Below are 89,384 nucleotides of genomic sequence, written 5' to 3' on the forward strand. Positions count from 1 at the left end.
AAAAAAATGCGGGCTTTATTCAGGGGGATTTTACTCTCCTTGCCAAATGCCACCCGCATTCCCCTGCAGTTCGATTAGTCGCCTAGAGTTGCCACCATTACCGCTTTGATAGTGTGCATGCGGTTTTCTGCTTCATCGAACACGATAGAGTGTTTAGATTCAACCACTTCATCGGTCACTTCTACACCGTCTTTCAGTTGTGGGTACTCAGCCGCTAGCTGTTTACCAACGGTAGTATCTTCACCGTGGAACGCTGGTAGGCAGTGCATGAATTTCACATCTGGGTTACCCGTCGCTTTGATCATGTCCATATTGACTTGGTAAGGCATCATTAGGTTGATACGCTCAGCCCAAGCTTCTTTCGCTTCACCCATAGATACCCAAACGTCAGTGTATAGGTAATCACAGCCTTGAACGCCTTCTTGAACGTCTTCTGTCATGGTGATCTTAGCACCAGTTTCTTCAGCGATTGCACGACATTGAGCAACAAGCTGCTCTTCTGGCCAGAATGCTTTTGGCGCTACAAGGCGAATATCCATACCCATCTTAGCCGCACCAACCATGAGTGAGTTACCCATGTTGTTGCGTGCATCACCTAGGTAAGCAAACTTCATTTCGTGAAGTTGGTTACCACGGCCGTGTTCCATCATAGTTAGGAAGTCAGCTAGGATTTGAGTTGGGTGGAATTCGTCTGTTAGGCCATTCCATACTGGTACACCAGCGTAAGCGCCTAGCTCTTCAACGATCTCTTGACCAAAGCCACGGTATTCGATGCCGTCATACATGCGACCAAGAACACGCGCAGTATCTTTCATTGATTCTTTGTGACCGATTTGAGAGCCAGATGGGCCTAAGTAAGAAACTTGAGCACCTTGGTCAAATGCCGCAACTTCAAAGGCACAGCGAGTACGAGTCGACGTTTTCTCGAAGATTAGCGCAATGTTTTTGCCTTTTAGACGAGGTTGCTCATAGCCGTTGTATTTTGCTTTTTTAAGTTCCGCAGAAAGATCCAATAGGTGTTGGATTTCACGTGGAGTAAAGTCTAGTAGTTTTAGGAAGTTACGGTTGCGTAGGTTGAAAGCCATGATGTTTTCCTTCTTATCGTTTAACGCTTTCTGGTTGCAGGGAAAGAGGTAGAAAGCGCAGTAATAAATTGAGTATTTTTGCCTCTGATGACAGTTGGGGTTCAGAAGCCTCGCTAATTCAACGAGACACAAGGCTTCTGACCCGATTCAAACTGTCAGCAGTGTTAACCTTTAGTGATATTGGTGCCCGCAGTGCCTTGTAGGATGCGAAGACCATCTTCTAGTGAGCCGATGCCGACCACTTTGCCGCCTTGTTTAACGAACTCACATGACGCTTCGATTTTTGGTCCCATTGAGCCAGCATCAAATTGGTATTTGGCCAGTTCACTAGGAGTGGTGCTGCGCAGTGCATGTTGAGTTGGTTTGCCCCAGTCTAGGTAAACCGCGTCGGCGTCAGTCAGGATAAGTAGCGCATCCGCATCCAGCTGTTTTGCTAGGAATGCTGCTGACATGTCTTTGTCGATAACGGCTTCGACGCCAACCAGTTTGCCGTTTTCACGTTTAACTGGAATACCACCGCCGCCAGTACAGATAACTAGGTGACCTTCATCGATGAGCTTAGTAATCGCTTCGTGCTCGATGATGCCAGTTGGTTGTGGGCTTGGTACGACACGGCGGAAGTGTTTGCCATCTGGTTTGATAGTCCACTGGTACTTCTCAGCCATTTCACGCGCTTCAGCTTCTTCGTAGATTGGACCGATAGGCTTAGTTGGGTCAGCAAACGCAGGATCGTTTGGATCAACCGTCATTTGAGTCAACATGCAAGTCGCGTTGATGTCTGGCATTTGGTTCTTGAACTCTTGCATTAGCATGTAGCCGATCATGCCTTGTGTTTCGCTACCCAGTACGTCAAGTGGGTATGGAGATACTTTCTTGTATTCCAATCCTTGAAGAGCGAGTAGACCTACTTGTGGACCATTACCGTGTACCAGTACCACGTTGTACTCTTTGGCAATTTCAGAAATCGTTTTTACCGCGATTTCAATGTTATGGCGTTGAACTTCTGCTTCTAGTGGCTCACCGCGACGAAGTAGGGCGTTACCGCCAAGTGCTACTACTACTGTTTGTTTAGTCATTGCTTTAATCTCTCTGCAGGGGCAGGAGCAATAGGGCTCCTGCCACAAATCACTTAGTTAGATACCATCACGCTCGATTGGGCAGCTCATGCAGCGCGCACCGCCACGACCACGACCTAGCTCGTCACCTGGGATAGGTAGAACCGTGATACCTGCTTTGTCGTATTTCTCGTTGGTGTAAGTGTTGCCTTCGTAGCCAATGACCACGCCTGGTTTCACCGTAAGAACGTTGTTAGCGTCGTTCCATTGCTCGCGTTCTGCGTGGAAGTTGTCACCACCAGTGGTGATTAGATTTAGCTTGTCTACGCCTAGTGCTTTCTCGATAGCAGTAACGAAGTAGCCTTCTTCTTTCACATTTACTTTGCCTGATTCATCGCCAGTTAGGCTCCAGCACTTAACGTCTTTACGAATAACTTCTGGGTAGACAGAGAAGGTATCTTCATTCATGTGCGTCATTACAGTATCTAGGTGCATGCAAGAGCGGTGTTTAGGTAACTCCATTGCAATGATCTGTTTCGCTTGACCGTTTTTGAACAGGCCTGACGCTAGATGTTCAACACCTTGAGCGGTTGTACGTTCAGACATACCGATAAGCACTGAACCGCGGCCGATAACGAGTACATCACCGCCTTCAATCGTAGAGTTGTCGTAGTTGATGTTTTCATCGTCGCCGAAGTACTTAATGAAGTCTTGGCCAGCGAAGGTTGGGTGCCAGCGGTAGATAGCACGTACGTGGTTTGTTTCACGTTGACGAGCCGGTTTCGCCATTGGGTTGATAGATACACCACCGTAAACCCAGCAAGACGTGTCGCGAGTGAATAGATGGTTTGGAAGTGGTTCGATGATGAAGTCAGTTGGAGCATGCAGACCTTGCATCATTGAAGATGACTTCATTGGCATTTCTGCGTATGAAAGACCACCAGTCAGGATTTTTGCAAGTTCTAGGTTTGGTAGATCACCTAGGTAGCAGCGAACATCGTTAGCGAACGTTTTACCCAAGCGGTAATCAGAAACCTGACGGCTTAGAAGCCAGTCTTTTGCTTCAGGAACTGCTAGAGTATCAGCAAGCAAATCAGTAAGAAGAAGAACTTCAACACCTTGATCGCGCAAAGTTTGAGTGAATACGTCGTGCTCTTTACCTGCACGCTCTACCGCTAATACGTCATCAAATAGCAGGTCGTGACAGTTAGAAGGCGTCAGGTGAGTTAGAGCTCGTCTTGGACGATGAACAAGAACGCGACGTAATTGACCGATTTCAGAACCTACGTAAAACTTACTCATGATCGTATCTCTCTTATTTTATAATTAGTCTTTATTTAAAAACTAATAATTAATTTGTAGGGAATTGAGGTGTGAATTTATTTATTCACTTATTTTGTTTCTGGAATTCATATTACGCCTGTTGGTGTAGGTTTCTTAGAGATCAATCACAGAACGTTTTTTATGCTCCAGCCCTTATTCTATAAGGCTTTTAACAATATCTATGCAGTTGTTATTGAGCTGTAACACCCCTAAAAAGCCGCTTGTTAGGGAAGTTTATGCATTCTATTATTCAACAGGCCAAGTAAATGTTGAATATGAGGAAAAATATGCATGGCAATTATATTGATTAATGTCTGAATAAGATTGAAATATGCAGTAAATCGCCCTAGTTAAGTGCTTTTGTAAGTGTATTTAATCGTTTTATAACAAAATATTTGGTAGTAAATGTAATCTCGATCACATTAAGGTTTTTGATTTCAATTATTCGATATTGGTGAGTGGATTAATTTAATTCATTATATTTGATACTTTTTCTAATTAACGGATAAACATCGGCATACTGATGAACGCTTGGTACGGATAATAGGTAACGCCATAGGGGAATTTGGACCTGACTTCTAGGTAAGAGAGGTCACAGCGGCTTGTAAGGGAGCGAGAAGCTAGGAGGTAAAGGTATTGAGCGAGCCTGTTTCTGAACAGAGCAAATCCTTTATTCGCTACAAAACAAAAAAACCGCCCGAAGGCGGTTTTGAGTGGGCTCACTACCTTGTGAGCCAGGGCTAGGAAAAGAAACCTAGATTAGAGCGCCAATACTTAGCACAGCAATACAGAATAGAGTCAGGATGGCAAGTAGTGGTGCGACCCATTTAACCCAACGAACATATGGAACACGAGCGATAGCTAAGCCACCCATAACGACAGCAGAGGTCGGGGTAATAAGGTTAACCAAGCCTGATGCTGATTGGTATGCAGTGATAACCAGGTCGCGACCAACGCCAGCAAAGTCCGCTAGTGGCGCCATAATTGGCATTGTTAGTACCGCCAGACCAGAGGTAGAAGGCACTAGGAATGACAGTAAGATCTCAAGGAAGAACATCACGTTAATGAACACAACAGATGAAAGACCAGTAACCATTTGTTCAGCAGAGAACAGAATCGTGTCGGTAATCATACCTCGGTCCATGACCACAACAATACCGCGCGCGATACCGATAATCAGTGCGACACCTAGTAGGTCACGAGCACCATCAATAAAGCTGTTAGTGAAGTCCTCTTCGCTCATACGAGCCACCAGACCTACCAGGATTGTAGCCGCGAGGAACATCGCAGAGATTTCTGCCATCCACCATCCAGCAACTGATACGCCGTAGATCATCACACCAAATGAGCCGCCAAAGATAGTCAGGATAACTTTGCGAGTGGTAGTGAACTCAAGACCTTCGTCAGATTGGTTGCCTAAGAAGTGAGCCTTATTCTCTTCGTATTTGTCGTAAACGATTGATTTAGATTGGTCTTCACGCACCATACGAGCGTAGCGCATAACGTATGCTACACAGATGCCGTAGCCGACAACCAACATAATCGCACGTAACATGATGCCATCGGTAAATGGAATACCAGATGCATTCGCTGCGATAACAGTAGCAAATGGGTTGATGGTTGAGCCTAGTACACCGATACCTGCGCCGAGTAGTACCGTTGCCGCTGCAACAAGTGGGTCGAAGCGTGCAGCCATCATGACAGGGACAAGAAGGGTGTAGAATGGTAATGACTCTTCAGCCATACCGTAGACAGTACCACCTGCAGCGAATAGCGCCATCAGGATCGGTATCATCATCTCCTCACGGCCTTGCAAACGATGGGTAACGCGTTCGATCCCCGCATCAATGGCACCTGTTTTGGTCACAAGACCAAGGAAACCACCGATAACAAGGATAAATAAAGAAACGTCGATAGCCGCGGCTTCATAGCTATTGTGGTCATAGAAACCATCAATAGGCGCTAGAAGTACATCGATAACACCTTGCGGGTTTCCTTCAACCGCTTTATAGGTTCCGGTGACTGGGACTTCACGGCCCAGATCTTCGTTCATTGCACGGTCGTATTGGCCTGCTGGAACAATCCAGGTCAGCATTGCAACCAGAGCGATTAAGACAAAAAGAATGGTGTATGCAGAAGGGAATTTAAAGTTGGCAAAGAAGCCGCCTTTTTTTGCTTCAGTCGGTACAGTTTGGGTTGTCATGGCTATCTCCTTACTTTTATTTATATACCAATAAATAAAAGTGAATCAGCGACTCATTGTTATTAATAATTAAATAACTTATTGGTAGGGTAAGTTATTGGTATTCGTTTAAATATTTAGAACGTTATATTTCCGTTCTTTGTTGTCATTTTATAAGTATTAAGATGAGATTAACCTTGGTGATCTTCACAAAAACATACAGATGAAAATCGCTTGAGTCAGGATGTGTTTTTTTCTTGGGTTATTTGTTTGAAATAGGCGGATTAATATTCTTATGTGCCTGACTGGAACAAGGGTGTAACAAGCACTTATTGGCTGTTTTTGATTTGACGGGAATTTTATTCAAACGTTGGGATTAAAATGCATAAAAGGTTTTTGAACACTTTATTGATTAAAGTCAAAAATAAAATGTGATCTTAATTTTTTACGAGAAACAAAATAAAAAAGGGAGCCGAAGCTCCCTTTTTAATCGTCGTGTTTATTAGATGAATAAACCACCGAATGTAAAGCCAAGAGCAACCGCTGACGCAATAGTCACCACACCAGGGATAAAGAATGGGTGGTTAAATACGTATTTGCCAATACGTGTTGAACCTGTATCGTCCATCTCTACCGCTGCAAGCAGAGTAGGGTAGGTAGGCAGAACGAACAGTGCACTCACTGCAGCGAACGAAGCCACTGCCGTTAGCGGAGCAACACCAATAGCAAGTGCCGCAGGCATTAGAGCTACGGTAGTTGCACCTTGTGAGTACAGCAGCATTGAAGCAAAGAACAGTACCATTGCTAGCATCCATGGGTAATCAGCAAGCAACTCACCCGCCACCTCTTTAATGCCTGCAACGTGCGCGTTGACAAACGTTGAACCAAGCCATGCGACACCTAGAACACAGACACATGCTGTCATACCTGAACGGAATGTTGCAGCAGATGGGATCTTAGATGCATCAATTTTGGTAATAAGCACGATTGCCGCTGCCGCTGCCAACATCACTGTCATGATCGCCTCGTTACGACCCAGAGCAGGGTCTTTGATCAGACCAATTGAGCCAGAGATTGCAGCGGCATAACAAACCACAAAGCCAATTGCAGCAAGGAAGATGTAAGTGGCTGTTTTTGCAGTTGGTAAGATTTCACGTTGGGTTTCAGTTGATAGCTTGATCAGACCTTTTTCAAGACGTTCTTGATAAATAGGGTCATCTTTAAGTTCACTACCCATGAAGTTCGCGACGAATGCACCAATCATACAAGCAAGGAATGTTGTTGGAATACATACAGCCAGTAGCGTCAGGTAATCAACGCCCATAGGCGCTAGCATAGCCGCAAATGCCACAACAGCCGCAGAGATTGGCGAAGCAGTGATAGCAATCTGAGAAGCAACAACCGCGATAGATAGAGGACGAGAAGGACGTACACCTTGACCTTTAGCAACTTCAGCAATAACAGGCAGTGTTGAGAACGCAGTATGTCCCGTACCTGCCATTAGCGTCATGACGAAAGTTACAATTGGCGCATAAAAGGTGATGCGCTCAGGGTGTTTACGCAAAAAGTTTTCTGCCACTTGCACTAGCCAGTCCATACCACCGGCAACTTGCATTGCGGCAATTGCTGTGATTACAGACATGATGATGAGAATAACATCGACCGGAATAAACGCTTGGCTGGTTGGTACGCCAAGCACTAGAGAGAGTGCGATAACACCTGCACCACCCGCCAAACCAATTCCGATACCGCCAATTCTTGCTCCTAAATAGATAAAGAGCAGAACGACAAACAGTTCGACTGCCACCATATTGATACCTCTTAAATGTAAATGATAATTCGAATTACCTAACGACTCAGTGTCTAAGTGGTTAGATAATAGGAATAGAAAACCTTGTTCGTTGTGTGGTTAACGTGTAAGCGTCCAAAAAAGGGCTCCTTGGGAGCCCTTTCTTGCGGTGATTATTCGTAGCGTTTGGCTTTATACGTTGGGTGCATAAAGTTTTCAACAGAAAGAATATCGTCCAGTTCTTCCGCAGTGAGTAGGCCTCGTTCAAGGACAACTTCACGAACACTCTTACCTGTTTCTGCACAGATCTTACCGACGATATCGCCTTCATGGTGGCCAATGTATGGGTTTAGGTAAGTCACGATACCAATTGAGTTGTAAACGTAGTTTTCGCAAACTTCTTTGTTCACAGTAATACCATCGATACACTTATCACGTAGGTTGACACAGGCATTGTGTAGTAGAGAGATAGACTCAAATACACTTTGTGCAATCACTGGTTCCATAACATTTAGCTGTAGCTGACCACCTTCTGCTGCAAAAGAAACCGTGTTGTCGTTACCTAGAACTTTAAAGCAAACTTGGTTTACTACTTCAGGGATAACTGGGTTTACTTTAGCTGGCATGATTGAAGAACCAGCTTGCATTTCAGGAAGGTTCAGTTCGTTTAGACCTGCACGTGGACCAGAAGAAAGCAGACGAAGGTCGTTACAGATCTTCGATAGTTTCACCGCTAGACGCTTAAGTGCACCGTGTGTCATTACGTAGGCACCACAGTCAGAAGTCGCTTCAATTAAGTCTTCAGCAGGAACGACTTCAAGACCAGTTACTTCGGCTAGGTGTTTTACCGCTAGAGCTTGGTAACCTGTCGGAGCATTTAGACCAGTACCGATTGCTGTCGCACCAAGGTTGATTTCTAGCAGCAGCTTAGATGTGTAATCTAGGGCACGAATTTCTTCGTTTAGCGTTACTGCCCACGCATGGAATTCTTGGCCTACTGTCATAGGAACCGCATCTTGAAGCTGAGTACGACCCATCTTCAGTATGTTTTTGAATTCTTGTGCTTTAAGTTCGAATGCACCTTTTAGGTACTCAATCGCTTCCATCAACTGGTGTACACTGTTGTAAACCGCAATGCGGAAACCAGTAGGGTAGGCACAGTTCGTTGATTGGCTCTTGTTTACGTGATCATTCGGGTTGATGAACTCATATTGGCCTTTTTCCTTGCCCATAAGTTCTAGTGCAACGTTCGCGATGACTTCGTTGGTGTTCATGTTCACTGAAGTACCAGCGCCACCCTGGAATACGTCTGATGGGAACTGATCCATGCACTTACCTGTTTCAAGGATCAAATCACACGCTTCAAGAATGTAGTTTGCAACGTCTTTAGGAATAGCACCCAACTCTTTGTTCGCAAGTGCAGCCGCTTTTTTCGTCATTACCATACCGCGAACAAACTCAGGTACATCTGAGATGGTGGTACTTGAAATGTTGAAGTTTTCGATAGCGCGAAGAGTGTGGATACCGTAGTAAGCGTCAGCAGGAACGTGACGTTCACCTAGTAGGTCTTCTTCAATACGAGTTGCTTGGTTCGCCTTTTTTGGGGCATCAGTTAGGGTAGCCATACAGGATCCTTAGAGATTTATTCTGATAATTAAGTTCAATTCTAGCCATTCTGTAGTTAAGGAATCCATTCGGCAGAGTTTTTGGCTGTATAATCCGTCCTGACTTATGTGGCACATGATACTGTACCTAGCATTTAAAAATAGTAACTTGATCACCTTTTTTGCTTTTGTTTAGTTAAAGTTTTGCAAGATATGAACAGGGTATTAATAGCCCTTTAGTGGTAGTGTCTTATTGAGTTTTTTATCACATTCTTGTCACGTTTTTTTACTGCTTTAATTTGAGCTCACCCTGCTGAACACGTACACTGAAGCGAACAAAGGAGGGCGTGTGTTTCCTATCTTATTATTGCTGTTTATCTTCGTACCTATTATTGAAATAGGCCTATTTATTCAAGTGGGTGGCTACCTAGGTTTGTGGCCAACCATTGCCTTGGTGCTGATCACTGCATTTGTCGGTGCATCTTTGGTACGCAGTCAGGGTATTCAGACGTTAATGTCGGTACAACATCGCCTTCAGCAGGGCGAACTCCCTGCACAGCAGATCTTTGAAGGTGTGATGTTAGCGGTTGCGGGTGTGTTGCTGTTAACACCTGGCTTTATGACTGATGCATTGGGGATGCTTGTTCTATTACCAGCGCCTAGGTCTGCAATCGCTAAATATCTGATGAGTAAAATGGTGGTTAAATCTGTAGGCGGTGGATTCCATGGCAGTTTTCACGGCGATCAGTTTGGACAGAACCCTTTCAATCACGATACCTCCTATCGACATGATCAAAGCCAAGGCTCGACATTTGAGGGCGAGTATGAACGTAAGGATGATGACGAACATAACAGGCTGAAATAGCTTTAATACCTTCTCCAAAAGGCGCTGTATAGCGCCTTTTTTAATACACATAAAAGACACTGCTGACTAGAGCTTTTATTCTATTAATTAGCGAAAGCTTAATTAATTCAGTGCTCTAATCTCAAAAATGAAACTTCTGTTATCCCGTTTTGTTGAAAGTTTGACTGTGCTTCAATTATTCATCACATCTATGAGATCAGCATCTCACTGTCATTGAATGTAATTTTTTGTTTCATAAAAAAGGACAACACTGGACATGGTTTATTAATAGGTAGTCACACAAATAGTGATTTGGAACACGCTTTCTCGTTGTTGTTCGACATTGGAAGCGATGCATGGTGGATAACATGAAACAAAAATTTACTCCAACGCTACTTGCAGCAGTGGTAGCAGGTGCTCTCTCGTCTCCAGCAATGGCTGACGTAATTATTTCTCAGTATGTCGAAGGTGGCAGCAACAACAAAGCGATCGAAATTGCCAATACGGGTGATAGTTCGGTTTCTCTGGATGGCTATGAACTGGCGAAAATCAATAATGGTGTCGGTGATTGGGGCAGTAAGTTGTCATTAAGTGGTCGTGTATTAGAGGCGCAAAGTGTTTTGGTTGTCGCAAATACCAGCGCGAGTAATGAGATCAAAGCCGTTGCCGATATCCTAAATGGCTCAGTTATGAGCTTTAATGGTAACGATCCTGTTGCGCTACTCAAAGATGGTGTGGCACATGATGTACTTGGAGTGATGGGTGGCAGTTCTTTCGCAACAGACATCACCTTAGTACGTAATTCGGATGCGATGACGCCATCTTCTACTTATGACGCTTCTCAATGGTCATCACTACCGAAAGACAGTATTCAAGGTTTAGGTGTTCTTGATGGCGGTACGGCTCCACAGCCGTTTGCTTGTACTCAAGACGGTGCTGAGCCAATCTTTACTTCTATCCAAGAGATACAAGGCGAAGGTGATACCTCTCCATTCATTAGTGGCTATCCATACATCACCGACCAAGAGTTCTTTGTTAAAGGTGTGGTGAGTGCAGTGACGACAGGGCTAACTAAAGGTTTCTACCTTCAAGCTCTGACCGATGATTACAACCCTGAAACGTCAGAAGGACTATTTGTACATACTAATCAGTCAAGTTCGGAACTTCAGGCTGGCGATATCGTGTGTGTAAAAGGCAAAGTACAAGAGTACTACAACCATACGCAGCTAAAAGCGGAAAACAACAACTGGGTTAAGCAGGGTGAGCAAGCAGCTCCGAGTGCAACGGATATCGAAATCCTTGCCACTGACGCTAACTTTGATCGCACTCTTGAACGCTACGAGGGCATGCTAGTTAGAACAACGGAAGCGTTGGATATGCGAGTCACTCGTACTTTCGGTTATGACTATGCAGCGCGTCGCAACAACATGGTTCTCGCTCAAGGTCGCATTAGCATGCAGCCTAACCAGAACTTTGCCGCGGGTTCAGAAGAAGCGAAACAGCAAAGTATCGAGAACGCGGAGCGTCGTCTATTTGTTGAGTCTGACGCTAAAGCGCCAAATGGCTCAATCCCATATTACCCAGACTTTGGTCGTACAGATGTAGATCAAGATGGTTCGACGGAAGATTACATCCGTATCGATGATACGATTGTTGGCCTAGAAGGTGTGATTACCTATAGTTACGGCGATTACCGTCTGATTCCAACCAATACTCTAACAAGTGAAAGCTTTGTTCGTAATGACCCGCGAACTCAAGACATTGAGATGAAAGAGGGCGACCTACGCATCGCGACTTTCAACGTATTGAACTACTTCAACTCACCATTCGGTGGTAATACCAACCCGCATGGCGATAGCCGTGGTGCGAACAATTACGAAGAATTTGAAGTTCAACAAGCGAAAATTGTGAATGCTATCTTGCGTCTTGATGCTGATATCGTTGGCTTAATGGAAATTGAGAATAACGGTTTTGGTGACAGCGGTGCGATCCGTCAGTTGGTTGATCAATTGAATGCTCGTATCGAGAAGAAGAAAGATCGTTACGCTATTGTTGCTATCGATTCAAATGGCGACAAGGTGACGGATGAAAATGATTACATCGGTACAGATGTCATTACCACAGGGGTTATTTACCGTCCAAAAGTGGTTAAGCTGCAAGAATCTCGAGTTATTGCCATGCCAAGCCAACAAGCTCCAGAAGTCGTGGATGATAAAGGTAAAGTGATTGAAGATGGTAAGAACTACCAGCGTGATTCATTGGCACCTACCTTTAAAGTCAAAGGTACCAAAGAGCAGATCACTGTTGCTATTAACCACCTTAAGTCAAAAGGTTCTAAGTGCTGGGAAGATGCAGCGCCAGTAGAACAAGGTGGTCAGGGCGGTCAAGATCTAGATAAGCAAGGCTCATGTGAGAACTTCCGTGTTGCTGCGGCTGTTGCTCTGGGCGATGCTCTGAATGAAATCGACGGTCACAAAGTGATTCTTGGCGATATGAACTCTTACGGTATGGAAGATCCAATGCTGGTTCTGACTGACTACAGTGAAGAGAAATACGCTAAGACAATCAAAGCAGCACGTAACACTTACATTAATGGTGAAGTGCAATACGGCGATGAAGGTGCGTTGATTTCACACAACTACGGTTACATTAATGCGGTAGCAAAAGCACATCCAAACAGCTGGAGTTACTCGTTCAATGATGAGGTTGGTGCACTGGATCACCTATTAATCAGTTCAAGTCTAGAGAAGCATTTTGTTGATGCCACTGATTGGCACATCAATGGTGGTGAGTCGACATTGTTTGACTACAACGATGAGTTCAAAGGTGATCTACCTAAGTACAAAGACCACTTCCGTTCTTCTGACCACGATCCTGCGGTCCTGGAACTTAACATGGCAGGTTCATTTGGCTTTGGCGCCATGATGTCACTGTTTGGTCTAGCTCTATGGCGTCGTCGTAAGTAATAAGCCTTAGCTTTAGTCAAAAAGAACACCGCCACACTATGAATGATGTGGCGGTGTTCTATTTTCTGAATCAATTTCATTCTATTAGCTTTATTCTGCACTTATGATTTCCTGAATGACGGTTTTTACTCGCGTTTTGTTGCGATTATATTGTCAATCACCCTAATACCTTCCTCATCGCAACTTGAATCAATCATTACAGGTATTTCAGCGATAAATGCACTAAGAATTAGTGACTTAGCCATATCATAGACTTCACTGTTACTTTTTAATATCCACGCGCCAACACCATTTTCTCCTTCACAGTTTATGCTTCCCCCAAGTTCAGACGAGACCTTTATAGTGTCCCCTGATAGCTCGACCTCAACATCTCTAATTAGATAAAAATCATCTATTGCATATGAAAACGTCGAATTTAACATTACAAGTAATAGAAGTGTTATGTATTTCATTGTGACCTCTCTGTAATATGTGAAAATCTTAATCACTTTTTATTATCAAATTAATAGCTTAGATCTTAAATTGATACCTCCAATACATTGAAAACCATTGATAATAATTTATCACTTATTTTTCTTTTAATTTGTAGGTGTTTTCTTTTTAAGAGGGAGGTAATTTCTCACATCAAATCTGAACGCAATTATCGAAATACTCAGGTGTTTGTTTTTTAAAGGTGGATTTTAAAATGCTCATTTACTTTTTGATGAATATGTTTTGGATTCTTTTTTTGTAAGAAAATTACTATTTTTTAAAGTTTGAATTAGCTTTGTCTTTTTGTTGTTATCATTGTTATCTTTGTTTTTTTTAAAGTAAGTTGTTTTTATTGAGTTGATGTTTTACATATTTAAAGCACTTTCTTTTAGGTTTAAGAGGTGGTTCCATGAAGAATAATCTAATGAAGTTATTACTACTACCTTTATTTGCTTCCTTTGCTTCCGTTATTTTTAATGAAAATAATAAGGATGCCGAAGATTTATCTACAGTTAACATAATTAATCCAGAGAAGCATGTTTTGAGCCCGAATGCTAGTTTTCCCTCGCCTATAATTCAATTGCAACAGACATTGGCGCACGGTTTGATTGAAGTTGAACCGGATGATTTTCCTATGTTAAGTAAAGATATTGTGGATTTATATCAGAAAAATATAGAACACAGTACCTTACCTCCAGCACCAGAGCTTGAGGAACTGAAAAAAAAGTTGAAGAGTCTTAAAACTTACATCCAAAAGAGTAATTAGGAGATGGCTTTCCGAATAACTTGCTTCGTCATTGGTATTTTAAATAGTGGTGGTCAGTATGAAACTAGCTCGTATATCTGAATACTTTACAGTGCTATCGTTTTTATTACTTTCGTCGTTTTACTCCAATTCAGTATTTTCACTGACTGCTGATGGAGGTAAAAGCATCGAGCTATCGGGGAGTTTTTCGGTCTCTGGTGGTCAGGCGAGTTACTCGTTACCTATATCTGTTCCACCTGGGCGCGCAGGGCATCAGCCTTCATTGAGTATAGAGTATCGAAGTGACTCACCTAATGGCATATTGGGAGTAGGTTGGAGTCTAGGTGGATTGTCGTCAATAGCACGCTGTGGAAAAAACATTTATAAAGATGGTGCTTGGGGTGGGATTAACTTTGATAACAATGACCGATATTGTCTAGATGGACAGAGATTAGTCGCTATTTCCGGACGTGATGGAGGTAACTTAACTGAGTATCGAGTTGAAAATAATGGCTATGCAAAGGTTGTTTCCTTTGGGCAAGCAGGCAGTGGTCCTGAGAGTTTTAAGGTTTGGTATAAAAATGGTTCAGTTTATGAGTACGGTGTTACTCAAGATTCACGTGTAGAGTTACCTCTACGAGCGGATATCTACAAGTGGGCGCTAAACACAATCACTGATACAAGTAAGTCCAATCATATTAACTTTATCTATAACGAAGAAAATGCATCGGGTATACATAAACTCACGCAAATAATTTACGTTGGAGGTAAAGTCGATTTTGTTTACGAAGTTCGAGGAGATAGCACGTTTCAGTACCTTGAAGGTAAGTTACTTAGAAAAACAGAGAGACTCAAAGAAATAAAGGTATTTGATAGTGTAGACAATAATATTGGTAATTATAGACTAACTTATCAACTCTCTAGTGCCACTTCTAGAAGCCGACTTTCCAGCGTCGACTATTGTACTAATGGACTATGTTCTAGCGATATCCGCTTTGAATGGAATGAACGCGATGTGGTAGAACTGCAAGGGTCCAACAATACAGGTTTAACAAACCCAAGATATATAGAAACTAATGGTTCAGGTTTTGCGATTGCTTATGGGGAAGTCAGTCGTAATTCTAATAACATAATGTCTGTATTAGATCTAAATGGTCGCGTTCGACCAAATATTAGGTCATTCAGTGTACATGGGAGTATAACCTCCCCCTCCATTGCATTAAATATCTGCCCTATCAATACAGCAAGAGCTTATAGTCAAGGTAATGGCCAATATGGTACTTATTGTCAATTCAACTCTTGTTCTGGTAATAGCTGTAAATATGGTTCTAATGGAGTTAATTACGGTGATTTTGATGGTGATGGCGATGAAGAACGTATAACAGGCTATTCTAGTATTGATATCAATGGTGATGGTATCGATGATTTACATAAGTTTGATATTCCTGGTGGTAACTACCGTTACCGAATTAGTCAGCAGGGGTCTTGGTTGACTCTTCCATCTGCTGGTGGCCGCATTTTAAAGTCTTTTACTGATATCAACAATGATGGTTATCTGGATGCTGTTATGGGGTCTTCTAATGCTCAAGGAAACCTTTATGTCCACTTGTTTAACGGAATAACATTTAATCCTCCAATCTTTATTAATCACAGTGTGTCTCATCAAAGTGATGTTTACTTTGCTGATTTAAACAATGATGGGTATCCGGAGTTAGGCTATGGTCGTTATTTTTACAAAAACAATCGAAACAATAGTTTCTCAAATAGTATATTCCTTGATGCAGGAGCAAAAATATACTCAGTGCAAGATGTTAACGGTGATGGATGGGTTGATGTTATTACTCGTGAAAATGGAAAAAATGTTAAAGCACGGATTCGGTATTCTACAGCTCAAGAGCAGGACAAAATAATCACGTTTTCTGAAGTAGGTATCGATTATACAGTGACTTACCTGCATGCTTCTACGGGGGTTTATTCTACACATGTATCTAGCTCAGATATAGCAACAGCAGTGCCTTATACTGAACCAGGGCAAGGGGTTGTTTCCTATCCATATAAAGTGGTTACGCCAAATCGTTATTTAGTATCTAGTGTTATTAAATCCCCTAAGGGCTACATGCCTACAACTTATACTTATCGCTATGAAGAGGCCAAAAAGCATCTTAGAGGAGGTGGTTTTTTAGGTTTTAAAACTATTACAGAAACCGAAAATGCTGACGTGGTTACTGTAACTAAAACTACGTTTGAGCAAGATCGGCTTGAAGTGGCTGGTCGACCATTAGCTGTTGAAGTACAAAAAAACGGTAAGAAAGTTTCAGAGGTAAACTATCAGTATAAACAGCATACGCGTGAAGGCTACAGTGCTAATTATTATCAAGTTTACCCTGAACAAGTTGTTGATATTAAATTTGGGTTAGGCAGTGATGTTGCCGAAAGAATAGAAACTACAACGCGTGAATTAGATCGTTTTGGTAACGTACTTAGTGAAACATCGGTCGTATCCAGTGATATAGAAGGAGCTGGTCAGTTTACCTCCACTAAAAAGTCTGATTATCTTTCAACTAATTTTAGCGAATCAGGCGACAATTTTTGGAAAATCGGCGCAGCGATAAATTTGATCTCAACTCTCACAGATAATACGACCAATCTTACTCGTCACGTTAATAATACCTACAATTATGATAGTCGCGGTTATTTAACTCAAAGCACGGAGATGAGTTCAGACTACGAGCGCACTGATGATATTTCTACTAGGGGTAAAACTATTACCAATCGTTATAGCTATGACCAGTGGGGAAATATTGTATCACAAACTATTGAGGGCACAGATCTTCCTGCGCGAACTTCGACTACTCAGTATGACAATCAAGGTTTATATATAACCACATCGACAAATGCGTTAGGGCATACGACCACTAGCAAGTTTAACGTACGAGGAAAGCTAATAGAATCAGTTAGTGCGCTAAAAAATAGGACTACAAGTTTTGACTATGATTCTTTTGGGCGTGTAATTAGTGAAACTCTACCAGGAGTGGACAACATCAAAACTACTCAATATCGGCTTGGTTCACAGTGTAGGGGGCAGGATGAGCGCTCTTCAAGTAAGAGTGTTAGCTGTGTGACGATCAATTCTGCATCTGGAGGCGAAGTGAGATTGTACTTCGATTATGCAGGTAGAGAGGTGCGTAGGTTTCGTACTAGTTTTGATGGTCAGTTAATTGTGGTTGATACCACTTGGGACCGCAATGGGCGTAAACTCAGTGTGACTCGGCCACACTTTTTTGACCCACGGGGGTATACAATGGCTCCTTCTGTCAGGTTTACTTATGACGCCTTAGATCGTGAGGTAACCAAGCAAGAGCCTACCAGTGATGGTGGAATCGCAAACTTTACAACTGCTTATGAAGGTTACACGACTAGTGTTACCGATGCTCGAGGATTTATTCGTAGCACAGTGACCAACGTTATGGGCTACATACTGCGTAAAGATGAACCGCTCGGAGCTTATCAAACGTATCAGTATTACCCTGATGGGAAGCTTAGATCGACTATCGATTCAAATGGCAACACAACACAAATTCGATACGATAATTTAGGGCATCGTAGCTACCTTAATGACCCGGATGTCGGCCAATGGTCATACACTTACAACGCAGCGGGTGAGTTGATCTATAAGCGTGATGCAAAAGGTACGGTAACAACTATTGAGTACGATCTTTTGGGCCGTAAGATAAGTCAGACGGTAGACGGCAAAGTTTCAAGTTGGCGATATGACGAACGTGGTGCACTAGGAACGTTATCAGGTTTTTCTGGAAACGGTAGTGAAACCGATTATTACTACAACGAATCTGGTTTAACCGAAGAAATTGCTGTAGAAGTCAACAACGAAAAATTCAGCACTAACTACTTTTACGACATGTATGAGCGAATTTCTCGAGAGGTACGTCCTAATGGAATAGTTACCTCTTTAGCTGGGTCTGTGGCGCAAGTAGCTAACATCAATAGTGGTCAGAGGTTGGCTATTGAGTATGTATATAATCCAAATGGTTATATATCTGCTGTTCGTAGCCCGAAAAACTATGCGGATGACGTTTTTACTAGTGCGAGTTTCCGTGAAGGTATCAGACAGCTTCTTGATCAAGCGGTTGCTTTGGCCAGCGAGTATTTAGCTAAAGCAGAGCGCTACCTTAATCAAAGAATCTTTTATGAATCAGTAGGAGTACGGTACTTTACTAAAAATATTAGGCGGTACTACATAGTAAATGAAGTTTTATTGGCAATGCAACGTGATGGTGATCGCTTCAAACTTTATTGCACCGATCAGTTTGAATGTTACTTGCGGCCAATAAAATGGGCCGTGATAGCAGGCGATGTTTCAATTCCACTCAAGTTGATTTCACAAGATAAGATATATAGATTTATCTATGTCGCGGATTATTCAGTTATAAGGCCAGCTTCGAAAGAAGAGTTTGCCTCTAAGTCATTCACTCGTTTCGATGAGCTGTTATTGGTTGAAGATCGATACGGTTATTTTGTTAATCACCATCTAGTTAGTACTAGCGAAGGTTTCGTTGATGATCAAACAAAAAGCGAGCTAAGTTTTACTTCAAATGATTTGGCTGAGGCAGAAAGTATAGCTAATTCGCGTTATAAGAGTTATCGTGATTTAGCTTATGATTTGTTTGGTTTGGCTTTAAAAGTAGCAGATCTAAGTGGTGTGTACTGCGAATACGCTAACCAACTTGGTGGTAATCAGTTAGATTATAATCAACGTTCTAGGTGCCAGAATACTCAAGAATCAAGTCAGGCTGATCATTTGGCCCTTATCCTCACTCAGTCAGAGTTAGAGGAATCAATAAACAACCCTGCATATATCTACTATTGGCAGCGACGTGAAACGGATGCTTATGACCACACTTTGTCTGAAACTTTAGGCAATGGTCTAGTTAACACTTATAACTACGATGCTAATACTGCGCGCCCTAGCTTCATAACCACACATAAGGCTAATGTTCTATTTGATCCTCATTTATCTGGTAGCAAGGCAAAAGGGCGTAATTTGCGTTCGATTCAATACCGCTACGATAGCCACAACAACGTGACTTATCGTTATGATGATCAGCTTGGAATTACAGATACATGGCAATATGATGCTTTGGATCGTGTGAGCAGTAACCGTGTGTCACTATCGAACCCCGCCGAATATGGAGTGGGCAGTCCAGACTTTGCTGGTACATTTAATTATCAATACGATAACTTGGGTAACTTGATATTTAAGACCGGTATTGGTGACTATGTTTATAGCGCTCAACAAGCTGGGCCGCATGCGGTAACCAAAGCCAATGGTTTAAATTACCAGTATGATGCTAACGGTAATATGCTACGTGCACGAGCGGATAACAGTACCGAGAATGAGCGTGAACTCGAATGGACTGAATTTAACAAGCCGAGCAAAATCACCCGTAACGGCAAGAGCGTCGAATTCTATTATGATGCTAACCATAACCGTTATCTGAAAAAGAACAGTGATGGAATCGAAACCTTCTACTTTGGAAAAACCTATGAGCGTGTAACCGACACCAATACAGGCATCGTGCAGCATAAACACTTTATTTATGCCGACGGTAAGCTCATTGCTCTGAATACACAGACAAAAGAGGCAGACAATAGCCTTAAAGATAAACAAGTACGTTATCTGCATTACGACGCGCTGAATTCAGTAGACATGATCACCGATGGTTATGGTTTAGTCGTAGAGCGTCGTAGTTATGATACTTGGGGTAAAAAGCGTAATGTCCTCTGGCGTGAAGATGGTCCATTAGATGTGGTACAAGCCGCAATCACAAACCGAGGATATACAGGGCATGAAGAAATAGTCGAGGTTGACTTAGTGCATATGAATGGTCGTGTCTACGATCAGGAGCTAGGTCGATTTATTAGCCCCGATCCCATCATTCAAGCGCCGTATGTCACAAATAGCTTTAACCGTTATGCTTATGTGATGAATAATCCGCTCAAGTATACGGATCCTACAGGGTACTTCTGGGAGGGAGGAAGTTGTAATACCGATGGTACGATGCGTGATCGTGGCGGGAGGGTTACAGGACGTTGGGATAGGGATAGGGATAGAAATCGCAACACTCCAGCAACTCCGCCTCGCACCAAACCTAAGGTAAAAGAGGAAGAAGTGCCGAAAGTTGAGCCTACAGTAGAGCCGCCATCCCAAAAATATCAGTGGGGTAATGAAGACTTAGCTGGAGAGATGGATCAAGAGGTTAGAAATGAGGCTTTACGTGGTACAATGAACTCGCTGACTGGAGTTGAAGACTTTGTTGATGCGGCGGAAACGGTTCTAGATGCGAATGCGACTATTGCTGATAAGGTGGTTGCAGTAGGTGGTGCTTTTGCTAAGAGAACGCCTCTTGGCAAAGTGGTTAGTAAGGCTGTTACAAACAGTGCAGACAAATGGAGTAGAACCCCGAAAAGCATCCAAGATCAAATGACATTGAAAGCAGCTCAGGAAGGTCAAGGTAATGTCATTATCAAAAGCTTGAATGATCCTAAGTTCAAGGGAATGGAGAAGATGGAGCTGAAGGTTAAGTCTGCGAACGGTAATGATTCAGTTGTTCACTATGTGCGTGATCCAAACACCGGCAACTTAATGGACTTCAAATTTAAAAAGCACAATACTGATGGCTTGAATAATATTGAAAGAGTTTCTGATCCCAGGAAAGGTACTTACTAATTTTAAGAAGTGATTATGAAAGTTGTATGTAAAGTGAATAACTTGAACTCGTTCTCTGATGAAAATGTGTTGAAGCGTTTAAAGAAGTATATCTCTATGCCCGAAGGAGAAGTAGATCTTGATATAGGCAAGGAATATACGGTTTATGGCGTGGTATTTTGGGATAACAGCCCTTGGTACTATATCTGCGTTGAAGAGTATGATGAATATCCTAAACCTTTTGCTGCTGAGTTTTTCAATGTATCAGATGATCGTTTATCGTCGTATTGGAAACTATCAGCGGTAGCACAGGAAGATAGAGAGGTTTTATCATCACTTGTATTTGAAGAGTGGGCTAAAGATTCCTTCTTTTATGAGCGTCTTATAGAAGATGATTCAGAAGCTTCTGCACTGTTCAACAATTATCGTCAGTTGATGGATCAAGAATAAAATAAATCTAAGCCCGCTTCTGCGGGCTTTTTAATGCGCTGCTTGTTGGAGCACCGTATCTAGCATTTCCATCACAAACTGCTGTTTTGCCCTTGGCAGTAGCCTTACCTGTTCGATCTGCTGTTGCAGTTTCGACGCAGGCCCGCGTTTATTACTTCCCTTAGCCGCTTCTTTACCGTGTAGCAGTTCGTCTACTGAGCTATGTAAGATCTCTGCCAGCGGCACCAGTGTCGATACCGCTATCCTTAGCCGCCCAACTTCATAGTGAGCAAGCGTCTGCTGTGAAATCCCCAACTGCTCAGCAACCTGAGTCTGAGTCAATCCTAATGCCTTACGTGTTTGAGCGATCCGCTGGCCTAGTTCCTTATAAAGCTGCTTGTCTTCGGGTGTCATTTGGCTGTTCCACAGTTGTGCTGAAGCCATAATCATCCAGTTGGCCATTCTCGGGGAGGACGGTATCAGGTGTGAGTACATCGGTTGAGCCGTCAGGTGTCCAGGTAATGGTGATACCATTATCCAACTCAGCAATAAAGTGTTGCCCTTGCTGCACTGCCTCACGCTTCGCCACGCGATCACCGTACGCGCTTCCTTCGCCCGTTTTTATACCAACGATTTGTTGCTTGCCATTTTCATTTGTGTACAGCTTCAGTGAATGATTAACCTATAGTCTCTAGCCATTTCACCAATAGGGTAAAGCAATGAGTGATATAGAAGTTTCACAATTGGATATGGGTCTAATAAGGACAGGCACTGAGGGATCCCCACAAAATCATATAGTCGCCTCCAATAGCAACAGAAATCCAGGTCGTGACAGAGATCCTGAACGTAACCCAGGTACTGGTGGTACGAACAAACCTAAGGAAGTAGGAGAGCCCAAAGTTGAGCCTACAGTAAAGCCGAAAGTTGGGCCTACAATAGAGCCGCCATCCCAAAAATATCAGTGGGGTAATGAAGACTTAGCTGGAGAGATGGATCAAGAGGTTAGAAATGAGGCTTTACGTGATACAATGGACTCGCTAATCGGAGTTGAAGACTTTGTTGATGCGGCGGAAACGGTTCTAGATGCGAATGCGACTATTGCTGAGAAGGTGGTTGCAGTAGGTGGTGCTTTTGCTAAGAGAACGCCTCTTGGCAAAGGGGTTAGTAAGGCTGTTACAAAGAAAGGACTTCCTGAAAATCCCAACGATTTGTTAAAGCGAGGGTATAAAGAGACAAGTCACCCAGATGCTGCGAAGCGCGGGCATAGAACTTTTGAGAATTCAGATGCAGGTGACAAGTTAAGGTTTGATCAAGGTAAGCAAGGTGCGAATGGTTTTGAAGGTAAGGATCATTATCATCGTTATAACCCTGATGCGACAGGTAAGCAAAATCAGTATTTAGATAAGAATGGGAATCCATGTGCTCGTGGTTGCGATGCTTCTCATTTACTGCCGGGAGATTAAAACATGCAAGGCGTTAACTTTCACGAGTCTACAGTAACTGGATTTACCTTTGAGGGTTCAGAGGTAGTCTTGGTTCTTGAAGATGTTAATTGTAATGATGCTAAAGCTGATGCTAGGTTAGTCGTAGAAAATGTATCTATGGTAAAAATCGATAAAATATCATCAGATGTGATTACGATGAAGGCACCTGATGGAGAGGTTTTAGATCTTGATGTGAGTGATGGTAAGTTATTTGTATTGATCGAATGGAATGATTTTGAGGAGAGTAGTTCGTTTACGAATAGTTATGATATTAGTGGTGAGAAAGTAACTTTAGCTATTAAATAATTGTTACAAAGGGGGAAGGTAAATCAGCTAGGATACCTGTTGGTCGAGCCGGTCAACAAAATAACTTCCCTAACCCTAATGCACCAAAGCCTAGAAATCCCCCAGAGACTATCAATGGCCGGAATTATAGTGGTCATGCTATTGATAGGATGCAAGAGAGAGGTTATACCCCTTCAGTTGTTGAAAATGCGTTGAAAAATGGTACTCAGTCTGCTGGTAATAAACCAAATACAGCAGTATTTACTGATACGGCTAACAAAGTGAGGGTTGTAACGAATTCTGAAACAGGAAACGTTGTGACGGTAATTACTGGGCTTAAGTGATGACATCAAATATAGATTTAGATTTTTATAACCTTCTTCGCGAGGCTGTCCATAAAAAGTGGGATCCTATTGGGGTTTGTTCTTATTCAGAAGAAATGGGGGAATATGATGGTTATTTACCCAATCTATATAAGCTTTTGAAAGATGGAAGCTCTGAAGAAGAAGTTTTCAATTTTTTGTGGTCGGTTGAAACTGATGCAATGGGCTTGTCGGGAGATGAACACGCAACACGAAAATTTAGCAAGTTCTTGATTAAATTGAACAAGTAATACTTGGAAGCCCGCTAATGCGGGCTTTCTTTTATCTCTTAGCTGCTTGCCTTCCCGAATTCCATCTTCTGGACTGATACTTAATTATCAGACTTTCCAACACTTCCTGTATCACCATCTGCTCACCTTCAGGCATCTGACTGATCGCTTCTAGCTGTAAGGCAAGATCGTCACCAGGGCTACGTTCATGTTCTTCAAATAGCAAGAAGTCGGTACTTACATGTAGTCCGCAATTTTGGTTGGTATGTACTGCCCTTGCCCAGAATCTGTAGCTTTCCCAAGCCAATAACCATCCTCCCACTTGACGTCTTTTCCTTTTCCCGTTACCACCCCAGACTCATCACGCGCCGCTTTTTGGAACATCAGGTAAAGAGGAGGCAACCCAGCATCCGCAGGGAAGGTGACAATATATTCGGCTAGATCTTCTTCTGGGTAGAGAACCGTGCCAATTTCTTGCTCGTGCTCTTCAATTGGGTGAACCAAGATATTGTGAACATCCAGTTGGTCATTCTCGGGGAGGACGGTATCAGGTGTGAGTACATCGGTTGAGCCGTCAGGTGTCCAAGTAATAGTGATACCATTATCCAACTCAGCAATAAAGTGTTGCCCTTGCTGCACCGCCTCATGCTTCGCCACGCGATCACCGTATGCACTTCCTTCCCCCGTTTTTATACCAACGACTTGTTGCTTGCCACTTTCATCGGTGTACAGCTTCAGTGAATGATTAACCTATAGTCTCCAGCCATTCCACCAATAGGGTAAAGCATGGAGTGATAAAAAAGCTCCATATGCCAATACAATTAACCCACATAAACAGTCTGAATTTTTTAGATTTAGTGGTCACTCTATGCCTGATAAAAGGATAGGCAAGCCAGTAACCCATCAATCGAGTTCCAATTGCGTAGGACATTTGATAGTTCCATTTCATATACCCTTGGTCGTCGTAATATTTATCTAAATCCTTAGCTACCTGCTTATCAATAAATACAATTTTTTCAATATCACCTAATGAAACCATAGAGAGCATAATTGCACCAGGGATAGACCAAAGAACTAAATATCCACCAAAAGTCATACCTAAAACAATCGCAATAATCTCATACCAACTCATAGTAACTCTTCTTCAATATATTCAGATAGCTCAATACTCTTCTCATACAAGAAGTAAAAACCATCACCGATGGTTTTACCTATAGTCGAACCTCCAATTCCACCAACCGCACCGCCTGCAACAAAAGCACCAATTGAAGCAATTGCTAACACAGGCGCAGAGGTAACTCCTACAATACCCAACACCAAAACAGTTCCGCCAGCAGCGATATTTCCACCAGCAATCCCCCCACCGATACCACCAATAAATCCTGTTATTTCACGAGCCGTCACTTTGCCGCATTCTCCTGAACCATCGATAGAACAGGCTTCATAAATATTCTTCGTACCACTTGCTGCACCAAGCACTAGCCCTACGTAGCCGACTCCACGAGATGTCGCGATACCAATCGCCACGTTCGCTATACGCTTACCTAAATTCGGTACCATACCTTTTGCAATAATTTCATCAGCATTATGGATAATAGAATGAGTAGAGAGTTTTAAGTTACGTCTAATCTGAGTGTAAATAGGAATTTGAACAGAACGTTTCGATAATGCAGCAAAGCTACCATCTAGCTTTTTGAATAGCGCAGCACGTTCTGCGACAAAAGAACCATAGTTAACACCACCAACACGGCTTGCCATCGCAACTTGAGAGACGTAAAGGTGGTTAATTTCAAGAAGCACACCATTGATGTTTTTTAAATGTCGCTCAACACCTGTGGCTATAGCACCGACTCCCAATGAAGCATAAGCGTATAAGTCACCTGGAAGGCCATCTGAGCCGACTTTTTTAATTGTTTCATCAGAATAATAATCTAGCACTTCAAAATGGCGATAAACGGTAGCAACTTGTTCCTCAGTCAGTTTCGCTAACTCAACACTGGCTGTTTTCGCTTCCTCTATAAGAGCATCAAGTTTACTTGTCTGCTCTTCATTAATCGGCTCTTTGGTCGGGACAACTACAATCTCCCCTTGCCGTACAGGGTTGTTCAAGTGTGCGTTGTATTTTTTTAATAGTTTTTGAGTATCTTCGCTTGTATCTGAAGAGAAAAAGCTTGACCAAAAATCCTCTAGAGGTTGGGTTTGATCTACTTGGGTAAAACCAAGTTCAAATTCTGTCGCAACGTCAGAGACTGTTTTGATATTTACCACAGGGATGTCTTTTTCGACCAACCTTTCGTTATTAATTGAGACTATCGACGTATCAACTAAACATCGCTCTGTGTAGTTATAGAAAGTGTTTAAAGGTTGATTAAATCGCTTGGGGCTCTCCGGTGGTATCTCGTAAACAGGCTCTTTTTCAATGCTTAGCGGTTGCTGTTTTTCTACATTCAGAGAATCCCCTACCGATAGAGACATCGGGTCGGCATCGTACTGTGGATTAAGTTCCAACAACGCTTTTGGCGCTAGACCATACTGCTTGGCAATCTTCATCCACGTTTCTCGCATACCCGTTTCGAGATCAGTTTGAACAATATGCTTAACGGGCTGAGGTTGGGGTTCGGCGGGTTTCTCTGATTCAGCTCGTTTAATGATGGGTTGTTTTGTTGCCTCAAGTAACTGAGGCACATCTAATTTCACCCCATGCTCGTTCAACCACTCCTCGCTCAAATTATCCAGTTCATCACGGGTAATTTGTCTCTCTAAATAAACAAGATGTTGCCCCTCGACCACTTTGCCACCGAGTTTCCACAACACCAATATCGCGTTTTGGTTCTGGTTATAGCCTCTTTCGGGATCAAGGCGGTGATGCATTGAGTGAGTGGCATAAAAGCCCCAGTTTTTATCACCGAGAATACGGTACTCTTGGATAAGTTTGTCGTTATGAAAGTGGTAGTAAAAACCGTGAGTGGGAAAGCCTAGCCGCTCGCCGAGCTGCACAGCGGGAAAAACGGGAATAAAGCCCTCTTGCGCTACGCCACTGCCTATCGGTCTGACTTTTACTGGCTGACGAGGCGAGAGACCTAACGACTTTGATGCCACTTCTCCGACCAATTTTTTAGGCTCATCAAACGCGGTGAATAGGGTGTAGCGTGTCCCTTCTTTGATTTTGGTTTCACGCCAGCGCCCTAGTAACACTTCGTTTGTCGTTTGGGCTAAAACAAACGAACAACCAACATTGCGCTGAAAGGCATCAGCGGAGCACGCGATATCGAAATTGTACTCGTATTTTTCCTTTGGCGGCGCATCGGGATTATGAGTACGAACCGGCTCAGGGACGTAAGGGGGCATGGGAAGTGGCGGGTGTAGGCTTGTAGTGTGAGTGGTGCTTGATGCACTCCCACTCCCGCTCATCTGTGTGCGAGTTAATAGTGCCTTTTGTGCCAATGGGTCGAGGTTGTCGCGAACATGGGGATTTAACTCCCAATCTGAATGATCTAAGCCATCGCTCTCTTTTATCAACAGCGGAACTCGCGGAGAATCATTGAGTAGCAGAAAATGGCCTTGCTGTAATTGCTCAATAAATCGCTCATATCCCATGCCAGATGGGGTCACCTCTTTGAGTTCACTTTCAGACAAGGAGTCAAAACCCCCTTCCACTTGCTGAAATTCGTGCGCCATCAAATGGATAAGTTCAACGGTCTTATACCCCACGTCATGCCCTATTGAATCGTTTATGAGTGGCTCAAAGGTTACCTAGCTTGCGCTTTTATATCTATAGTTTGGATATAAAATCAATTGAATAGATGTCACATGTGTCGCAATTAAACTTCCTTTGTATCAATACTTTATAAAAAATGACACGTACACTGCTCGGTTAATCTGTGCTACGTTTTTCATCATAAGAATCATATCAACTTGTCGGGGCTTTTACGTTTCATTGGTAGTTGAGTCGGAAATTACCTTTATGATAACGCTTGCCTTTCTTTCCTCATATTGCACAATACCCGCCCTTAACCACTAAATTTGTCAACGCTAGTCCTGAAGTCATGCTGCTGATTATCGATAATTACGACTCTTTTACTTACAACCTTTACCAGTACTTCTGTGAACTGGGTGCAGAGGTTAAAGTTGTGCGCAATGATGAAATCACCCTTGATGAAATTGAAGCCTTAGCCCCGACTCATTTGGTTATATCTCCAGGGCCTTGTACTCCCAATGAGGCGGGTATCTCTTTAGATGCGATCAAACACTTTTCAACCAAGCTACCGATTCTAGGTGTTTGCTTGGGGCATCAGGCGATTGCGCAAGTGTTTGGTGGTGAAGTTGTGCGAGCGCGTCAGGTGATGCATGGTAAAACCTCGCCAATTCGCCATAATGATCGCAGTGTCTTTGCTGGCTTGAATAATCCGCTGACGGTCACTCGATACCATTCATTGGTGGTGAAAAACGGAACGTTACCTGACTGTTTTGAGCTGACCGCTTGGACCGAGTTCGAAGACGGTTCAATGGATGAGATCATGGGTTACCAGCACAAGTCTTTACCGATTGATGCAGTTCAGTTTCACCCTGAGTCGATTAAAACGGAGCAGGGACACCAGATCTTGGCTAACTTTCTCGCTCGAAAACCGATTTAAACGCTCTATTTCTCTTTATCTTATCCAGACAAAGCCGGACTTAGATCACTTTTCTTAACATTTCTTTCATATTTCCCATCGCGAATATTATGTGAAAAAGTATGCGTGATCTTTACCTCGCCTACGTTAGACCCCTTATCCGAACTATGATTAACCATAGCTTATCGCACCTATAAGAATATATTGCTTCATAAAAGTCGCAGCGTGATGCATAAATACTCAGAGGTGATGAGTATTGGGCTCCGTATCGGGTGCTAAAAAGAATAAATCACTATTGAAATGGTTAATTAAATGTAAATACAATGCCGTGATTGCTTAATGGCAAAACAATATCTTATTTCATTGATTGGAAGTAAGGACACCATATTCGCTATGCATGCGGTATCTAGAGGGAATGTGCAATGACTGAACAAAATAAAGTAGAACGCGGTTTGTTTGATGAGGTAATGGTACCTTGTTATAACCCAATGGAAATGATTCCAGTCAAAGGCGAGGGTGCTCGAGTTTGGGATCAGCAAGGCACAGAATATATCGACTTTGCGGGTGGTATTGCCGTGAGCTGCTTAGGTCATTGTCACCCAGCGATGGTCAATGCACTGACTGATCAAGCTCAGAAGATTTGGCACTTAAGTAATGTTATGACTAATGAGCCAGCTCTGCGTTTAGCGAAAAAGCTAACAGAGGTGAGCTTTGCGGAAAAAGTATTCTTCGCGAACTCTGGCGCAGAAGCCAACGAAGCAGCTCTGAAGCTTGCCCGTCGTTACGCAGCAGATAAGTTTGGTCCAGAAAAATCAGAAATTATCGCCTTCAAACAAGGCTTCCACGGTCGTACATTCTTTACGGTAACTGTGGGTGGTCAAGCGGCATACTCGGACGGTTTTGGTCCTAAACCAGGCGATGTTACACACCTACCATACAATGATGTAGAAGCTCTACGTGAGCATATCTCAGATCGTACGTGTGCAATCATGATGGAGCCACTGCAAGGCGAAGGTGGCATCATCTCTCCAACCGATGAATTTGTTCAAACGGTTCGTGAATTGTGTGATAAACACAATGCTCTACTTATTTTCGATGAAGTACAAACAGGTAATGGCCGTACCGGTCATTTCTACGCATACCAAGGTCTAGGCGTAACGCCAGATATCCTGAGCACAGCGAAGTCACTTGGTGGCGGTTTCCCTATCGGCGCAATGCTAACGACGACAGAGCTAGCTCAACATCTGAAAGTGGGTACTCATGGTTCTACATATGGCGGTAACCCATTAGCGTGTGCCGTTGCTGAAGCCGTCGTGGATGTGGTGAGCGCACCAGAAACATTAGCGGGTGTTGCAGAGCGTGAAGTTTTGTTCCGTGAAGGACTAGCGAAACTGAACGACAAGTACAACATGTTCTCTGAAGTTCGTGGTAAAGGTCTGCTGCTTGGTGCAGCATTGAATGATGAGTGGCAAGGTCGAGCTCGTGACGTACTTGTTGCGGCGGGCAAAGAAGGTCTAATGGTGCTGGTAGCAGGAACAAACGTTGTTCGCTTCACCCCATCACTAGTCATCACTAAAGAAGAAATTGAAGAAGGTCTAGCAAGACTGGATAAAGCTCTAGCGACGCTAGTTAAATAAGAATAAAAGCGTCGAGTTACGAGTAGCGAGATAGCGGTTTCTAGTCTCGTTACTCGCTACTTTTCGACTCGAAACTTAAGTTACTTGCATCAGGAGGGAGTATCGATGCTGGTTGTTCGCCCTATCGCAATGTCGGACTACGATGCGCTGCACACGTGCGCAGTGGAATCTGGTCACGGATTCACATCTCTACCAATTAACGAAGAACTGTTAAAAAACAGAATTACTCATTCAGAGTACAGCTTTACTAAGCCTGACGTAACCTCACCGGGTGACGAAGGTTATCTAATGGTTGGCTTTGATAGTGAGACTGGCGAAGTTGCTGGTTGTACAGGTATCGAAGCGTCCATCGGTTGGGATGTTCCTTTTTACTCATACCATATTAGTACCATCGTTCACGCATCAGCTAAGCTAGGCGTAAACAACGTCGTGAAGCTGCTGACATTTGGTAACAACTACACGGGTTGTAGCGAGATCTGTACTCTGTTCTTACGCCCAGACTTCCGTCGTGGTTTGAATGGTCGTTTAATGTCTAAATGTCGTTTTTTAATGATGGCTGAGCATCCACACCGTTTCTCGAAAACGGTATTTGCTGAAATGCGCGGCGTCTCAGATGCAGAAGGCAACTCACCATTCTGGCAATGGCTACAAGAACATTTCTTCTCCATTGACTTCACAATGGCGGACTACCTTACAGGTATAGGTAAGAAAGGCTTTATCGCTGACCTAATGCCTAAACTACCAATCTATATCAACTTGCTAAGTAAAGAAGCACAGGCAGTGATTGGTCAAGTACACGAAAATACTAAACCCGCTTTACGCTTATTAGAGAAAGAGGGCTTTACTTGCCGTAACTACGTCGACATCTTCGATGGCGGCCCGACGGTAGAGTGTGATGTGCGCAATATTGAATCGGTGCGTCACTCTTTCCGAGCCAAAGTGACGATCGCGGAACACTCAAGTTCTCAAGACTACTTAATCTCAAACACTTCGTTTGAAGATTTCCGCGCGACGGCAACGAAAGCCGCTTATGACCAAGCTTCAGAGACAGTTATTCTTTCTCCAGAAGTGGCGCACGCGCTGAGAGTTGGTGAAGGCGAATTCGTTCGCATGTTGGCTCAGTAATAGAGCCAGATATTACGCAGAATCTGAAGGAACATATTATGACACATTGGATTGCCGGAGAGTGGGTAGCAGGTCTGGGTGAGTCAATGAACTCAACCAGCCCTTACAACAATGAAGTAATCTGGCAGGGCGAGAGTGCAACGCCAGAGCAAGTTGAACAGGCGGTTTCTGCCGCGCGTAATGCATTTGTTGGCTGGAAAAAACTAAGTTTTGAAGAACGTGAAGCCTTCGTACTCGCTTTTGCCGAAAAGGTAAAAGAGAACAGCGAAGAAATCGCGCAGATTATCGCGAAAGAAACGGGTAAACCAATTTGGGAAACTCGTACTGAAGCAGCAGCAATGGCTGGCAAGATCGCAATTTCGATCCGTGCTTATCATGAGCGTACTGGCAAAGCACAGCGTGAAGCTGCGGGTAACCAAATTGTTTTGCGTCACCGTCCACTAGGCGTGATGGCTGTGTTTGGTCCATACAACTTCCCAGGTCATCTTCCAAATGGTCACATCGTGCCTGCATTGCTTGCAGGTAATACAGTTGTATTCAAACCTTCTGAGCAGACGCCATTTACGGGTGAATTTGCCATGAAGCTGTGGGATCAGGTTGGCTTGCCAAAAGGTGTCATCAACCTTGTCCAAGGTGCGAAAGAGACAGGTATCGCTCTAGCCAGTTCTAAAGGGCTAGATGGCGTTCTCTTTACGGGCAGTGCCAATACTGGTCACATCCTTCACCGTCAGTTCGCAGGTCAGCCGGGCAAAATGCTGGCTCTAGAGATGGGGGGTAACAACCCTATGGTTATCTCTGAAAATTACGGTGATCTGGACGCAACGGTTTATACCATTATTCAATCTGCATTCATTAGTGCTGGCCAGCGTTGTACATGTGCTCGTCGCCTATATGTTCCTGTTGGTGAGAAGGGTGATCTATTGGTCAATAAGCTTGTACAAGCGACCAATAAGATTCGCGTCGATCAGCCATTCGCAGAACCTGCACCATTCATGGGGCCGCAGATTTCTAAAGCAGCGGCAGACTTTATCCTTGCTGCACAGGCAAACTTGCAAACACTGGGTGGTGTCAGTTTGGTTGAAGCGAAAGCGGGTGAAGCCGCCTTTGTTACTCCGGGTATTATTGACGTTACTGCGATTGCAGAGCTACCTGATGAAGAGTACTTTGGCCCTCTGCTACAGGTCGTACGCTACCAAGGTCTTGAAAAAGCGGTTGAACTTGCCAACGACACACGCTTTGGGTTATCTGCTGGCCTAGTCTCGACAGACGATAGCGAGTGGAACTACTTTGTTGACCATATTCGAGCAGGCATCGTTAACCGTAACCGTCAGCTCACTGGAGCAAGTGGTGATGCACCGTTCGGTGGCCCAGGCGCTTCTGGCAACCTAAGGCCAAGTGCTTACTATGCAGCGGATTACTGTGCGTACCCAATGGCTTCGATGGAAGGTGGCGAGACACTTCTTCCTGAAACATTAAGCCCAGGTGTTGAACTGTAGAGCGTGAAGTTCGATTAGATATTTCCCTTTTTGCCTCCCTGAGCCAGGAGGCATTTTTGAACGTAAACAACCCCTATACAAGGAGGCGTTATGACGCCAGATGTTTTATTCCAGCAGTTATGGAATGACTATATTCAACGCTTGTGTCCCTCTGCTGAAAAAGTACACCAACTTCTGCAAGAAGACGAAGCATTGATCAATGACCATATTGCATTACGTACTTTCAACGTTGAGCCGTTAGGTATCGCGACTCTAGCACAACCTTTTCTAGATGCTGGCTACAAGCCGTGTGGCGATTACGTTTTTGAAAGCAAAAAGCTCGCGGCGAAACATTTTGAACATCCCGATCCAAAACAGCCAAAAGTATTTATCAGTGAACTAAAAGTTGATGAGTGTTCTAGTGAACTTCAAGCGATTGTTACCAAGCTAGTCGAGCAAGTAGACACCGATAAGCTAAAAGGTCATGAGTTCTTGTATGGTGGCCGACTATGGGATATTAGTCATGCGGATTACCAGACGCTGGCTAAAGAAAGCGAATACGCGGCTTGGTTAGCGGCACATGGCTACGGAGCAAACCACTTTACCGTAAGTGTGAACCAGCTAAATGCTTTTGATGAAGTGAAAGGTGTGAATGATCATCTGCGCTCTGCCGGCTTTACTATCAATGAGTTTGGTGGCGAAGTAAAAGGCACGCCAGAAGTGTTGCTTGAGCAATCTTCAACGATGGCTGATAAAGTGCCGGTTCAGTTTACTGAAGGCAGTGAAATCATCCCTGGAGGCTTCTACGAGTTCGCTAAACGTTACCCAATGTCTAATGGCGAGCTTTACCCAGGATTTGTGGCAGCGTCTGCTGACAAGATCTTCGAAAGCACTAACGGGTAAAGAGCAGAAGCGAGAGTCGAGACCGGACTTCGTCCTGCGAGCATTTAGAACGGGCTGCGCCCTTCGAGAACAATGTGTTCCGAGATGGGGCTTCGAAAGATAGTGGCGGGTAGAAGTTGATAACAGCTTTGTGGTTAAAGGTGTTGACGAAACTAGTCCTCAATAAGCCATAATTTTCTCGATTCTCGAAAACAAAAAGCCACCAATGTTTCCATTGGTGGCTTTTATAATTTAGTGCTTAATCGAAATTAACGAGTACCGTAAACAACGATTGTTTTACCGTGTGCAGAAATTAGGTTCTGCTCTTCAAGCATCTTCAAGATACGGCCAACTGTTTCGCGAGAACAGCCAACGATTTGACCAATCTCTTGGCGAGTGATCTTGATTTGCATGCCATCTGGGTGAGTCATTGCATCAGGTTGCTTCGCTAGGTTTAGTAGCGTTTGAGCAATACGACCCGTTACGTCTAGGAATGCTAGGTCGCCCACTTTTTGGCTCGTCACTTGTAGACGACTTGCCATCTGCGCTGAAAGGCGCATTAAGATATCTGGGTTCACTTGGATAAGCTGACGGAACTTCTTGAATGAGATTTCCGCAACTTCACAAGGAGATTTTGCTCGAACCCATGCGGTACGCTCTTGGTCTTCTTCGAATAGACCAAGTTCACCGATGAAGTCACCTTGGTTTAGGTAAGAAAGGATCATCTCCTTACCTTCTTCGTCTTTGATAAGAACCGCAACAGAACCTTTAACAATGTAGTACAAAGTTTCCGCTTTCTCGCCCGCGTGAATTAGCGTGCTTTTTGAAGGGTACTTATGAATATGACAATGTGAAAGGAACCACTCTAATGTTGGGTCGGTTTGAGGTTTACCTAGAACCATAATATCTCACTTCCTCTGCAGGGTACGCTTGCCGCTTTCCATGTTTAAGCTAAGCCTTAATTAAGACCTACTAGGATAAGAGCACTTTATAAATGCTGCAAGCCAACTTATGTGTCGGTTACAAATAGTATCCTTTTTCTGGCATGATTTCTTGATTTTAATCGGGTACAACAGGCTTTTTGGTACGCAAAACTGTGCACATGATCACGGTATGAAAAGTAATCGTGTTCTAGTTGTGAGCCTTAACCGATTTTGCCCGTTTCTATCAATTGTTGCAGGATAGGGCGAACAATTAATTCCATCGCAAAACTCATTTTTCCGCCTGGTACAACAATGGTGTTGTGGCGAGACATAAACGAACCATCAATCATAGCCAGTAGGTATGGGAAATCGACATTCTTGATACCACGAAGTCGAATGACGACGAAACTTTCGTCCAAACTCGGTATCCCTTTCGCATTTAAAGGGTTTGATGTATCAACGGTCGGAACGCGCTGAAAGTTGATATGAGTTCGGGAAAACTGTGGAGTAATATAGTTTAGATAGTCGTCCATTGAACGTACTATTGAGTCCATGACGGCTTCACGAGAATGACCGCGATCGCGAGTATCACGAACAAACTTTTGAATCCATTCTAAGTTGACGATCGGCACCATGCCTATCAGAAAGTCGACATGTTGTGCGACGTTAACGTCACCATCTACCACCCCCCCGTGTAGCCCTTCATAAAAGAGTACATTGGAGTTTTCTGGTAGGTCTTGCCAAGGCGTAAAAGTACCGGGCATCTGGTTATAAGGTACTGCCTCGTCAAACGTATGGAGGTAGCGACGTACCTGACCATTACCTTCGTGTCCGTATTTACGGAAAAACTCGGCTAGGCCACCAAAGTCGTTCGCTTGTGGGCCAAAGTAACTGATGTGACGGCCTTGCTCGCGAGCCTTACGGATTTCGACATCCATTTCAGGGCGAGTAAAGCGGTGGAAGCTATCCCCTTCGACCCACGCGGCTTTAACGTTCATCATATTGAACATTTTGCGGAAGGCTTCCGAGGTAGTCGTTGTGCCAGCGCCAGATGAACCAGTCACGGCAATAATAGGGTGTTTAGCGGACATGACAAACCTTGTCTGTAAGTTACATTCCATGAATCAATGCCCACTATAACATGCTTTAGCAGACATTGACTGTATGCAGTTCTCTAAATCAAAAACGGTTCTTTAGTTGGATATCGACACTTTCATGCAGTTCTGAATAAACCACAACAGCTTCCCCTGACTCTAGTTGAGAGTGGATTTGGTCAACTTTGTCTTGTAGTGAAACCTCGACATCACCATAGTCTGTTCCTTCGCGAAGAATAAACTCGCGTATCAGATTCTCCAGTGTCTCCGGTGCAATTTGTTGCCATGGGACGATCATAAAGACCTCTTCATTTTATGTTCGGTGAATTGTGCGCGCTATTATGCCGAAGCGGCAAGACTTTCATAGTAGGCAGGCAGAGCTTCTTCTAACCAAAATCTTGGCTTGAGTGCGCTACCTGTAACAAATCCCACATGGCCACCTTGTTCAAACAGCCGATAGTCGATGTTATCGGGCAGCACGTATTTGGGGATGACATCTTCGGTCATGAACGGGTCATCCTTGGCGTGGATGATCTGTGTTGGCAGCGTGATTTCTTTGAGTCGATGTATCCCTGAGCACTGGTGATAATAGTCGGCTGCATCTTTGAAACCATGCAAAGGTGCAGTGATAAGGTCATCGAACTCGTACAATTTGGTGACACGCTTGATATTCTGATAGCTTAACCCCAACTCGCCTTTTAACAGATGGTGTTTTTGTAAGGCGCTTTTCTTTAGCGATGACAGCAAATAGTTTTTGTACAACTTGGAAAAGCCTTGCTCGATACGTTCTGAGCAGGCAGATAGGTCGAGTGGCGCAGAAACAATGGTTGCGGCATCGAGTAAAGGCTGGCTGTTGTAGGTAGCGAGATAGTTGGCCAGCATATTTCCACCCAAAGAAATGCCAACCGCGACCTTGGTCTGTGTTGGGAAACGTTGGTTGAGGTGCTCTAAGAAAAAGCGTGCGTCTTCCACCTCGCCGGAGTGATAGGCGCGGGCGAGTCTGTTGGGCTTACCACTACAGCCACGAAAATGCATCATCACAGAGAGCCAACCTTGTTTGGCGAAGGCATCCATTAGACCATTCGCATACGGACTGTAAAAACAGCCTTCCAAGCCGTGAAAAAGAACAAAAATAGGCTTGTTAGTGTTTGACTGCTGATCGACGTTTTCACTCCAAGCAATATCAAGAAAGTCACCATCAGGCGTGTCTAAAGTTTGCCAGACGGGTTCAAATAAGGCTTTCTTCCGAATAAATCGCGGTGCGAGTGTTTGTAGGTGAGGATTTGTTAATCCTTTAGCAGCAACAAATTGAGTCATAAAGGCTCTCTACAGGTTGGCAATGTTGTCTATGGGGTCGGCAAAGGCTGAATAGAGTTGTTCGCCACCTAATTGACGGCAGTAGCGCAAGGTCAGGGGTTCTGCGTGATTCGTACTCAATTCGATGGTGTTAATACAGTCAACCAGATCGGATTGTTGCTGCTTTTCAAGTTGCAACTCAAATTGGAGTGACTCGCGATACAGAGTGTCAGGTAGGTGGAACTTCAACTTACGTCGTAACTCCCTATAGCTCAGAAGTAAGGCTTCGGAACGGCCTAAACACTCTTCTACGCGATGCCAGTCCTCTTCGCCAAAGCAGACCTGCTGTTCATCAAGCCACTTGAGTAACAACAGCAGGTTAACGTTGCCTTTAAATTGGTTTTGCAGATGTAAGCACGCCTCTTTTACTTCTCGCACGCTATAGTACTGTAGGCTAAATTGCCATAAGCGTTCGAGTGTTAGAGAAATTGAGGCGGGCTTTGAACTCATTGACTATTGAACTCCTGTTCCATCTGCTCTAGCTCTTCCTGTAGAGCCATCCACTCTATTTCGACCTCTTCAAGCAAGCTTTTACTTTCTGCTTGAAGCGCTAGTACTTGGTTAAGTTTAGCTTTATTTTCGGCGTCATAAAGTGAGTTATCTGATAATTGGGCCTCTGCTTGTGCTAAGGCTTCTCCCAACTTATCCATTTTCTCTTCAAGTTTTGTCAGGTTTTTGCGAATAGGTGCAGTCTGTTTGCGAAATTCTGCTTCACGGCGTTTTTGGTCTTTTTTCGCCGCCGCACTGTTTTCAGACTTTTTCTCTGGTTGTTGTGCTTGCGCTTCACGGCGTTCCGATTTTTGTTGTTCAGTCAGCCACTTGTAGTAATCGTTTAGGTCACCATCAAATGGAGCCACTTGGCGATCGTGAACCAAGTAAAGATCGTCTGTTGTCGCACGAAGTAAGTAGCGGTCGTGGGAAACAATGACCATTGCGCCTTCAAACGTTTGTAGCGCCATAGTTAAGGCTTGACGCATATCGAGATCGAGGTGGTTGGTTGGTTCATCGAGAAGTAAAAGGTTTGGTTTTTGCCAAACAATCAGAGCGAGAACAAGACGCGCTTTTTCACCGCCAGAGAAGGGGGCTACTTTTTCTAGTGCTTTATCACCCTGAAAGCCAAAACTGCCGAGGTAGTTACGTAGCTCGAGTTCGTTTTTGTCAGGCGCAATTTGCATCATGTGTTGCAGAGGGGTTTCCTCTGGGTGCAAAGTTTCTAGCTGATGCTGCGCAAAGTAGCCAATCTTAACCCCTTGAGAGTAGGTTAAGTCACCACCTTGAGGTTTGAGTTCTCGAGAAAGGAGCTTAATCAGGGTCGATTTACCCGCACCATTACGTCCAAGTAAGCCAATTCGACTACCAGGCACCAAGTTAAGGCGAATCTTTTCTAAAATCAGATTGTCACTATATCCCGCCGAGACTTCGTCCATCATGATGATTGGGTTAGGAAGTGCATCAGGATCGCGGAACTGGAAACTGAATGGGTTATCCAACTGTGCGGGCAGAACTTTCTCCATACGCTCCAGCGCTTTGATTCGGCTTTGAGCTTGACGCGCTTTCGAGGCTTTGTAGCGGAAACGGTCAATGTAGCTTTGCATGTGGGACATCTGCTTCTGCTGTTTCTCAAACTGAGCTTGTTGCAGAATCAGTTTTTGAGCACGCTGCTCTTCAAATGATGAGTAGTTACCCGTGTACTCATTTAGTCTTTGGTTCTCGACGTGAATGATTCGACCTACGATAGGATCTAAGAAATCTCGGTCGTGAGAGATAAGAACCAGCGTACCTGGGTAATTTTGTAGCCAGCGTTCTAGCCACATAACCGCATCAAGGTCTAAGTGGTTGGTTGGCTCATCGAGTAGCAGTAGATCTGAGCGACATAGAAGAGCTTGTGCCAAGTTAAGACGCATACGCCAGCCGCCGGAGAACTGAGTTAAGTTCCAACTCATTTGCTGCTGGCTAAAACCAAGACCATCAAGGAGCTCCGCTGCTCGAGCACGAATGCTGTAGCCGCCAATGGTTTCTATTTGACCATGTATTTCAGCGACCAATGTGCCGTGATCTTTTTGCTCAGCATCGAGTAACTCCGATTCTAGACGGCGATACTCTCGGTCACCATCAATGACGTATTCAATGGCGCTGCGCTCTAACGCTGGGGTTTCCTGTGCTACCCAAGCCATCTCCCAATGTGCGGGTTTGCTAAAGTTACCCGCATCAATAGAAAGTTCATCCTTGATCAGGGCGAATAGTGTCGATTTACCACAACCATTTTTTCCGACCAAACCGACTTTATCGCCAGGCTGGATGGTTGCTGAAGCTTGTTCAAGAAGTGGTTTACCACCGCGAAGAAGCTGGATGCCAGAGAAGGTAATCATAATCTTTTGCTTTGTCGTTACTCGTATTGCGTCGAATAGTAGGGCACTTAACAAGCTATGTCGATCATTGCGTTATCACGACTAACAACGTATAACAAACTGATAACGATAAATAATGCTTAGTAGGCTATAAACAGTAAAAGGATTGCTGTCGAACGAATGCAAACTCTATCCTCCGATAAGCCCAAGGTATTGGTGTTGTATGCTCACCCTGAGTCACAAACGTCTGTGGCTAACCAAATGATGATCAAGAAAATAGAATCGCTTGATCACGTCACTGTGCACGATCTTTATGCACATTATCCAGACTTCTTTATTGATGTCAGTGCTGAACAAAAATTACTGGCTGAGCATGATGTGATTGTCTTCCACCATCCGCTCTTTATGTATTCCTGTCCGGCGTTGCTTAAAGAGTGGCTAGACCGTGTTATTGGAAAAGGCTTTGCCTTTGGTAAAGGTGAAGCTTTAAAGGGTAAATATTGGCGAAGCGTGATCACGACGGGGGGCCAAGAAGGAGCTTTCGGTAAGACAGGTTATAACCGCTACCCGCTATCGGAAATTTTGCAACCATTTGAATTGACGGCGGCCTTGTGCCAGATGCATTGGATAGAACCACTGGTCTTGTACTGGGCACGAAATGTGTCTGAAATGGAACGTTGTCAGCATGCTGAGCGTTACCGCCTATGGCTGAGTGATCCACTTCGGAGTGAAGTTGCGGAGATGGTGGGAGGTGAAAATGGCGCTTGAGAATGATTTTCTACAGAGTAGCGTTATTTTTCTGACCGCAGCTGTTGTTGCTGTTCCTCTTGCTCAACGCCTTGGTCTCGGTTCCGTTCTTGGCTATCTATTGGCGGGTGTTGCCATCGGCCCGTGGGGGCTTGGTTTAATCAAAGATGTCGACGCTATTCTTCATTTTGCTGAGTTTGGCGTGGTGTTGCTGCTGTTTCTGATTGGACTCGAATTAAATCCGAAAAAACTGCTTCAAATGAAAGGCCCTATCCTTGGATTAGGTGGTGCACAAGTCGTGGTGACAACCTCAGTCATCGCCAGCGTTGCCTATGTTGTGGGAGCATCTTGGCAAACCAGTTTAACTATTGGCATGGGACTCGCGTTGTCATCCACCGCTATCGCCTTAAAAGTCATTGAAGAGCAAGGTTTGGGAGGCAGTGAAACAGGTCAATCAGGTTTTGCGGTCTTACTATTTCAAGACATTGCTGTGATCCCAATGCTTGCACTGCTTCCTGTCTTAGCTGGGAATACCGCCGGAGATTGGCTTGATGCGATATGGATGCTTGCAGGCGTAGGGGGGTTATTAATTGGCGGCCACTTCCTACTGAGACCTCTGTTTCGATATGTTGTACTCAGTGGTGTACGTGAACTCTTTACCGTAGCTGCATTGCTGCTTGTGATTGGCATTGCCTTATCAATGAAGCAACTCGGTCTGTCTATGGCGTTGGGGACGTTTCTTGCCGGGGTTCTCTTGGCGGAAAGTGAGTATCGACATGAGCTAGAAATTGCCATCGAACCGTTCAAAGGGCTGTTGCTTGGGTTGTTCTTTATCGCTGTTGGTATGGCGGTGAATCTTGGTCTGTTGGCTTTGCAACCCATTGCCGTGCTGTCTGCGGTCATTGGTTTAGTGGTTGTAAAAGGTCTGATTCTTTACCTACTTGCGCGTTTGTCTGGTAGTCGAGCGAAATCTCGCAGCAAAATGGCGGCAATTCTTAGTCAGGGTGGCGAGTTCGCATTCGTTATTTTTACCGCAGCAAGTAGTGAAGGATTACTCGACCAACAGCAAACCGCGTTTCTTTTGGTGGTGGTCAGTTTATCCATGGTCACGACGCCATTATTATTGATGGCACAAAGCCGCTGGTATGCACGAGGACTTAACACCGACCTTGAGGGTAGGTTGCAAAGTGATGTCGTCAACAAGCAGCCAAGAGTGATTATTGCGGGCTTTGGGCGTTTTGGGCAGATTGTCGGCCGTCTGATGTATGCCAACAAAATTAAAGTGACGGTACTCGAAAGTGATGCGAGCCAGATTAAGTTACTGCGTAAATATGGCTACAAAGTATTTTATGGTGACGCGACCCAACTTGACTTATTACGAGCTGCCGGTGCGGATAAAGCTGAGGCAATGATAATCTGTACCGATTCACCTGATGAAATCATGAAGATTATTGGATTGTGTCAGACGCATTTTCCGCGCTTGAAACTATTAGCCCGAGCACGAAGTCGTGTTGAGGCATACCAATTACTGAGCCAAGGTGTTGACAGTTATTCCCGTGAGACCTTCTTAGGGGCGCTTGATCTTGGTCGACAGGCTCTCGTTAGTTTAGGTATGCACCCATATCAGGCAAAGAGAGCGGAAGCTCACTTTAGAAAACTTGATAATGCTATGCTGAAAGAGCTGCTTCCTCAGCATAATGATGATAAACAATTGGCCCAAAGAGCCAAAGAAGCCCGAAAAGAACTGGAAGAGATTTTTGGTCGTGAGTTAGAAAACGATCAGCAATCAAAAAACTTCTGGGATTAACAGTGAAACGAGAGAAATGAAGAAAAGATTTATCGCAGGCGCTAGTTGTCCAAAGTGTTCACAACAAGACACTTTACGCTGGTGGATAGAGAATAATATTGAATTAGTAGAGTGTGTTGAGTGCGGTCATCAGGATCAACGTACACCACAATCGGTTGATAGTAGCGACCATGGTGGGCAAAATATGATCGGTATTTTTAAGCCGGATTGATTGTGTTTCTCTAAATCATCCCCATAATATGCCCCGTAGAAAGTATGCCGACACTAACGAATGTTAGGGTCCTTTATCCTCCTTGGAGTCAATATGAAAATTGAAAAGAACGTAGTTGTAAGTCTTGCTTACCAAGTAAAACTGGAAGACGGTGTAGTCGTTGATCAATCTACAGCTGAAGCGCCACTAGATTACCTTCACGGCAATGACAACCTAATCACTGGTCTTGAAACAGCGCTAGAAGGTAAAGAAGCAGGTGCTAAGTTCTCTGTGACAGTTTCTCCAGAAGAAGCTTACGGTGAGCACAACGACGCACTAGTACAACGCGTTCCAGCGGAAGTATTCCAAGGTGTTGACCAGATTGAAGTAGGTATGCGTTTCCTAGCGGATACAGACCAAGGTCCAATCCCTGTTGAAGTAACAGAAGTTGATGGCGATGAAGTGGTTGTTGATGGCAACCACATGCTTGCAGGTCAAACGCTAACATTTGACGTGGAAGTTGTAGCGGTACGTGAAGCGACTCAAGAAGAAATCGAACACGGCCACGTTCATCAAGCGGGTGGCTGTGGTCATGACCATGACCACGAGGGTGGCTGTTGTGGTGGCGAAGGTCATGACCACGGTGCTGAGAAAAAAGATGGCTGCTGCGGTGGCGGTAGCTGTGGCTCACACTAATTGTTAGTGTCTAGCTAAGCGTTAGAGAAGGCGTTTCCCATTATGTTGGGAAGCGCCTTTTTTTATGATTAAACCCGCGAGATGTACTGGAGATATCGACGATGACTCAACCTTTCTCTATCGCTATTCATGGCGGTGCAGGGACTATTTTACGTGAGCAGATGAGTGAAGAGCTGAAAGCTTCGATTTTGGCCGATCTAGAAACGTCTGTTCGTGCTGGTCATAAAATACTACTCGAATCAGGCGATGCACTAGATGCGGTCGTCGCTGCGGTCAAGGTTTTAGAGGATTCGGTAAACTTCAACGCTGGTAGAGGATCTGTATTGACCCACAAAGAGATGGTTGAAATGGATGCTTCAGTCATGCACGGTAAAGAGCTAGATGCAGGCGCTGTTGCTGGAGTTCGCCATGTTCGCAATCCCATTGAGCTTGCGCGTGATGTTATGAAAAACAGCAATCATGTATTGCTGATTGGCGACGGAGCAGAGGAGTTCGCTTTTGAACTCGGCTATGAGTATACCGAGCAAGACTACTTTTTCACCGAGCGTCGCTATGAGCAGCTACTGTCAATGAAAGAGAAAGGGCTCTTTGCTCTCTCAGAATCTAAATACCCAGATGATAAAAAATACGGCACCGTTGGCGCCGTGGCCTTAGATCAGTATGGAAATCTAGCCGCAGCGACAAGCGCTGGTGGCATCACCAACAAAAAGTATGGTCGTGTTGGTGATTCATCGATCATTGGTGCGGGAACTTACGCAGAGAATGGTAATGTTGCGGTCTCAACAACCGGTATGGGTGAATACTTTATTCGTAAAACGGTCGCTGGTGATGTAGCAGCTAGAATGCGTTATTTGAAACAAGATGTTCATACCGCGTGTGAAACCGTTATTCAGGGTGAATTAAAACAAATGGGTGGGGAAGGCGGCTTAATCGCAGTTGATGCTCAAGGAGAGCTACATTACTCGATGAATAGCTCGGGAATGTATCGCGCAGGTATCGATGTTAATGGTGATTTGACCGTTAAAATCTATGCTGATGAATAGCCCAAAAAAAGACGATAGCTCTAAAAGTTTACCTAACGGACTGATTTATTTCGGCCTTATATTAATCTCTAATGGAATAGCACCATATTACACTTGCATGATTAAAAAATGACTGCAAGAAATGTGATTCGGTGCTAGAATCCATTTTTAACTAGCAATCAGAACTGGAAAGATGGGAAATAACGTAGTCGTTCTAGGCACCCAATGGGGTGACGAAGGTAAAGGTAAAATTGTTGACCTTTTAACTGAAGATGCAAAATATGTGGTTCGTTACCAAGGCGGTCACAATGCAGGCCACACTCTAGTCATTGACGGTCAAAAAACCGTTCTTCACTTGATTCCATCAGGTATCCTTCGCGATAACATCAAATGTGTTATCGGCAATGGTGTTGTACTATCACCTGAAGCTTTAATTAAAGAAATGAAGCCTCTAGAAGAGCGCGGTATTCCGGTGCGTGAGCGTCTTTTCGTTTCTGAAGCTTGTCCTCTAATTCTTCCTTACCATATCGCTATTGACCAAGCGCGTGAAATCGCTCGTGGTAACAAAGCAATTGGTACAACGGGTCGTGGTATCGGTCCAGCTTACGAAGATAAAGTTGCTCGTCGCGGTCTACGTGTTGGCGACCTATTCGATAAAGAAGTATTCGCAGAGAAGCTAAAAGAAGTAATGGAATTCCATAACTTCCAGCTAGAGCACTTCTACAAAGCTGAAACAGTAAGCTATGACGAAGTTCTAGAGCAATGCATGGGTTACGCTGACCTACTTACTTCTATGGTTATCGACGTAACTAATGAACTTGATGCAGCACGTAAGCGCGGCGACAAGATCATGTTTGAAGGTGCTCAAGGTACACTACTAGATATCGACCACGGTACATACCCATACGTAACTTCTTCTAACACAACTGCTGGTGGCGTTGCTGCGGGTTCTGGTTTCGGTCCTCGTCACATCGGTTACATTCTTGGTATTACTAAAGCGTACTGTACTCGCGTAGGTTCTGGTCCATTCCCAACAGAACTTTACGATGGTCTAGATAAGCAAGACCCAGTAGGTAAGCACCTTGGTAGTGTTGGTCAAGAGTTCGGCGCGACAACGGGTCGTCTACGTCGTACTGGTTGGTTCGATGCTGTTGCAATGCGCCGTGCGGTACAAATCAACTCTATTTCTGGTTTCTGTCTAACTAAACTAGACGTTCTAGATGGTTTGGAAGAGCTAAAAATCTGTACTGGCTACAAGATGAAAGATGGTTCTATCCTAGAAGTTTCTCCAATGGCTGCAGAAGCATTTGAAGAAGCGACACCAATCTACGAAACTATGCCAGGTTGGTCAGAGAACACATTTGGCGCGACATCTATTGATGCGCTACCAAAAGCGGCTCTAGATTACATCAAGCGTATTGAAGAGCTAACAGGCGTAACGGTAGATATCATCTCTACTGGTCCTGACCGTAACGAAACAATCATCAAGGTTCACCCATTCGAATCTTAATTATTGATTGTTATCAGTTATTAGAAACCGGTGCTAAGCACCGGTTTTTTTATGTCTATTTTTCTTGCGATTCTCGATACTTATGGCAACAATTTGCCATAGAGCGGCAATTTTGATTAAAGAGTTAGCACCAATTGCCGATACTAGTATCAAGCTTGCCGCGTAAGTGGCAAATCTGATGCTGACCTTGGGTTAGTGTCCATAGTCGAAGTTAAGAGTGCAGAAAATGAAGCTAAGAAAATTAGCTGCTTCGATGGTGTTGGCGTTTAGTGCCTCAGTGGTACAGGCAAATGAGTTGTCTGAGATCGGTGAGCCGATACCAATTTATACCGAAGCCGAACTAATTAACCTTATCAACAACAACCAGCATTTAGAACGCGTTAAAGCCGATAACTGCCAGCTTGTTGAGGATATTGTTGCACGTGCGACTCGCATTAGCTTACCTGCGTATGAGTTTTTATACGGAGATATGCTAGCGTGGGGGGTCTGTGTTGATCAGGATGTAGAGCTAGGTCTCTATTACATGGAAAATGCTGCTCATCAAGGTTTGCCCGCCGCACTTGAACAAATTGGTCGTTACTATTCTCGTGGAACATTAGTTCAGCAAGATAAAGAACGTGCGATTCCATATTTGCGTGAAGCGGCATCGATGGGAAACCTCAATGCTCGTATTCATTTGGCGGAGCTATTGCTGCGTGATTATGGGAGTCCACTTGATTACGAAGATGCTTATCGCTGGCTTTATAATTCGGTGACGGCAGACCAGCGAACCCATAAGCGTATTAGTGTACTTAGGCAGGGATTAGAGCGACGAATGCCGCAGAACATTGTTGCCCGAGCTAAGAAGCGCGACACATTCTGGTAGAGAGTTATCCGATTGCACTCCGGTGACCATAACCTAACAACACAATGCCTAGCTTTCGCTGGGCATTGTTGTTTTTTAGCAAACTATAGTGCTGATGAAAAGGCAGTGAAATTTCAAGAATTTGTTTCGACTTACCTGTAGCTTAATCAGTGAGTCAGATATACTAGATTTAAATTCCTTCCTTTATTAGGCGCGCCTATGTCAGACATTATTCCTAACGACCCATTTGCAGATCGCGAGTCGGAGAACTACGAAAACCCAATCCCAAGCCGAGAGTTTATTCTTGAGTTTTTGCATCAAGCGGGTGTTCCCATGAACCGAAATGATCTATTTGACGCATTGCAGTTGAATGGAGAAGAGCACTATGAAGGTCTGCGTCGTAGACTGCGTGCGATGGAGCGTGATGGACAACTGGTCTTTACGCGTCGTCAGTGCTACGCCTTGCCAGAAAAACTGGAGATGGTGAAGGGCTACGTAATTGGCCACAAAGATGGTCATGGTTGGGTTCGTCCAGAAGGCAGTGTGGGCAAGGATAATGATATTGTTCTGCCTCATCACCAAATGAAAAATATCATCCACGGTGATTATGTACTGGTTCAGCCAACAGAAAACTCTAAGCGTGGACGTAAGGAAGGTCGGTTAGTTCGCGTTTTAGAAGAGCGTCAGACACAAATAGTAGGACGTTTCTTTATGGAATATGGCTACTCATATGTTGTGCCTGATGACTCTCGAATCTCACAGGACATTCTGATCCCGAACGATTTACGTGCAGGTGCACGTATGGGTAATGTCGTTGTTATCGAGATCACCGATCGCGGAACGCGCTCACGAGGTATGATGGGTAAGGTTATTGAAGTACTTGGCGAAAACATGGCGCCGGGTATGGAGACACAAATTGCGATTCGTACACATCAGATCCCTCACGAATGGCCTGAGGCTGTTGATAAGCAGATTGCCAACTTAGGCGAAGAAGTGCCTGAAGAAGCCAAAGTAGGGCGTGTTGACCTCCGTGAGCTGCCACTCGTGACAATCGATGGCGAAGATGCGCGTGACTTCGATGATGCCGTTTACTGTGAAGCGAAAAAAGGTGGCGGTTGGCGTTTATGGGTCGCCATCGCAGATGTGAGCTACTACGTAAGACCAGATACCGCTTTAGATAAAGAAGCAACAAATCGTGGTAACTCAGTTTACTTCCCATCGCAAGTTGTACCTATGTTGCCAGAAGTACTGTCAAATGGTCTCTGTTCACTTAACCCACAGGTTGACCGCTTGTGTATGGTGTGTGAAATGACAATATCAGAGTCCGGTAAGCTGTCGGGCTACAAACACTACGAAGCGGTGATGAACTCTCATGCTCGTCTGACTTACAGCAAGGTGCATGACATTCTTGAGGGAAATGAAGAACTACGAACTCGTTATGAGCCATTAGTTCCTCACCTAGAAGAACTGCACAAAATGTATAAAGTTCTGAAACGCGCTCGCGATAACCGTGGTGCGATTGAATTCGAAACGGTAGAAACCAAGTTCATTTTCAATGCGGAGCGCAAGATTGAGAGTATTGAGCCCGTCATTCGTAACGATGCGCATAAGCTCATCGAGGAATGCATGATTTTGGCAAACATCGCGTCAGCATCTTTGGTTGAGAAAGCAAAAGAAGCTGCACTGTATCGTATTCATGAATCTCCAGGTGAGCTTCGCCTACAAGGTTTCCGCGATTTCTTAGGCGAGTTGGGCTTGCACCTCAATGGTGGTTTGGAGCCTTCACCAACAGACTATGCCGATCTGGTTAAACAGATTGCTGAGCGTCAAGACAGGGAGCTCATTCAAACCATGTTGCTCCGTTCAATGAAGCAAGCGGTGTACAACGCGGATAACTGTGGCCACTTCGGTTTGGCACTGAAACGTTACGCGCATTTTACCTCTCCTATTCGTCGCTACCCAGACTTATTGTTACATCGTGCAATCAAGTATCTCATCGCGAAAGAAGAGGGGCGTAATCAAGACCGTTGGACACCGACAGGGGGATACCACTACTCATTCGATGATATGGATTTTTACGGTGAGCAGTGTTCGATGACAGAGCGACGAGCTGACGATGCGACTCGTGAAGTCTCTGATTGGCTGAAATGTGAATACATGCAAGATCACGTCGGTGAAGAGCTAGAAGGCGTTATTGCCAATGTTACCGGTTTTGGATTCTTTGTTCGTTTAACGGATTTGCACATTGATGGTTTAGTGCATATTTCGGCACTTGCTAATGATTACTACCAATTTGATCCTATCGGTCAAAGACTTATCGGTGAAAGCTTTGGTGCGATTTATCGCTTGGGTGATGCGGTCAAAGTGAAAGTCCTATCGGTCAATCTGGATGACAGACAAATAGACTTTGAATTAGTAGAAACAAGTCGTAAGCTACGCGGCGAAGGAAAGACGGCCAAGAAACGTGTCGCAGAGGCAAAGAGAAAAGCCAAAGAGAAAAAACGTGTTGCGACCAAGGGTGGACGAGCGGCGGCTGAAGTCGAGCCGACTAAGCGACCTGAACCTAAAGAGGCAGCGAAAAAGCCTAAGGTGACAAAAGCTCGCAAGAAGAAAGCTGGCAATAAGCCGAAGAAGACCAAACGTAGCAAAAAAGCAGCACAGTGAACTAAACGAACAGGTTTTTAAATGAGTAACGAATATATTTACGGTATTCACGCAGTTAAAGCAGTACTAAGTCGTGAACCAGAGCGCTTTATTGAAGCGTTTGTGCTTAAAGGTCGCCAAGACGATCGCCTGATGCCGATCCTCAATGAACTTAACGTGTGTGGTGTTTCGATCCAACAGATGACGCGCAAGACATTGGACGAAAAAGCGAGTGGGGCAAACCACCAAGGTATTATGGCTCGTGTTAAGCCAGCGAAACAGCTCAACGAACATGACCTTGATGACATCCTTGCTCAACACGAAGCTCCGCTTTTATTGGTGTTAGATGGTGTCACTGATCCGCATAACCTAGGTGCTTGTTTGCGTAATGCTGACGCGGCTGGCGTGGCTGCGGTGATTGTGCCTAAAGACCGCTCTGCCAACATTACGGCGACAGTAAGTAAAGTGGCTTGTGGTGCGGCTGAAATGGTACCGCTAGTTCGAGTTACAAACCTCGCTCGTACAATGCGTACGCTACAAGAGCAGGGCATTTGGTTTGTAGGCACAGCGGGTGAAGCGACTCATGACATTTATCAAGCGAAACTGACTGGCCCACTTGCTATTGTTATGGGGGCTGAGGGTGACGGCATGCGCCGACTAACGCGCGAAACCTGTGATGACCTGATTAAAATCCCTATGGCCGGAACCGTTTCAAGCTTGAACGTATCAGTTGCTTCAGGCATCTGTTTGTTTGAAGCAGTACGCCAGAGACTCGCATAGCGGCTAGAACGCTTCGCTCCGAGATCGGGCTTCGCCCTACGAGATTTTAGAACGGACTTCGTCCTTCGAGAGGAACTTGTGGTGAGCGAGTCGAAAGTTGCAGGCAGTGTAGGCTAGTCTTTTGGTCTAATTGTCTGAATCTAAAAAAGGGTTGACCCACACTGTCAACCCTTCAAAATTTTCTCGCATCTCGTCCCCCGTTTATTTTTCCAACAACCTATTGCAACTAAAACTGTGATCTGTATAATACAGCGCACTGGTTAAGCCAGTTGTGAACCAATGAGCAGCGAGGAGCTGACTTATCTTGTTGATTTGTCGGGTAATGTAAACTCAGCTTATGTTCGCGGTTAATACAATTAGCTATCTATTCTTCGGAATAACTATTCCCAGAGGTGACTCTGACATGTAGGGATGGTTGATCGAAAATTAACTGACAATGCGTCCTAATCTTGGATGCTACGGTTTCACATAAATCAATCGGCATTCTCTCGTTTTAACGAGTCTGAGTGGCGATATTGTTTGTGTAATTTTTAATATTGGAGCTCTGTCTCATGCAGAACCAACGTATCCGTATCCGCCTAAAAGCTTTCGATTACAAACTAATCGATGCTTCTACAGCGGAAATCGTTGAAACAGCTAAGCGCACTGGCGCACAGGTTCGTGGTCCAATCCCACTACCTACTCGTAAAGAGCGTTTCACAGTTCTTATCTCTCCACACGTTAACAAGAAAGCACGTGACCAGTACGAAATTCGTACTCACAAGCGTCTAATCGACATCGTTGAGCCAACAGACAAAACTGTTGATGCTCTAATGCGTCTAGACCTTGCTGCGGGCGTTGACGTTCAAATTAGCCTAGGTTAAGGGAGATTAGAAGAATGATTGGTCTAATCGGTCGTAAAGTGGGCATGACCCGCGTATTTACTGAAGAAGGCGTTTCTATCCCAGTAACAGTTGTTGAGGTTGAAGCTAACCGTGTTTCTCAAGTTAAAACTCTTGAGACAGATGGCTACGCAGCAATCCAGGTTACTACTGGTGCTAAGAAAGCTAACCGCGTAACTAAACCAGAAGCAGGTCACTTTGCTAAAGCAGGTGTTGAAGCTGGTCGTGGTCTTTGGGAATTCCGTTTGGAAAACGGTGAAGAGTTTGCAGTTGGCGCTGAGCTAACAGTTGAACTATTCAACGATACTAAGAAAGTAGACGTTACTGGTACATCTAAAGGTAAAGGTTTCCAAGGCGCTGTTAAGCGTTGGAACTTCCGCACTCAAGATGCTACTCACGGTAACTCATTGTCTCACCGTGCTCCTGGTTCTATCGGTCAATGTCAGACTCCAGGTCGCGTATTTAAAGGCAAGAAAATGGCAGGTCACATGGGTGCTGAGCGTGTAACGACTCAAAACCTAGAGATCGTACGTGTTGACGCTGAGCGCAACCTGCTTCTTATTAAAGGTGCAGTCCCAGGCGCAACTGGCGGCAACGTGATCGTTAAACCAGCTGTTAAAGCATAACGTCTCAGGAGTAAGTAATGGAACTAATGGTTAAAGGTGCTGATGCACTAACTGTTTCCGAAACTACTTTCGGACGTGAGTTTAACGAAGCTCTTGTACACCAAGTAGTTGTTGCATACGCAGCAGGTGCTCGTCAAGGTACACGTGCTCAGAAAACACGTTCTGAAGTATCTGGCGGTGGCGCTAAGCCATGGCGTCAAAAAGGTACTGGCCGTGCTCGTGCTGGTACAATTCGTAGCCCAATCTGGCGTACAGGTGGTGTTACTTTTGCTGCGAAACCACAAGATCACAGCCAAAAAGTAAACAAAAAAATGTACCGTGGTGCTATGAAGAGCATTCTTTCTGAGCTAGTTCGTCAAGAGCGTCTAATCGTTGTTGATAACTTCTCAGTAGAAGCACCAAAAACTAAAGAGCTTGTAGCTAAGCTGAAAGAGCTTGAGCTAACAGACGCTCTAATCGTGACTAGCGAAGTAGATGAAAATCTATTCCTAGCTGCTCGTAACCTATACAAAGTTGACGCACGTGACGTAGCTGGTATCGACCCAGTGTCTCTAATCGCGTTCGACAAAGTTGTAATGACTGCAGACGCAGTTAAGCAAGTTGAGGAGATGCTAGCATGATCACTGAAGAGCGTATCCTAAAAGTTCTACGTGCACCGCACATCTCTGAAAAAGCAACTATGGCAGCTGAGAAAGCGAACACTATCGTTTTCAAAGTAGCTAAAGATGCAACTAAAAAAGAGATCAAAGCAGCTGTAGAAAAGCTATTTGAAGTTGAAGTTAAGTCTGTAAATACTCTTATCAATAAGGGTAAGACCAAACGTCAAGGTCTACGCCAAGGTCGCCGCAGCGACGTTAAGAAAGCGTACGTTACTTTGAAAGAAGGTCAAGATCTTGACTTCGTTGGCGGCGCGGAATAACAGGAGTAGTTGAGAAATGGCTATTGTTAAATGTAAGCCGACTTCCCCTGGTCGTCGTCACGTTGTTAAAGTTGTTAACGCTGACCTACACAAGGGCAAGCCATACGCACCTCTTCTAGAGAAAAACTCTAAGAATGGTGGTCGTAACAACAACGGTCGTATTACAGTACGTCACATCGGCGGTGGTCACAAGCACCACTACCGTGTAATTGACTTCAAACGTACTAAAGACGGTATCCCAGCGAAAGTTGAGCGTCTAGAATACGATCCAAACCGTAGCGCTAACATCGCTCTAGTTCTGTACGCAGACGGTGAGCGTCGTTACATCCTAGCACCTAAAGGTGTTCAAGCTGGTGATGCTATCCAGTCTGGTGTTGATGCACCAATCAAAGCTGGTAACACTCTACCAATGCGTAACATCCCAGTAGGTTCAACTGTACACAACGTTGAACTAAAACCTGGTAAAGGTGGTCAGCTAGCTCGTTCGGCTGGTGCATATGCTCAAATCGTTGCTCGCGACGGTGCATACGTAACTATCCGTCTACGTTCTGGCGAAATGCGCAAAGTACTATCTGAAGGCCGTGCAACAATCGGTGAAGTTGGTAACTCTGAGCACATGCTACGTGAACTTGGTAAAGCTGGTGCTAACCGCTGGCGCGGTGTTCGTCCAACCGTTCGTGGTGTTGTGATGAACCCAGTAGACCACCCACACGGTGGTGGTGAAGGCCGTACTTCTGGTGGTCGTCACCCAGTTTCACCATGGGGTCAGCCAACTAAAGGCTTCAAGACTCGTAAGAACAAACGCACTGACAAGTACATCGTACGTCGTCGTAACAAGTAATCTATTTAAAGAGGAATCGCCATGCCACGTTCTCTCAAGAAAGGTCCATTTATTGACCTACACTTGCTGAAGAAGGTAGAGAAAGCGGTGGAAAGCGGAGACAAAAAGCCTATTAAGACTTGGTCCCGTCGTTCAATGATCATCCCTACGATGATCGGTTTGACCATCGCTGTCCATAATGGTCGTCAGCACGTACCAGTATTCGTAACCGAAGAAATGATCGGTCACAAACTGGGTGAATTCGCACCAACACGTACTTACCGCGGCCATGTCGTGGATAAGAAAGCTAAGAAGCGTTAAGGAGTAGATGATGGAAGCACTAGCTAAACATAACTTTGCTCGCATTTCGCCTCAGAAAGCTCGCTTAGTTGCGGACCAAATTCGTGGAAAATCTGTAGACCAGGCTCTAGAAATCCTGACTTTCAGCAACAAAAAAGCTGCTGAACTGATCAAGAAAGTTCTTGAGTCAGCTATCGCTAACGCGGAGCACAATGAAGGCGCAGATATTGACGATCTAAATGTCGCAAAAATCTTCGTAGATGAAGGCCCAATCATGAAGCGTATTATGCCTCGTGCTAAAGGTCGTGCGGATCGTATCTTGAAGCGTTCAAGCCACATCACTGTTGTTGTAGCAGATCGCTAAGAGACTAGGAGAGTAAGCAATGGGTCAAAAAGTACATCCTAATGGTATTCGTTTAGGCATCGTTAAGCCTTGGAATGCTACATGGTTTGCTAACACCAAAGAATTCGCTGACAACCTAGACGGCGACTTCAAGGTACGTCAGTTCCTTACAAGTGAACTGAAAAAAGCATCACTTTCACGCATCGTTATCGAGCGTCCTGCTAAGAGCATCCGTGTGACTATTCACACTGCTCGTCCAGGCGTAGTAATCGGTAAGAAAGGTGAAGACGTAGAAAAACTACGTGCAGCTGTAGCTAAAATCGCAGGTGTACCAGCGCAAATTAACATCGCTGAAGTACGTAAACCTGAGTTAGATGCACAGCTTGTTGGTGATAGCATCGCGTCTCAGCTAGAGCGTCGTGTTATGTTCCGTCGTGCTATGAAGCGCGCGGTACAAAACGCTATGCGTCTAGGCGCTAAAGGCATCAAAGTAGAAGTAAGCGGTCGTCTAGGCGGCGCTGAAATCGCACGTTCTGAGTGGTACCGTGAAGGTCGTGTACCTCTACACACTCTACGTGCTGACATTGATTACGCAACTTCTTCGGCTCACACTCAATACGGTGTGATCGGCATTAAAGTTTGGATCTTCAAAGGTGAGATTCTAGGCGGTATGCCAGCAGCTAACGCTGTAGAGCCTAAAGGCGATAAGCCTAAGAAGCAGCGCAAAGGCCGTAAGTAAGGAGTCGACAGATGCTACAACCTAAACGTACTAAGTTCCGTAAGGTTCAGACTGGTCGTAACCGTGGTCTAGCTAAAGGTACTGATGTAAGCTTCGGCGAATTCGGTCTTAAAGCTGTAGGCCGTGGTCGTCTAACTGCTCGTCAAATCGAAGCGGCACGTCGTGCAATGACACGTCACGTTAAGCGTCAAGGTAAAATCTGGATCCGTGTGTTCCCAGACAAACCTATCACAGAAAAACCACTTGAAGTTCGTCAAGGTAAGGGTAAAGGTAACGTTGAGTACTGGGTAGCCCAAATCCAACCTGGTAAGGTTATGTACGAAATGGGTGGTGTACCTGAAGAATTGGCTCGTGAAGCGTTCCGTCTAGCGGCTCGCAAACTGCCATTCAAAACTACATTTGTAACTAAGCAGGTGATGTGATGAAAGCACAAGATCTACGCGAGAAAAGCGTTGAAGAGCTTAACGCTGAGCTATTGAATTTGCTACGCGAACAGTTCAACTTGCGCATGCAAGCTGCAACTGGTCAGCTACAGCAAACTCATACTCTGAAAGCTGTACGCCGTGATATCGCACGTGTGAAAACTGTTTTGACTGAGAAGGCAGGCGCATAATGAGCGAAGTAAAACGTACTCAACAAGGTCGTGTAGTTAGCGACAAGATGGACAAGTCTATCGTTGTTGCTATCGAACGCATGGTTAAACACCCAATTTACGGTAAATTCGTAAAGCGTACGACTAAAGTACACGCACATGACGAAAACAACGAATGTGGCCTAGGCGACAAAGTTGAAATCGCAGAGTGTCGTCCACTGTCTAAGACTAAGTCTTGGACTTTGGTAAAAGTTCTAGAAAAAGTGAAAGGTTAATCCTTAGCTAATTCTATGAAATTAAACGGCTCCAAAATTATTTTGGGGCCGTTTATTTTTTGACTACCCAATCACAAAAAAGGGTGGTACAATTCGCGTCCCTTTTAAAGAGGCAGCCCGACCCGTGATGGGTCTAGTTATTAATATTTAGCGGAGCACTAACAATGATCCAAATGCAAAGTACACTTGACGCAGCTGATAACTCTGGCGCGCGCAAGGTAATGTGTATTAAGGTCCTGGGTGGCTCACACCGCCGTTATGCACATATCGGTGACGTCATCAAAGTTACTGTGAAGGAAGCTATTCCTCGCGGTAAAGTTAAGAAAGGTGATGTTCTGAAGGCGGTTGTCGTGCGCACTCGCAAAGGCGTTCGTCGTCCAGACGGTTCTGTCATTCGCTTCGACCGTAATGCTTGTGTATTGCTTAATGACAATACTGAGCAACCTATCGGTACACGTATCTTTGGCCCTGTGACACGTGAGCTTCGTGGCGATAAGTTCATGAAGATCGTTTCACTGGCTCCAGAAGTTCTGTAAGGAGCACGTAGAAATGGCAGCTAAAATCCGTCGTAATGACGAAGTAATCGTTCTTGCTGGTAAAGACAAAGGCAAGAAAGGTAAAGTAACTAAGGTTCTAGCAACTGGTAAAGTTATCGTTGAAGGTATCAACCTTGTTAAGAAGCACCAAAAGCCGGTTCCGGCTCTAGGTCAACAAGGTGGCATCGTTGAACAAGAAGCAGCTATTGATGCTTCTAACGTTGCAATCTTTAACGCAGCTACTGGTAAAGCTGACCGTATCGGTTTCCGTTTTGAAGATGGTAAGAAAGTTCGTTTCTTTAAATCTAACAACGAAATCGTTTCTAACTAATAGAAGTAATTTGGAGTTCTACTATGGCGAAACTGCATGATTACTACAAGTCGTCTGTAGTCGCTGAACTGACCAAACAGTTTAGCTACACAAGCGTCATGCAAGTCCCTAGAATCGAGAAAATCACCCTAAACATGGGTGTTGGTGAAGCAATCAACGATAAGAAACTGCTAGAAAACGCAGCTGCTGATATGGCAACGATCTCTGGTCAAAAGCCTCTTATCACTAAAGCGCGTAAATCTGTTGCAGGTTTCAAAATCCGTGAAGGCTACCCTATCGGTTGTAAAGTAACCTTGCGTGGCGAACGTATGTGGGATTTTCTTGAGCGTTTAATTTCAATCGCTCTTCCACGTGTACGTGACTTCCGTGGCGTTAGCGCTAAGTCTTTTGACGGACGCGGTAACTACAGCATGGGCGTTCGCGAGCAAATCATCTTCCCGGAAATCGACTTTGATAAAGTTGATCGAGTACGCGGTCTAGACATCACTATTACGACGTCTGCTGGTACTGATGAGGAAGGCCGTGCTCTGCTGGCTGCCTTTAACTTCCCATTCCGTAAGTAAGGTGAAGGGTTACTGTTATGGCTAAAAATTCAATGAAAGCACGTGAAGCAAAACGTGCGAAGCTTGTAGCTAAGTTCGCTGAAAAGCGTTCAGCGCTTAAAGCTATCATTAGCGATGTAAACGCATCAGAAGAAGAACGTTGGAATGCGGTTCTTAAACTGCAATCTCTTCCACGTGATTCAAGTGCATCACGTCAGCGCAACCGTTGCAACCAAACTGGTCGTCCACACGGTTACCTACGTAAGTTCGGTCTAAGCCGTATTAAGGTTCGTGAAGCTTGCATGAAAGGCGAGATTCCGGGTCTTCGTAAGGCTAGCTGGTAATTGCCACTTAATCATTTGGAGTAAATCATATGAGCATGCAAGATCCGATTTCGGATATGCTGACCCGCGTTCGTAACGGTCAGGCAGCAAACAAAGTTGCTGTTAAAATGCCTTCTTCAAAGCTTAAAGTTGCAATTGCTGCACTACTAAAAGCTGAAGGTTACATCACTGATTTCGCTGTTGAAGGCGAAGTTAAACCTGAGCTTGAAGTTACTCTTAAGTACTTCCAAGCTAAACCAGTAATCGAGCAACTTAAACGTGTTTCTCGTCCAGGTCTACGTGTTTACAAGAAGAAAGATGAACTTCCTTCTGTAATGGGTGGTCTTGGTGTTGCTATCGTTTCAACTTCCAAGGGTCTTATGTCAGACCGCGCTGCACGTAAAGCAGGTCTTGGTGGTGAAATCATCGCTTACGTAGCTTAATAAGGAGTAGACTATGTCTCGTGTTGCTAAAGCACCTGTCGCTATTCCAGCTGGCGTAGAGGTGAAACTAAACGGCCAAGAAATCACTGTAAAAGGTGCTAAAGGCGAACTATCTCGCGTTCTTAACAACGCAGTAGTTGTAGCTCAGGAAGAAAACAATCTTACTTTCGGTCCACGCGAAGGTGTAGTTAACGCATGGGCTCAAGCAGGTACTGCTCGCGCTCTAGTTAACAACATGGTTGTTGGCGTTACTGAAGGCTTTACTAAGAAGCTTACCCTTAAGGGTGTTGGTTACCGTGCTGCTATCAAAGGCAACGCTGTAGGTCTAACTCTAGGCTTCTCTCACCCTGTTGAGCATGAATTGCCAGCGGGTATTAAAGCTGAGTGTCCAAGCCAAACTGAAATCGTGATCACTGGTTGTGACAAACAACTTGTTGGTCAGGTTGCGGCTGACATTCGTTCTTACCGTGAGCCTGAGCCTTACAAAGGTAAAGGTGTTCGTTACGCAGATGAAAATGTGCGTACTAAAGAAGCTAAGAAGAAGTAAGGTAACACTATGGATAAGAAAGCATCTCGCATCCGTCGTGCTACACGTGCACGTCGTAAGATTGCAGAACTGGGTGCAACTCGCCTAGTAGTACACCGTACTCCTCGTCACGTGTACGCACAGGTGATTGCAGCTAATGGCTCTGAGGTTATCGCAGCAGCTTCTACTGTAGAAAAAGCGATCCGTGAGCAAGTTAAGAACACTGGTAACATCGATGCAGCTAAAGCAGTAGGTAAAGCTGTTGCTGAGCGCGCTCTTGAAAAAGGCGTAGAAGCAGTTGCATTTGATCGTTCTGGTTTCCAATACCACGGTCGAGTGGCGGCGCTAGCAGAATCTGCTCGCGAAGCTGGTCTGAAATTCTAAGGTAGGGTTGGAAGATGGCTAAAGAACAACAAGTTCAAGCGAATGATTTGCAAGAAAAGCTAATCGCAGTTAACCGCGTTTCTAAAACGGTTAAAGGTGGTCGAATCATGAGCTTTACTGCGCTAACAGTAGTTGGTGACGGTAACGGTCGTGTAGGTTTCGGTTACGGCAAAGCTCGTGAAGTACCTGCAGCGATCCAAAAAGCAATGGAAAAAGCTCGTCGTAACATGACTACGGTCGCGCTTAACGAAGGTACTCTTCACCACCCAGTGAAAGGTCGCCATTCGGGCTCTAAAGTTTACATGCAGCCTGCTGCTGAAGGTACTGGTGTTATCGCAGGTGGTGCGATGCGTGCAGTACTAGAAGTTGCTGGTGTACACAACGTTCTATCTAAAGCATACGGTTCTACGAACCCTATCAACATCGTTCGTGCTACGATCGATGCACTAGGTAGCATGAAGTCACCAGAGATGGTTGCTGCTAAACGTGGTCTAACTGTTGAATCTATTTCGGAGTAAGAACACCATGGCAACTATTAAAGTAACTCAAACTAAAAGCTCAATTGGTCGTCTACCTAAGCACAAAGCTACGCTTCGTGGTCTAGGTCTTCGTAAAATCAACCACACAGTAGAACTTGAAGATACTCCGTGCGTACGCGGTATGATCAACAAGGTTTACTACATGGTTAAAGTTGAGGAGTAATCAGAATGCGTTTGAATACTCTATCACCAGCTGCTGGTGCTAAGACTACTGCTAAACGTGTAGGTCGTGGTATCGGTTCTGGCCTAGGTAAAACTGGTGGCCGCGGCCACAAAGGTCAAAAGTCACGCTCTGGCGGCACTGTTCGTCCAGGTTTTGAAGGCGGTCAGATGCCTCTAAAACAACGTCTACCAAAATTCGGTTTCACTTCTCGTAAGAGCCTAGTGTCTGCTGAAGTTCGTCTAGCTGAGCTAGCGAAAGTAACTGGTGACGTAGTAGATCTAAACAGCCTTAAAGCTGCTAACGTTATCACTAAGAACATCGAATTCGTAAAAGTTGTTCTATCTGGTGAAATCAACAAAGCAGTGACTGTTAAAGGTCTACGTGTGACTAAAGGCGCTAAAGCTGCAATCGAAGCTGCAGGCGGTAAAATCGAGGAATAATCTCGAGGAACGAGGTACAGATGGCTAAGAAACCAGGTCAAGATTTTCGTAGTGCTCAGAGCGGCTTAAGTGAACTAAAGTCGCGCTTATTATTCGTAATTGGTGCACTTTTAGTATTCCGAGCAGGCTCTTTTGTGCCGATTCCTGGTATTGACGCTGCTGTACTTGCCGATTTGTTCGAACAGCAAAAAGGTACCATCGTAGAAATGTTTAACATGTTCTCCGGTGGTGCTCTTGAGCGTGCATCTATATTAGCGTTGGGCATCATGCCGTATATTTCGGCATCTATTGTTGTCCAACTGCTAACTGTAGTTCATCCAGCGTTAGCTGAACTCAAAAAAGAGGGTGAAGCAGGCCGTCGTAAGATCAGCCAATACACACGCTACGGCACGCTTGTACTTGCAACATTCCAGGCTATAGGTATCGCAACAGGCCTACCGAACATGGTCGATAATCTGGTTGTTATCAACCAAACCATGTTTACGCTTATTGCTACCGTAAGTTTAGTAACCGGCACCATGTTCCTAATGTGGTTAGGTGAACAAATTACTGAGCGTGGAATTGGTAACGGTATTTCGTTACTTATCTTTGCAGGTATTGTTGCTGGATTGCCTTCTGCAATCGGTCAAACAATCGAGCAAGCGCGTCAAGGTGAATTGCATGTACTTCTTCTGTTGTTGATTGCTGTACTTGCTTTTGCAGTTATCTACTTCGTTGTTTTCATGGAGCGTGGTCAACGTCGAATCGTTGTAAACTACGCGAAGCGTCAACAAGGTCGTAAGGTATTTGCTGCACAAAGCACTCACTTGCCACTTAAAATTAATATGGCAGGTGTTATTCCAGCAATCTTTGCGTCAAGCATTATCCTGTTCCCAGGAACACTGGCTCAGTGGTTTGGTCAGAATGGTGAGAGCAGCGCGTTCGGTTGGTTAACTGACGTGTCTTTGGCTCTTAGCCCAGGTCAGCCTCTGTATGTAATGCTTTATGCAGCAGCGATAATTTTCTTCTGTTTCTTCTACACGGCGTTGGTATTCAACCCGCGTGAAACAGCAGATAACTTGAAGAAGTCAGGTGCATTCGTACCCGGCATCCGCCCAGGTGAGCAGACAGCTAAGTATATTGATAAAGTAATGACGCGTTTAACCCTTGCTGGTGCGCTTTACATTACCTTTATCTGTCTGATTCCGGAGTTCATGATGGTCGCGTGGAACGTACGTTTCTACTTCGGCGGTACATCGCTACTTATCGTAGTTGTTGTAATTATGGACTTTATGGCACAGGTACAGACTCATCTGATGTCTCAACAGTATGATTCTGTGTTGAAAAAGGCAAACCTAAAAGGCTACGGTCGTTAATTTAGGTTTCATTTACGGAGTTTAGCAATGAAAGTTCGTGCTTCCGTTAAAAAAATCTGCCGTAACTGTAAAGTTATCAAGCGTAACGGTGTCGTTCGCGTGATTTGCAGTGAGCCAAAGCACAAGCAGCGCCAAGGCTAATTAGCAGAAATTTTTACTTGAAATATAAGGTAGTGTCGAGTATATTCCTCGGCCTACCTTTTGCGTGCAAAAGAAGTAGTATTCCGCAGCGTATCCGAAACGGGCTTTGCTGCGGCTAATTCTTTTATGAAACACTAGGAGTGAATAATGGCCCGTATTGCAGGCATTAACATTCCTGATCAAAAACATGCTGTAATCGCACTAACTGCGATCTACGGCATCGGTAAGACTCGCTCTCAAGCTATCCTAGCTGAAGTGGGCATTGCTGAAGATGTTAAGATCAGTGAACTAACTGAAGAGCAGATCGATCAACTGCGTGATGGTGTAGCTAAGTACACTGTAGAAGGTGATCTACGTCGTGAAGTATCAATGAACATCAAGCGTCTTATGGACCTTGGCTGTTACCGTGGTCTTCGTCATCGTCGCAGTCTACCACTACGTGGACAGCGTACTAAAACCAATGCTCGCACCCGTAAGGGTCCGCGTAAGCCGATCAAGAAATAATCGGGAAGGTAGAGTACAATGGCTAAACAACCAACTCGCGCTCGTAAGCGCGTACGCAAGCAAGTTGCAGATGGCGTTGCGCACATCCATGCTTCTTTCAATAACACAATCGTAACTATTACTGACCGTCAAGGTAACGCTCTAGCATGGGCTACTGCAGGTGGTTCAGGTTTCCGTGGTTCTCGTAAGTCTACTCCGTTCGCTGCACAGGTTGCTGCTGAGCGTTGTGCTGAAATGGCTAAAGAGTACGGTCTAAAGAACTTGGAAGTTATGGTTAAGGGTCCAGGTCCAGGTCGTGAATCTACTGTTCGCGCACTGAACGCTGCTGGTTTCCGCATCACAAACATCGTTGATGCTACACCAATCCCTCATAACGGTTGTCGTCCACCTAAGAAACGTCGTGTATAACGTTTTTTAGATTACTGGAGAAAGATCATGGCAAGATATTTGGGTCCTAAGCTGAAGCTTAGCCGTCGCGAAGGTACTGACTTATTCCTTAAGTCTGGTGTACGCGCGATCGATACCAAGTGTAAAATTGATAACGCACCAGGTGTACACGGCGCTCGTCGCGGTCGTCTATCTGAGTATGGCGTTCAGCTTCGTGAGAAGCAAAAAGTTCGTCGTATGTACGGCGTTCTAGAAAAACAATTCCGTAACTACTACAAAGAAGCTGCTCGCCTAAAAGGCAACACTGGTGAAAACCTACTTCAGCTCCTTGAAGGTCGTCTTGATAACGTAGTTTACCGCATGGGCTTTGGTGCAACTCGCGCAGAAGCACGTCAGCTAGTTAGCCACAAAGCTATCCTAGTTAACGGTAAAGTTGTAAACGTTCCTTCTTTCAATGTTGCGGCTAATGACGTTGTTTCTATCCGCGAGAAAGCTAAACAGCAATCTCGTATCAAGGCTGCTCTAGAAGTTGCTGAACAACGTGAAAAACCAACTTGGATTGAAGTAGATGGTGGTAAGATGGAAGGTACGTTCAAGCGTCTGCCTGAGCGTTCAGATCTATCTGCTGACATCAACGAACAATTGATCGTCGAGCTTTACTCTAAGTAAGGTTTAAACTAAAGAGAGGACACAATGCAGGGTTCTGTAACAGAATTTCTTAAGCCACGTCTTGTTGACATCGAACAGGTTAGCACGACTCACGCAAAAGTAACTCTTGAGCCATTAGAGCGTGGTTTTGGCCATACTCTTGGTAATGCACTTCGCCGTATTCTTCTATCTTCTATGCCAGGTTGTGCTGTAACAGAAGTAGAAATCGAAGGCGTACTTCATGAGTACAGCACTAAAGAAGGCGTTCAAGAAGATATTCTTGAAATCCTACTTAACCTTAAAGGTCTTGCTGTACGCGTTGCCGAAGGCAAAGATGAAGTGTTCATTACTTTGAACAAATCAGGCTCGGGCCCTGTGGTTGCAGGTGACATCACCCATGATGGTGATGTAGAGATCGCTAACCCTGAACACGTAATTTGTCACCTAACAGATGACAACGCTGAGATCGCTATGCGTATCAAAGTTGAACGTGGTCGTGGTTATGTTCCAGCTTCGGCTCGTATCCATACTGAAGAAGATGAGCGTCCAATTGGTCGCCTACTGGTTGACGCTACGTACAGCCCAGTAGACAAGATTGCTTATTCTGTTGAAGCAGCTCGTGTAGAGCAGCGTACAGACTTAGACAAGCTTGTTATCGATATGGAAACGAACGGTACTCTAGACCCTGAGGAAGCAATCCGTCGAGCAGCTACTATCCTAGCTGAACAATTGGATGCGTTCGTAGATCTTCGTGATGTACGTGTACCTGAGGAGAAGGAAGAGAAGCCAGAATTCGATCCGATCCTACTGCGTCCTGTAGACGATCTTGAACTAACAGTTCGCTCTGCTAACTGTCTGAAAGCAGAAGCGATTCACTACATCGGTGATCTTGTACAGCGTACTGAGGTTGAGCTACTTAAAACGCCTAACCTTGGTAAAAAATCTCTTACTGAGATTAAAGACGTACTTGCATCACGTGGTCTGTCTCTGGGCATGCGTCTAGAAAACTGGCCACCAGCGTCTATCGCTGAAGATTAATCGATAAAGTTAGAAGGATTAGGTCATGCGCCATCGTAAGAGTGGTCGTCAACTCAACCGCAACAGCTCACATCGTAAAGCGATGTTTAGCAACATGGCTAGCTCTCTAGTACGTCATGAAGTTATCAAGACTACACTGCCAAAAGCAAAAGAGCTACGTCGCGTAGTTGAGCCTTTGATTACACTAGCTAAGACTGACAGCGTTGCTAACCGTCGTCTAGCATTTGCACGTACTCGTGACAACGAAGTAGTTGCAAAACTATTTAACGAACTAGGTCCACGTTTCGCTGCTCGTCAGGGCGGTTACACTCGTATCCTAAAAGCTGGCTTCCGTGCTGGTGACAAAGCTCCAATGGCTTACATTGAGCTTGTAGATCGCCCAGCTGCTGAAGAAACTGCTGAGTAATCAGGTTCGTACGAACAAAAAAGCCGAGCATATGCTCGGCTTTTTTGTTTCTGGCAGACACAAACGTATCGGATTTATTTTCTAATGGAATGTTTGTTGCCGAAAAGTGCTTGAGATAGTCGCCCAACTATCGCGGTATAAAAAAGATTGACCTAGTGTGCCAACCCTTCAAATTTATCGCTACTCGCTACTCGCTACTCGCTACTCGCTACTCGCTACTCGCTACTCGCTACTCGCTACTCGCTACTCGCTACTCGCTACTGCCAAACAGCCCTTAAGCTATCCAGCAGTCCATTACTTGCTCCTTGGCTCTGCAGTGCGCTGATAATAATTGGAGCAAAGGTAGAGATGAGCGATGGGTCCATGCCTAATGCTGAGAATGCACTTTTAACTGTTTCATTATTGGCAATCATTGCTGTTAAGCCGCTTGATTGTAGAGAGTCAAAACCAGATATCAACCCCGCCATTTCATTGCTTTGACTGCTATTAAGCGAGTTTTGCGCCAGCGCTAACATTGAGCCTAGACCGCCAATGGCTTGTTCAGAAGAAATGTTGGCACTATTTTGCAGTGTAGAAACTAAATCGATGCTGCCTCTATTTTGTGAAGACCATGTCTGAACCGCGCCCATTAAAGCGGCATTTGCTAAGCTGCTGTAGGCATTATCACTGCCTGCGTTGGTGTTGCTACCTGATGTAGTTTGGCATCCCATTAACGCCATGCTCACGATCGCTACCAGTACAATTTTCTTATTCATCTTCTTTCCTTAATAAAACGAGATCATTGATAGATCTGTCGAATAAGTATCATACATAAAAAACGGCGACACAATGGCCGCCGTTTTGTTCGCTTTAATTTGCTGGAAATTAAAGGATATCTAGTAGTTCTACTTCAAATACTAGAGCTGCAAATGGTGGAATTGCAGCGCCAGCGCCACGTTCACCGTATGCAAGATCTTGTGGGATGTATAGTTTCCACTTAGAACCAACAGGCATCAGTTGTAGTGCTTCAACCCAACCCTTGATAACGCCAGTCACTGGGAACTCAGCTGGTTGACCGCGAGATACTGAGCTGTCGAAAACGGTACCGTCAGTTAGCTCACCGTGGTAGTGAACGCGAACTTGCTTGTCTGAAGTTGGGATTTCACCAGTACCTTCAGTGATCACTTCGTATTGAAGACCAGATTCAAGAACCGTTACTTCTGGACGTAGAGCGTTATCTTTTAGGAACGCTTCGCCGTCCGCAGCAGCTGCTTTTGCTGCTTCTTGGCGTGCAGCTTCAACACGAGTGTGTAGCTCTTGAAGAGCGTTGTTGATTTCGTCGATTTCGATAGCTGGTTGCTCACCAACTAGTGCTGTAGCGATACCGGCAGCGATGGCGTCAACGTTTAGACCTTCTAGACCAGAACCAGCAAGTTGCTGACCCATCTGTAGACCGATACCGTAGCTAGCTTTTTGCTCTACAGTGTCAAATTTAACTTCAGACATGATGTCTCTCTTTGTATGGTGTATAAAGCAGTAAAGGATACCAGCAATAGCGCTATGATGAAACGGTCGTTCCCATATAGTCTGTCGAGTAGGGTAATGTGAGATTAAGATCGACTTTCTATGACTTGATAGCAAGTTTTGACCCAGCGATTACTTTGTTGAGCGAAAATTCCTATACTCATGGGGGCTTGGTTTTTTATACTTAGAGCGAAACCCGTTTGGAGACAAGGTGCGATGAATCGCAGAAAAAAGAAAAAACAGCAGCAAGTTGATTACGTTGATGTAGTGAAGAAAAAGTTTAGTGCTATTGATTGGCTCAAACTAAAGGGTGCAGTCCTACAACGCTGGAACCTGCTTCCTCAACTTCACCAACGTGGTTTAATGATCTTAGTGCCTGTCTTGCTGGTTTTATTGGTGATTCCGTTACCCGATTCGACGGGTGGTACTGAATCACAAACCTCGCCAGTCCAACGAGTCGAGATTGACATTGATACACGTAGTTTGAGCGAGCAACAAAGCAGACAGCAGCAATCACTAGCTTCTGACACTTGGAAGGAGTATCAGGTTAAGAGTGGTGATACATTGGCGCAAGTGTTTCGCAGCAATGGTTTAGCAATGGCGGATCTCAACGCTTTAGTAAAAGTTGAAGGTGCGGACAAACCTCTAAGCCAGATTAAGCAAGGGCAGCTTGTCCGCTTTAAGTTAGCGGAGAATGGGCAATTGGATATCCTTCAACTCGAAAAGAACAATCAGTCTGTTATGTTCTTCCGTCTTTCTGACGGTGGCTTTGGTCGCAGTAAGTAACTCATCCTTCCGCTTTTTATCAGTGTTTGCCACGGGACAAGGGGTAGCATAATCATGGTTATCCCTATCACTGTCAGCCAGTCTGGCACTTCGTCAAAATAAACCACGCCAATAATAACGACGAACACTAACCCTGAATTTTCTGCTACAGAAATCTGGCTTGCTGGCGCTCGTCGATAAGCCATGACTGCCAATCCGTTGTAACTCAAAATTAATCCAGCACTTGCCAAAATCAGCATGATTTGCTGATAGGTTATCGGCGCCCAGTAAATCAAGGCTAATACCGATGAGAGAGGCAGAGATAGCAACGATGTCCAAAATAACGTGCTGATGATGGTCTGTTCCGCCGGTAATTTACGCGCAGTGACGTTGAAGAGTGCCAGAGTTAACGTTGTTCCTAAGGCAAACGTCGCCGCCCAATGAAATTCTGAAGGCCTGAGAACCACTAATACGCCGACAAAACCGAACAGTGATGCGGCCGCACGCGTCCAAGCGATTTTCTCTCCTAGAAGCAATACAGCTAGCGGTAGCATCAATAAAGGGGCGGCATAAAAGACTGCGTTTGCCGTCGCTAGGGTCAGGTGAGTGATGGCAATGACCATGCATCCACTGCCAATCAATATCAGTTGTGCACGGAATAAGTTGAGACCTGGGCTATAGAGCTTTTTCTGAGTCGGCTTTTGTTGCCACCAAAAGGGAAAGATCACTAAAGTTGAAAGCAGTTGGCGAACGAAAACATACTGGAAGGTAGATACATCACCATCCAGTAATTTTACTGCGACATCAGACAAAGATGCCGCTAAGTTGCCTACGATAAGCAGGAGGATCGCGACATAGGTCGCTGAAGCTGCCACGTCTATTTGTCCAACTTCATATCAATGTGTGGGATATCGTCTTCAAGATACATATCTGAGGTTTGGACAAAGCCATGTTGCTGATAAAAGTCAGCCAGATGCTCTTGTGCACCAATCTCTATTTTCTCTCCTGGCCACAAAGATTCACACCCAGCCAATGCTTGCTTGAGTAACTGATGGCCAAGCCCGCCACCTCTATGGCTTGCTAAGGTAGCAACGCGTCCAATGCTGACACTTGGATAGCTTAATCCCTTCGGTATCAACCGAGCGCACGCAACCAACAGCCCATCTTTATAACCAAGTAGATGATATACACCCTCTTGATGATCTTTGTCATCCAGCTCGGGGTATGGGCATGTTTGCTCAACGACAAATACATCCACTCTGAGTTTAAGTAGTTGATAAAGCTGAGTGGTTGTCAGCTGTGAAAAGGGAGTTAGTAGCCAAGTGACCATAGGTGTTTTGCCTTGTTGATATCTGTTAAGGCGAATGTAGCAACTCAATCGCTTGGCGACATTAACAATTGTTAATTTTGGTGGCGATTTTTGATACGACTCAAGCTGATTGGTGTGATGCCTAGGTAAGCAGCGACTTGATAGTCATTGAGCCGTTCAAGCAATTCGGGGTAATGCTGGCAGAAAAGTTGGTAACGTTCCTCCGGGCTGTAGAGCAGCATAAATCGTTCTTTGTTTTCTTTATACATTAACTGAGTTTCGAGCAGCTTTAGGTAAATGCTGTGTTTTTCATCTCGCCACTGACGGAGGGCGGCAATAGGGAGAGAAATCATGGTGCAGGGCGTAAGAGATTCGAGTAGATAAGGTGAGGCCTGCTGTTTGATTAGGCTTTCAAAACCGATAAGCCAGTCATTTTCCCAATAGAACTCTTTGCTGAACTCTTTGCCTTTTTCCGTCAAGTAACATGAATGACAGATACCTGATACGAGAAAATAGATCTCTTCTGCCACCTGCCCTTGATGTAGCAGGATATGACGGGTCGGCAGCTCAAGTTGTCGTGCTGACAGAATCAGTTGATCAACTTCTTGACTGGTAAATCCATTGTGGGTCGATTGCTGTCGAAAGTTTTCAAACATGGCGTGTTTATCTTTGAATGGGATAGGTAGAGATTCTAGCGCACTTCCCCAATTCGCTACCATTGACCTGTGATGAAAAAAAAGCCGCAACGAACAGTGCGGCTTTGTTTCAATGGAAAAGAGGGTTATTTCTGAAGGTCGATTTGATAAACCGCGAAACCTACATCATCAGTGCCGATGCGTTTCATTGGATACTGGCCTTTTTCTTCGATGAACTTCGCCGCCTTATCACTTGGTGAAGTTTCAAAACGGATGTCCAGTTTCTTATCTGACTTAATTGGTGCAAATGACCAGTTGTTGTCTGCGCTTGGCGTGAATTCACCTTTTTCGTTGCTTACGCGAGTAATGTAAGCCGCGATTACTGAACGGTTTTCATCTGGTGAGTCAAACGCGACAAAATCAGATCCTGTGCCAGGGAACTTATTGCTGTATGCACGGTAGTTGTTTGTCGCAATGATGAAGTCTTGCTTCATATCGATTGGCTTACCTTGATAAGTAAGATTAACAATACGTTCAGCACCTTCGTTGATCACCTTGCAGTCGCCGTCATATTTCGCCGGCTTAGTGACATCAATTTGATAGTTCAGGCCATCAATAACATCGAAGTTGTAGGTACGGAAACCATCCCAGTCAATCAGACTTTGTGGCTCAGTGCTATTGACATCAATTTGCTTAAACTGACCTGCTGTACACTCTAACCACTCTTTCACTTCAGTTCCGGTTACTTTCATCGCCACGAGAGTGTTCGGGTATAGGTAAAGGTCTGCTGCGTTACGGAAAGTCAACTGACCAGATTCTACTTCAGTGAAGTTACCCGGATCATTTTTACGACCGCCAGCTTTAAATGGTGCAGCAGCAGAAAGAACAGGAATGTCTGCTAGGTCAGGATCGCCTTGGATAAAGCGCTCAACGTAATCTTTTTGTGCAAGGTTAACAATTTGTACTGTTGGATCGTCTTGTACTAATGCTAAGAAGCTGTACATCACGTCGTTAGCTTTACCGATTGGCTGGTTAACGAAATCGCGAGTCCCTTTGTGGTCAGCTTCAAGCGCTTTAACCATCTCAGCATCTGCTTCTGCAAGTGAAGTTTTTGTTTTCTTGTCGTAGATCGGACGAGCTTCAGTTTGGCCTTTTACCACCGTCCATTTACCGTCTTTTTCTTTCAGTTCAAGATCAATGACACCAACGTGGCTACCCCAGCGACCTGGCATAACTGCTGCTACACCATTGATGGTACCGTTTGTGTTATCAATACCTGGAATGTTATCGAAGCCTTTTCCTGGGAATACAGCATGAGAGTGACCAAAAGCAATCGCGTCGATACCATCTACTTGAGAAAGGTAGTACGTAGAGTTTTCCGCACCTACTTTATGTGGGTCTGAAGATACGCCAGAGTGCGGAATCGCAACGATGACGTCAGCACCTTCAGCTTTCATTTGAGGCACTAGCTTATCAGCCGTTTCTTTGATGTCTTTAGCGAAGACTTTGCCTTCTAGGTTTTTCTTATCCCACACCATGATTTGCGGTGGAACAAAACCGATGTAACCCACTTTGATTTGGTGTTCTACGCCATCAACGTCTTTAAATGTATGAGATTTAATGATGTATGGTTTGAAGTAATGCTCGCCAGTTTTCTTGTCGAATACGTTTGCGCTGACATAAGGGAAATCAGCGTCGTTGATAGTTTCTGCAAGGAACTCTAAACCGTAGTTAAACTCATGATTACCAATGTTACCCACATCGTAGTTCAACTGGTTCATCGCTTTGTATACTGGGTGTACCTCGCCTTTTTCAATGCCTTTCGCTGCCATATAGTCTCCCATAGGGCTGCCTTGAATTAGGTCACCATTATCAACAAGTACACTATTTTCTACTTCGGCACGAGCTTGTTTAACCAGAGTAGCAGTGCGAGTAAGACCAATCTGTTGCGATGGCTTGTCTTTGTAGTAGTCATAGTCCATGACGTTAGTGTGAATATCAGTCGTTTCGACAATACGAAGTTTGATCGTATCTGCCATTACTGGACCAGCCATGGCCAACATACCACCAAGTACTGCAAGAGACAGGGGGTTCACTGCTGCTTTCATTTTTTAAGCTCCGATAGCGTTAAATAAGACCCGTCTAATTTAACAAAATGAAGTGAAACAATTGTTTCACTAGGTAATTAATTGTGATCTAGAGCGGTTATGTATTGGTGTTATGCAAAGAATCTCTCAAAATTCGATAAAGGGACTATAGTACGGTTTATCGTTCTTATCAGAAATTGATATAAAAAATGAAATTTTAGAATTTCAGGTAATAAAGATACAGATACATAATGCTTCCATAGACATTGAAGGATGACATTATGGCTCGCAAGGAAACCGTTTCTCAATTCCCTTTGAACGCTCAACGTGCACAGCGTAGCAATCAGGTGGTTTTAAATACTTTTGGTCGCAGCGTGCTCGGTAAAGGTGAAGTGGCACTTATCGGTGCAGGCCCTGGTGACGTAGAGTTGCTAACGCTGAAGGCAATGCGTTTCTTACAGCAAGCGGATGTCGTGCTATACGACTATCTTGTTTCTGAAGACATTATGTCTCTCCTTCCTAGTGACACGATTACGGTGTGTGTTGGTAAGCGCGCTGGCCACCATAGTGTCCCTCAAGAAAAAACCAATCAGCTATTGGTGGACTTTGCTAAACAAGGTCACCGTGTCGCTCGCATCAAGGGCGGTGATCCGTTTATTTTTGGTCGCGGTGGTGAAGAGCTTGAAGTATTGGCGGACGCTGGAGTTTCTTTTCATGTTGTTCCTGGTATTACCGCCGCTGCGGGTGCGACAGCTTATGCGGGCATACCGTTAACCCATAGAGATTACGCTCAATCAGCTATGTTTATACCGGGCATTTGAAAGCAGAAAGTGACCAGATGGACTGGTCTACGTTGGCTCGCGGCAACCAAACGCTGGTGATCTATATGGGCTTAATGAAGTCTGAATATATTGAGCATCAGTTGATTGAGCACGGCCGTAGCCCTGAGACTCCAATCGCCATTATTGAGCGTGGGACTCAGTCAACCCAAAGAATATTCAAAGGTCAGCTATCTCAACTGGCTGAACTTGCAAAAGACGCGCAATCGCCGTCTCTCATCGTCATTGGTGAAGTGGTGTCACTGTCAGACAAGCTGGCGTGGTTCACTCCACAGCCTAGCGTACAACAGCGCCAATTCGCATAACTCATTATTTGATTAGTCAGAAGCTCGTATTGAGCCGTAAAGGAAGCACTAACATGGACCAAGAACGTTTAACCCACCTCAAGCAACTCGAAGCGGAGAGTATTCATATCATCCGTGAAGTGGCGGCTGAGTTTGATAACCCAGTGATGATGTACTCGATCGGTAAAGATTCGTCGGTAATGTTGCATCTCGCTCGCAAAGCTTTCTACCCAGGAAAGATCCCGTTCCCGTTGCTGCACGTGGATACCGACTGGAAATTTAAAGAGATGATTGAGTTTCGTGATCGTACGGCTGAAAAGTATGGTTTTGAGCTTTTGGTGCATAAGAACCCTGAAGGTTTAGCGATGGGATGTAGTCCGTTTACGCACGGCTCATCTAAGCATACCGATATTATGAAAACACAAGGCCTGAAACAGGCTCTGAATAAATATGGTTTTGATGCGGCTTTTGGTGGAGCTCGTCGAGATGAAGAGAAATCACGTGCTAAAGAGCGTGTCTATTCGTTCCGCGATAAGAACCACACTTGGGATCCAAAGAATCAACGTCCAGAGTTATGGCGTACTTACAACGGTCAGATCAACAAAGGTGAAAGCATTCGTGTCTTCCCGCTATCGAACTGGACTGAACTGGATATCTGGCAATACATCTACTTGGAGAACATCGACATTGTTCCGCTGTATCTAGCAGAAAAGCGTCCTGTTGTTGAGCGTGATGGCATGCTGATCATGGTGGATGATGATCGTATGAAGTTAGAGCCGGGAGAAGTGATTGAAGAGAAGAGCGTACGTTTCCGTACTCTTGGCTGCTACCCGCTTACGGGGGCGATTGAGTCAGATGCGAATACGTTAACTGGCATTATCGAAGAGATGTTGGTGGCAACATCGAGTGAACGTCAAGGCCGCGCGATCGACCACGATCAGTCTGGATCGATGGAACTGAAAAAACGTCAAGGCTACTTCTAATTTAGGATCTAAGGAAAGAAACATGAACAGCGTAGTAGAAGCTCAATTAGAAGAGCTAGGTATCGAAGGTTACCTTACACAGCATCAATACAAATCACTGCTTAGATTCCTTACCTGTGGATCAGTAGATGATGGCAAAAGTACTTTAATCGGCCGATTACTGCATGACTCAAAGCAGATCTATGAAGATCAGTTAGCGGCCGTACATAACGACAGTCAACGTGTGGGCACAACTGGCGAGCGTCCTGATCTAGCGTTGTTGGTCGATGGATTACAGGCAGAGCGAGAGCAGGGGATCACGATTGATGTCGCGTACCGTTACTTCTCTACTCAAAAACGTAAGTTCATCATTGCCGACACTCCGGGGCATGAACAGTACACACGCAATATGGCAACAGGGGCATCAACGTGTGATCTGGCGGTGATCTTAATTGACGCTCGTAAAGGTGTGTTGGATCAAACTCGTCGTCATTCGTTTATCTCAAATCTATTGGGTTTAAAACACTTTGTTGTTGCCGTGAACAAAATGGATCTTGTCGATTACTCACAGCAACGATTTGAACAGATCCGCGATGAATATTTGGAGTTTTCTAAGAATCTACAGGGTGAAATCGATATTCAGATTTTACCGCTGTCGGCTTTAGAGGGTGACAATGTTGTAGATGCAAGTGAGAACTTGAGTTGGTTCGAAGGTCCATCTTTGCTTGAGATCCTTGAAACGGTAAACGTTGATCGTGATAAGGCCGTTGGTGAGTTCCGTTTCCCAGTCCAGTACGTGAATCGACCAAACCTAGATTTCCGTGGTTTCTCTGGCACGATTGCGTCAGGTTCTATCAACGTTGGTGATGAGGTTAAGGCGTTACCTTCAGGCAAAACATCGAAAGTTGCTCGTATTGTGACTTTTGATGGCGACCTAGAGCAGGCACAAGCTGGACTGGCAGTGACGCTCACTTTGGAAGACGAAATTGATGTTAGCCGTGGTGATCTAATTGTTCTAGAAAAGGCGCAGATTGAATCGAGTAACCATCTCCTAGCTGATGTGGTTTGGATGACAGAGCAACCGCTTCAGCCGGGGCGTGAGTATGACATCAAGATTGCTGGCAAGAAAACAGTGGGTCGTGTTGAGTCCATTCGTCATCAGTATGACATCAATAACCTTTCAACCCATAGTGCGGTTGAATTACCACTCAACGGTATCGGTTTGTGTGAATGGACGCTGACTGAGTCAGTGGCACTCGATAGCTACACCTCATGCCAAGATACTGGTGGGTTTATCATTATTGACCGCTTAACCAATGTGACAGTTGGTGCTGGCTTGGTACGTGAAAGCTTGACTCAGGTGGAAACGAAAGTCGGTGATTTCTCTGCATTTGAGATCGAACTTAACGCGTTAATCCGCAAGCATTTCCCACACTGGGAATCAAAAGATATCAGTCAGTTACTTAAGTAACCGTCTTACTGGTAGGGAAGTAATATGTGGCAACAAGGATTTGTGTTAGCAATATTATTAGGCATAGTAACCTGCCTGTTGGCTACGCGGATTAAACCGAGTTATATCTTCGCAGGTGCAGCATTCATTGCTTTTCTTGGCGGAATGATTGAGCTCGGTGATGTTGCCACGAATTTTACTAACTCTTCTCTACTGACTTTGGTGCTGCTGATTTTGGCTTCAGCAGCATTGGAGAAAACGCGTTTGGTGAGTTGGGTCAGTCGTTCATTGTCTAATGGTCGTCTAGCCACTGTGGTTGCAAAACTTGGAATTTCAACCGCGTTACTCTCTTCATTTACCAATAACACCGCGGTGGTAGTATCTCTGATTGGTGCCATTAAGCGCAATCAGCAGCATGCCCCATCTAAGCTGTTGATCCCTCTCTCTTATGCGGCGATTTTGGGTGGTACGCTCACTTTGATCGGTACATCCACAAACTTGATCATCAATAGCTTTGTTGAAGATGCCGGTTTGCCGAGTTTAGGTTTTTTTGCCCCCACGTTGATCGGTTTGTCTGTGCTGCTTGGTGGCTTGATGATCTTGATCCCCATGAGTTACTTTCTGCCTGATTATGAAGATCATACACAGGATGAGCTGCCTTATTTCTTAGAAGCGCGTGTCGAGCCTGGTTCGCCGTTAGTAGGACGGAGCATCAGTGAAAACAACCTACGTGCGTTACGTAAGTTGTTCTTGGCTGAAGTGGTTCGTGATGGTCAGACTATGCCTTCGGTCGAACCAGACTTTGTCCTTCAAGCTCGTGATCGATTGTTGTTTTGTGGTGATATCGAAAGTGTCGCCACTTTACAGGAGATTCAAGGTTTAACCCTATTTGGTCAGCACCACCTTAATGGACAAGGGTTTGTTGAAGTCGTTGTCAGCTCTTCGGCCAGTTTCTGTAATAAGACGCTGAAATCGAGTCATTTTCGAGATCGATTTGATGCAGTAGTGGTAGCTATTCGTCGTGGCCACGAGCGTTTGCAAGGTGGCTTGGGGAATATCACTCTAAATGCAGGGGATACCTTAGTACTTGTTCCTGGTAAGCGTTTTGAACAAGAGCGACAAGCCCATCGCAAAGAGTTTGTGTTGATCAATGCGCTTGGTTCAAGTGCTCGTCTAGACACGAATAAATCGACTTGTGTGTTATTGGGTTTTGCTGGTGTCATATCCTTAGCTTTGCTTGACTTGTTTCCATTGATAAAAGGTTTGTCCGTCTTTCTTTTAGCGGCGCTCTTTTCTGGCGTCATCCAACTTGCCGAATTGCGTAGACGCTTTCCCATCGATATTGTTGTGATCGTTGGTTCGGCACTGTCAATCGCACAACTGATGTTGTCATCCGGTTTATCGGTCAGTTTGGGTCAGATGTTTATTGAAGGATTCAATGGGTGGGGAGTCTTTGGTGCTTTGGTTGCGACTTACTTGCTTACTCTTATTTTAACTGAGCTTGTTACTAACAATGCTGCGGCCGCATTAGCATTTCCAATTGGTTACAGTATGGCTTTGGGCTACGGAGTCGATCCTATGCCATTTATTATGGCGGTGTTGTTTGGTGCAAGTGCGAGCTTTATTTCACCCTACGGTTATCAAACTAACCTTTTGGTTTATAGCGTAGGAAATTACAAAATTACTGATTATGTTCGAGTGGGAATTCCTTTATCGATTGTTTACTCCGTGTTGGTGTTAACGCTGATTCCACTCTTCTTTCCGTTTTAAAAGGACTCAATTATGACTACGGAAACACCGACTAAAGACGAAAATGTTGTTTGGCATCATCACTCGATTGACAAAGAATTTCGCGCCAAACTCAAAAGACAGCAACCCGTTGTGCTTTGGTTTACTGGCTTGTCTGGCGCAGGTAAGTCGACCGTCGCAGGTGCTCTAGAAACGCGTTTGGCTGAATTGGGGCATCACACTTACTTGTTAGATGGAGACAATGTTCGTCATGGTTTGTGTAGTGATCTTGGGTTCTCTGAGCAAGATCGCCGTGAAAACATCCGTCGCATCGGTGAATTGGCTAAGCTGATGGCGGATGCTGGTTTGATCGTCTTGTCCGCTTTTATCTCTCCTCATCGCGCAGAGAGGCAGTTGGTACGTGAAATGCTGCCAGAGGGCGAGTTTTTAGAAGTGTTCGTCAATACTTCATTGGAAGTGTGTGAACAAAGGGATCCTAAAGGTCTGTATAAAAAAGCGCGTGCAGGGGAGATTACTAATTTTACTGGTATCGATTCTGAGTATGAAGCACCACTCAATCCAGAAATTGATCTTCGGGCAGGTGAAAAGTCAATTGATGAGCTGGTTGATGACTGCTTACAAGTATTAAAAGCCCGTAAGGTGATTGCATAAATAAAAAACGCTTCTCTAGAGAAGCGTTTTTTATTTGTTTATCTGTTAAGGGTTATTCAAAACAGATCTCAATAAATGCGTTACCCCATTGAGAAGTGAACGGCATGATAATGATAGAACCTTCGCACTTGTGACGGATGGTGTGGCCTTTACCAGAGACAACGACAGGCGTCGCCATATCAAAATCAAAACCACTTTCGGCTAGGATACGTTTTGCACCACCCGTTACCATGTTAGTGATTTCACCCACCATGTCTGTCACTTCATCGTTCAGCCCATTAGGGCGTTCACCAAGCATATTCTGCATAATTTCAAGAGCGAGGTTTTCATCGAAAGTAATCGACATAGAACCGCGGCTTTGCGGGCCTACCATCCCGATTAAACCTGAAACATCTCCACGTGCAATTTCATCTTTTTTGACACGAGGTTTCTGTGGCTTCAATTCCAGTGAAGCCATCGTTTTCAAAACATTCATCAATGAAGCTAAAAACGGGTTTACAAATTCAGCGCGCATAATCTTCTTCTATATCTTATTTCGCTTTGTCAGAGGCACATGACTGACAAATACCATGTGATTCAATAACGTGATTGTTGATGGAAAAACCATGTACTTCCGCATTCTTCTTTAGCAAGGCTACCAAACTATCATCTTGCAGTTCAATAACGTTGCTGCATCTGTCGCAAATCAAAAGATGCGAGTGATGCTTATGGGCATTGCAGGAGCAGCATTGAATATAGCTGTTGGTTGATTCAACACGGTGGATGAATCCCTGTTCGAGCAAAAAGTCCAAGGCTCGATACACAGTAGGTGGTTTGGCCTGGGGTTCACTTACTTTTAACTCGTCTAAAAGCTCATAAGCACTTGCAGCCTTTGGACTTGAGCAAATCAGCTCAAACACTCTTTTGCGTTGGGCGGTAAGCCTTACGCCTCTGGCTGCACATATATCTTCTATTTGCTTTACTAACTGCTGGTCCAAACTTATCACCGTTACCAATGGACATTTTTAATAATATACCATTTCTTGCGGTTTATCGTCGCTCTGTAGGTAATATCAATTCGCTATGTCAGCAGGTTACTTATTCGAAGGATGAATAGTAGTAGCCTGACTTTAATGGCATAAGTTACATTATCTACAATAAAAACGATACAAATTACAGCATTTTACTCACTTCTCATTGCCGGCTTGTGTCCAAGATCTGTAAACCGCGCTCAAAATCAAATTCTTCCAGTGCCTTAGTCAGCTCAGAGAGCTGGTTTCGCGACAAACCAATTTGCAGCCCAGATTGCAGTCCATTGATGATAGAAATTAACACGCTACCTCGTTAGTTTTATTTTTTTATTGATTGTATTGACAATATGGTGATGGTTTCACATATTTATATCAGCTTTGATTCATCAACAGAGGCTAGGTTGAGACTTATGGATAGATCAAACTTAAGGACGTTGGTCGATAGCATTCATGCTGAAATCAGTAACGATAGGCTACACGGGTTACACCGAACCAGTGTGGCATTGGAAGAAGCGATGACTGAATCAGACCGTAGAGAGCTTGTGCAGTATTTTAACTATTTCTCGGTTTGTACGTTCACTGACAACGAATTGATCTTGGAGTATCCCAGTCTTACACTATAAAAATGTTGGCTAACCGAAGGGTTGGCCTTTTTTATTTCGACACAGTGTTGATTCAATCACTACGTCATGGTGGCATGCTCTTATGCACTTTAACTGGTGTAGATAGACAAGGACATGATCTATCAATAGAGAACTTAACCGCTTATTGTCATTCCTTAGTATTCCCTCATTTTTCCTGAATGTTTTCTCTTCTGTGTGTATAATCGCGGATTCTGTTTTGACCACGATGCTCACTGTATAGCGAGACTCACCTTATGAAACCTGATAACACTAGTAAATACGCGGCTAACCGCTTTTCCATTGCACCCATGCTCGATTGGACTCACTTTTAAGCTATAGCAAGGCTCGAAAGCGAGTCATACGTACTAAATAAGTACTATTGCAAAATTCTCACTGGCCCCACAAACGCTGTAGATTTAGAACCGGTGTTGAAATTAATCGATTCCACTTCTTTTAACGGCTTATGTGTCTCCAAAGACCATATCGACGCTTTAGTTTTCTCTTCATTTTTGTATAGCTCTATCATTCCCGTTCCAGTCTGGTTTATACGGATATCATATTGTTCGTCCGTAAATGCTGAAAAGGTAACGGTGCCCGCATCTATCAGACAACCAATTGTCTCGAACGATGAACCATCATTTTTCTCAAATGACAGTGTTACACCTTTTTCGTCCTTTGCTTGAAATACAGCTCTCATATTTTCCTCTTACATAAGTAATCTCACAGGATTAACTATTTACATTCTCTGCCCTGACCAAACCACTTCACCAATGATTTCAAAGTCTGCCCTGTGAACATCTTCTTTGCTTAGTTCCCAAGGTTCGTATGATGGATTGTCACTCACCACCTTAATTCCATTGGGTAGGAACTGAAGTCTTTTCACCATCAAGCGACCATCAAACCTAAACACGTAAATTCCATCAGTGGAAAAGCCGTCCACACGATTAACCATCACAATGCTTTGGTTCTTAAGGGTTGGGCTCATGCTGTCACCTCGTACCGGCATTAAGAAGATATTATTTGGGTTGAATCCAAGCTCTTGCCTAATGAATTTTTCACTAAACACCATCGCTTGAGATTCTTCTTCTTTCTCGATTAGAGCACCATGACCAGCACTTACTTCAATATCATAAAACTTAAGGTCTAGATAGCCCTTGGGTGTCAGTGAGCCACTTTTGGGTATCTCATTAGTTTTCAAAGAAATATCTTCAGGAATTTTTCCACGTGTTCGCTATGTCTGGATTGTTGAAGTTAAGAAAGGATCTGCCGCGCGGCGTTCGCAATAACAACCCTCTGAATATTCGCGAGTCTAAAGGTGACCGAACTCAATGGGAAGGAGAGCACGCGCTAGATTTGGACAAGTCATTTGAGGAATTTAGTCATTCTGTCTATGGGTTTAGGGCAGGTGCGCGCGTGTTAAGGAGTTATTCACGACAGGGTTATAAAACCTTGTCTGAAATAATTCATCGCTTTGCTTGGTGCGAGTGTGGCGCTGGTCACTGGTCACCCAGAACTGCTCACAGCCAGTGTTACTGCTGAGGGCGTTCAATACGGTGGTATTATTGGTACCACGTTGCCGATTCTGCTGGGTGCATGGGAAATGATTCGAGATGAGTTTAAGTGATGGCTGAATACCAAACTTTGATTATCGCTGTTGTTAGCGCTCTATCTAGTGGTATAGGTGTCGGCGTAACCCTTAAAACGGATGTTAAGTGGTTACGCTTGATGATGGAGAAGATGGATGAGAGGCTCACGAGGCTTGAAACGCGAGGTTCAAACTATGACTAAGGATTATTTACTTGTATATGGGGGGGAATTGTGCGGCCCTAAGAACTTGTCCCCATTAAAATGAATCATATGCTCTGGCTTATCAGCTAGCCAAACTTCTGTTTCCCATGCTATATCGCTTATCCACCTAGAGAAGTCCTTGCGCGTTAGGAATGCAGTCACAAATACAATTCCTGCTTTGCAGTCATTCAGCACTGTTCTTCTTAGCTCAATGCACCTTTCTGGGTTTAAAGGATTTGATGAGTGAACTGCTTCTATGAGGTATAACCAATTCTTTTCCTCGCTGTAAGCTATAATATCTGGCAGCATACCCCGATCTTCAATATTAAGCCCTAACTTTACCATTTCATTTGTAAACTTGAGCATCTGTTTATTAGAGGTATCCCCCACGTAAAGTACTTTTGCGTTATGACCAAAGATAGGAAGGAACTCTTCAATGACAGCCTTCTGAATTTTGTTATGTGGGCCGTCATCAAGTTTTATTGTCAAGCCTTCTGCTACCTGTACTTGTAGTTTGGTAGATTCGCGCTTCGCTTCAAGTTGTTCTAAATATTCGTAATCCACTTCGAAAGAGTTAACAGATGCTTCCCATTGTGGTGTGCCAAATGATCTAGCTAGTTCACCAAAGTCATCATGTATTGCATATCCCCTTGTGCCGTCATTTGTATCAGCCTTGGGGTTGTTAGCACTTTTAAGCACTAATCCCATTCCAACCGGCCGAACTAAATCCTTTCTTCGAATGTCATCGTAGCTACCTAAACTAATGCTTTCTTCAAAGTGTTTATTGATAAACCTAATTATATCCCTTGTCTTGAGTGAGTGACCATCTTTGAAAGACTTTGCCTCACCCCAGCTTTTACCTGGGGTTAGATCAAAAAGAGCTAGAGTACACATTGCAATTTTCTCTAAGCCTCTTTTTGTATAATCATCTAGCTTTACGCCAGCAGAACTCAATACCTCTAGGGCTTCCAAGATTAGTTGCTTTATGTCTTCGGATTTTTTTTCAGCCACTTTGTCTTTTTTCATAATCTACCTACAAAAGCATTAGCTGCTTCTCTGCGGAATTAACCTGTTGCCCATCCAAGTAGGAAACAATACTTTTGGCGATATGATATGACATTAGTGGCGGAACAGCATTTCCAACCTGTTGAAACTGTGAACTTTCGGAGCCCTTAAAATCAAACCAGTCAGGGAAGCTTTGTAAACGAGCTCCTTCTCTTACATTCAAACGTTTACGTCTGCCATCAGGAAGCCTTATGCGGTGCATATCGCCTGTTGCTCCAGCTAAGTTCCTACAGGTAACGGTTCGAGCTGGCCTATCCATATGAAGATCGCGAGGATTCTTACATTTTGAGGCCTTTTCATACTTTGCTATGTAAGCGTCTTGGTTTGGAGTAACAAATTTATGCTCAGGTAAAACAACGTGCGCAATATCTGATAAAGCATCTCCAGCTGTATACTTGTATTTAAAGGTGTCTGGGAATTCATAATTACCATCATGTCCAACTACTATTAGCCGTTCACGGTTTTGAGGTACCTCGTAGTTTACTGCTTTAACAAGCTCAAAGCTCACCGTGTAGCCCAGTAGTTCTAACTCCCTAATGATTTCATTTAGATACTCCCTATTTCTGTACATCATGCCTCTAACATTTTCGAACAGGCATATTTTGGGCTTTACTGTTTTAACAGCGTGAAGGAATATAGGGAAACCGTCTCTAGAGTCTTTGAGGCCTTGCTGCTTTCCTCCCACGCTAAATGGCTGGCATGGTGGACCACCGATAACAAGATCAGCTGATGGGAAAAGTGTATCCGTTGTTAAAGTGACTTGGTGACACTTACCACTCAAATTAGCGTTATAGGTGTCAACAGCATCTTTATCTTGTTCATACCCAATAGTTTCTATTCCTGCTGCTTCAAAGCCTAAAGCTAAACCACCGCAACCAGCGAATAAATCCAAGGCTATTAAACCGCTGTAAGGTGCTCTTTCAGGTTTCAGTTGTTCTAAGCAAGCAAAGTAAGACTTCATATGAACCTATGACTCCAAGGGGATCATGAAATAAATAATGGCCGATGATACTAACATTATTGTTCCTAGTTTCGCTCTCTTTTTATTTACGAGTTATGGGTTGTTACTATCGCTCTTGTTGTGAAGTCGGTAAGGGTAGAGCTGAGTATAAACTTGCCAAAACACGTTCAAGTTTCTGTGCCCCGTCACCTGAGCAACTTCTTCAATTGAATACCCTTTTTCAAATAGTCGGCTCGCGCCTTCTCTTCTCATATCGTGATAGCGCAAGTCTTCGATGCCTAGTTCATTGCATACACGCTGAAATCCTGCGGTAACGCTCCGCGCGTTGTAAGGGAAGATGCGTTCTCCCTGCTTAGGTTGCCTCTTAGCAATATCGAAGGACTCAGCGAGTAAGGGAACAAGCATATGGTTGCCGCTTTTTTCCTGAATGTTTTCTCTTCTGTGTGTATAATCGCGGATTCTGTTTTGACCACGATGCTCACTGTTTAGCGAGACTCACCTTATGAAACCTGACAATACTAGTAAATACGCGGCTAACCGCTTTTCCATTGCACCCATGCTCGATTGGACGGATCGACACTGCCGTTACTTCCACCGCTTGTTGACTAACGAGACTCTGCTTTATACAGAGATGGTCACCACGGGGGCAATTATTCATGGTAAAGGTGACTTCCTAGCATATAACCAGGAAGAGCATCCAGTCGCCCTGCAATTAGGCGGTTCAAATCCTAAGGACTTGGCTACTTGCGCTAAACTGGCGGCAGAGCGTGGCTACGATGAGATTAACTTAAACGTTGGCTGTCCATCTGACCGTGTACAGAATGGCCGCTTTGGTGCTTGTCTAATGGGCGAGCCTCAGTTGGTGGCAGACTGTGTTGCAGCTATGCGTGATGTGGTTGATGTACCTGTAACAGTAAAGACCCGTATTGGTATTGATGATCAAGATTCGTATGAATTCCTGACAGACTTTGTTTCGATCGTCTCAGAGAAAGGCGGTTGTGAGCAATTTACTATCCATGCCCGTAAAGCTTGGCTTTCTGGCCTTAGTCCAAAAGAGAACCGAGAGATCCCACCACTGGACTACCCACGCGCATATCAACTAAAGAAAGACTTCTCTCATTTAGTGATCGCTGTGAATGGTGGCGTTAAAACTCTGCAAGAGACTAAAGAGCACTTGCAGCATCTTGATGGTGTGATGGTAGGGCGTGAAGCATATCAGAATCCCTATATCTTAGCTGAGGTCGATCAACAGATCTTTGGATTAGATAAGCCAATTAAAAAGCGTACTCAGGTTGTGGAAGAAATGTATCCATACATTGAACAGCAGCTTTCGAATGGGGCGTACTTAGGTCATATTACTCGTCATATGTTGGGTTTGTTCCAGAACATGCCGGGTGCTCGTCAGTGGCGCCGCCATATTAGTGAAAACGCTCATAAGCCAGGATCGGGCATAGAAGTGGTCGAAGCGGCACTAGCGAAAATTCCAAAAGAGTTGAATGTGTAAAAATTACCAACGGGGTTGGTGAAAATTACCATTATCTATCGAAGAAAAGAGCGCTATTTAATAGCGCTCTTTTTTATTTTTCTATATTTTCAATGCCTTAGCATGTTGGTCAAGGTTGGCACGCATCCTGAAATAGAGGTTAGTAACAACAAAGGAGATTGATATGTTTGAGCTAATCTTTATTTTGGTATTTGTAGCAACATTACTGGTCACTGGAGTGACTATGGTTACCGTGTTTGTCGGAGTTGCTTTTTCTCTGGCAGTCATGGTGCTTTTAGGAATGGTTGGCGCAGTGATCAAGCTCATTCCATGGTTGATTGTGATTGCTATTGGCGTTTGGTTCTTCAAGAACTATGTGGTTCAGCCTCGATAACAGGACTCTACTGAGAAATATTTACTGGCTAGAGGTATGTCTATGTTAGAATTTGACGAACATCATACTTATCTAGCCATGTGCAGCTCGATTCGGGGCTGTCTGAAGTGAATACTTGGAGAACTAATCCCATGGGTTTTAAAACCGCCAGTGCATTCGCCATCGCGGCAGTCGTTTCTGCGTCAGCTTTCGCTGAGTCCTCTCTAACAACTAAGTTTGGCGCTGAAGCGTGGCTAACAGACACTAAAGTGAACGAGGTCACTCGAGATGGTGATACAACACCAAGTGTTTATGTAGCGGTTGAACACGGTATCAAATATGTGCCTGATGCACGTCTTCGTTACACCAGTGTTGATGCTGATTACACGGCGTTTGATAAACTGGATCTAACTTTGTACTACCGTATTATGGAGCATGATTTGATGCACTTTGATGCGGGTATGACGTTCAGCGATCTGAGTGGCACTAAGTACATAAACCCAGAGAACAACGCTCGCGCTACGTTCGATAAAATGATTTGGGCTTGGTACGGCTATGCTGAGATTACGGTTCCTAACACCAACTTTGATGTCATTGGTGAGATGAACTTCGGTAACAGTGATGGTATTAAGAGCACTGACTTGATGGCTGGTATGCAGTACCGCATGCCTGTAGGCGAAAATACGCTAGCATTCCGCGGTGGCTACCGTGTGATTGATTTAGAGTCTGAAGAGTTCCCGAATACTAAAGGCGACCCGTTTGTATTCGCAAATGGCTTCTTCGCTGGTGCAGAGTTCTCGTTCTAAACCACAAATTGATTTCTTTAAAACGCCGGTTTCTAAAGCGGCGTTTTTTTATACCTATTAATTATATCTCATCATTTCATTTAGAACTTTCGCGGTTTTTAGCCATGCTTAAGAAGGAATTATGTTTTTAGCCAGAGAAAGGAATCTCATGACTATCACTGAACTTCGAAATCTATACCGCGAGCATCAGTTAGTAGAAGCCATTATCGAGCCTTCGGCGCAAGAAGGAAGCTGGATTGTGGAATTTCGCCATGCTCGTGGTGGCTTTGTTCTTTTGACCGACTCTCACGGTGAAGAGTGTCATTATATGGACCTCGATCTAGCGTCAAAGTCAGCAATGGCGGTAGGTTTCAAACAGGTTCGCGTAGAGGCAAAATAGCATTTGTTGATTGTTGTCTCCCTATTCTTTAATTCAAAAAGTTATAAAACATTCACTTCTATTCTTTCTTGTTATTAAAGAGAGTGGTTAATCTATCATCACGCAATGAATAGGGATGTCGAGACCATGTCTTTAAACAAGAACGTGTCCTCTCAAGGAAACACGCCACAAGAACTACCATCGATCGCAGCTCCTCTGAATGATCAACAGCTGAACTCGCTACAACAGACCGTTGCAGACTTGTCTTCTCAGCAGTTGGCATGGGTGAGTGGATATTTCTGGGGATTGGCCCAAACACAGACCGTGTCTGCTGCCGCACCAATCAACCAAGCCGTTGCTGCTGTAGCGGCAAAGCCTGCTGGCAAACTATCAATTATTTTTGCTTCACAAACCGGCAATGCTAAAGGTGTTGCAGAAGCGCTAGAGCAAGAAGCAAAAGCCTTGGGTATTGAAGCAGAGCTATTCGATGCCAGTGACTATAAAGGTAAGAACCTAGCCAAAGAAACACATGTAATTATTGTGGCTTCAACGAATGGTGAAGGTGAAGCGCCGGACAATGCGATTGAATTGCATGAGTTTTTGCAGTCTAAGAAAGCACCTAAATTAGCGAACCTGAAATATGGTGTGATTGGTCTGGGTGACTCTAGCTATGAGTTCTTCTGCCAAACTGGTAAAGATTTTGACGCTTACCTTGCGAAGCAAGGCGCGACGGCTTTCATTGATCGAATTGATTGTGATGTTGACTATGAAGCGTCCGCGTCTGAATGGCGTGCTAAAGCGCTGGAGACAGTGAAAGAAGATCTCTCTTCTGGGCAAGAAGCGGATATAGTCCAGCTTCCAGTGGCTCAGGCTGCTGGACACTCTCAGTACAGTAAGCAAAAACCTTATACTGCCACTTTGCTGACTAGCCAAAAAATTACAGGCCGTGATTCAGGGAAAGATGTTCGTCATATCGAAATCGACTTGGACGGCTCGGGCTTAACATATCAACCGGGTGATGCGCTTGGGGTATGGTTTGAAAACAGCTCTGAGCTCGCTAACGCAATCTTAGCAAAAGTGGGTTTATCTGGGGTGGAAAGCGTTGAAGTGGATGGTGAAAGCCTGTCAATTCATAGTGCGCTGGTGGCTAAATATGAGATCACTGCATCTAACCCACAACTGGTCGCGAAGTACGCCGAACTGTCCGGTAGTAAAAAACTACAAAAACTGGCTCAAGATAAAGACCAATTGCGAGAATACGCAACAAATACCCAGGTCGTTGATGTTCTTGATGAAAAGAAAACCAAGTTAACCGCAGATCAACTGATTGGTTTGCTGCGTCGTTTGACCCCTCGCCTATACTCAATCGCTTCGAGTCAGGCAGAAGTAGACCAAGAAGTTCATCTAACCGTTGGCCTTGTTGAATATGATAAAGGTGACGATAAGCGCTACGGCGGTGCCTCAAGCTTCTTGTCACAGCGACTGGAAGAGGGCGGGGAGGTTAAAGTGTTTGTTGAAAACAACAATAACTTCAAATTGCCTCAAGATGACAACACTCCCGTCATTATGATTGGTCCGGGTACTGGTATTGCGCCTTTCCGTAGCTTTATTCAAGAGCGAGATAACCGCGATGCTGAAGGCAAGAACTGGTTATTCTTCGGTGACCGCACCTTTACTCAAGACTTCCTCTATCAAGTGGAGTGGCAGAAGTACCTCAAATCTGGATTACTTAATCGTCTAGATGTTGCTTTTAGCCGTGACCAAGTAGAGAAGGTCTACGTCCAACACCGCATCCTAGAAAATGCTGAGCAGGTTTGGCAGTGGATTCAAGATGGTGCCTATATCTATGTTTGTGGTGACGCAACTCGAATGGCAAAAGATGTGCACGAAGCATTGGTAATTGTTGCTGAGCAACAAGGCAAGATGTCTCGTGATGATGCAGAAGAATTTATTAACGACTTACGTAAAGCAAAACGTTACCAAAGGGATGTGTACTAATGAGTAATAAGCAGGAAGTATTGGGTGAAGTTCTAGGACCTCTTTCGGATAACGAACGCCTCAAAACTCAAAGTAATTTCTTACGTGGCACAATCGAGCAAGATTTACAGGACCGTATTACTGGTGGATTTACAGCAGATAACTTTCAGCTGATTCGTTTCCACGGAATGTACCAGCAAGATGACCGCGACATTCGAAATGAACGTGCTAAGCAAAAACTCGAACCATTGCACAATGTAATGCTACGCGCGCGCATGCCAGGTGGCATCATTACGCCAAAGCAGTGGCTAGCGATCGATAAGTTTGCAACCGAACATTCGCTTTACGGCAGTATCCGTCTGACTACACGTCAAACGTTCCAGTTTCACGGTGTGCTTAAGCCAAATATCAAGCTTATGCACCAGACTCTAAACAGCATTGGGATTGATTCAATTGCGACTGCGGGTGACGTAAACCGTAACGTACTATGTACCACCAACCCAATTGAGTCTGAGTTACATCAAGAAGCTTATGAATGGGCGAAGAAGATCAGTGAACACCTGCTTCCTAAAACCAAAGCGTATGCTGAAATCTGGTTAGATGGTGAGAAAGTAGAAACAACAGAAGATGACGAGCCAATCCTGGGTAAGACTTATCTTCCTCGTAAGTTCAAAACAACGGTTGTGATTCCGCCACAAAATGATGTCGACGTACATGCGAACGACCTTAACTTTGTCGCGATTGGTGAAAACGGTAAGCTGGTGGGCTTTAACGTATTAGTCGGTGGTGGTCTGGCAATGACTCACGGTGACACTTCTACTTATGCTCGCCGTGCCGATGACTTTGGTTTTGTTCCACTAGAAAAGACACTTGATGTTGCCGCTGCGGTAGTAACGACTCAGCGTGACTGGGGTAACCGTTCAAACCGTAAAAATGCAAAAACTAAATACACACTAGACCGTGTTGGTATTGATGTATTTAAAGCAGAAGTAGAGAAGCGAGCTGGTGTGAAGTTTGGCGATAGTCGTCCATACGAGTTTACTGATCGTGGTGACCGCATCGGTTGGGTTGAAGGTATCGATGGTAAACACCATCTGGCACTGTTTATTGAAAACGGCCGTCTACTGGACTTCCCGGGAAAACCACTCAAAACGGGTGTTGCTGAAATTGCCAAAATCCATAAAGGTGATTTCCGTATGACGGCAAACCAGAACTTAATTGTTGCTGGTGTGGCTAAGAGCCAGAAAGCTAAGATTGAGAAGATTGCCCGCGAGCACGGTTTAATTGATGACAGCGTGAGTGAACAGCGCAAAAACTCAATGGCGTGTGTCGCATTCCCAACCTGTCCACTGGCGATGGCTGAAGCTGAACGTTTCCTTCCGCAGTTTGTTACTGACGTAGAAGGTATCCTTGAGAAACACGGTTTACCTGAAGAAGACAACATCATTCTTCGTGTTACGGGTTGTCCAAATGGCTGTGGCCGGGCAATGTTGGCTGAGATAGGCCTGGTTGGTAAAGCACCTGGCCGTTACAACCTTCACTTAGGTGGTAACCGGGCAGGTACACGTATTCCGAAGATGTATAAAGAGAACATCACAGACAAACAGATACTAGAAGAGATTGATCAGCTCGTAGGCCGTTGGGCTAAAGAGCGTGAAGCTGGCGAAGGATTTGGTGATTTTGCTATCCGTGCTGGCATCATCCAAGAAGTCAAAGTATCTAAGAGGGACTTGCATGCTTGATTCTGTCGCTTCCAAACCGAAGTTAGCAGAACTGCTCTCATTAACTAAGACGGAGCAAATACTCCGTCTTGCACAAATTAATGGTGAGCTAGAGAAGCTAACCGCTGAGCAAAGAGTTGCTTGGGCATTAGAAAACCTCGAAGGTCAGTTTGCGGTCTCTTCAAGTTTTGGTGTTCAAGCGGCTGTGATGCTACACCTTGTGACTCAACAGTCCCCAGATATCCCAGTCATCTTAACCGATACAGGCTATCTATTTCCCGAAACGTATCGCTTTATCGATCAGTTAAGTGAACAGTTGACTTTAAATCTCAAAGTTTATCGAGCAGTAGAGAGTCCAAACTGGCAAGAAGCGCGTTACGGAAATCTGTGGGAGCAAGGTATAGAGGGAATAGAGAAATACAACAAGATAAACAAAGTCGAACCAATGCGTCGCGCGTTGGATGAACTAGAAGTTGGAACTTGGTTCTCTGGCCTACGCCGAGAGCAATCTAAGTCACGTACCAACTTGCCGATCTTGTCTATCCAAAATGGTGTGTTTAAATTCCTACCCGTAATCGACTGGACTAATAAAGATGTTCATTACTACCTAGAAGAACATGGTCTGCCATATCACCCGCTAAGAGATGAAGGTTATCTGTCCGTTGGTGATACCCATACCACGAAAAAATGGGAACCAGGAATGAGTGAAGAAGAAACTCGTTTCTTTGGTTTAAAGCGTGAATGTGGACTTCATGAAGATGATGGTAATGAGCAAGATGGTTCCGGTATCTAATCTGCTCTCTTATATATAAGAAGAAAGGTCGCAATGCGGCCTTTTCTTTTGTCTAAAAAATAGCAATTGTGGATAACTCTGTGAGTATGATGTTTGCTTATTTTGGGTAAAGTTGGATAAATAAAACTTTGAGCGAAAAAACGACATTTAGATGTTATTTTTGCAATTTTTTCAAAATAACGCTTGCCAATGTGAGCGCGATCTCTATAATGCCACCTCGTCGACAGGGCAAGAGCTCACAAGGGTTCAAGCGAAGTCGATACGGTTAACTAGCCAAGCAAGTTGCTTGAAAAAAAAGTTTGAAAAAAGTGGTTGACACTAAAACTTAAATCGCTAGAATGGCCGCCTCTTCCGAGTGATACAAATCACGCAGAAGAGAAGCTCTTTAAAAATATAGACCTATCAATCTGTGTGGGCACTCGTTGATGATAATCCAATTAGAAATTTCTCTAAATAAAGAGGGGTTTCAAATTAGGTTTCAATGAAACGAAGTGACCATTCGAATTGGGCAACAGCCTTGAGCTGTTTTGTTTTACTTTTTCAAAAGTAAAGACCAATAAGAGCACAGTCAATTCAAACATTACTTATGTAATGTTCAGTATTCATTGAGCCGAACAAAATCTTAAATTGAAGAGTTTGATCATGGCTCAGATTGAACGCTGGCGGCAGGCCTAACACATGCAAGTCGAGCGGAAACGAGTTAACTGAACCTTCGGGGAAC

General features: G+C 44.5%; 94 protein-coding genes and 4 pseudogenes. 66 read left to right on the forward strand and 32 right to left on the reverse strand.

Features of this window, described 5'->3' with window-relative positions:
- Nucleotides 1-74 precede the first annotated feature (74 nt).
- The 6 genes from DA100_RS14180 to aspA form a co-directional block, all read right to left on the reverse strand.
- Nucleotides 75-1,085, reverse strand: a complete 1,011-nt coding sequence (locus tag DA100_RS14180; RefSeq protein ID WP_138972743.1) for an ornithine carbamoyltransferase — start codon at nucleotides 1,083-1,085, stop codon at nucleotides 75-77.
- Between the two features lie 164 nt (nucleotides 1,086-1,249).
- Nucleotides 1,250-2,161, reverse strand: a complete 912-nt coding sequence (gene arcC / locus DA100_RS14185; protein WP_138972744.1) for a carbamate kinase — start codon at nucleotides 2,159-2,161, stop codon at nucleotides 1,250-1,252.
- A 57-nt stretch (nucleotides 2,162-2,218) separates the two neighbouring features.
- On the reverse strand, nucleotides 2,219-3,442 hold the full coding sequence (gene arcA, locus DA100_RS14190) for an arginine deiminase (protein ID WP_138972745.1): 1,224 nt from the start codon (nucleotides 3,440-3,442) through the stop codon (nucleotides 2,219-2,221).
- Between the two features lie 775 nt (nucleotides 3,443-4,217).
- Complete coding sequence (locus DA100_RS14195; protein ID WP_138972746.1) at nucleotides 4,218-5,666, reverse strand: YfcC family protein; 1,449 nt, start codon at nucleotides 5,664-5,666, stop codon at nucleotides 4,218-4,220.
- Between the two features lie 481 nt (nucleotides 5,667-6,147).
- On the reverse strand, nucleotides 6,148-7,455 hold the full coding sequence (locus DA100_RS14200) for an anaerobic C4-dicarboxylate transporter (protein ID WP_138972747.1): 1,308 nt from the start codon (nucleotides 7,453-7,455) through the stop codon (nucleotides 6,148-6,150).
- Nucleotides 7,456-7,607: 152 nt separating this feature from the next.
- Nucleotides 7,608-9,059 carry an aspartate ammonia-lyase gene (gene aspA / locus DA100_RS14205; protein WP_138972748.1) on the reverse strand — a complete coding sequence of 484 codons (1,452 nt, stop codon included), beginning with the start codon at nucleotides 9,057-9,059 and terminating at the stop codon, nucleotides 7,608-7,610.
- A gap of 328 nt (nucleotides 9,060-9,387) precedes the next feature.
- On the opposite strand from aspA, the gene DA100_RS14210 reads away from it, so the two are divergent.
- Nucleotides 9,388-9,903 (forward strand): FxsA family protein, encoded by a 516-nt coding sequence (locus tag DA100_RS14210; RefSeq protein ID WP_138972749.1) that lies wholly within the window; start codon nucleotides 9,388-9,390, stop codon nucleotides 9,901-9,903.
- A 347-nt stretch (nucleotides 9,904-10,250) separates the two neighbouring features.
- On the forward strand, nucleotides 10,251-12,848 hold the full coding sequence (locus DA100_RS14215; protein WP_138972750.1) for an ExeM/NucH family extracellular endonuclease: 2,598 nt from the start codon (nucleotides 10,251-10,253) through the stop codon (nucleotides 12,846-12,848).
- A 125-nt stretch (nucleotides 12,849-12,973) separates the two neighbouring features.
- Here the strand turns inward: DA100_RS14215 and DA100_RS14220 are convergent, their stop codons facing one another.
- Nucleotides 12,974-13,300 carry a hypothetical protein gene (locus DA100_RS14220; RefSeq protein ID WP_138972751.1) on the reverse strand — a complete coding sequence of 109 codons (327 nt, stop codon included), beginning with the start codon at nucleotides 13,298-13,300 and terminating at the stop codon, nucleotides 12,974-12,976.
- 428 nt (nucleotides 13,301-13,728) lie between these two features.
- Here DA100_RS14220 and DA100_RS14225 point away from each other — a divergent pair, with 428 nt between their 5' ends.
- The 3 genes from DA100_RS14225 to DA100_RS14235 are packed head-to-tail and all read left to right on the forward strand — an operon-like array spanning nucleotide 13,729 to nucleotide 21,238.
- Nucleotides 13,729-14,085 (forward strand): hypothetical protein, encoded by a 357-nt coding sequence (locus DA100_RS14225; protein ID WP_138972752.1) that lies wholly within the window; start codon nucleotides 13,729-13,731, stop codon nucleotides 14,083-14,085.
- A gap of 58 nt (nucleotides 14,086-14,143) precedes the next feature.
- On the forward strand, nucleotides 14,144-20,809 hold the full coding sequence (locus DA100_RS14230; protein ID WP_138972753.1) for an RHS repeat-associated core domain-containing protein: 6,666 nt from the start codon (nucleotides 14,144-14,146) through the stop codon (nucleotides 20,807-20,809).
- A 15-nt stretch (nucleotides 20,810-20,824) separates the two neighbouring features.
- On the forward strand, nucleotides 20,825-21,238 hold the full coding sequence (locus tag DA100_RS14235; RefSeq protein ID WP_138972754.1) for a hypothetical protein: 414 nt from the start codon (nucleotides 20,825-20,827) through the stop codon (nucleotides 21,236-21,238).
- A 30-nt stretch (nucleotides 21,239-21,268) separates the two neighbouring features.
- Here DA100_RS14235 and DA100_RS14240 read toward each other — a convergent pair whose 3' ends face one another.
- Both DA100_RS14240 and DA100_RS14245 read right to left on the reverse strand, forming a co-directional pair.
- Nucleotides 21,269-21,631, reverse strand: coding sequence for a helix-turn-helix transcriptional regulator (locus DA100_RS14240; protein WP_240800930.1), 363 nt, complete (start codon nucleotides 21,629-21,631; stop codon nucleotides 21,269-21,271).
- 34 nt (nucleotides 21,632-21,665) lie between these two features.
- Nucleotides 21,666-21,881 (reverse strand): annotated as a pseudogene (locus tag DA100_RS14245) (S-type pyocin domain-containing protein); the annotation flags it as partial.
- A gap of 55 nt (nucleotides 21,882-21,936) precedes the next feature.
- Between DA100_RS14245 and DA100_RS14250 the strand changes: the two are divergent.
- From DA100_RS14250 to DA100_RS14265, 3 genes are all read left to right on the forward strand, one after another.
- Nucleotides 21,937-22,680, forward strand: coding sequence for a hypothetical protein (locus tag DA100_RS14250; RefSeq protein WP_138972755.1), 744 nt, complete (start codon nucleotides 21,937-21,939; stop codon nucleotides 22,678-22,680).
- A 3-nt stretch (nucleotides 22,681-22,683) separates the two neighbouring features.
- Complete coding sequence (locus DA100_RS14255; protein WP_138972756.1) at nucleotides 22,684-23,007, forward strand: hypothetical protein; 324 nt, start codon at nucleotides 22,684-22,686, stop codon at nucleotides 23,005-23,007.
- A 322-nt stretch (nucleotides 23,008-23,329) separates the two neighbouring features.
- Nucleotides 23,330-23,599, forward strand: coding sequence for a hypothetical protein (locus DA100_RS14265; protein ID WP_138972758.1), 270 nt, complete (start codon nucleotides 23,330-23,332; stop codon nucleotides 23,597-23,599).
- 31 nt (nucleotides 23,600-23,630) lie between these two features.
- Here DA100_RS14265 and DA100_RS14270 read toward each other — a convergent pair whose 3' ends face one another.
- The 4 genes and pseudogenes from DA100_RS14270 to DA100_RS14285 all read right to left on the reverse strand — a co-directional run bounded on the left by DA100_RS14270 (nucleotide 23,631) and on the right by DA100_RS14285 (nucleotide 27,289).
- Complete coding sequence (locus tag DA100_RS14270) at nucleotides 23,631-23,804, reverse strand: hypothetical protein (protein ID WP_206208573.1); 174 nt, start codon at nucleotides 23,802-23,804, stop codon at nucleotides 23,631-23,633.
- 140 nt (nucleotides 23,805-23,944) lie between these two features.
- A pseudogene (locus DA100_RS14275) lies at nucleotides 23,945-24,310 on the reverse strand (S-type pyocin domain-containing protein); the annotation flags it as partial.
- Nucleotides 24,311-24,323: 13 nt separating this feature from the next.
- On the reverse strand, nucleotides 24,324-24,710 hold the full coding sequence (locus tag DA100_RS14280) for a hypothetical protein (RefSeq protein ID WP_138972759.1): 387 nt from the start codon (nucleotides 24,708-24,710) through the stop codon (nucleotides 24,324-24,326).
- Nucleotides 24,707-27,289 carry a hypothetical protein gene (locus DA100_RS14285; RefSeq protein WP_240800931.1) on the reverse strand — a complete coding sequence of 861 codons (2,583 nt, stop codon included), beginning with the start codon at nucleotides 27,287-27,289 and terminating at the stop codon, nucleotides 24,707-24,709. The genes DA100_RS14280 and DA100_RS14285 overlap by 4 nt, the downstream gene beginning before the upstream one ends.
- A gap of 335 nt (nucleotides 27,290-27,624) precedes the next feature.
- Between DA100_RS14285 and DA100_RS14290 the strand changes: the two genes are divergently transcribed.
- The 5 genes from DA100_RS14290 (at nucleotide 27,625) to DA100_RS14310 (ending at nucleotide 33,331) form a co-directional block, all read left to right on the forward strand.
- On the forward strand, nucleotides 27,625-28,212 hold the full coding sequence (locus DA100_RS14290) for an aminodeoxychorismate/anthranilate synthase component II (protein ID WP_138972813.1): 588 nt from the start codon (nucleotides 27,625-27,627) through the stop codon (nucleotides 28,210-28,212).
- Between the two features lie 401 nt (nucleotides 28,213-28,613).
- Nucleotides 28,614-29,828: an aspartate aminotransferase family protein gene (locus DA100_RS14295; protein WP_138972760.1), complete on the forward strand. Its 1,215-nt coding sequence runs from the start codon at nucleotides 28,614-28,616 to the stop codon at nucleotides 29,826-29,828.
- Between the two features lie 105 nt (nucleotides 29,829-29,933).
- Nucleotides 29,934-30,953 (forward strand): arginine N-succinyltransferase, encoded by a 1,020-nt coding sequence (gene astA, locus DA100_RS14300; RefSeq protein WP_138972761.1) that lies wholly within the window; start codon nucleotides 29,934-29,936, stop codon nucleotides 30,951-30,953.
- A gap of 38 nt (nucleotides 30,954-30,991) precedes the next feature.
- The gene (gene astD / locus DA100_RS14305; RefSeq protein ID WP_138972762.1) at nucleotides 30,992-32,449 is read left to right on the forward strand and encodes a succinylglutamate-semialdehyde dehydrogenase; all 1,458 of its coding nucleotides are present in this window, start codon (nucleotides 30,992-30,994) and stop codon (nucleotides 32,447-32,449) included.
- A gap of 90 nt (nucleotides 32,450-32,539) precedes the next feature.
- On the forward strand, nucleotides 32,540-33,331 hold the full coding sequence (locus tag DA100_RS14310; protein WP_138972763.1) for a DUF1338 domain-containing protein: 792 nt from the start codon (nucleotides 32,540-32,542) through the stop codon (nucleotides 33,329-33,331).
- Nucleotides 33,332-33,579: 248 nt separating this feature from the next.
- Here DA100_RS14310 and crp read toward each other — a convergent pair whose 3' ends face one another.
- The 6 genes from crp to DA100_RS14340 all read right to left on the reverse strand — a co-directional run bounded on the left by crp (nucleotide 33,580) and on the right by DA100_RS14340 (nucleotide 39,052).
- The gene (gene crp, locus DA100_RS14315) at nucleotides 33,580-34,212 is read right to left on the reverse strand and encodes a cAMP-activated global transcriptional regulator CRP (RefSeq protein ID WP_004410522.1); all 633 of its coding nucleotides are present in this window, start codon (nucleotides 34,210-34,212) and stop codon (nucleotides 33,580-33,582) included.
- Nucleotides 34,213-34,454: 242 nt separating this feature from the next.
- Nucleotides 34,455-35,324: a phosphoribulokinase gene (locus DA100_RS14320; protein ID WP_138972814.1), complete on the reverse strand. Its 870-nt coding sequence runs from the start codon at nucleotides 35,322-35,324 to the stop codon at nucleotides 34,455-34,457.
- 88 nt (nucleotides 35,325-35,412) lie between these two features.
- Complete coding sequence (locus DA100_RS14325) at nucleotides 35,413-35,625, reverse strand: YheU family protein (protein ID WP_138972764.1); 213 nt, start codon at nucleotides 35,623-35,625, stop codon at nucleotides 35,413-35,415.
- A 41-nt stretch (nucleotides 35,626-35,666) separates the two neighbouring features.
- Nucleotides 35,667-36,644: a hydrolase gene (locus DA100_RS14330; RefSeq protein ID WP_138972765.1), complete on the reverse strand. Its 978-nt coding sequence runs from the start codon at nucleotides 36,642-36,644 to the stop codon at nucleotides 35,667-35,669.
- A 9-nt stretch (nucleotides 36,645-36,653) separates the two neighbouring features.
- Nucleotides 36,654-37,133, reverse strand: a complete 480-nt coding sequence (locus DA100_RS14335; RefSeq protein ID WP_138972766.1) for a TIGR02444 family protein — start codon at nucleotides 37,131-37,133, stop codon at nucleotides 36,654-36,656.
- Nucleotides 37,130-39,052 carry an ABC transporter ATP-binding protein gene (locus tag DA100_RS14340; protein WP_138972767.1) on the reverse strand — a complete coding sequence of 641 codons (1,923 nt, stop codon included), beginning with the start codon at nucleotides 39,050-39,052 and terminating at the stop codon, nucleotides 37,130-37,132. Before DA100_RS14340 ends, DA100_RS14335 begins: the two co-directional genes overlap by 4 nt.
- A gap of 159 nt (nucleotides 39,053-39,211) precedes the next feature.
- On the opposite strand from DA100_RS14340, the gene kefG reads away from it, so the two are divergent.
- From kefG to rplQ, 37 genes are all read left to right on the forward strand, one after another.
- Nucleotides 39,212-39,799, forward strand: a complete 588-nt coding sequence (gene kefG / locus DA100_RS14345; protein ID WP_138972768.1) for a glutathione-regulated potassium-efflux system ancillary protein KefG — start codon at nucleotides 39,212-39,214, stop codon at nucleotides 39,797-39,799.
- On the forward strand, nucleotides 39,789-41,585 hold the full coding sequence (kefB, locus tag DA100_RS14350; protein WP_138972769.1) for a glutathione-regulated potassium-efflux system protein KefB: 1,797 nt from the start codon (nucleotides 39,789-39,791) through the stop codon (nucleotides 41,583-41,585). The genes kefG and kefB overlap by 11 nt, the downstream gene beginning before the upstream one ends.
- A gap of 16 nt (nucleotides 41,586-41,601) precedes the next feature.
- Nucleotides 41,602-41,796 carry a YheV family putative zinc ribbon protein gene (locus tag DA100_RS14355; RefSeq protein WP_138972770.1) on the forward strand — a complete coding sequence of 65 codons (195 nt, stop codon included), beginning with the start codon at nucleotides 41,602-41,604 and terminating at the stop codon, nucleotides 41,794-41,796.
- Between the two features lie 93 nt (nucleotides 41,797-41,889).
- The gene (gene slyD / locus DA100_RS14360; protein WP_138972771.1) at nucleotides 41,890-42,471 is read left to right on the forward strand and encodes a peptidylprolyl isomerase; all 582 of its coding nucleotides are present in this window, start codon (nucleotides 41,890-41,892) and stop codon (nucleotides 42,469-42,471) included.
- Nucleotides 42,472-42,572: 101 nt separating this feature from the next.
- Nucleotides 42,573-43,514, forward strand: a complete 942-nt coding sequence (locus DA100_RS14365) for an isoaspartyl peptidase/L-asparaginase (protein ID WP_138972772.1) — start codon at nucleotides 42,573-42,575, stop codon at nucleotides 43,512-43,514.
- A 172-nt stretch (nucleotides 43,515-43,686) separates the two neighbouring features.
- Nucleotides 43,687-45,003, forward strand: a complete 1,317-nt coding sequence (locus tag DA100_RS14370; RefSeq protein ID WP_138972773.1) for an adenylosuccinate synthase — start codon at nucleotides 43,687-43,689, stop codon at nucleotides 45,001-45,003.
- Between the two features lie 226 nt (nucleotides 45,004-45,229).
- A complete protein-coding gene (locus DA100_RS14375) occupies nucleotides 45,230-45,868 on the forward strand; it encodes a tetratricopeptide repeat protein (RefSeq protein WP_138972774.1) in 639 nt (212 codons plus the stop codon).
- A 198-nt stretch (nucleotides 45,869-46,066) separates the two neighbouring features.
- Nucleotides 46,067-48,511 (forward strand): ribonuclease R, encoded by a 2,445-nt coding sequence (gene rnr / locus DA100_RS14380; RefSeq protein ID WP_138972775.1) that lies wholly within the window; start codon nucleotides 46,067-46,069, stop codon nucleotides 48,509-48,511.
- A 21-nt stretch (nucleotides 48,512-48,532) separates the two neighbouring features.
- Entirely contained in the window at nucleotides 48,533-49,270 is a 738-nt protein-coding gene (gene rlmB / locus DA100_RS14385) for a 23S rRNA (guanosine(2251)-2'-O)-methyltransferase RlmB (protein ID WP_138972776.1), read from the forward strand.
- Between the two features lie 551 nt (nucleotides 49,271-49,821).
- A complete protein-coding gene (gene rpsJ, locus DA100_RS14390; RefSeq protein ID WP_004410492.1) occupies nucleotides 49,822-50,133 on the forward strand; it encodes a 30S ribosomal protein S10 in 312 nt (103 codons plus the stop codon).
- Between the two features lie 14 nt (nucleotides 50,134-50,147).
- Nucleotides 50,148-50,777 (forward strand): 50S ribosomal protein L3, encoded by a 630-nt coding sequence (gene rplC / locus DA100_RS14395; protein ID WP_138972777.1) that lies wholly within the window; start codon nucleotides 50,148-50,150, stop codon nucleotides 50,775-50,777.
- A 17-nt stretch (nucleotides 50,778-50,794) separates the two neighbouring features.
- Nucleotides 50,795-51,397 (forward strand): 50S ribosomal protein L4, encoded by a 603-nt coding sequence (gene rplD, locus DA100_RS14400; protein ID WP_138972778.1) that lies wholly within the window; start codon nucleotides 50,795-50,797, stop codon nucleotides 51,395-51,397.
- Nucleotides 51,394-51,696, forward strand: coding sequence for a 50S ribosomal protein L23 (gene rplW / locus DA100_RS14405; protein ID WP_093278415.1), 303 nt, complete (start codon nucleotides 51,394-51,396; stop codon nucleotides 51,694-51,696). Before rplD ends, rplW begins: the two co-directional genes overlap by 4 nt.
- A gap of 16 nt (nucleotides 51,697-51,712) precedes the next feature.
- Nucleotides 51,713-52,537 (forward strand): 50S ribosomal protein L2, encoded by an 825-nt coding sequence (rplB, locus tag DA100_RS14410; RefSeq protein WP_138972779.1) that lies wholly within the window; start codon nucleotides 51,713-51,715, stop codon nucleotides 52,535-52,537.
- Between the two features lie 21 nt (nucleotides 52,538-52,558).
- Nucleotides 52,559-52,837 (forward strand): 30S ribosomal protein S19, encoded by a 279-nt coding sequence (gene rpsS, locus DA100_RS14415; protein ID WP_004745876.1) that lies wholly within the window; start codon nucleotides 52,559-52,561, stop codon nucleotides 52,835-52,837.
- A gap of 10 nt (nucleotides 52,838-52,847) precedes the next feature.
- Nucleotides 52,848-53,180 (forward strand): 50S ribosomal protein L22, encoded by a 333-nt coding sequence (gene rplV, locus DA100_RS14420; protein ID WP_004410462.1) that lies wholly within the window; start codon nucleotides 52,848-52,850, stop codon nucleotides 53,178-53,180.
- A gap of 19 nt (nucleotides 53,181-53,199) precedes the next feature.
- Nucleotides 53,200-53,898, forward strand: a complete 699-nt coding sequence (rpsC, locus tag DA100_RS14425) for a 30S ribosomal protein S3 (RefSeq protein ID WP_114787361.1) — start codon at nucleotides 53,200-53,202, stop codon at nucleotides 53,896-53,898.
- Between the two features lie 11 nt (nucleotides 53,899-53,909).
- Nucleotides 53,910-54,320 (forward strand): 50S ribosomal protein L16, encoded by a 411-nt coding sequence (rplP, locus tag DA100_RS14430; protein ID WP_005379577.1) that lies wholly within the window; start codon nucleotides 53,910-53,912, stop codon nucleotides 54,318-54,320.
- Complete coding sequence (gene rpmC / locus DA100_RS14435; protein WP_004410456.1) at nucleotides 54,320-54,511, forward strand: 50S ribosomal protein L29; 192 nt, start codon at nucleotides 54,320-54,322, stop codon at nucleotides 54,509-54,511. Before rplP ends, rpmC begins: the two co-directional genes overlap by 1 nt.
- Nucleotides 54,511-54,765, forward strand: coding sequence for a 30S ribosomal protein S17 (gene rpsQ / locus DA100_RS14440; RefSeq protein ID WP_138972780.1), 255 nt, complete (start codon nucleotides 54,511-54,513; stop codon nucleotides 54,763-54,765). The genes rpmC and rpsQ overlap by 1 nt, the downstream gene beginning before the upstream one ends.
- A gap of 164 nt (nucleotides 54,766-54,929) precedes the next feature.
- Nucleotides 54,930-55,301 carry a 50S ribosomal protein L14 gene (rplN, locus tag DA100_RS14445; RefSeq protein ID WP_004745883.1) on the forward strand — a complete coding sequence of 124 codons (372 nt, stop codon included), beginning with the start codon at nucleotides 54,930-54,932 and terminating at the stop codon, nucleotides 55,299-55,301.
- A 13-nt stretch (nucleotides 55,302-55,314) separates the two neighbouring features.
- Nucleotides 55,315-55,632 carry a 50S ribosomal protein L24 gene (rplX, locus tag DA100_RS14450; protein ID WP_004745885.1) on the forward strand — a complete coding sequence of 106 codons (318 nt, stop codon included), beginning with the start codon at nucleotides 55,315-55,317 and terminating at the stop codon, nucleotides 55,630-55,632.
- Nucleotides 55,633-55,655: 23 nt separating this feature from the next.
- Nucleotides 55,656-56,195, forward strand: a complete 540-nt coding sequence (gene rplE / locus DA100_RS14455; protein ID WP_005450569.1) for a 50S ribosomal protein L5 — start codon at nucleotides 55,656-55,658, stop codon at nucleotides 56,193-56,195.
- A 17-nt stretch (nucleotides 56,196-56,212) separates the two neighbouring features.
- Nucleotides 56,213-56,518: a 30S ribosomal protein S14 gene (gene rpsN, locus DA100_RS14460; RefSeq protein ID WP_138972781.1), complete on the forward strand. Its 306-nt coding sequence runs from the start codon at nucleotides 56,213-56,215 to the stop codon at nucleotides 56,516-56,518.
- A gap of 29 nt (nucleotides 56,519-56,547) precedes the next feature.
- Nucleotides 56,548-56,940, forward strand: coding sequence for a 30S ribosomal protein S8 (gene rpsH, locus DA100_RS14465; RefSeq protein WP_038209098.1), 393 nt, complete (start codon nucleotides 56,548-56,550; stop codon nucleotides 56,938-56,940).
- A gap of 13 nt (nucleotides 56,941-56,953) precedes the next feature.
- Nucleotides 56,954-57,487 (forward strand): 50S ribosomal protein L6, encoded by a 534-nt coding sequence (gene rplF / locus DA100_RS14470; protein WP_138972782.1) that lies wholly within the window; start codon nucleotides 56,954-56,956, stop codon nucleotides 57,485-57,487.
- Nucleotides 57,488-57,496: 9 nt separating this feature from the next.
- Nucleotides 57,497-57,850 (forward strand): 50S ribosomal protein L18, encoded by a 354-nt coding sequence (gene rplR / locus DA100_RS14475; RefSeq protein WP_038175185.1) that lies wholly within the window; start codon nucleotides 57,497-57,499, stop codon nucleotides 57,848-57,850.
- A 14-nt stretch (nucleotides 57,851-57,864) separates the two neighbouring features.
- The gene (rpsE, locus tag DA100_RS14480) at nucleotides 57,865-58,368 is read left to right on the forward strand and encodes a 30S ribosomal protein S5 (RefSeq protein ID WP_138972783.1); all 504 of its coding nucleotides are present in this window, start codon (nucleotides 57,865-57,867) and stop codon (nucleotides 58,366-58,368) included.
- 7 nt (nucleotides 58,369-58,375) lie between these two features.
- A complete protein-coding gene (rpmD, locus tag DA100_RS14485) occupies nucleotides 58,376-58,552 on the forward strand; it encodes a 50S ribosomal protein L30 (RefSeq protein WP_000201159.1) in 177 nt (58 codons plus the stop codon).
- A 5-nt stretch (nucleotides 58,553-58,557) separates the two neighbouring features.
- Nucleotides 58,558-58,992 (forward strand): 50S ribosomal protein L15, encoded by a 435-nt coding sequence (gene rplO / locus DA100_RS14490; RefSeq protein WP_138972784.1) that lies wholly within the window; start codon nucleotides 58,558-58,560, stop codon nucleotides 58,990-58,992.
- 20 nt (nucleotides 58,993-59,012) lie between these two features.
- On the forward strand, nucleotides 59,013-60,347 hold the full coding sequence (gene secY, locus DA100_RS14495; protein ID WP_004410423.1) for a preprotein translocase subunit SecY: 1,335 nt from the start codon (nucleotides 59,013-59,015) through the stop codon (nucleotides 60,345-60,347).
- A gap of 27 nt (nucleotides 60,348-60,374) precedes the next feature.
- A complete protein-coding gene (gene rpmJ / locus DA100_RS14500) occupies nucleotides 60,375-60,488 on the forward strand; it encodes a 50S ribosomal protein L36 (protein WP_000868186.1) in 114 nt (37 codons plus the stop codon).
- 147 nt (nucleotides 60,489-60,635) lie between these two features.
- The gene (gene rpsM, locus DA100_RS14505) at nucleotides 60,636-60,992 is read left to right on the forward strand and encodes a 30S ribosomal protein S13 (RefSeq protein ID WP_005450559.1); all 357 of its coding nucleotides are present in this window, start codon (nucleotides 60,636-60,638) and stop codon (nucleotides 60,990-60,992) included.
- 18 nt (nucleotides 60,993-61,010) lie between these two features.
- On the forward strand, nucleotides 61,011-61,400 hold the full coding sequence (gene rpsK / locus DA100_RS14510) for a 30S ribosomal protein S11 (RefSeq protein WP_001118870.1): 390 nt from the start codon (nucleotides 61,011-61,013) through the stop codon (nucleotides 61,398-61,400).
- A 27-nt stretch (nucleotides 61,401-61,427) separates the two neighbouring features.
- Nucleotides 61,428-62,048: a 30S ribosomal protein S4 gene (gene rpsD / locus DA100_RS14515; protein WP_138972785.1), complete on the forward strand. Its 621-nt coding sequence runs from the start codon at nucleotides 61,428-61,430 to the stop codon at nucleotides 62,046-62,048.
- 24 nt (nucleotides 62,049-62,072) lie between these two features.
- Nucleotides 62,073-63,065, forward strand: a complete 993-nt coding sequence (gene rpoA / locus DA100_RS14520; protein ID WP_004410407.1) for a DNA-directed RNA polymerase subunit alpha — start codon at nucleotides 62,073-62,075, stop codon at nucleotides 63,063-63,065.
- A 25-nt stretch (nucleotides 63,066-63,090) separates the two neighbouring features.
- Entirely contained in the window at nucleotides 63,091-63,471 is a 381-nt protein-coding gene (gene rplQ / locus DA100_RS14525; RefSeq protein ID WP_138972786.1) for a 50S ribosomal protein L17, read from the forward strand.
- 257 nt (nucleotides 63,472-63,728) lie between these two features.
- Here the strand turns inward: rplQ and DA100_RS14530 are convergent, their stop codons facing one another.
- Nucleotides 63,729-64,226 (reverse strand): DUF2780 domain-containing protein, encoded by a 498-nt coding sequence (locus tag DA100_RS14530; RefSeq protein ID WP_138972787.1) that lies wholly within the window; start codon nucleotides 64,224-64,226, stop codon nucleotides 63,729-63,731.
- Between the two features lie 109 nt (nucleotides 64,227-64,335).
- Nucleotides 64,336-64,956: an FKBP-type peptidyl-prolyl cis-trans isomerase gene (locus DA100_RS14535; protein WP_138972788.1), complete on the reverse strand. Its 621-nt coding sequence runs from the start codon at nucleotides 64,954-64,956 to the stop codon at nucleotides 64,336-64,338.
- A gap of 234 nt (nucleotides 64,957-65,190) precedes the next feature.
- Here DA100_RS14535 and DA100_RS14540 point away from each other — a divergent pair, with 234 nt between their 5' ends.
- Nucleotides 65,191-65,760: a LysM-like peptidoglycan-binding domain-containing protein gene (locus DA100_RS14540; RefSeq protein ID WP_138972789.1), complete on the forward strand. Its 570-nt coding sequence runs from the start codon at nucleotides 65,191-65,193 to the stop codon at nucleotides 65,758-65,760.
- Here the strand turns inward: DA100_RS14540 and DA100_RS14545 are convergent.
- From DA100_RS14545 to cpdB, 4 genes are all read right to left on the reverse strand, one after another.
- Nucleotides 65,706-66,614 carry a DMT family transporter gene (locus tag DA100_RS14545; protein WP_138972790.1) on the reverse strand — a complete coding sequence of 303 codons (909 nt, stop codon included), beginning with the start codon at nucleotides 66,612-66,614 and terminating at the stop codon, nucleotides 65,706-65,708. The genes DA100_RS14540 and DA100_RS14545 overlap by 55 nt on opposite strands.
- Nucleotides 66,615-66,616: 2 nt before the next feature.
- The gene (locus DA100_RS14550; RefSeq protein ID WP_138972791.1) at nucleotides 66,617-67,069 is read right to left on the reverse strand and encodes a GNAT family N-acetyltransferase; all 453 of its coding nucleotides are present in this window, start codon (nucleotides 67,067-67,069) and stop codon (nucleotides 66,617-66,619) included.
- A 71-nt stretch (nucleotides 67,070-67,140) separates the two neighbouring features.
- On the reverse strand, nucleotides 67,141-67,704 hold the full coding sequence (locus DA100_RS14555; RefSeq protein ID WP_138972815.1) for a Crp/Fnr family transcriptional regulator: 564 nt from the start codon (nucleotides 67,702-67,704) through the stop codon (nucleotides 67,141-67,143).
- A gap of 125 nt (nucleotides 67,705-67,829) precedes the next feature.
- A complete protein-coding gene (cpdB, locus tag DA100_RS14560) occupies nucleotides 67,830-69,791 on the reverse strand; it encodes a 2',3'-cyclic-nucleotide 2'-phosphodiesterase (RefSeq protein ID WP_138972792.1) in 1,962 nt (653 codons plus the stop codon).
- A 260-nt stretch (nucleotides 69,792-70,051) separates the two neighbouring features.
- Between cpdB and cobA the strand changes: the two are divergent.
- The 5 genes and pseudogenes from cobA to cysC all read left to right on the forward strand — a co-directional run bounded on the left by cobA (nucleotide 70,052) and on the right by cysC (nucleotide 75,705).
- Nucleotides 70,052-70,914, forward strand: a pseudogene (cobA, locus tag DA100_RS14565) (uroporphyrinogen-III C-methyltransferase).
- A gap of 29 nt (nucleotides 70,915-70,943) precedes the next feature.
- Nucleotides 70,944-71,876, forward strand: a complete 933-nt coding sequence (cysD, locus tag DA100_RS14570; RefSeq protein WP_276608347.1) for a sulfate adenylyltransferase subunit CysD — start codon at nucleotides 70,944-70,946, stop codon at nucleotides 71,874-71,876.
- Nucleotides 71,877-71,898: 22 nt separating this feature from the next.
- Nucleotides 71,899-73,326 carry a sulfate adenylyltransferase subunit CysN gene (gene cysN / locus DA100_RS14575; protein ID WP_138972794.1) on the forward strand — a complete coding sequence of 476 codons (1,428 nt, stop codon included), beginning with the start codon at nucleotides 71,899-71,901 and terminating at the stop codon, nucleotides 73,324-73,326.
- A 24-nt stretch (nucleotides 73,327-73,350) separates the two neighbouring features.
- Nucleotides 73,351-75,075, forward strand: coding sequence for an SLC13 family permease (locus DA100_RS14580; protein ID WP_138972795.1), 1,725 nt, complete (start codon nucleotides 73,351-73,353; stop codon nucleotides 75,073-75,075).
- Between the two features lie 12 nt (nucleotides 75,076-75,087).
- Nucleotides 75,088-75,705 carry an adenylyl-sulfate kinase gene (cysC, locus tag DA100_RS14585; protein ID WP_138972796.1) on the forward strand — a complete coding sequence of 206 codons (618 nt, stop codon included), beginning with the start codon at nucleotides 75,088-75,090 and terminating at the stop codon, nucleotides 75,703-75,705.
- A 52-nt stretch (nucleotides 75,706-75,757) separates the two neighbouring features.
- Here the strand turns inward: cysC and DA100_RS14590 are convergent, their stop codons facing one another.
- Together DA100_RS14590 and zur are read right to left on the reverse strand one after the other, a co-directional pair.
- Nucleotides 75,758-76,219 (reverse strand): chemotaxis protein CheX, encoded by a 462-nt coding sequence (locus tag DA100_RS14590; protein WP_006878545.1) that lies wholly within the window; start codon nucleotides 76,217-76,219, stop codon nucleotides 75,758-75,760.
- A 16-nt stretch (nucleotides 76,220-76,235) separates the two neighbouring features.
- A complete protein-coding gene (zur, locus tag DA100_RS14595) occupies nucleotides 76,236-76,700 on the reverse strand; it encodes a zinc uptake transcriptional repressor Zur (RefSeq protein WP_138972797.1) in 465 nt (154 codons plus the stop codon).
- A 425-nt stretch (nucleotides 76,701-77,125) separates the two neighbouring features.
- Here zur and DA100_RS14600 point away from each other — a divergent pair, with 425 nt between their 5' ends.
- Nucleotides 77,126-77,338 carry a hypothetical protein gene (locus DA100_RS14600; protein WP_138972798.1) on the forward strand — a complete coding sequence of 71 codons (213 nt, stop codon included), beginning with the start codon at nucleotides 77,126-77,128 and terminating at the stop codon, nucleotides 77,336-77,338.
- A 376-nt stretch (nucleotides 77,339-77,714) separates the two neighbouring features.
- Here DA100_RS14600 and DA100_RS14610 read toward each other — a convergent pair whose 3' ends face one another.
- Entirely contained in the window at nucleotides 77,715-78,035 is a 321-nt protein-coding gene (locus DA100_RS14610) for a hypothetical protein (RefSeq protein WP_138972800.1), read from the reverse strand.
- Nucleotides 78,036-78,074: 39 nt separating this feature from the next.
- A pseudogene (locus tag DA100_RS14615) lies at nucleotides 78,075-78,584 on the reverse strand (helix-turn-helix transcriptional regulator); the annotation flags it as partial.
- Between the two features lie 240 nt (nucleotides 78,585-78,824).
- On the opposite strand from DA100_RS14615, the gene DA100_RS21010 reads away from it, so the two are divergent.
- Together DA100_RS21010 and DA100_RS21015 are read left to right on the forward strand one after the other, a co-directional pair.
- On the forward strand, nucleotides 78,825-78,962 hold the full coding sequence (locus DA100_RS21010; protein ID WP_171052226.1) for a hypothetical protein: 138 nt from the start codon (nucleotides 78,825-78,827) through the stop codon (nucleotides 78,960-78,962).
- The gene (locus DA100_RS21015) at nucleotides 78,962-79,126 is read left to right on the forward strand and encodes a hypothetical protein (protein WP_171052227.1); all 165 of its coding nucleotides are present in this window, start codon (nucleotides 78,962-78,964) and stop codon (nucleotides 79,124-79,126) included. Before DA100_RS21010 ends, DA100_RS21015 begins: the two co-directional genes overlap by 1 nt.
- A gap of 3 nt (nucleotides 79,127-79,129) precedes the next feature.
- Here DA100_RS21015 and DA100_RS14625 read toward each other — a convergent pair whose 3' ends face one another.
- The 3 genes from DA100_RS14625 to DA100_RS14635 form a co-directional block, all read right to left on the reverse strand.
- Nucleotides 79,130-80,152: a BsuBI/PstI family type II restriction endonuclease gene (locus DA100_RS14625; protein ID WP_138972802.1), complete on the reverse strand. Its 1,023-nt coding sequence runs from the start codon at nucleotides 80,150-80,152 to the stop codon at nucleotides 79,130-79,132.
- Nucleotides 80,153-80,159: 7 nt separating this feature from the next.
- Nucleotides 80,160-81,152 (reverse strand): DNA cytosine methyltransferase, encoded by a 993-nt coding sequence (locus tag DA100_RS14630; RefSeq protein WP_138972803.1) that lies wholly within the window; start codon nucleotides 81,150-81,152, stop codon nucleotides 80,160-80,162.
- Between the two features lie 93 nt (nucleotides 81,153-81,245).
- Complete coding sequence (locus DA100_RS14635; RefSeq protein ID WP_138972804.1) at nucleotides 81,246-81,557, reverse strand: tyrosine-type recombinase/integrase; 312 nt, start codon at nucleotides 81,555-81,557, stop codon at nucleotides 81,246-81,248.
- A 97-nt stretch (nucleotides 81,558-81,654) separates the two neighbouring features.
- On the opposite strand from DA100_RS14635, the gene dusA reads away from it, so the two are divergent.
- The 7 genes from dusA (at nucleotide 81,655) to DA100_RS14670 (ending at nucleotide 88,663) form a co-directional block, all read left to right on the forward strand.
- Entirely contained in the window at nucleotides 81,655-82,656 is a 1,002-nt protein-coding gene (gene dusA, locus DA100_RS14640) for a tRNA dihydrouridine(20/20a) synthase DusA (RefSeq protein ID WP_138972805.1), read from the forward strand.
- A 163-nt stretch (nucleotides 82,657-82,819) separates the two neighbouring features.
- The gene (gene pspG, locus DA100_RS14645) at nucleotides 82,820-83,029 is read left to right on the forward strand and encodes an envelope stress response protein PspG (RefSeq protein WP_138972806.1); all 210 of its coding nucleotides are present in this window, start codon (nucleotides 82,820-82,822) and stop codon (nucleotides 83,027-83,029) included.
- Nucleotides 83,030-83,160: 131 nt separating this feature from the next.
- Nucleotides 83,161-83,814 carry a TIGR04219 family outer membrane beta-barrel protein gene (locus tag DA100_RS14650; RefSeq protein ID WP_138972807.1) on the forward strand — a complete coding sequence of 218 codons (654 nt, stop codon included), beginning with the start codon at nucleotides 83,161-83,163 and terminating at the stop codon, nucleotides 83,812-83,814.
- A 148-nt stretch (nucleotides 83,815-83,962) separates the two neighbouring features.
- Nucleotides 83,963-84,193: a hypothetical protein gene (locus DA100_RS14655; RefSeq protein ID WP_040895308.1), complete on the forward strand. Its 231-nt coding sequence runs from the start codon at nucleotides 83,963-83,965 to the stop codon at nucleotides 84,191-84,193.
- Nucleotides 84,194-84,319: 126 nt separating this feature from the next.
- Complete coding sequence (locus tag DA100_RS14660; protein WP_138972808.1) at nucleotides 84,320-86,170, forward strand: assimilatory sulfite reductase (NADPH) flavoprotein subunit; 1,851 nt, start codon at nucleotides 84,320-84,322, stop codon at nucleotides 86,168-86,170.
- The gene (gene cysI / locus DA100_RS14665; RefSeq protein ID WP_138972809.1) at nucleotides 86,170-87,891 is read left to right on the forward strand and encodes an assimilatory sulfite reductase (NADPH) hemoprotein subunit; all 1,722 of its coding nucleotides are present in this window, start codon (nucleotides 86,170-86,172) and stop codon (nucleotides 87,889-87,891) included. The genes DA100_RS14660 and cysI overlap by 1 nt, the downstream gene beginning before the upstream one ends.
- Nucleotides 87,884-88,663, forward strand: a complete 780-nt coding sequence (locus DA100_RS14670) for a phosphoadenylyl-sulfate reductase (protein WP_138972810.1) — start codon at nucleotides 87,884-87,886, stop codon at nucleotides 88,661-88,663. Before cysI ends, DA100_RS14670 begins: the two co-directional genes overlap by 8 nt.
- Nucleotides 88,664-89,384 lie beyond the last annotated feature (721 nt).

It is taken from the genome of Vibrio sp. Hep-1b-8, assembly GCF_006124995.1.
GTDB lineage: Bacteria > Pseudomonadota > Gammaproteobacteria > Enterobacterales > Vibrionaceae > Vibrio.

What these genes read in the sequence shown, in the direction of transcription:
- DA100_RS14180 (WP_138972743.1), bottom strand. Translation starts at nt 1,085, where the DNA reads ATGGCTTTCAACCTACGCAACCGTAACTTCCTAAAACTACTAGACTTT.
- arcC (WP_138972744.1), bottom strand. Translation starts at nt 2,161, where the DNA reads ATGACTAAACAAACAGTAGTAGTAGCACTTGGCGGTAACGCCCTACTT.
- arcA (WP_138972745.1), bottom strand. Translation starts at nt 3,442, where the DNA reads ATGAGTAAGTTTTACGTAGGTTCTGAAATCGGTCAATTACGTCGCGTT.
- DA100_RS14195 (WP_138972746.1), bottom strand. Translation starts at nt 5,666, where the DNA reads ATGACAACCCAAACTGTACCGACTGAAGCAAAAAAAGGCGGCTTCTTT.
- DA100_RS14200 (WP_138972747.1), bottom strand. Translation starts at nt 7,455, where the DNA reads ATGGTGGCAGTCGAACTGTTTGTCGTTCTGCTCTTTATCTATTTAGGA.
- aspA (WP_138972748.1), bottom strand. Translation starts at nt 9,059, where the DNA reads ATGGCTACCCTAACTGATGCCCCAAAAAAGGCGAACCAAGCAACTCGT.
- DA100_RS14215 (WP_138972750.1), top strand. Translation starts at nt 10,251, where the DNA reads ATGAAACAAAAATTTACTCCAACGCTACTTGCAGCAGTGGTAGCAGGT.
- DA100_RS14220 (WP_138972751.1), bottom strand. Translation starts at nt 13,300, where the DNA reads ATGAAATACATAACACTTCTATTACTTGTAATGTTAAATTCGACGTTT.
- DA100_RS14225 (WP_138972752.1), top strand. Translation starts at nt 13,729, where the DNA reads ATGAAGAATAATCTAATGAAGTTATTACTACTACCTTTATTTGCTTCC.
- DA100_RS14230 (WP_138972753.1), top strand. Translation starts at nt 14,144, where the DNA reads ATGAAACTAGCTCGTATATCTGAATACTTTACAGTGCTATCGTTTTTA.
- DA100_RS14235 (WP_138972754.1), top strand. Translation starts at nt 20,825, where the DNA reads ATGAAAGTTGTATGTAAAGTGAATAACTTGAACTCGTTCTCTGATGAA.
- DA100_RS14240 (WP_240800930.1), bottom strand. Translation starts at nt 21,631, where the DNA reads ATGACACCCGAAGACAAGCAGCTTTATAAGGAACTAGGCCAGCGGATC.
- DA100_RS14250 (WP_138972755.1), top strand. Translation starts at nt 21,937, where the DNA reads ATGAGTGATATAGAAGTTTCACAATTGGATATGGGTCTAATAAGGACA.
- DA100_RS14255 (WP_138972756.1), top strand. Translation starts at nt 22,684, where the DNA reads ATGCAAGGCGTTAACTTTCACGAGTCTACAGTAACTGGATTTACCTTT.
- DA100_RS14265 (WP_138972758.1), top strand. Translation starts at nt 23,330, where the DNA reads ATGACATCAAATATAGATTTAGATTTTTATAACCTTCTTCGCGAGGCT.
- DA100_RS14280 (WP_138972759.1), bottom strand. Translation starts at nt 24,710, where the DNA reads ATGAGTTGGTATGAGATTATTGCGATTGTTTTAGGTATGACTTTTGGT.
- DA100_RS14290 (WP_138972813.1), top strand. Translation starts at nt 27,625, where the DNA reads ATGCTGCTGATTATCGATAATTACGACTCTTTTACTTACAACCTTTAC.
- DA100_RS14295 (WP_138972760.1), top strand. Translation starts at nt 28,614, where the DNA reads ATGACTGAACAAAATAAAGTAGAACGCGGTTTGTTTGATGAGGTAATG.
- astA (WP_138972761.1), top strand. Translation starts at nt 29,934, where the DNA reads ATGCTGGTTGTTCGCCCTATCGCAATGTCGGACTACGATGCGCTGCAC.
- astD (WP_138972762.1), top strand. Translation starts at nt 30,992, where the DNA reads ATGACACATTGGATTGCCGGAGAGTGGGTAGCAGGTCTGGGTGAGTCA.
- DA100_RS14310 (WP_138972763.1), top strand. Translation starts at nt 32,540, where the DNA reads ATGACGCCAGATGTTTTATTCCAGCAGTTATGGAATGACTATATTCAA.
- crp (WP_004410522.1), bottom strand. Translation starts at nt 34,212, where the DNA reads ATGGTTCTAGGTAAACCTCAAACCGACCCAACATTAGAGTGGTTCCTT.
- DA100_RS14320 (WP_138972814.1), bottom strand. Translation starts at nt 35,324, where the DNA reads ATGTCCGCTAAACACCCTATTATTGCCGTGACTGGTTCATCTGGCGCT.
- DA100_RS14325 (WP_138972764.1), bottom strand. Translation starts at nt 35,625, where the DNA reads ATGATCGTCCCATGGCAACAAATTGCACCGGAGACACTGGAGAATCTG.
- DA100_RS14330 (WP_138972765.1), bottom strand. Translation starts at nt 36,644, where the DNA reads ATGACTCAATTTGTTGCTGCTAAAGGATTAACAAATCCTCACCTACAA.
- DA100_RS14335 (WP_138972766.1), bottom strand. Translation starts at nt 37,133, where the DNA reads ATGAGTTCAAAGCCCGCCTCAATTTCTCTAACACTCGAACGCTTATGG.
- DA100_RS14340 (WP_138972767.1), bottom strand. Translation starts at nt 39,052, where the DNA reads ATGATTACCTTCTCTGGCATCCAGCTTCTTCGCGGTGGTAAACCACTT.
- kefG (WP_138972768.1), top strand. Translation starts at nt 39,212, where the DNA reads ATGCAAACTCTATCCTCCGATAAGCCCAAGGTATTGGTGTTGTATGCT.
- kefB (WP_138972769.1), top strand. Translation starts at nt 39,789, where the DNA reads ATGGCGCTTGAGAATGATTTTCTACAGAGTAGCGTTATTTTTCTGACC.
- DA100_RS14355 (WP_138972770.1), top strand. Translation starts at nt 41,602, where the DNA reads ATGAAGAAAAGATTTATCGCAGGCGCTAGTTGTCCAAAGTGTTCACAA.
- slyD (WP_138972771.1), top strand. Translation starts at nt 41,890, where the DNA reads ATGAAAATTGAAAAGAACGTAGTTGTAAGTCTTGCTTACCAAGTAAAA.
- DA100_RS14365 (WP_138972772.1), top strand. Translation starts at nt 42,573, where the DNA reads ATGACTCAACCTTTCTCTATCGCTATTCATGGCGGTGCAGGGACTATT.
- DA100_RS14370 (WP_138972773.1), top strand. Translation starts at nt 43,687, where the DNA reads ATGGGAAATAACGTAGTCGTTCTAGGCACCCAATGGGGTGACGAAGGT.
- DA100_RS14375 (WP_138972774.1), top strand. Translation starts at nt 45,230, where the DNA reads ATGAAGCTAAGAAAATTAGCTGCTTCGATGGTGTTGGCGTTTAGTGCC.
- rnr (WP_138972775.1), top strand. Translation starts at nt 46,067, where the DNA reads ATGTCAGACATTATTCCTAACGACCCATTTGCAGATCGCGAGTCGGAG.
- rlmB (WP_138972776.1), top strand. Translation starts at nt 48,533, where the DNA reads ATGAGTAACGAATATATTTACGGTATTCACGCAGTTAAAGCAGTACTA.
- rpsJ (WP_004410492.1), top strand. Translation starts at nt 49,822, where the DNA reads ATGCAGAACCAACGTATCCGTATCCGCCTAAAAGCTTTCGATTACAAA.
- rplC (WP_138972777.1), top strand. Translation starts at nt 50,148, where the DNA reads ATGATTGGTCTAATCGGTCGTAAAGTGGGCATGACCCGCGTATTTACT.
- rplD (WP_138972778.1), top strand. Translation starts at nt 50,795, where the DNA reads ATGGAACTAATGGTTAAAGGTGCTGATGCACTAACTGTTTCCGAAACT.
- rplW (WP_093278415.1), top strand. Translation starts at nt 51,394, where the DNA reads ATGATCACTGAAGAGCGTATCCTAAAAGTTCTACGTGCACCGCACATC.
- rplB (WP_138972779.1), top strand. Translation starts at nt 51,713, where the DNA reads ATGGCTATTGTTAAATGTAAGCCGACTTCCCCTGGTCGTCGTCACGTT.
- rpsS (WP_004745876.1), top strand. Translation starts at nt 52,559, where the DNA reads ATGCCACGTTCTCTCAAGAAAGGTCCATTTATTGACCTACACTTGCTG.
- rplV (WP_004410462.1), top strand. Translation starts at nt 52,848, where the DNA reads ATGGAAGCACTAGCTAAACATAACTTTGCTCGCATTTCGCCTCAGAAA.
- rpsC (WP_114787361.1), top strand. Translation starts at nt 53,200, where the DNA reads ATGGGTCAAAAAGTACATCCTAATGGTATTCGTTTAGGCATCGTTAAG.
- rplP (WP_005379577.1), top strand. Translation starts at nt 53,910, where the DNA reads ATGCTACAACCTAAACGTACTAAGTTCCGTAAGGTTCAGACTGGTCGT.
- rpmC (WP_004410456.1), top strand. Translation starts at nt 54,320, where the DNA reads ATGAAAGCACAAGATCTACGCGAGAAAAGCGTTGAAGAGCTTAACGCT.
- rpsQ (WP_138972780.1), top strand. Translation starts at nt 54,511, where the DNA reads ATGAGCGAAGTAAAACGTACTCAACAAGGTCGTGTAGTTAGCGACAAG.
- rplN (WP_004745883.1), top strand. Translation starts at nt 54,930, where the DNA reads ATGATCCAAATGCAAAGTACACTTGACGCAGCTGATAACTCTGGCGCG.
- rplX (WP_004745885.1), top strand. Translation starts at nt 55,315, where the DNA reads ATGGCAGCTAAAATCCGTCGTAATGACGAAGTAATCGTTCTTGCTGGT.
- rplE (WP_005450569.1), top strand. Translation starts at nt 55,656, where the DNA reads ATGGCGAAACTGCATGATTACTACAAGTCGTCTGTAGTCGCTGAACTG.
- rpsN (WP_138972781.1), top strand. Translation starts at nt 56,213, where the DNA reads ATGGCTAAAAATTCAATGAAAGCACGTGAAGCAAAACGTGCGAAGCTT.
- rpsH (WP_038209098.1), top strand. Translation starts at nt 56,548, where the DNA reads ATGAGCATGCAAGATCCGATTTCGGATATGCTGACCCGCGTTCGTAAC.
- rplF (WP_138972782.1), top strand. Translation starts at nt 56,954, where the DNA reads ATGTCTCGTGTTGCTAAAGCACCTGTCGCTATTCCAGCTGGCGTAGAG.
- rplR (WP_038175185.1), top strand. Translation starts at nt 57,497, where the DNA reads ATGGATAAGAAAGCATCTCGCATCCGTCGTGCTACACGTGCACGTCGT.
- rpsE (WP_138972783.1), top strand. Translation starts at nt 57,865, where the DNA reads ATGGCTAAAGAACAACAAGTTCAAGCGAATGATTTGCAAGAAAAGCTA.
- rpmD (WP_000201159.1), top strand. Translation starts at nt 58,376, where the DNA reads ATGGCAACTATTAAAGTAACTCAAACTAAAAGCTCAATTGGTCGTCTA.
- rplO (WP_138972784.1), top strand. Translation starts at nt 58,558, where the DNA reads ATGCGTTTGAATACTCTATCACCAGCTGCTGGTGCTAAGACTACTGCT.
- secY (WP_004410423.1), top strand. Translation starts at nt 59,013, where the DNA reads ATGGCTAAGAAACCAGGTCAAGATTTTCGTAGTGCTCAGAGCGGCTTA.
- rpmJ (WP_000868186.1), top strand. Translation starts at nt 60,375, where the DNA reads ATGAAAGTTCGTGCTTCCGTTAAAAAAATCTGCCGTAACTGTAAAGTT.
- rpsM (WP_005450559.1), top strand. Translation starts at nt 60,636, where the DNA reads ATGGCCCGTATTGCAGGCATTAACATTCCTGATCAAAAACATGCTGTA.
- rpsK (WP_001118870.1), top strand. Translation starts at nt 61,011, where the DNA reads ATGGCTAAACAACCAACTCGCGCTCGTAAGCGCGTACGCAAGCAAGTT.
- rpsD (WP_138972785.1), top strand. Translation starts at nt 61,428, where the DNA reads ATGGCAAGATATTTGGGTCCTAAGCTGAAGCTTAGCCGTCGCGAAGGT.
- rpoA (WP_004410407.1), top strand. Translation starts at nt 62,073, where the DNA reads ATGCAGGGTTCTGTAACAGAATTTCTTAAGCCACGTCTTGTTGACATC.
- rplQ (WP_138972786.1), top strand. Translation starts at nt 63,091, where the DNA reads ATGCGCCATCGTAAGAGTGGTCGTCAACTCAACCGCAACAGCTCACAT.
- DA100_RS14530 (WP_138972787.1), bottom strand. Translation starts at nt 64,226, where the DNA reads ATGAATAAGAAAATTGTACTGGTAGCGATCGTGAGCATGGCGTTAATG.
- DA100_RS14535 (WP_138972788.1), bottom strand. Translation starts at nt 64,956, where the DNA reads ATGTCTGAAGTTAAATTTGACACTGTAGAGCAAAAAGCTAGCTACGGT.
- DA100_RS14540 (WP_138972789.1), top strand. Translation starts at nt 65,191, where the DNA reads ATGAATCGCAGAAAAAAGAAAAAACAGCAGCAAGTTGATTACGTTGAT.
- DA100_RS14550 (WP_138972791.1), bottom strand. Translation starts at nt 67,069, where the DNA reads ATGGTCACTTGGCTACTAACTCCCTTTTCACAGCTGACAACCACTCAG.
- DA100_RS14555 (WP_138972815.1), bottom strand. Translation starts at nt 67,704, where the DNA reads ATGTTTGAAAACTTTCGACAGCAATCGACCCACAATGGATTTACCAGT.
- cpdB (WP_138972792.1), bottom strand. Translation starts at nt 69,791, where the DNA reads ATGAAAGCAGCAGTGAACCCCCTGTCTCTTGCAGTACTTGGTGGTATG.
- cysN (WP_138972794.1), top strand. Translation starts at nt 71,899, where the DNA reads ATGAACAGCGTAGTAGAAGCTCAATTAGAAGAGCTAGGTATCGAAGGT.
- DA100_RS14580 (WP_138972795.1), top strand. Translation starts at nt 73,351, where the DNA reads ATGTGGCAACAAGGATTTGTGTTAGCAATATTATTAGGCATAGTAACC.
- cysC (WP_138972796.1), top strand. Translation starts at nt 75,088, where the DNA reads ATGACTACGGAAACACCGACTAAAGACGAAAATGTTGTTTGGCATCAT.
- DA100_RS14590 (WP_006878545.1), bottom strand. Translation starts at nt 76,219, where the DNA reads ATGCGCGCTGAATTTGTAAACCCGTTTTTAGCTTCATTGATGAATGTT.
- DA100_RS14600 (WP_138972798.1), top strand. Translation starts at nt 77,126, where the DNA reads ATGGATAGATCAAACTTAAGGACGTTGGTCGATAGCATTCATGCTGAA.
- DA100_RS14610 (WP_138972800.1), bottom strand. Translation starts at nt 78,035, where the DNA reads ATGAGAGCTGTATTTCAAGCAAAGGACGAAAAAGGTGTAACACTGTCA.
- DA100_RS21015 (WP_171052227.1), top strand. Translation starts at nt 78,962, where the DNA reads ATGGCTGAATACCAAACTTTGATTATCGCTGTTGTTAGCGCTCTATCT.
- DA100_RS14625 (WP_138972802.1), bottom strand. Translation starts at nt 80,152, where the DNA reads ATGAAAAAAGACAAAGTGGCTGAAAAAAAATCCGAAGACATAAAGCAA.
- DA100_RS14630 (WP_138972803.1), bottom strand. Translation starts at nt 81,152, where the DNA reads ATGAAGTCTTACTTTGCTTGCTTAGAACAACTGAAACCTGAAAGAGCA.
- DA100_RS14635 (WP_138972804.1), bottom strand. Translation starts at nt 81,557, where the DNA reads ATGCTTGTTCCCTTACTCGCTGAGTCCTTCGATATTGCTAAGAGGCAA.
- dusA (WP_138972805.1), top strand. Translation starts at nt 81,655, where the DNA reads ATGAAACCTGACAATACTAGTAAATACGCGGCTAACCGCTTTTCCATT.
- pspG (WP_138972806.1), top strand. Translation starts at nt 82,820, where the DNA reads ATGTTTGAGCTAATCTTTATTTTGGTATTTGTAGCAACATTACTGGTC.
- DA100_RS14650 (WP_138972807.1), top strand. Translation starts at nt 83,161, where the DNA reads ATGGGTTTTAAAACCGCCAGTGCATTCGCCATCGCGGCAGTCGTTTCT.
- DA100_RS14655 (WP_040895308.1), top strand. Translation starts at nt 83,963, where the DNA reads ATGACTATCACTGAACTTCGAAATCTATACCGCGAGCATCAGTTAGTA.
- DA100_RS14660 (WP_138972808.1), top strand. Translation starts at nt 84,320, where the DNA reads ATGTCTTTAAACAAGAACGTGTCCTCTCAAGGAAACACGCCACAAGAA.
- cysI (WP_138972809.1), top strand. Translation starts at nt 86,170, where the DNA reads ATGAGTAATAAGCAGGAAGTATTGGGTGAAGTTCTAGGACCTCTTTCG.
- DA100_RS14670 (WP_138972810.1), top strand. Translation starts at nt 87,884, where the DNA reads ATGCTTGATTCTGTCGCTTCCAAACCGAAGTTAGCAGAACTGCTCTCA.